Below are 111311 nucleotides of genomic sequence, written 5' to 3' on the forward strand. Positions count from 1 at the left end.
TTGTCGGCGTCGCCTCGACGAGCACGTCGTACTCGGCCGAGAGCGCGGCCTCAGGTGCGTCGGTTCCAACGACGCCGTCGGCCCGCTTCCGGTCGAGCGCTTCAGCAGTGTCGATACCGGTGCTGTCGATGACGGCGCTGCTGGAATCAGCGAAGGCAGTGACGGAGTGGCCGTGGTCGGCCGCCAGTTCGACGACAGCGGAGCCGACTGCACCGGCCCCGATGACGGCGAGTCTCATGCCTCACCTCCCGCAGCGAGTGGCTCAATGACGTGGAGTCCCTTCTCGTTTGCGACAGCACGAATAGCGGACATCGTCTCGTTGACCGCCCCTTCCTCCGTTGCCAGTCGGATGCGAGCACTGGAAGCATCGTCCGTGCCCTCCGGTGCCGACAGCGAGAGGTCGGTTACGGTCGCGTCCGTGGATTCGTGAATCCGCGAGAGCGTGTCAGAGAGATCAGTGTTGACGAGGTGGCCGGTGAGAATGATCGTCAACGCCTCGCTGTACTGCTCTGCCCCGGCCTGGATGACGTTGATGCCCGCGTCCCGGAGTGCGTCGACGATCCCGTCGAACCGTTCGGGGGTCGCCTCCAGGTCGACCTCCACGGGGATGTGGCCCCGCGGGGTCACGTTCCCCCGCTCGTGGAAGATAGAGAGGAGGTTCCCGCCGTTGTTGGCGATGGGCTCGAGCGCCCGCAGCAGTTCGCCCGGTTCGTCGACCAGTTCCAGCCGAACTGTGTAGGACCGTACCTCGTCGGTCGAGTCGCTCATCGCCCGCTCACCTCCTGGATGTCTCGGCTCATTGTGGATGACTCAGCAGGGGCACGTATAAGAAACCGTTCGTTTGGTCTCACGGGAGATAGCGGTCATACAGGTCATCGATCCACTCGTTGTACGCCTCGCCGCGGGTCGATCCCCAGGGATTGCGAGAGAAGTAGTACATCGCCGCGAACATCCCCGCGAGCGTCAGTGCCAGCCCCGTCGGCAGGACGTAACTCCAGATGAACGTTGACGTGCCGGCGATGACAGCAGCGACGAGGAGGTCCACAATTTGATGCAGCCGGTCGCTCATACCCTGCCGTTCGGTGCCGGGCGACCTAAGCGTGGGGCCTCGACGTGACAGGTGCTGACAGGGGAACGCTACGTTTTTTGCGCGATGGCGAAGCATGTCGTACGTGTACGCCCTCCAGTCACCTCCGATAGCGGTAGGTACGGCGGTGGTCCTCGCCGTCATCCTCGCCATCGCCGGCCTCGCCCTCGGCGCACTCGGTAGCGCAGTCGTACAGCGGCTCTCGAACCCTGTCGCCAGGTACCGGCAGTTGTACCTCGGGGTCCTGCTCCCGTTCGCCCTGCTGTCGTACGTCCTCTTTCGGCTACTCGGATTCGGCTACGCAGTGGTCGGCGGCGGGGGCGGAACGGTCGGAACACTGCTGGCGATGTTCGCGGAACTACTCGTCGCCGGCGGTATCGGACTCGCCGCCTATGCGCCGACCGTTCGGGGCGTCCGCAGGGTCCGTGACATCAACCTCTCGACCGGCCGGGCGCTCGTCCGGATGGGGCGGTACGTCTTCGGGCTGTCGGTTTTCGTGACGGTCGTCATCGCGCCGCTGGAAACCGGTCTGTCGCCGGTCGTCCTGCTGGCCGTCGTCGCCGCGCTCGTCGTTGCCCTGCAGGCCGCGGCCCCCTGGATTATCCCGGTCGTTCGGTCGGTCCGGACGCCGGACGAATCGACCGAAGCGACGCTGAATCGGCTCGGGGAGCGCACGGGACTGACCGTCCGTGACATCCGGATACTCGACACCGACCGCGAGGGGACGGCGAACGCGACCGTCCGCGGCGTCCCCGGATACCGCCGCCTGTTCGTGACGAGCACGTTCCTCGACGCGCTCGACGACGAGACGGCGACGGCCCTGCTCGCGGTCCAGGCCGGGCGACAGCAGGCCCGAGTGCTGGCCCGAGTCGTCGGCGGCCTGCTGCTCGCACTGGTCCCGCTGTTCGTGGCGCTGGCCGATATCGGCCCGTTGTGGCCGCTTGCCGGCGTGAGCCTCGGCCTCGCCCTGGGCAGCCTGTGGGCCACGCGCCGCGGCGTCCGGGCAGCCGACGACTACGCGGCCGACCGCCTCGGCCCGGACGCTGTCGCCGACGCACTCGAACGGTACGCCGCCGTCCACGACATGGAGCCATCGAGGCGACGGTTCGCCAACCCGTTCTCGAAGTCGCCGCCGCTGGGGAACCGAATCGACCGCCTGCGAGCACGGGCGGGAGAGTGAACGCAGTTCAGTAGCAGAACGAAGGGCGGTGAAAGCGCGGGACGGCATACCGCGCGCCAACGGCGCGCGGTTTCCCGCGAATCGCTTCGCGATTCGCGCCTTTTTCGCCCACGTTTTTGCGCGGGGGTTGAGGGCGCGTAGCGCCCGAACCCCCCGTCGAAAAAGGTGGTCTAGAAGTAGTCGATAGCCGGGTTCAGTTCCTGCTTCATGCCCTTGCGCTCTCGGATTTCGCTGATCTTGTCAGGCTGGAGGTTGTCGGCAAGGACCTGGAAGCCGGCGTTCTCGGTGTTCCAGGAGGCACGGCCCTCGGTGGCCGAGCGGATGTCGGAGGAGAACCCGATCATCTCGTCGACGGGCGCGACGCCCTCGACGACCATCAGGTCGCCTTCCTGGTACATGTCGTCGACGCGGCCACGTCGGCCCTGAATCTCGCCGCTTGCGGCACCCATGTGGTCGTTGGGCACGTCGATGCGGACCTGCTGAATCGGCTCCAGCAGCTTGATCTGCGCGTCGATGAGCGCGTTGTGGACTGCCTCGCGGACGGCCGGGATGACCTGGGCCGGACCGCGGTGGATGGCGTCCTCGTGGAGTCGGGCGTCGTGGAGACGGAGCAAGGAGCCCTGGACCGGCTCGGACGCGAGCGGGCCGTCGTCGAGCGCTTCTTCGAGGCCCTCGATGACGAGCTCCATCGTCTCGTTGAGGTGCTGGATACCCTTCGTCTCGTCGAGGAGGATGTTGGTCCCGTGGATGTGCTCGATGTTCTGGGAGTCGTCCTTGTCCATGCCGGCCTCCTGCAGCGCTTCACGGCGCTCCAGTTCGGGCATGTCCATCGACGCTTCGCCCATCTTGATCGTCTCGACGATATCGTCGCCGAGCGGCTCGACGGAGATGTAGAAGCGGTTGTGGCGGTTCGGCGAGATGCCCTCGACCTCGCGGCTCTCGCCCTGCGGGGCCTCGCGGTAGACGACAATCGGCTCACCAGTGTTGATCGGGATGCCCTGGTTGCGCTCGATACGCTGGCCGATGACTTCCAGGTGGAGTTCACCCTGCCCGGAGATGAGGTGCTCGCCGGTGTCCTCGTTGATTTCGACCTGGATGGTCGGGTCTTCCTTGGCGACCTGCTGGAGCGTCTCGATGAGCTTCGGCAGGTCATCCATGTTCTGTGCCTCGACGGACTTTGTGATAACTGGCTCCGAGATGTGCTCGATAGACTCGAAGGGGGTCATCTCGACGCTGGAGACCGTGGAGCCGGCGATGGCGTCCTTGAGCCCCGTGACAGCGGCGATGTTACCAGCGGGAACGCGTTCGACCTCCTCGCGCTCGCCACCCATGTAGATGCCGACGCTCTGGATGCGGTTCTTGCCCGCGGTCCCGGAGACGTACAGCTCCTGGCCCTTCTCCAGCGTGCCGGAGAAGACACGGCCGGCGGCAATCTCGCCAGCGTGAGGGTCGACACCGATGTCAGTGACCATCAGGACGACTTCGCCGTCCTCGTTGACCAGCCGCATGTCCTCGGCGAGTTCGGACTCGGCGTCGCCGCGCCAGATACGCGGGACACGGCGGGGCTGGGCGTCGACGGGGTTCGGGAAGTGCTCACACACCATGTCCAGAACCACGTCAGACAGCGGCGTACGCTCGTGGAGTTCCTGGCGCTTGTCGTTGCGCTCAAGTTCCATGATTTCGCCGAAGTCCATGCCGGTCCGCTGCATCGACGGCATCGAGACACCCCACTTGTACAGCGCGGAGCCGAAGCCGACGGTCCCTTCCTCGACGGAGACTGTCCAGTCCTCGATGTCGTCCATCTCCTCGGTCATGCCGCGGATGAGGTCGTTGACGTCCTGGATGACCGCGAGCAGGCGCTCCTGCATCTCTTCGGGGCCTTCCTGGAGCTCGGAGATGAGGCGGTCGACCTTGTTGATGAACAGCGTCGGCTTGACGCCCTCGCGGAGCGCCTGCCGGAGCACCGTCTCGGTCTGTGGCATCGCGCCCTCGACGGCGTCGACGACCACCAGCGCGCCGTCGACGGCACGCATCGCGCGGGTCACGTCGCCACCGAAGTCGACGTGGCCGGGGGTGTCGATGAGGTTGATGAGGTGGTTCTGGTCCTCGTACTCGTGGGTCATCGAAACGTTGGCCGCGTCGATGGTGATCCCGCGTTCCTGTTCGTCTTCCTCGGTGTCCATCGCCAGCTGTTCGCCGGCGGTGTCGTCGGAAATCATGCCGGCACCGGCCAGCAGATTGTCCGTCAGCGTCGTCTTTCCGTGATCGACGTGAGCAGCGATGGCGATGTTCCGGATGTGCTCCGGATCGTCCATCAGTGTCTCACATTCTTGGACGATTTTCTTACGTCGGCCCATTATACAGCTTTCTATCAACAGCAGGGTCAAAAGGATAGTGTTTCACTACGGCCGTGACCGCTCGAAATCCGGCCGTTCGCGTGGCATGGTCTGGCATTCCGCTCGGCCGGTAGTCGGGAGCGTATGCTCTGCGATTATAATTATTTGCATACGGATGAGTAATGATTGCAAAGGTATTAGCGCCAGCCAGCGGACGGGAGCGTATGACTCGGCGTCCACACCTCGACACGATCGCAGTCGGTACCGAGACGGCGTCAGCAGCGGGGGATGTCACGCTCCCGATACACCTCTCTTCGACCTACGAACTGGCTGGCCTCGACACGGATCTGTCTCTAGAGGACATCGACCCCGGTAACGGAGAGTTCCTCTACTCGCGGCTGTCAAACCCGACCCGACACGGCCTCGAACAGGAGTTAGCCGCGCTCGAAGGCGGAGAGCGGGCCTATGCCTTCAGCTCTGGGACGGCGGCCGTTGCGACAGCGGTACTCTCACTGGTCGAACCGGGCGACCACGTCGTTGCATTTGATGACCTGTACGCGGGCACGCGACGGATGTTCGAAACGCTGTTCCGGGACCAGCTTGGCGTTGACGTGGAGTTCGTCGACGCGACTGATGCCGACGCTGTCGCGGCCGCGATGACGCCGGAAACGGAGTTAGTCTGGGTCGAGACCCCGACGAACCCGCGTATCAAGCTGTGTGACATCGACGCGATTGCGGCCGTCGCCGCCGACTACGACGCGACGGTCGGCGTCGACAACACCTTCGCGAGTCCGTACTTCCAGCAGCCGCTGTCGCTCGGTGCGGACCTCGTGGTCCACAGCACAACGAAGTACCTCAACGGCCACAGCGATGCCGTCGGCGGCGCGCTGATTACCGACGACCCCGAGGTGGCCGAACGAGTGGAGTTCCGCCAGCAGATTGCACTCGGGAACATGCTCGCCCCGTTCGACAGCTATCTCATCTCGCGAGGAATCAAGACGCTGGGCGTCCGAATGGCTCGTCACGAGAGCAATGCCATGGCCCTCGCGCAGTACCTTGACGACCACGAGCGCGTCGAAACGGTCCACTATCCCGGACTTGAGAGTCACCCACAGCATGAACTGGCTCGCGAGCAGATGCAGGGCTTTGGCGGCGTACTCTCGTTCGAACTGGCCGGAGATATGGCCGACGCCAAGCGCTTTCTCGAAGCATTAGAGACGGTGACGCTGGCAGTCAGCCTCGGCGGCGTCGAGAGCCTGGCGGAACTTCCGGCGGCGATGACCCACGAACCACTCTCACCGGCGGCACGGGACGAACTGGGCATCTCTGATACGCTCATCCGCCTTTCCGTCGGTATCGAAGATGTCGAAGACCTCAGGGCCGATCTGGAACGCGGTTTCGCGGGGCTTGAGTACTGAGCGCTGCGTGCGAACGCTGCCCCCACCCGTGCATTAATAGCGCTGCGCCCCGTGGCATAGTGACACATGGACGTGCACGTGCAGGGTGGGCCGGCCGAACCGTTTCTCGGAGCGAAGGACCTCTTCTCGACGGAACACGACCTGAAACGACCAGTGACTGTCCGGGTCCGAGAGGACCCCGATGAGCGCACCCGCGTTAGCCACAGCGACGACGCCCACCGGCTAACAATCTCCCGCCAAGCCGCCACGAGCGCAATGGCCCGCGAACTGGCGTTACACGAGTACGCGCATATGCACCACCACGAACGCGGACATCCGTCACACACCCAGTCGACACGGGAAGCCATCTATCTCGCGCTGGCGGGGCGTTCGGTCGAACAGCGAAAACTCACGCACTGTTACCAGATCGCCAACCACATGAAAGACGTCTACGCCGACGATATCTGGATGCCGGTGGTGCCCGGAGACAAGCTGGTGCCGTTTCTGGAAGCCAGTCTCGCGGCTGCCGTCGCAGACCGACCCGGTGACCCACCGACATGGGACCGCTCGACATCGTCGACCCGGGTTCGACAGCCGGGTGAACCGGCCGCGCGGCTGACGCCGGCTGCAGACCCGGATATCACGGCCGTCAACGCAGCGTTCGCTCTTGCGCTGTGTGAACGCCACAATCTGGTCGAGACAGACCACCGGCTGTACGACCTCGCGCATGCCGCGGCACAGGACGCCGAATCGGTCGACCTTGCGGAGTTCAAGCGCCACTTCGCAGCACTCTCGCCCGAACCGGACGAGTCCGAGTTCCGGAAGGCGCTCGTCGACGTGACTCGCGCATACGCCGGTGGCGGCGGCCGCGCGGCGGATTGAAACCACCTGTCCCGGGCAACCGATCCAACGGCGGTCGGCAGTACCACACGTTCGGTAAGGTCTCATCGACATTGGCTGCCGGTTCGGTCATACGCGAACGCGAGCTAACTGCCAGAACTGTTTTTGCGTGGACCTGTGAACTAGTTGACTATGACTGAGGCGCTCCGCGGCCGGCACCCGGGCCGGGAAACCGATGTCGTCGGCGACCGGATTCGGGTGTTACACATCGACGACGACCCCGACTTCGTGGCTGTCGCAGCGGATTCCCTAGAGGCCGCGGATGACCGGATCTCCGTCGAAACCGCGACCAGCGCACGGGACGGACTCGACCGACTCGCGGAAAACGGGTTCGACGCTGTCGTCTCCGACTACGATATGCCGAGGATGAACGGCATCGAACTGCTCGATGCGATTCGGGAGACGAACCCAGATCTGCCGTTCATTCTGTTCACCGGGAAAGGGAGCGAAGAGGTAGCCAGCGAGGCGATCTCGATGGGCGTTACCGACTATCTGCAGAAGTCGTTCGGCGTCGAGGTGTACGAACTGCTGGCCAACCGCATCGAAAACGCGGTCTCCGAGTACCGCGCGAAGCGACAGGCCGCCGAGTCAGAGCGCCGCGTCCGAGAACTCACGGAAGCAACCAACGATATCCTCTGGGAGTTTACCGCCGACTTGAGCGAGGTCCTTGTTATCAACTCCGCCTACGAGGACATCTGGGGGCGGTCAGTGACCAAGCTCCGTGACAACCCGTACGACTTCCTGAATGGGATCCACCCTGAGGACCGCGAGCGGATGAAAGACGCGATGCAGTGCCTCATCAACGGCGAGTCGGCCGATGTCGAATGCCGCGTCAACGAAGCGGAGGAGTACCAGCGCTGGGTCTGGATACAGGGTGAGCCGATCACCAACGACGCCGGTGAGATAGTTCGCGTGGCCGGCTTCGCTCGTGATATCACCGAGCGGCGGAACCGCGAGCGTGAACTCGAAGCCACAAAGAACCAGCTCGCGGAGCACAACCAGACGCTCCGGACGCTCTACGAGATCAGCGCCGACCCCGACGCTACCCTCGATGAGAAGATCCAGGCGGTTCTGGACCTGGGCCGGGAGCGCCTCGGGACCGCCGGCGCGTTCCTGTCTTCGAACGATACTGACCGCAACGAGTTCACCATCCGCTATGCGAGCGGGAGTGACGAGCGGCTCAAACCGGGAACAGTCACGCCGCTGTCGGAGTCGTACTACCGGAAGATGGCCGACACAGAGGGCATCATGGCAATCGCAGAAGCGTCCGAGGAGGGCTGGGTGTCCGACCCGGCATACGAGCGCTGGGAGTTCGAGACGTACATCAGCGGCGAGGTCCGTGTCTATGACACGTATTCGGGGACGCTCTGTTTCGTCGACCGATCGCCCCGCGAGACACCCTTCACCGAGGATGAGAAGACGTTCGTTCATCTCGCGGCGCAGTGGGTGAGCTACGAACTCGAACGGCAGCAACGCGAGGAGCGCCTCGAACGGTACAAGAAGTACACCGACGACATGCTGGATGCTATCGACGACGTGTTCTACGTCCTCGACAGCGACGGCCACTTCCGGCGCTGGAACGAGAGTCTGCTCAACGTGACCGGCTACTCGGCCGCGGAAGTAGCCGGGGCCCACGGAGCCGATTTCTTCCCGGAAGAGCATCGAGATGTTGTTCTAGCCGCGATCGAATCGGTGTTCGAGGGAGACACCACCCGCGTGGAGGTCCCGTTTATTACTAAATCCGGAGACCGGATTCCCTACGAGTTCACAGCAACCCGCGTCGAGGACCCCGACGGAAATCCGATGCTGGCCGGCATCGGCCGGGACATTACCGACCGAAAAGCACGCGAGCAGGAGCTTACGCGGACGAAGGAGCTCCTCGACCAGGCACAACGGATTGCAAGCGTCGGCGGCTGGGAGGTAGACGTGACAACCGATCCGCCGGCGATGACAGTGACACGCGAGTTCTACCGGATACACGAACTGCCTCCGGACGACGAACTGACCCTCGAATCCATCATCGACCTGTACCACACCGATGACAGAGACACTATCAGGGCGGAGTTCCAGCGGGCGATAGAAACGGCCGAGGGGTACGATATGGAGGTGCGTACAGGCGACGACGACAACTACCGGTGGGTCCGCGCGCTGTGTGAGCCAGTCACCGAGAACGGCGACGTTGTCAAGCTCCGGGGCTCGGTCCAGGACATCACCGACCGAAAACTGCGGGAGCGCGAACTGGAGGAGGCGCGCGAGCGGATGGAGATCGCGCTAGAAACCACCAATGCGGTCGTCTGGGACCGCGAGTTCGAGTCCGGCGACCTGGCGTACTACCCCGGGTCGGAGACGCTGTATGGTACTGACATCGAGTCGCTGGACGAGTTTCTACCGATGGTCCACCCAGAGGACCAGGCGGACGTGGCGGCCCGCATCGAATCGGCAACCGAGACCGGCATGTACGAAGCCGAGTTCCGAATCGTCCGTGAGGGTGAGATTCGGTGGATGGAAGCAAAGGGCCGCGTCGAATCCGACGGCGACGGGACGCCGGTCCGGGCAATCGGTATCGACCGAGACATCACCGAGCGCAAGCGCCGCGAGCAGGAACTGGAGGAGACGAACGAACGCCTCGAAGAGTTCACTAGCATCGTCAGCCACGACCTCAGGAACCCACTCTCCGTCGCCGAGGGCCGAATCGAACTGGCCCGGCAAGAGGACAGCAGCGAACACCTCGACAGCGCCAGCGACGCGCTCGCGCGGATGCGGACACTCATTGACGACCTGCTCGCGGCCGCACGCGACGAGCAGTCGGTTGATGCCGACGTCGTGGCGCTTGCGGACACGGCCGAGCAGTGCTGGCACAACGTCGAAACCGGCGGCGCTGAACTTACTGTCGAGGCCGACGCTGTCATTCGTGCCGACGGAAGCCGACTGGAACAACTGCTCGAAAACCTGTTCAGCAACAGTGTCGAACACGGCGGCGATGACGTGACAGTCACCATCGGAGGGCTTGAGAACGGCTTCTACGTCGAGGACGACGGCGATGGTATCGACGAGGAAAACCGATCGCGCGTGTTCGAGACGGGCTACTCGACATCGGACGACGGCACTGGCTTCGGGCTCTGGATCGTCGCGGAGATCGCCGACGCCCACGACTGGACGGTGACCATCGACGAGGGGAGCGAGGGCGGCGCACGGTTCGAGATTACCGGTGTCGATATCGTGGAGTGAAAGCACGTATATCAAACCGCTACACCGGGGCGAGCGGCGACACCGCCAGCGCGATACCGATGGCGAGCACCGGGTAGTCACGACGGTCGAAGGAAAGCGGCGGAAGCGTCGGGTTCCACGCGAAACAACGGGCCCGGAGGGCGACTGAGAGCCGGTCCGAGCGGTCGAGCGTGCGTTCCAGCGACCGGACAGCGAGCAGCCGAGCGCGGTCCCGTAACGGGCGGGCCTCGCCGCCACGAGCGTGTATGGCGTCCCGGACTTCCCGCACGTCAGCGAGCACCAGCGGGAACAACCGGACGACGAGCGCCATCCCGATGCCGAGAATCTGGCCGGGCTTGCCGGGAATCAGTCGCTGGACCGCCGCCCGGGTGTCCCGGACCGGCGTCGACGTGAGGTAGGCGGCGCTGACGAGCAACACCGGGAGAATACGCCCGACGTGCAACGCCGAGCGCAGCGCCGGGTCGACCCGAAACCACGGCGGGCCGAGCGCCACGCCAGCGATGAACGGGGCCAGCGCCAACACGAGAAGGACGACCCGATACGAGCGCAGGACGGCCAGTGGCGAGAGCTGGGCCGCCGCGAGCGTACACAGCGCGAACGCGGTCGTCCCGACGAGCCACGGGAGGGTGGGGTGCGAGACCGCGGCGATGGCGAGCCCGAACTGGACCAGCAGCTTCGACCGCGGGTCCAGCCGATGCGCAAACGTCGAGCCGGGTCGGTAGCTCAACATCGCGGGTCTCTGATGCCGAGGTCCGGGAGGCTGTCGAGCGCTTCGGCTGGCGGCACATCGAGAACGACCCGCCCCTCGTGTAACGCGACGAGGCGGTCGGCCCGCTCGTATAGGTCCCGGAGGTCGTGCGTGACAACGATGATACCCGTCCCATCGGCGGCCAGCGCGTCAAGGTGGTCCAGCACTGAGTCTCTGGCCGGCCAGTCTAACCCGACGAGCGGTTCGTCGAGCACAAGATAGTCCGGTTCCATGGCGAGTGCCCCGGCGATAGCGACGCGGGCCTGCTCGCCGCCCGAGAGAGCGTCGATGCGGCTCTCGGCGGCAGCACCGAGGTCGACAGCGTCGAGCGCCCTGTCGACCCGGCGGTCAATCTCTTCCCTGTCGAGCCCGAGGTTCTCCGGGCCGAAGGCCACGTCAGCCGCCACGGTCGCGGCGACAAACTGGTCGCGGGGATGCTGGAACACCATCCCGATACGCGTCCGGGCGACGACGGGGTCGTCCGTCACGTCGGTCCCGTCGACAGTGACCGCTCCGGCGTCGGGCGTCAGCAGCGCGTTGAAATGTCGGACGAGCGTCGTCTTGCCGCTCCCGTTCGGTCCGACGAGCAGACAGTACTGACCGTCGGGTATCGACAGCGTGAGCCCGTCGAGGACATCGACATCGCCGTACCGGTAGCGCAGGTCGCTGACCTCGATCATCGACCGGCGAGGTACCCGCCCTGCACGACGCCGACCGCGATACCGAGCTTCAGGAGGTCAAGCGGGATGTACGGAGCCATCACGGCCGCAGCGCGGGCGAACGGCAGCCCGGTGACCACCGCCAGCCACGGGACGCCGATAGCGTAGACGACAGCGACCGCCGCGGTGAGGGCGACGACCTGCACCGGGACAGAGAGATCAGCGACCGGTTTCGGTGCTATGCTCCGGTGTGCAATAGCGCCGGCGACGACCGCACCGACGAGGAAGCCGACGAGGAAGCCGCCGGTCCCCTGCCCGGCAATGACATAGCCCAGCCCCGCGTTCGCGTTCGAGAACACCGGTGCGCCGGCGATACCAACAAGGACGTACAACAGCAGGGCAACGCCGCCCCACAGCGGCCCCAGCAGGAGGCCGGCGAAGAACATTCCGAAGGGCTGCAGCGAGAACGGCGGCAGCGCCCCCGGAAGCGGGATCGATATCTGTGCAAGCGCTGCGGTTAGCGCCGCGAGCAGCACCGCCTTCGTGAACAAGCCCACAGTCTCGTCGTCGACGAGGTCGACGGATTGCTCTGTTGCCATGGGTCTCCCTCTCTCGTCAACCGAAATATAGCCAGTGGTTCACGGAACGCGCGACCGCGGCCGGCGTTCCAGTCACTCGGCCGGCGTGACGCGGGCGAGCACGTCGTCGCGCTCCCGCGGGAAGCCGTCGCCGGCCCGCCCGTCGCGGTTCGACGTGACGAGGTAGAGGCCGCCGTCAGGCCCCTGCTCAATATGGCGAATCCGACCGAGTTCGTCGGCCAGCAGAGAATGCGTGGTCGCGGTGTAGGCGTCGTCGGTCCAGTCGGCGTCATACACCTCAGCGTCGTCGCCCGGCGGCGGGTCCGCACCGTCTGGTGTCAACGTCGTTGCGAGGAGTTTCTGTCCCTTCAGGCCGCCGGTGAGCAGTCGGTTCCGCAGCGACGGCACGGCGTCGCCGGTGTAGAACAGCGAGCCGGAAGGTGCCCAGCCGCCGGCGTTGCCCGTGTTTGCGAGCGGCCGGCGGACCTCGGAGCCGGCGTCGGCGTACTCCTCGTGCTTGCGGGTGTCAGGCCAGCCGTAATAGCCTCCAGCCACGAGGCGGTTGAGTTCGTCTCGTCCGGTCGGACCGTGTTCGGAGGCGATGACGGTGCCGTCTGGGAGCCAGGCCAGCCCTTGTGGGTTCCGGTGACCGTAGGTGAACACCCGCGGGTCCCCGCCGATATCAGGGTTCCCGGGTGCGGGGTCGCCCGCGGGCGTCACGCGGAGGACCTTTCCACCGAGCGAGTCGGTGTCCGCGGCCAGTTCGCCGTCGCCCGCGTCCCCCGTCGTAATCCAGAGATACTTTTCGGGGCCGAATGTGAGCCGACCGCCGTTGTGTATCTTGCTTCCGGGAATGCCGTCGATGAGGACGGACTCCGTGGCGGCCGGGTCTTCGGCCGAGACATCCATCGCGACGACCCGGTTGACTCGCTCGTCGTCGGTCATCGTCGTGTAGTAAACGTACACCACCGGCGGGTCGGGATACGTCGGGTGTGCGGCGACGCCGAGCGTCCCGCCTTCGCCGCCCGTTACCCACCAGCCGTCGTCGCTCGATTCCGCGTCGATGACCGCTGCGGGTTCGGTGACTGTTCGGACGTTCCCGTCCACAAACGAGAGGACACGACCAACACGTTCGGTGAGAAACAGCGTTCCGTCGGCGGCAAAGGAGAGGTCCCATGGAATTTCGAGGTCCTCGATGAGTGGTTCCGTGGCGAGCGGCGTGTCTGTCGGCGACGTGGTCGGAACGGTCCAGTCGGTGTCGGGTGACTGGCCGCGCTCGTGGCTGAGAGAGACGTCGTAGCGGTCCAGCGCGTGTGTCGGGCCTGCCGTCGTTGTGGCCGTCGGTGTCAGGTCCGACGACTCCGTCTGTGTCCCTGACTCACCGCGACAACCGGCCAGCACGGTCGCCCCGATACCGCCGAGTGCGGCGAGGTACTGGCGGCGGGAACGGGCGTCACAGCTGGACTGTCGCATAGATTTCTCTGCCAAGTATAGAAGAATAAAGATGTCGGAGACAGCCGAATTAGCGAGCGGCAGCCGCGACGCGTTCTTTCTCTTCTTTCTGGTTGACTGCGTAGGTCTGGACGTCGTCGTTAGCAGCACCGATGAGCTGCTGTGCGAGCGCCTCGGCGGCACTCGTGGTGGTCTTGAACGAGCCACCGTAGACGCCCTCGGCGAGGAACTTCAGGGCCTGGTCGACGCGGCGCTGTGGCGCGACATCGACGGCTTTCGGGACCGAGATACCACCGTATTTCAGGCGGACAGTCTCCTCTCGGGGAGCGCTGTTCTCGACCGCACTGACGAGCACCTGAATCGGGTTCTCGTCGGTGCGCTCGTGAACGAGTTCGAACGCCTCAGTGACGATGGATGTTGCAAGCTGTTTCTTGCCCGTATTTTCGTCGGTCTGCATCAGGCGGTTGATGAGCCGCTCGACGATGCTGATCTCGCTTTTCTTGAACTGCTTGTCCGCGTGGCGCCCCATCGTGTGGGCGATCGGCGTGACAGTGATGTAGCGCTCGGTCGAGGGGTCGGAGTACTCGATCTCCGTGATCTCCCACTCGCCGAACAGCTTCGCACGGGCCGTCTCTGGCTCGCTTTCCTCAGCCGCGTCAGCCTCGGGTGTATCTTCGGCACTCATGGTTATCGGACCGGTTTCTCCGCGTTCCCGCGAACGAGTTCAATGAGAGAGACGCCGTTGACTTTCTCGACCTTGTAGTTGACACCGGAGAGGTCGCCCATCGCGCGGCCCTTCGCCCCGCCGATACCCGCGATTGTGACCTCGTCGTGCTCGTCAATGAAAGAGATAGCGCCGTCACCGGGACAGAACGCGGTGACCTGCTTACCGTTCTTGATGAGCTGGACGCGGACACACTTCCGGATAGCGGAGTTAGGCTGCTTGGCCTCGATGCCGACTTTCTCCAGTACGATACCTCGTCCCTGGGGCGCACCCTCGAGCGGGTCGGACTTCTTGCCCAGGCCGCGTTCGCGACGCGCGTAGTCAGTGTCGGACCACCGGTGCTTCTGGCGGTCCTTCTTGAGCTTGCGCGCGGCGTACTTGCCGTTCGCCATAGTAGGCACTGGTACCTTTCGGAGGTACTTAAGACTCCTCTTTCGGACTCAGACGGTAGCGTCGGCGTGTGTGGCGTTCTGTGGCATAGACGGGGCAAGAAGGACGGTAAATAACGCGGCGAGAGCGCCACGGCAATGAGGAAGAAGCTGTCAGTGGGGTGTTTCGGTCGCGTCTGGCGGTCAACACAACACTCCCCCGCTCTCCGTGACATTGCCCCCGAATGATATTTCGCTTACACCATCGGTTACAGGTACTGGGGTACTGCAAAGAGTAGCGGGCGGCTACGCAGTCGTACAGCGAACAGAAGACCTATCAGGGGCCACGACTCTCAGTGCCGGACTCCGTCAGACGATGAAATCGATCGCGCACACGCGGAATCAGGTGTGATAACTGGGCAGGTGGTTTCTAGTACCGCCGCTTGAGTTATTCACACAGACCTGCCGGAGTAGCTATGAAACTTGAACAACGTCTCCCAGATATCGTCCGACAAACGTATCTCCGGAAGTTGGCGCTTATCATTCTCTGTATCGCCCTGCTCGTTGCGGGCGTCAGCGTCACCGCGGAGCGGACGGTTGCAGACGAGCTGACAGAACAGCGTGAAAACGAACTCCAGACCGGGGCCGTCCAGACGGCTACGACAACAGCTGACTGGGTCCGTAGCCAGCGCAACGCCGCTCGAACCCTCTCAACGCTGTCTGACGTTCAGGAGGGAAGCCCGACGATGATCCGTGGCGCGTTACAGCGGCAAGCGTTCTACCAGCCGGAGTCAGTGTACGCCATCCACTACGTTAACGAAGAGACACTGGAGATCAAGGAATCGTCACTGAGCGACCGACGGGAGACGTCGCTCCAGACGGGCGACTTCGAGTGGGAGGGCGGGAGCCTCTCGGTCACCGGGTCGAACTCCGTCGATATGTCGAAAGTGTACACCTATGAGGGAGGGAAGTACATCGCCTTCGCAAGCCCAGTCGCCCGAAGCGACAAACTGGTCGTCGTGGTCCACAACGTGACTGCACGGACGGCCCAATTCCGTAACTCAATCGAGGGCGGTGAGACACGGATCGTCCGACAGGACGGGACGGTCCAGTTCGCCGAGGACGCATCGACCATCGGCACCCAGTACAACGTCTCCGCCAACCTGACCGCACTCACAGCGGAAGATAGCGGCGTGGCCAGAAGCGGGTCGTTCCTGATCGCCGCGGAGTCTGTCGATGACACGCCGTGGATCGTGATCAAGCAGGCCCCGAAATCGACCGCCTTCGCCCTCCGCGACAGTATTCAGGGGAGCTTCGTCGCCATCATCGGTGTTTCACTGGCCGGGTTCGCACTCATCGGCGTCCTCGTCGGTCGCGGGATCATGCAGTCGCTCAGGCGACTCTCGACACAGGCGGAAGCCCTCGCAGTGGGCAACTTCGACACCGACATCGAGCAGTCAGACCGCCTCGATGAGGTCGGCGATGTCCAGAACGCATTCTACGAGATGAAGACGTATCTCGATACCGTCGCCGCACAGGCTGACGCGCTCTCCAGACAGGCGTTCGACGACCCGGCGCTCGACAAGGACGTGCCCGGCCAGCTCGGTTCGTCGCTATCGAGCATGCACGGGAACCTCGAATCGTTCATCAGCGACCTCGAACAGGCCCAGCAGGAGGCCGAAGAGTCCAAGGCAGAGGCAGAAGAGATAGCAGAAACCCTCGAACAGCAGGCCGAGGAGTTCTCGGCCGTGATGCGGAAGGCGGCCGACGGCGACCTCACCCAGCGGCTCGACACCGACACTGACAACGACGCGATGGCCAACATCGCCACCGCGTTCAACGATATGCTCGCCCAGCTCGGCCAGACAGTCATGCGTATCCGTGAGTTTGCCGACGACGTCGACGGCTCCGCAGACCAGATCACCGCAAGCGCCACCGAGGTCCGGAGCGCCAGCGAAGAGGTCAGCGAATCCGTCCAGGAGATCGCCGACGGCGCGGAGACACAGTACGAGAACATCGAGGAGACGGTCGACGAGATGTCGGGCCTCTCCGCAACGGTCGAAGAGGTCGCAGCGCAGGCCGACGAGGTTGCGGCCACGTCGGACGAGGCCGCCGAGATCGGCGAAACCGGCAGCGAGCGTGCTTCTGAGGCCATCGATGTGATGAACGACATCGAGACGCGAGCCGACGAAACAATCGACCGCGTCGAGTCACTCGACGAGGAGATGGAGCAGATCGGGGACATCGTCGACCTCATCGACGACATCGCAGAGCAGACGAACATGCTCGCGCTGAACGCCTCCATCGAGGCCGCCCGCGCCGGTGAGGCTGGTGAAGGGTTCGCCGTCGTCGCCGACGAGATCAAGGGTCTTGCGCAGGAGACAACTGAAGCCACCGAAGAAGTCTCGACGGTTATCGAAGACGTACAGGACACCACCGGTGACGCCGTGACCGACATCAGACAGATGGGTGATTCCGTCACTGACGGTATCGAGACTGTCGACGATGCCATCGAATCGCTTGAGGCCATCGTCGACCGGGTCGAGGAGGTAAACGACGGCATTCAGTCCATTAGCGACGCCACCGACGAACAGGCCGCGACGACGGAGGAAGTCGTCGCAATGACCGACGAGGTCGGGACAATCAGCGAGGAAACCGCTTCCAGCGCCGAGAACGTCGCCGCCGCCGCTGAGGAACAGACAGCGACGATCAACGAAGTGACTAGCGGTATCGAATCTCTGTCTGATCAGGCTGGCGACCTCAGCGAACTCCTGCAGACGTTCGATGTCGATAGCGGAACTACACACAGCGATACCGACGTGTACGAACACGACGCGCCAGACGCCTCAGCAGACGACGACTGAGTACGTAGTTATTTTATTCTGATACCTACAGTTCTGGTTCGACACTCTGCTCGAACCATTGATAGAGACTGTAACCATCAAAAAGGATACCGATGCCAGAGCCGAGATCCTGCCGCTGACTGAACCGGACAAGATAAAAGAGCGCAACTAGCCCCCCGCCGGTAAGCGAGTACGGCAGTGACGCGAGCAGTCCCTTGACGGGTATTGTGGCTAGCAGTAACACGAACAGCGCGAGAGTAGACGTGCCCTCGAGTGCGGACGGCGGATTCCCCAGAACGTGTGCGTGAGACAGGTAGATTCCGACGATAGTCAGTGGAGCGAGGAGGTTGCTACCGTCTGGACGCCGGAGCGAAGGCATAGCAGTCCGTTCACAGCCGACGAAAAAACAGTTTCTGCCAGTCACCGCATCGACTGTCCGGCTACTCGGGTCCACACCCCGTCCGAATCGCCCCGCTCAGGTCAGTTCGATGCCGTCGATGTCGAAGTGTCGCTTGGCCAGTTGCCGGGCGGCGTCGATGTTGCGCCCCTCGCGGCCGATTGCGGCCCCGCGGTCCTCCTGTGCCACTTCGACGTAGGCGACGGTGTCGTCGTTCTCGGAGACGGTGACGTTGTACACCGCGGCCGGTGCGAGCGCGTTGGCCACGAAGTCCTCGGCCGTCTCGGCGGCCTCGACGAGTTTCACCTCGCGGCCCAGACGCTCTTCGACGCGCTCGACCGTCTGACCGCCCGGGCCGATAGCGTCGGCCATCTCGCCGCGTTTGACCAGGTACACCACCTGGTCGTGCTCTTCGTCGACGACGCAATCCCGGACGGTGACGGCTGCCTCGTCCTCGAAGAGGGCGACCAGTCGACGTGCTTCGTCCGAGAGTTCGACCCGCATCAGTCCTGAGTCGTACCCATCCGGAGGTTGACGTCACCGGTGCCGAGTTTGATCGGCTTCCCGACGATGACGTTCTCCGTGACGCCGTCGAGTTCGTCGACCTCGCCGTGGATGGCGGCGTCAAGCAGGTGGTTGACGGTGACCTCGAACGCTGCGCGGGCGAGCACGGAGTCTTTCGACCCGGAGATGCCGTGGCGGCCGATGGACTCGATGGTCCCCTCGTTAGTCATGATGTCGGCCACGAGCATCAGGTGCCGGACGTTCACGTCGTCCAGCCCCTGCTCTTCGAGCGTGTTCATCGTCTCGTTGATGAGCGTTTCACGGGCTGCTTCGACGCCGAGTTCCCGGTAAATCTCGTGAATGTTGTTACACGTGGTCCGGGAGGCGTCGACACCCTCGATGTCCAGCACTTCGCCGAAGTCCGACCCCTCGGTGTAGAGGACGAACTCCTCGCCGTTGTCGGTCTCCTCCTTGCGGATGACGACGCGGGTAATCTCCTCGATGCCCTTGAAGACGATCTCTCGAAGCTCCTCGACCAGCTGGAGCAGGTCGCGGTAGCTGGGTTCCTCCGGGCCGAACTCGATGACCGTCCCGACCTGCCGGGTCGAGACGCCGAGGTTCGACTCGATGGTTTCGGCGATTTCCTCGGCGATGGCGTCGGTGTCGTTGACCGTCGGCCACCGCTCCAGCAGCGTGTCCTCGTTGAGGTCTATCTCGACGAGCATGTCCGCGACGTTCGTCGAGATGTCTCCCAGCGCGAGGATGCGCGTCGCCTCTATCTTCCAGACGACCTCGTGGGCGCGCTCGCGGTCCTGGGCGTACTCCTCGTCCAGATGGACCGTCATCATCGGCGTGTCCGGCGTCTTCCGGGCGTCCACCAGCTCGATGAGCCGGGGTAGCCCCTGAGTCACGTCGATTTCGGCGACCCCCGCGTAGTGGAACGTGTTCATCGTCATCTGCGTTCCCGGTTCGCCGATGGACTGGGCCGAGACGGTTCCGACCGGGTCCAGCGGGTCGACGCGGGTGTCGAGATAGCGTGACTCGACGGCCTTGGCGATGCGGTCGGCGTCGTCGACGCCAACGCCGCGTTCCTCGATGGTGCTGTACACTTCGTCTTTCAGCCGTCGCGGCAGCTCGGTGTCCTCGACGACGGCCTCGATGTCTGCTGATACGTCGTGTGCTGTCATTGTTAGTCGTCACCCTCGGCCATCCACCAGTCGTCCGCGTGCTCCGAGAGGTTGGTCCGCTCGGTGCGGGTCCCGAGGAAGCTCTCTTTTTGCTTTTCGCTCTCGAACTCCTCGTCGAGGACGCTGTCGGCGATCTGCTCGACGTCGACGGCGGCCTCGTCCTGGTTCGAGGAGACGTCGACCGGCGACGTGCCGTCCTCGCCGAACTCGAACTGAACGATGGTGTCGCTTGTGTCCCGGACGGTGCCGTCGTACTGCGTCTCCAGTTCGGAGAGGGCGTTGATGAGCCGGCGCTGGAGGTACCCGGACTTGGAGGTCCGGACGGCCGTGTCGACCAGCCCCTCGCGGCCACCCATCGCGTGGAAGAAGAACTCCTTGGGGCCGAGGCCGGAGCGGTAGGAGGCCTCCACGAAGCCGTGGGCGTCCGCCGACAGGTCGTTCTCCTCGAAGTGCGAGAGGGTGCGGTTCTCGTACCCGCGGTTGATCCGCTCGCCGCGGACTGCCTGCTGGCCGACACAGCCGGCCATCTGGGTCAGGTTCAGCATCGACCCACGCGCACCGGACTCGGCCATGATGACGGCCGGGTTATCCTCGCCGAAGTGGTCCTCGGCGATGTCACCGGCGGAGTCACGCGCCTTGCCCAGCGTCTGCATGATTTTCATCTCCAGCGTCTCGTCGACGGTCCGGCCGGGCAGGGATTCGAGTTCGCCCCGTTCGTAGGTCTCGATGAGTTCCTCGACGCGGTCGTAGGCGCTGTCGATGGCGTCGTTGATCTGCTCTTCCGCTTCCCGCGGGATGGACTCGTCGTCGATGCTGATGGAGAACCCGAAGTGCATGATAGAGCGCATCGCCAGCGCCGAGACCTCGTTGACGAGAATCCGGGCGCGGGTCCGGGAGTACTCCTTGGCGATAGTGTCGACGATTTCGCCGCCGAATGCGCCGACGGCGTCCTCGTCGATGGTGCCGCCAGTCATCTGGCCGTCCTCGACGACGACCGTGTCGCCGGCGGAGGACGTGAACTCCAGATTCAGGTCGTCGGGCAGCAGTTCCGAGAACAGCGAGCGGCCGGTCCAGTACTCCTCGCCGTCCTCGTCGACGCCGTCCGGCTCGGGCAGTTCGTCGATTCGGGTCGCACGCAGGAGGTCGAGCGCCTGCGTCTCGTTGAACTTCGGATTGGTGTGGGTCAGCAGGTACGTCCCGCTGATGTGGTCCTGAATCGCGCCGATGATGTTCTCGCCGAAGCGCGGCGAGAGCATCTGTTCCTGCACGCGCATGAGGACCCGGGCCTCCGCGCGGGCCTCCTCGTTTTGCAGGGCGTGCATATTCATCTCGTCGCCGTCGAAGTCAGCATTGTACGGCGGGCAGACCGTCGTGTTCAGCCGGAACGTCTTGTACGGCATCACGACGACCTCGTGGGCCATGATGGACATCCGGTGCAGCGACGGCTGGCGGTTGAAGATAATGATGTCGCCGTCGACCAGGTGGCGGGACACTTCCCACTCGGGTTCGACCTTCTCGGCCAGTTCCTCGCAGTTCTTCTCGGTCACCTTCAGCCGGCGGCCGTCGGGCCGCTTGACGTAGTTCGCGCCGGGGTGGGCTTCCGGCCCGTTGGAGACGTAGCGACGGGCCTCTTCGAGGTTGCGCTCGGTGACGTTCATCGTCTGGGTCATCTCCTTTGCGACCCGATCCGGGACGCCGACCTCATTGAGCGAGAGCGTCGGGTCCGGCGAGATGACGGTACGAGCGGAGAAGTTCACGCGCTTCCCGGACAGCGAGCCGCGGAAGCGGCCCTCCTTGCCCTTCAGGCGCTGGGAGAGCGTCTTGAGCGGCCGGCCGGAGCGGTGTCGCGCCGGCGGCGTGCCCGAGATCTCGTTGTCCATGAAGGTGGTGACGTGGTACTGCAGCAGTTCCCAGAGGTCCTCGATAATCAGCTGTGGCGCACCCGCCTCGCGGTTCTCCATGAACCGCTGATTGATGCGGATGATGTCCACGAGCTTGTGCGTGAGGTCGTCCTCGGAGCGCTGGCCGTTGTCCAGCGTAATCGAGGGCCGAGCGGTGACCGGCGGCACCGGCAGCACCGTCAGAATCATCCACTCGGGCCGTGAACGGGCCGGTTTCATCCCCAGCACTTCGATGTCCTCGTCCGGGATGTCCTCGAACCAGTCCCGGATGTCGCTGGGCATGAGCTTGTTCATGTCCTCCTCAGTCAGGTCGACCGACAGCGCCTTCTCTAGGGCGCGGCGGTCCTCCTGGCGCGGGCGGAACTCGCCGCTGAGAATCTCCTGGACGCGGCTGCTGTCGATGCCGGTCTCCTCGGATAGTTCGACGGGCGAGATCGGCTCCTCGGCCTCCTCCATCGCGGCGGCGATTCGCTCGGGGTAGTCCGAGGCCAGCACGTCCTGGACCTCGTAGTAGGTGGTCGGCTTCTCGTGTTTGATGTCGTACTGCTTCTCGCCACAGAACGGACAGCGGTCCTTCTTGCGGGCCTGCCGGATGGCGGCCTTGGTCACGTCGTTGAGGTCGCGGCCGAGGTCCTGGGTCCGTGTCAGTCGGTCGGCGAACTCGTCGCGCTCGTGCTCGTCGAGACAGAGCCGAGAGCACTCCCGGCAGGTCCCGCGCAGGAGCCGGCGGATGAGCTTCGCGAAGCCGACGTGGATGACGGGCGCGGCCAGTTCGATGTGGCCGAAGTGACCGTTACACGACCCGCTGTGTTTCCCGCAGGTCTTGCACTCCAGTCCGGGGTCGATGACGCCCAGTCGCGGGTCCATCAGCCCCATGTCGATGGGGAAGCCGTCGTCGTCGTACGTGTCGGCCGTAATCACTTTGGTGGCCGACATCTCGCGGTACTCCTCCGGGTCCATCAGCCCGAAACTGAGCTGACCGATTTCCTGTGGTGTCTGTTGTGAACTCATACTGCGTCCTCCAGTTCGATCCGCGGGGCGATTCCGAGCGCCTTCATCTCGTCAAGCAGGAGCTTGAACGCGTAGGACATCTCGACCTCGTGGATGTCGGTCTCCTCCTCGCAGTTCGGACAGTAGATACGCCGCTGTTCGACGTTCTCGACGGCGGTCATCCCACACTGCCCGCAGACGTTTATCCACTCGCGGTCGGACTCATCGAGCAGTCGCTCCTTGAGCGCCATCGCCGCGCCGTGCCCGATGAGCACGTCCCGCTCCATCTCACCCACACGGAGGCCACCCTCGCGGGCGCGCCCCTCGGTAGGCTGGCGGGTGAGCACCTGCACCGGCCCGCGAGAGCGGGCGTGCAGTTTGTTCGACACCATGTGGTACAGCTTCTGGTAGAAAATGTCGCCGACGAAGATTTCCGCGTCGATTTTCTCGCCGGTGACGCCGGAGTACATCGTCTCCTTGCCCGACGAATCGAAGCCGTGCTCTTCGAGCGAGCCACGCAGTTCCTCCTCGTCCTCGCCGGTGAAGGCGGTGCCGTCGACGCGTCGGCCTTCGAGCGCACCGACCTTCCCGCCAATCATCTCCAGGATGTGGCCGACGGTCATCCGCGACGGCAGCGCGTGCGGATTGATGATGAGGTCCGGGACGACGCCCTCCTCGGTGAACGGCATGTCCTCCTGGGGGGCGATGTGGCCGACGACGCCCTTCTGGCCGTGGCGGCTGGCGAACTTGTCCCCGAGTTCGGGGATGCGCTCGTCACGCACCGAGACCTTCGAGAGCTTCGAGCCGTCCTCGCCTTCCATCAGCGTGACCGTGTCCACGACGCCGGATTCGCCCGAACGCATCGTCACGCTCGTCTCCCGGCGCTTCTGGGGGGAGAGGCCGCCCATGTCGTCCGGCTCTTCGAGGAACCGGGGCGGGCTCGTCTTGCCGAGCAGGACGGCGTTCTCGCCGACCTTCGTCTCGGGGTTGACGAGACCGTCGTCGTCGAGGTGCGTGTACGCTTCCTCGCCGCGTGCGCCGCGGACCTCGTCGTCGGGAATCTCGAAGCGGTCCTCCTGACCGCCGGGGTAGCGCCGTTCCTCGCCCTCGTAGGTGCGGAAGAAGTGCGAGCGGGCGAGCGCGCGGTCGACCGACCCCTGGTTCATCACGAGTGCGTCCTCGATGTTGAAGCCTTCATAACTCATGACGGCGACGACGAAGTTCTGTGCCGCGGGGCGGTCGTCGTAGCCGATCTGTTCGGTGGTCTGGGTCTTGACCATCGACAGCTGCGGGTAGTGCAGCAGGTGCTGGCGCGTGTCCGGGCGGATGCGGTAGTTCGCCGACGGCAGGCCCAGCGACTGCTTTATCATCCCCGACCCCATCGTAATCCGGGGCGAGGCGTTGTGTTCGGGGTACGGAATCATCCCCGCACCGATACCGAACATCAGCTGCGGGTCGACTTCCAGGTGCGTGTGCTTCTCCGTGAGTTCGTCCTCGTCGACGCCGACGAGGATGTCCTCCTCTTCCTCGGCGTCGATGAACTCGACGAGGCCACGCTCGACGAGTTCCTCGAATTCGAGCTCGCCCTCTTTGACCTGCTCGACCTCCTCGTCGGTCATCAGCGGTTCGCCGTCTTCGACGACCAGCAGCGGGCGTCGGGCACGGCCAGCGTCGGCGTTGATGATGACCTCGCCGGTCCGGTTTTTCACCGAGACGTTGACCATCTGGGAGACGTCTCCCCGTCGTCGCGCCTGTCGTACCTGTTCTGCGAGCTGTTCCGGGTCGGGGTGTGTGCCGACCAGACTACCGTTTACGTATACTTTGGCTTCGCGTCCCTGACTCATGTTAATCGTCCGCGGGCTGCTGTTCTATCGACTCGATACCGGGGATGCCCTGAACCCCCATCTCCGCGAGTTCCTGTTTGAGACCCTGTGGATCCTCGACGTCCTGTGACAGCTCCATCGCCTGGGCGAAGTTCTTCACCAGCCCACAGTTGGGGCCCTCCGGCGTCTCGGAGGGACAGATGCGCCCCCACTGGGTCGCGTGCAGGTCCCGTGCCTCGAAGTGGGGCTGGGAGCGGCTGAGCGGCGAGCGCAGCCGCCGGAGGTGCGAGAGCACCCCCATGAAGTCGGTCCGGTCGACCAGCTGGCTCACGCCGGAGCGGCCGCCGACCCAGTTCCCCGTCGCGATGGGGTGTTCGAGCCGCTCGGTCAGCACGTCCGAGCGAACGACCGTCGAGACGGAGAGCTGCCGGTTGCGCATGTTGGCCCGTTCGAGCTGGTACTTCACGTCCCGGGCGAGCTTGTTCAGCGCCGTCCGGAACAGGTCCGTCATCAGGTCGCCGCTGACCTTCAGCCGCTTGTTGGCGTAGTGGTCCTTGTCGTCGGATTCGCGACGGCCAAGCGCCAGTTCGAAACACGCCTCGGCCATCCGGCAGAGGTAGAACGCCTTGTTGATGCGGACCTCCTCTTCCTCGACGCCTTCCTCGTGCAGATGCGGGAGGAGATAGCGGTCGATGACGTAGTTGGCTCGCTTGAGCTGGTAGTTCTTGCCCTGCCCGGAGGCGACGCGCTTGCCCAGCGTCTCGATTGCTTCCTCGGTCGTCTGGACCTCGGCCTCCTCTAGGTTCTCCAGCATGAACTTCACGATTTCCGGGTCCTCGCTGACGCGGTGGACGATTTCCTCGTCCGATTCCAGCCCCAGCGCGCGCACCAGCGTAACGAAGTCGATACTGCCCGAGACGGACGGGAACGAGACTTCCAGCAGTCCGTCCCGCGTCCGCTCACACAGCACCAGCGCGCGGTAGCCACGGCGCTGGGAGAACGTCTTGGCGACCTGCACCTCGTCGCCGTACTTGGTGTCGTACTCGGCCAGAATCTTGTTCGGGGCGAGGTCCTCGCTGGTCATCAGCACCCGCTCGGAGCCGTTGACACAGAAGTAGCCACCGGGGTCTGCGGGGTCCTCGCCGATGTCGATGAGCTCCTCGTCGGTGAAGCCCGCGATGTTGCACTTGTTCGACCCGACCATGATGGGCATCCGCCCGATCTTGGTCTCGGTCCGGTCGACGACTTCCTCCGGTTCCTCTTCGCCACCGCGGACGATGGCCATCTCCATGAACACCGGCGCGGAGTAGGTAATGTTGCGGAGGCGGGCTTCCTGCGGATACAGCAGTTCCTCGCTGCCGTCGGCCTCGCGGACTCGAGGGGTGACGACGCGGACGTCGCCCAGTTCGACCCACACCGGTTCCTGTCCTTCCTTGTCGCCGATGTCAGTCTCGATGGTCTCTTTCTCGTCGACGACCTGCTGCATCCCTCGGTCGAGGAATGCGTTGAACGAGCGGAAGTGGTGTTCGGCGAGCCGTTCCTTGGCGAAATATTCACGCGATATAGCGCGGCGATCTTGTGTGTCCATTATTCTACCACCAGTCGATAGACAACTGCGGTGTCGGTCGTCCGGGAGTCGCGTTCGATCCGAACCACGTCACCGACTTCGGCGTCGTCCGGCAGCGCCTTGTCGGTGCGCTTGATCTTCGGAAGGTCCGTCTTCTTGATGTCATACTCCGTGAGTACTGCTTCGAGGTCGTCCTCGTCGACGACACTGTGGTCTGGGACGAGGTCGTGTTGACTTACATCTACCATGTGTGTGCGTGTGCGTTTGGCCTGCTGCTGGAGAAGGTGGCTGTCACGAGATACTACAGGGCCGTACTGTCGGGGCGCATATAACACTTACCAAGTCGCTCTGCCGTGGCTATCGGACCCGCCCACCCTCACGGACTGCGGGCGTGGTTGCTCTTACCAACCACATAACGCAGACCGGACATAGAACTTTGGGTCCCGTCATGTGCATTCATCCCGGGGCGGGTCTCTTTGGAAAGTCTTAATACTGACACCAAGGTACGAAAGAATGCAACGAAGGCCCGGATGGTGTAGTGGCCCATCATACGACCCTGTCACGGTCGTGACGCGGGTTCAAATCCCGCTCCGGGCGTTCTATTGCGACCAAACTGACGAGCGCTATGCAGTGCGTGCTCGTAGGCTGCCCGGATGGTGTAGTGGCCCATCATACGACCCTGTCACGGTCGTGACGCGGGTTCAAATCCCGCTCCGGGCGCTTCTTCGAAATCAAATCATCAAGCGACGCGTTTTATCGCCGTCGTACGGACCGCTGGTGCGTTATTAGTAGCCGTCCAGCAGGCAGTAAACACCGCCTACGTGCCGAGAAAACGGCGTATACTGATGTCACAAGAGCAGTAGCAGGTGGCCGGGGAAGTTCCCCCGTGGCCTGTCATAGTGTCCGTCCACCGGGGTCGGACGTGCTATCACTTCACGTGGGATGGCATATGTTTTGTGTTGGGTGTAAGGCGTGCCGATTAGCGGCTGCCAGCGACAAACTGTTTACCAGGCCCCGCAAAAGAGAGGCCATGGAGGACGTGGATGGCGAGGACATGCCCGGCGCAATCGTCGAGGCGTTCCTCGAACGCGAAGAGGGCGTCCGGGCGCTGCTTGAGGAACTGGAGAAGCTCACTATCGAGGGCCGGCACGAGGAGGTCCGCGACCGTGTTCGCAATCTGGCCGACAGCGACGAGTCGGTGTTTTACACCGTGGCGTTCAGCCTCACCAATTCGCGGCAGTTCTTCGGCGACGTGGAAGCACAGCTGGACGTGACCGCCGCTGACCGGTTGCGGGACCTCGCCGACACGTTTCCCGCACTAGCTGAGCCGTTCAACATCGTCCGGACGGAGCGGGCGGACGACCGCCTCAATCCGGTGACAGACACGAGCTACGCGGTGAGCTACCACCGGGGTGTCGAATCGCCAATGGTGACCTACAGCCCGCTGTCAGGCGAACAGGAGCTGTACGAATCCCGCGGGACACCAAGTGAAGTGTTGCGGGTCGCGTCTGACCTCACGGGCGCGACGACAGACGCGCTGGACGTGGCGATGGATAACGACTACTCGGTCAACACGGAGGAACTGAGCGCGCTCATCGACCGCCGCGAGGAACTGGAGACTGAGCTGAGTAAGCTCCGAGACCAGCTCGACGAACTCCGGCGGACACCGGTCTCAGACGAGTAGGGGTCGTGGACACCGAGCGCACAGTTTCAGCTGACAGACCCGAGCCACAGTGCCGCAACTGGGGCGTTTATGTATCGCGGCCGTAAATGCACAGGTACGACTTGCTATGGGAATGGACCGACTCGAAGATCAGGTCGAGAAGGAGGGGCGGGACCTGTCGATCCTCGAAGCCGTCATCGAGAACGGGCCGATCGGCATCGTTCGGCTCGCCGAGGAGACAGGGGTTCCGAAACACAAAGTGCGATACTCGCTACGGATGCTGGAAGACGACGAACTCATCGAGCCGACGCCGCAGGGAGCGATTCCGGTCGACAACATCGACGAGCGGGTAGCGACGATCAACGACGGCATCGACAGACTTATCGAGCAGTTGGACGGGCTGCGAGACGTATTCTCGTCTACAGAGTAGCCAGAACGGTCAGTCGAACCCGTTTCCGTGGCAGTAACCCTTTTCGAACGCCGATGCGATGGGTCGATATGGATGTCGCTCTCATTAGCGATTCGCATATTCCGTCCCGGGAACACGAGATTCCGCCGTCGTTCCGGGAGCGCATCGAGGTCGCCGACCACGTCATCCACGCCGGTGACTTCGACAGCAAAGGAGCACTCGCTGACAGCCAGCACATGGCGGCGGAACTGACCGCCGTCTCGGGCAACATCGACCCGCAGATCGGGTTGCCAGAACGGGCGACAGTCGAACTCGGTGGCGTCACGTTCGTCGTGACACACGGGACTGGCTCACAGCAAGGCTGGGCAGACCGTGTCGCCGCTGCGGTCCGCGAGGAAGCCGACAGTACCGCTGTCGGCGTCGCCGGTCACACTCACGAACTTGTTGACACCGTCTACGAGGGCGTGCGGCTGCTTAACCCCGGCAGCGTCACGGGAGCTTCGCCAGCAGACCGCCCGACGATGTTGACCGCGACAGTCGAGGATGGGACGCTCGACGTAGCAGAGCACGAGCTGTAAAGCGCAGCGCTGTCGCGGCTCGCTCCCGCGTACCGGCAGCTGTTGCCACTGTTGGCCGGCTTTGCAGCGAACGCGGGTCTTTTTCCCACAGGGTTCTCAGAGGCGGTATGGAAGTCTTCGCGGTCGAGGGGTTGCCCGAGGTCCGCCCCGGCGACGACGTTGCCGAGTTGCTCGTCGAACGGGCCGACCTCCGCGACGGTGACGTGGTCTGTGTCGCCAGCACCATCGTTTCCAAGGCCAACGGACGCGGCCGGTCGCTGTCGTCGTACGAGCCAGGCGAGCGCGCCGAGCGCATCGCGGCGACCATCGAGGACATCGCCGGTGAGGAGAAAGACCCTCGAATGGCACAGGCGATTCTCGATGAGTGTACTGAGGTGCTGGTCGAAGCCCCCTTCATCCTCGGCGTGACGGAGTTCGGGCATATCACTGTCAACGCGGGCATCGACCGCTCGAACGTGCCCGGCGCGGACCTCCTCTTGCTCCCCGAAAACCCGACGGCGGAGGCCGAAGCCATCCGTGCTGGCATCCGCGAACAAGCGGGGGTGGAACCCAGCGTTATCGTCACCGACACGTCAGGCCGCCCGTTCCGCCTCGGCCAGCGCGGCGTCGCACTGGGCTGGGCCGGGCTCCCTGCCTCGCGGGACTGGCGGGGCGAGCACGACCGCGACGGCCGTGAACTCGAAGCCACCGTCCAGGCCGTCGTCGACGAACTCGCCGCCGCGGCCAACCTCGTCACCGGCGAGGGTGACGGCGGAACACCCGCCGCAGTCGTCCGCGATTTCGACTTCGGCGACCACGCGGGCAGCGAGCAACTGTTCCGCGACCCCGAAAAGGACGTAGTCAGACAAGCACTCAGACAGTGGTCACATGTACGCGATTGAACTCACCCCGGAACACCCGGTCGCACAGCTCGCCTCGTTTGCCGAACAGGCTGAATCGAACGCGCTCGACGCCGTCTACGTCAGTCACCACTACAACAACCGCGACCAGTTCATGTCGCTGACCGCGATGGCCGAGCGGACCGACGAGGTACTGCTCGGCCCCGGCATCGCGAACCCCTACGAAACGCACCCAGTGACGCTAGCGTCGCGGGTCGCAACGCTGGACGAACTGAGCGACGGCCGGGCGGTCTTCGGCATCGGGCCGGGCGATAAGTCGACGCTCAGCAATCTCGGCTTCGACCACGACGACGCGCTGCGACGCGTGCTTGAGACGTTCAAGACCGCCCGGAAGCTCTGGGACGGCGAGCGGGTCGACCACGACGGGACGTTTGAGGCCGTCGACGCCGGGCTGAACTACGAGGTCGGTGAGATTCCGGTGTACGTCGGCGCGCAGGGGCCGCACATGACCCGGATGGCAGCGAAACACGCTGACGGCGCGCTGTACAACGGTGCGCATCCGAAAGACCTCGCGTGGGCACGCGAGCAGGTGGAGGACATGGCCGACGAGCGACCCGAGGAGTACGGCGAGTTCGACCTCGCGGCCTACGCCAGCGTCTCGGTCGCCGAGGACGCGACCGAGGCACGGGAGGCCGCGCGGCCGCCGGTCGCGTTCGTCGCCGCCGGCTCACCCCCGGCAGTGCTCGACCGCCACGGCATCGACCACGAGGCCGCCGAAGATATCGGGCAGGCGATCTCCGCCGGCGATTTCACCGCCGCATTCGACGGCGTTACCGAGGCGATGCTGGACGCGTTCTGTATCGCCGGGACGCCGGAGACGGTGGCCGAGCGCACGGCGGTGCTGGAAGAACACGCAGACAGCGTGGTGTTCGCGTCGCCGCTCGGGCCGGATGTCGAGACGGCTATCGATTTGCTTGGGGCGGTCCGCGACCGCCGGAGCCGCTGAACAGCGAAAGCACGGCCCCCAGCGACAGGTACCCGAAGAAGGCGACCGAGACGGTCGTGATGACGGCACCGACGGCGAGCATAAGCGCCGCCAGCGGGTCGTTCAGTGCCACGTCGATAAACCAGCCGGGCATGTCGATGATGCTCTGGAGCAGTTCCGACAGCAGTCCTTGCATTACCTGAACGTTAGCGTGGCCCTACTTTGCGTTTGCGTTCCCGGCCACCACACGGGCGCTCGAGAGCCGCTCTCGTCCGGAGTTACAATCGAGCGCCCTTACGCGACGGGTTCGAGTTCCGCTGAGAAGTGTCTGAGTTCTTCCATCGGTGGCTCCCAGACGATTTTCAGGCCGGTGTACTCGTCGCGGCGGTCGCGGACGCGAGCAGCGGTCTCCGCGATGTGTTCGAGGTGTTCGCGCCAGTATGTCCGGCGGGGCAGGGCGAGGCGGACGAGTTCCGGACGGTCGGTCCCGGGGAAGGCGAACGAGCCGAGTTCGACTGTCCGGACGCCGCCTTCGCGGTAGAGTTCACAGACGAGGCGCTGCCCGGGGAACTGGTCGGCGGGAATATCCGGGAACAGGGCCGCGGCATCAATGTAGACGGCGTGACCGCCGGTCGGCGTGACAATCGGGATGTCGCGCTCACGCAGGAGGTCGCCGAGGGTCGCGACCTGTTCGATCCGCTCGGCGACGTACGGCGGTTGGACCGCTTCCCGTAGACCGGTGGCCATCGCTTCGAGATCGCGACCCGCGAGGCCCCCGTAAGTCGGGAACCCCTCGTACAGGATCGCGCGCTGTTTGCACTGTTCGAACAGGGCAGCGTCGCGAACGGCGGTGAACCCGCCGATGTTTGTGAGTGCGTCCTTTTTCCCACTCATCGTGATTGCGTCCGCGGGACGCAACTGCTCGCGAGCGATTTCATTGAGGGGCGTGTCGGCGTATTCGGGGTCCCGTTGTTTGATGAACTGTGCGTTTTCGGCGAACCGACAGGCGTCGATGACGAACGTTGCGTCGATTTCCGTGGCAAAAGCGGCTGTTTCACGGATGTTCTCCATGGACACCGGCTGACCGGCGGCGGAGTTGTTCGTGATCGTCAGGACGACAGCCGAAACAGCGTCCTCCCCGTACTCCTCGACGGCGTCCCACGCACGGTCTGTGGAGAAGTTTCCGGCAAACGTCCCGACGCTGTCGGAGGTCAGATCCGTCTCTGCCGGGCAGTCGACCGCAGTAGCGCCTTGATTCGTTACGTGTGCGCGGGTGGTGTCGAAATGCGTGTTGTTGAGCACGACGTCACCCTCGTCCAGTAGCGCCCCGAAGAGGACGTTCTCCGCGCCGCGGCCCTGATGAGTCGGGACCACGCGGTCGAATCCCATCACGTCGGCGACCGCTTCACGGAAGCGTTCGAACGAGCGCGAACCGGCGTAGGCCTCGTCCCCGCGGACTACGTCCGCCCACTGGTCGTCACTCATCGCGCCAGTCCCCGAATCAGTCAACAGGTCGATAAAGACATCATCCGAAGCGAGGTTAAAGACGTTGTGTCCGGCCTCGGTGAGCGCGGCCGCACGTCGTTCACGGGGCGGGAGCTGTATCGAGGTTACCGATTTGGCCTTGTACGAGCGCATGCTGTGTCGCAGTACGGCGACCGACTTATTCCCCATCTGATAGTCTGTGTACAGCGGTGGGCTGAGATGTCCATCACCAGCCGAGTGCGGCTATCGGTGGACAGGTGTTTCTGGCAGGCCAAAATAGCGGGCATTTTGAGGCCACAACTGCTGGAGGGACGTATGAGCGTTCGCGAGGAATTCGACGCGTGGGCGGCCGAAGGCAAAGACAGAGGGATGGAAGACCGGCACTGGCACACCGCCAAGCACGTCCTCGCCCGGATGCCGGTCGAACCGGGCGACACGGTCCTCGACCTCGGAACGGGGTCGGGCTATGCGCTCCGTGCGCTTCGGGACACCAACGACGCCGGGCCCTGCTATGGTCTCGACGGGTCGCCGGAGATGCTCCGGAACGCCCGCGAGTACACGGACGACGACGGTATCGGGTTCCTGCGCGGGGACTTCGACGCCCTGCCGTTTGCGACCGACAGCATCGACCACGTGTTCTCGATGGAGGCGTTTTACTACGCCAGCGACCCGCCACACACGCTCGAAGAAATCGCACGAGTGCTGCGACCGGGCGGGACCGCCCACATCGCGGTGAACTACTACGAGGAGAACGTCCACTCCCACGAGTGGCAGGAGTTCATCGACATCGAGATGACACGCTGGAGCGCCCCGGAGTACCGCGAGGCCTTCCGCGAGGCGGGGCTGGCCGTGGCATCACAGGACACCATCCCCGACCGCGAGGTCGAGATTCCGCCGGCGGATGCGTTTCCAACCGACGAGTTCGAGACCCGAGAGGCGATGGTCGAGCGCTACCGCGAACTTGGGACGTTGCTGACTGTCGGCATCGCCACGGAATAACGGCCCGGATAGCCGGTCAAAACACGGACCTCGGCCGGAACGACCGACAGAGTATTTTGTGGCCGCAGGCAAAACGAAGGAGTATGGCCGAAGATACCTCGCTGGAGGACTTTCTCGACGGTGGCGACAAGAGCGAGGATGGGGGAGAGAACGGCACGTCTGCGAGAGATGAGACGACAGAGACAGAAAGCGAAGCCTCCGACGCCGAAGCCTCGACCGACGGGGTCGACCCGGCCGTGACGACGTACGCGTGGTCGCCCGATGGAGCGGCCTGCGCCGAGTGTGGGGAGGTCGTCGAGCGGCGGTGGACACAGGACGGCATCCTCGTCTGTGGGGCGTGTAAGTCCTGGTGAGCGGCGCTACCGGCCGCGAACCGGATGTGTGTTGTTCTCACCCATCCACAGAGTTACATACGCGCACGCCATAGACGCGGCTACAACTGAACGGCCCGGAGGATGTGGTACCCCACACAAGACACTTACTGGTCGACAGGGCAGACTATCCTACCAGTCCCCGTGCCACGGCGTCGTCCCACGAGATTGCGACTATGACAGACACTGACACCTCACGCAGTCAACAGTCGGACAGTCCTCTCCGCGACGCCACACGCGTCGCCAATCAGGTGATCGAAAACGTCGAACAGGTCATCGTCGGGCAACACGACGCCATCGAACACATCGTCATCGCGCTGCTTGGACGCGGTCACGTCCTGCTTGAGGACGTCCCCGGCGTCGGCAAGACGATGTTAGCCCGTTCCGTCGCGGCGTCGTTCGACGGCGAATTCAAGCGCGTCCAGTTCACGCCGGACCTCCTCCCGACCGACGTGACCGGTGTCAACATCTACAACCAGAAGACACAGGAGTTCGAGTTCCGGCCGGGGCCGATCTTCGCCAACGTCGTCCTCGGAGACGAGATCAACCGCGCGCCGCCGAAAACGCAGTCGGCGCTGCTGGAAGCGATGGAGGAACAGCAGGTCTCGGTCGACGGGACCACACACCCCGTGCCACAGCCGTTCACGGTCATCGCTACGCAGAACACGGTCGAGCAGAACCGGGCCTACGACCTGCCGATGGCCGAACTCGACCGGTTCATGACGAAGCTCCATCTGGGGTATCCGAACGAGGCGGCGGAGACGGAGATGCTGGGTGACGTGGTGGGCCACCACCCCATCGAGGAACTGTCGTCGGTCGCCACGCTCGAAGCGCTCTCCGCCGCTCGGGAAACAGTAGCCGACGTGACCGTCGAAGAGCCGATCCGGTCGTACGCGACCCGACTCGCGCGGTACACGCGGGAGAACGCACAGCTGGGTGTCAGCCCGCGAGGGAGCATCTCGCTGCTCCGGGCGGCACAGGCCCGCGCCGTACTCGACGGCCGCAGTTACGTCATCCCCGACGACATCCAGACTGAAGCGCCGGTCGTCCTGCCACACCGCATCCGGACCGAGCGCAGCGAGCAGGACGCCCGGGAACTCGTCGCGGAGGCACTCGATACCGTCTACGTCGAATGAGACCGACACGCCGTGGTTTCGCCGTCCTCGCCGTCGCCGTTGCCGCCCTATTGGTCAGTGCCAGATTCGGGCAGCCCGGGCTTACTGCCGTTGCCGGCCCGCTGTTCGTGGGTGTGTTCGCCGCCGCCGTGCAGGTTCGCTGGAGCGGCGAACCGACCGTCGAACGGGGCCGCCTCCGCCGCGGGTTTCCCGGTGAGACGAAGCCCGTGGAGTTCCGCGTCGACGGCAGCGGGATTGCGACGGTCACCGACCGGCTTTCTGAGGGGCTTGAGGGAGAGACGACAGTCCGGAAGTCCCTGCCCGCGACGGTGACCTACCGCGTCACCTACACGGCCCGGGGCGAGCAACAGGTCGGCCCAGTCGACGTGACGGTGACGGACGCGCTTGGGCTCGTCAGGGAGCACTACACCATCGGAAGCAGAACCGACGTGCTCGTGTATCCGCCCGTCTACCGGCTGGGCGGGACAGACGCGTTCGCGCAGACGTTCACGCCGGAAAACGAAGACCGGCAGTCGTTCGACCGATTGCGCGAGTACGTCAGCGGCGACTCCTTGCGGGACGTGCACTGGAAATCCAGCGCCAAGCGCGAGGACCTGTTAGTCAAGGAGTTCACCGACAGCCGAAGCGACCGGACCCTGCTCGTTGCCGCGGAAGCCCAGCAAGGGCACGCCGACGCGATGGCCGCTGCGGCGGCGACCATCGCGATGGCCGCGCTGGAGAGCGGTCTGGCCGTCGAACTTGCCGTTCCGAACGATGGGGTTGAACAGGGGTACGGCGACACCCATCGAACGCGACTGCTCGAACTGCTGGCCCGTGCCGACGCGGGCCGGACCGACCGTGTGGACGACGCTGACGTGGTCGTCACGGCCAACGGCGACGGCGTCACGGTGTCGGTTGACGGCCGCCGCCAGTCCTTCGGCGACGTGACCGCCAGCCGTGACAACCCCATCGCGGGCGAGGTGAACGGATGAGCGCCGCCGTCACGGAACGGGTCCGCGGCCGGGTCTCGTGGAGCGGGTCCCGGATACTGGCGTTGCTTGGGGCGGCGCTGGCCATCGGCGCGCCACTGCGGACGATGTACTACCTCAGCGACGTGGTCGGCGACCCGACCCTGTTTCTGGCGCTTGCCGCGCTCTCGTTCGTGGGTGCAACGCTGCTTGCCCGCGTGCTCAGACCGCCCCTCGCGGTCGGTGTCGGCGCAGTGCTGTTCGCTGGCGGACTCGTCGCGTACATCCTGAGCCTCTCGACGAATCCGGCGGTGACAGACCTGCTGGGGGATACCGCCGCCCTGCTGACCGGGCGGTCGCTGCTCCAGATTGCCAAGGTCAGGCTGTGGGTGCTGTCGTTCGCGCCGGCACCGGTGTTTCTGACCTGGTATTTCGCGCTACGGCGCTGGTACGTGACGGCGACGGTGGCGGCCGGCACAGCGCTCGCGTTCTTCGCCCTGACGACCGACGCCGGTGTGGTGACGACCCTGCTGGGCGTCGTCGGCATCGCGGCGACTATCGGGTTCGGGACGCTCGATACACTGTCAGCGGACGAGCCGGCAGACCTGACGAAGCGACCCGACGCGATGACTGGCGGTGACGCGACGGAGCACCCGGACGACGGCGGCGAGGGAATCGACGCCGGGCGGCGCGCTGTCCTCGAACAGCTGGCGGCGATCATCGTCGTCCCGGCGGCGCTGTCACAGGTACCAATCACCCGTGACAGCTTGCTATCGTACGACGACGGGTCGGAGGGTCAGACCGTCGAGGGGAGCCTCTTCGATGCCGGGGAGTCCCTCTCGGTACAGGGGAGCATCTCGTTGACGCCTGAGATACGGTACACTGTCGAAAGCGAAGAACCGCGCTACTGGCGGGTCGCCTCCTACGACCGCTACACCGGTAACGGGTGGGTCCGGACTGGAACTCCACGCCCGTACGGCGACCAGCGCCTCGACAGCCCACCGGGTGAAACTCGGACGCTTCGACAGGAGTTCCGGGCAGAGTCGACCATCGGGACTGTTCCGGCCGCCTGGAAGCCCGTTCGTTACTCTGGGGGACCGTCGGTCTCGGTCTCCAGCGAGGGCGGGTTCCAGCCTGACGGCACGCTGTCGACAGGCGACAGCTACGAGGTCAGGAGCGAGCTGCTCGTGGCGACCCCGGACGGGCTGCGTGAGGCCGGGACCGACTACGACGACGCGACCGTGGAGCTGTACACCCAGCTCCCCGACAGCACGCCGGACCGGGTTGAGGAACGGACGGCTATTCTCACCGCGAACGCCGAGAACCCGTACGAGACAGCGCTGGTCATCGAACGCTGGCTGCAGGACAGCAAGGGCTACTCACTTGACGTCGATCGACCCGGTTTCAACGTCGCCGACGCCTTCCTCTTCGAGATGGACGAGGGGTACTGCGTCTACTTCGCGACGACGATGGTGACGATGCTCCGGACCCAGGGCATCCCGGCGCGCATGACCGTCGGGTACACCTCTGGCCAGCGAATCGACGAGAACGAGTGGGTCGTGCGCGGGCTGAACTCCCACGCGTGGGTCGAGGTGTACTTTCCTGGGCAAGGCTGGGTGCAGTTCGACCCGACGCCGTCCGGGCCGCGCGAAGAAGTCAGACAGCAACGTATCGAGGACGCGAATGCGGACGGACCGTCGCCCACTGTCGGCGACGGAGACCCGGTGGAGCAGTACACGCCATCCGATACGTCGACTCCCGCCCCGTTGACTGAGACCAACGATACCGAAACCGAACCGACTGAGACGCCGACGGCCACCGAAACTGACACGCCAACCAGCACGACAGGAGCGTCCGACACGGACGAGTCGACGGAGTTGCGCCTGCCGGCGCTCCCGTCGCGCGAGGAGATGACGCTGGGCGTCGTCGCGCTGCTCGGCATCGCAGCGGGCGCGCGCCGGTCCGGCCTTAGCGAGCGAGCGTACCGGGCGGTATGGCTGCGATACCAGCGCCGCGTGGACCCCGAGACCGATGTTGAGCGGGCGTTCCAGCGGGCCATGTACGTCCTTGCAAGGGACCACCGGAACCGCAAGAGCGGCGAGACGGTACGGGCGTATCTCGACGCGATAGAGGCCGACGACCGGGTCCGGCGACTGGCCGCGCTACGGGAGCGACTCCGGTACGGCGGCGAGGTCGACGAAGCGATTGCCGACGAGGCAGTCGAACTCGCCGATGGAATCGTCTCTGACCGGTAGTCCCCGACAGTGTTTAATAGGTCGTGTTCGTAGGCGCGATTGTAATGTCGGAAGTCTGCTCGACGTGCGGGCTGCCTGAGGAGCTCTGCGTCTGTGAGGACGTCGCTAAGGAGTCCCAGGAGATTAACATCCGCATCGACGAGCGCCGTTACGGGAAGGAGGTAACGATCATCGAGGGATTCGACCCGAAAGACGTCGACATGGACTCGCTGTCCTCAGACCTCAAGTCGAAGTTCGCCTGCGGTGGCACTGTCGAGGACGGACAGATAGAGCTCCAGGGCAATCACACGGGCCGCGTCGAGGATTTCCTCCGCGACAAAGGTTTCAACGTCGCCTGAACTCCTGACTGCCAACGGTTCTCGTGAGAGCGCCGTGGCAAGCTGCTGCTGTGACCTACTCCCTGGTTTTCAGCTGTGATCGCCCGCAGTGAACTATATCCAGCCGCTTTTGTGCCGTCGTGAGAACTTCTGAGTACAACCGGGAGCAGTGGCTATCGATGCGTGATACCAACACTCACGATCGGCGGTCAACTATTTCAACCATGGGACGGTAACTGTTCGCAATGTTCGTTGTACCCCGGCGGGTGGTGGCCGTCGGACTCGTGGTCCTTCTCCTCGGTGGGGGAATCGCGTCGCTCCCGGTGGCGGCGACTACTGACCACGGGGCGGTGACTGACGACGACGGACTGGCGGCAGGGGTCGGCGAGAACTGCACATACAGAAGTGATACAGCGCCAAATCGGAGGGGGGCGACGGTCGAGACAGTGCAGTCGTCGACAGGCACTGCCGAGGCGAATAGCTCAGTAATCCGAACGAGAAGCGCCGATACACATCGACGACAGCCACGGGAACAAGGCGGGGACATAGCTACGACAGCGGCCGGCATGGAGACGGGGACAGCCATATCGGGTACAGCACAGACCAGCGATGGTGACGTAATTCAGCAGACACAGACTTACGCGCGCGTACCGGAACAGCCGGGCGAAGTCGCGGTGACTCTGACCTACGAGGTGCCAGACCGGGTTGTCGACCTCGAAACGCACGTCCCGGCGGCGGCGACGGTGACCGAAACGGACGGGTTCGAGCGCGTCAACGAGTCCGTGTACGAGTGGGAAGAGCCGACGGATACAGCGACGATCAGCTACCACATCAACCCGAATCGGACCATCGAAAAGAGCGGTCCGGAGGGTGCCGAGGGACGGTATCTCAGCGTCGATACGGGCGAGTGGGCGCTGCTCACACGCTCACAGACGCCGACGCGCTGGCGCTACACCGGCCGTGACCCCGTCAGGTACAACCGGACACTCCGGACGGCGGGGCCTGGTGCGGCGGGCGAGGAAATCGTGTACCTCGGCGAGGTCGCGACCTTCGAGGAGACGGCGCACAACCAGACGTTCACGCTGGCTGTGCCAGAGCGTGCGACGATGACGGCCTCACCGATTTCGGTGCTGGACTCGATGGCGAACGCGTCGAACGCGCTCCGGGTCGGTGACCGTGACGAGCAGGTGTTCGTCGTCGCCGCGCCATCCGGGGCCGTCAGCTGGGGGGTCGAGGGATATCAGATCGGTGACGCAGATATGTGGGTCCAGTCCCGGCAGTCGCTGGATGTCGCGAACAACGTCTGGCTCCACGAGTACGTCCACAGCCGGCAGGCCTACGAGACGACGGGGAAGACACGGTGGACGGTCGAAGGCTGGGCGACGTACTACGCCGCTGTCCTGACGCTGGAACAGAACCGGATCGGGTTCGACGAGTTTCAGGCACAGCTCGCGGCGGGCGGGCGGCCGGTCTACAGTGACGTGAGATTGACCGATAGGACAAGCTGGACGAACGACGCGAACTACTGGAAAGGGGCGCTCGTCGCCGGACGAACCGATGTCCACATCCGTTCGGCGACTGGCCGTAACCAGACACTCCAGCGCGTGTTTCAGTCGCTGAACGGCTACCGTGACCCCGTCACGCAGTCGCAGCTCCTCGCTGAGATCGAGTCCGCTAGTGACCCGAGCGTCCGGGACGCGACCGCGACGGAGACCGAGACGGCAGCGGCCGTGACGATGTGGAACGTGACGACACATCGGCGGTTGTTCGGTTCGATTCCCGCCCGTATTGGCTACAGCCTCCCGCCGGTCGACAGGGCGGACGCCTACCGCGCAGATAGTCTCTACCGGTCGGACACACCGGTCGGCGGTAGCGAACCGATCCGGCTGGCGACAAACGAGACGCTCGCGGTCGATGCCGTCGTCGAGAACGCTGGCGGCGAGGCAGGGGCGTACAACGTGTCGCTCGCGGTCAACGAGACTGTCGTCGACGCGAAACAGGGCCAGATCGAGCCGGGAGTACGGACCGAGGTTGAAGTGACACACACGTTTGCTGCCCCCGGCCGATACGTGGTCAGCGTCGACGGTGACACCGTCACTGTCGTGGTGACGGAGCCGGCGGTAGCCAGCGTGACCGACGTCACCGCGAGTCCCCGCGAAGTCAAGCAGGGGGACAGGGTCGACGTGACTGCGACTGTCGCCAACGACAACGATATTCCGGGGACAGCAACGGTCGAGTTCCGCCGCAACGATGTCGTGTTCGCCGAACAGCGGCTGTATCTCTCGCCACAGGTAACGACAACAGTCACGCGGACAGTCACCCTCGATGAACGCGGTGAACGCGGAACAGTGTCGCTGTCGGTGGGTGACGGACGAACGACGACGACGGTCGACGTGGTCGTCTCAACGGAGACGGCGGCACCGCCGTCAACTCCGAGCCCGACGGAGATGCCCACAGACAAACGGACGACAGCGGGAGAGGGCGACGGCTTTACCGCGATTATCGCCGGTCTCGCGGTGTTGCTTGCAGCTCTGATTGCCCGCCAGCGTCGTTCCTGACACGAGCCCGAAGGGAACAGTTATTGCGGTCGGCCAGTCGTTGTCAACCGTGAACGTCGGAATCGCGTATGCCGTCCTGTCGGCGCTGGTGTTTGGGGTGTACCTGTTCGTGATGAAGCGGTGGTTCACCGACTACCCGTCGCCGGTGTTTCTGTTGCTTACCTACAGCCTGGTCCCCGTCGTCTACCTCCCGATCGTCTTCGCCAGCAACGAGCCGTTCCTCCCGGCGGGCAGCCGCATCAACGCCCTCTCGTCAATACTCGCTGTGACGGCGGTGACGGCAGTGGGGCTGCTCACCCTCTTTCGAGCGATCCGCGTCGGCGAAGTCTCCTACGTGTCGCCGATCAGCAAAATCGTCCCCGTGTTCGTATTGCCGCTTGAAGTCGGTTTGCTGGGCCAGCACCTCTCTGCGCTGCAGGTCGGCGGCGTCGTCGTCGCGACTGCCGCCGTCTACGTCGCAAACTGGCAGGGGACAGCGTTACTGGCCCCGCTCAAGCGGGCCCGGAAGTCCCGGCCCGCACAACTGGCGCTGCTGTCGGCTGCGGCGTTCGCGCTCGTTGATGTAAGCAAGCGGGTGCTGATGCAGGAACTGGCCATCGAACCGACGACGTACATCCCGGTGATGGCCGTCGGCATCGCCGTCTTGATGACGCCGCTCGCGTTCCGGTATCAGGTCCCGTCGGGATGGCGGGGGGATCTCCCGAAGTTCGTCGTCGCAGCGATGTTCGTCGCCTACGCAAACCACATCGTGTTGCTGTCCTTCCAGTTGCTCCCGGCGAGTATCGTGTCACCAATTGTCAACGGGCAGGCTATCGTCGCCGTCATTCTGGGTGCGATTGTACTCGACGAGGCGCAGTTCCGAGCACGGCTGGCCGCTGCGGGGCTCGCTATCGTCGGTATCGCGATGATATCGGTCGGATAGAAAAGTCAGGCCGACTTTCGTTCCGACGCGCAGCCAACCTGTACCGCATAGCTCGATTGAAGCCACGCGGTCGGGTTCTCGGTGTCGTAGACGACGACGTCGCCGCCGCCAGTGGTGAAGCTGCCGTACTGCTCGTCGGAGTCGGTAGTATCGCGCGACGCTGGTTCCATTGTGGTACAAAGGCACATCCGACACAGCGCTACATAAGTGTTTCTCGGATGTGGTATGAAGTATTATTAGCATACTAGGATTTTGCTGAACAACAGAGTCCTACTGAGAGACCAGCACCGATATGTGGCCGCCGGCAAAGGCATCTGATATGACACGAGCGGACGCCCCAGTGACACTGCCAGTCGTGCTGACTGTCGCCGGCAGCGACTCCGGTGGTGGGGCCGGTATCCAGGCTGACCTCAAGACTATCGAGGCCTGTGGCGGCTTCGGGACCAGCGCGATCACGAGTGTGACGGCACAGAACACCACGGGCGTACAGGGCCAGCATCTGCTCCCGATTGAGGAGATCGAGGCTCAGATCGAGGCGGTGACGGGTGATTTCGACGTGGCCGCAGTCAAGACGGGAATGCTTGCGACGAGCGAGGTCATCGACCTAGTCGTGGACCACGCCGCCGACCTGCCGAACCTCGTCGTCGACCCAGTAATGGTGGCAGCCTCGGGCGACCGGCTGCTGGCCGCCGAGGCCGAAGACGCCTACGAATCGCTCATCGCCGAGGCGACGGTCGTCACACCGAACGCCGACGAGGCCGCCGTCCTGACCGGGCGCGATGTCGACGACGCCGCGGCCGCGGAACAGGCTGGCCGCGACCTCGTCGAGATGGGGGCCGACAGCGCGCTCGTAAAGGGGGGCCACGTCCCGGGTGACGCCGTCGTCGATACGCTCGTGACCGAAGACGGGGTGACGACGTTCCGCCACGACCGCATCGACACCGAAGCCACTCACGGCTCTGGCTGTACGCTCTCTTCGGCCATCGCGACACAGTTAGCCCACGGCGACGACCTGCCGACGGCAGTCGGAAGCAGTGTCGACCTGCTTGCGAGCGCAGTTCGATATAACGTCGACATCGGAGAAGGTCCCGGTGCGGTCCACCACCTCGTCCAGGCGCGTAACGACGCCGCACACCATCCGACGAGCGAGGCCGTCGAGCGAGTTGTGTCGGCGCTCGTCGAGGCGGACGTGTCCGGGCTGGTTCCCGAGCGAGGGATGACCGTCGCCGGCGCGACCCCCTACGCAGAGACACCCGACGCGGTCGCCGCCGTTGAGGGCCGCATCGCCCGCACGATGGACGGCGTCCGACCGAACCGCGGCGTCCGCTTCGGCGCGTCCACAACGGTGGCTCGCGCCCTGCTGACCGCCCGTGAACACGACCCGTCGCTCCGGTTCGCCATCGACTGTCGGCTGACCGACGCCGTCGAGGACGCGCTGTCGTCGCTAGACGGCACGAGTGCCTCGTACGACCCGGGCAAGCGACCGGACGGGGTCGCCGCCGACGCCACGGCCCAATGGGGCGTCGACCGGGCATTCGGAGCCAGCGACGACCCGCCCGTCGCCGTCGTCGGCCGTGAGGGGCTAGGTACCGACGAGCACGCGATGCTGTTCGGGGCGACCGTCGATGCCATCGTCTCGCGCGTCAAGACGGTCCACGAGGCCGTCGACGACGGGGCGTAACGGAACCGGGCGGAGCAGAGCGGTCGTGCGCTGATCTGACACAGACGGTGGCCGCGTTTAACCCCGAGCGACGCATATCAGAACGTATGAGTGAGACACAGTCGAGCGAGCGGATTACGGTCTTCTCGGACTACGTCTGCCCGTTCTGTTATCTCGGACGCGAGTCGCTCAGGCAGTACCAGTCGACGCGCGAGGAGGAACTGGAGATCGACTGGCACCCCTTTGACCTCCGAAGTGGGAAGCGTAACCCCGACGGCTCCATCGACCACTCCGTCGACGACGGCAAGGACGAGGACTACTACGAGCAGGCAAAGCAGGGCGTGCGACGGCTCCAGGAGAAGTACGGCGTGGAGATGGACTTAGACATCGCCACCGACATCGACTCCCTGCCCGCCCAGATTGCCTCCTACTACGTCAAAGAGCACTACGACTACGAGACGTGGCTGACCTTCGACGTGGCCGTTTTCGAGGCGCTGTGGCAGGACGGCCAGGATATCGGCGACGAGGACCTGCTGGTCGACCTGGCCGAGGACGCGGGCGTCGATGGCGGCGAAATCCGCTCGGCGCTCGCGGACGACGCGCTCCGCTCAGCGGTCCGGGAGAAGTTTACCGCGGCACAGCGCCAGGGCATCACCGGCGTCCCGACGTTCGCCTACGATGGCCACGCCGCCCGCGGTGCGGTTCCGCCAGAGCAGCTAGAGCGGCTTGTCGAAGGCACCTGAGCGGGCGCTGTCGGGCGCTCAGGCGACGCGGTTCCGGAGTGATTCGCCGCGTGTGGCCCGTTCGACGTTTTCCTGAACAAGCGCCGCGATGTCCTCGTGATACCGGTTCGTGGACGCGGCGACGTGTGGCGTCACGATAGCCGACTCGTGGTCCCAGAGCGGGTGGGTTTCCGGCAGCGGTTCCTCCCAGTGGGCGTCGAGGGCCGCCCCCGCAATCGCCCCTGCATCGAGCGCGGCCAGCAGCGCGTCCTCGACGACGACCGGCCCCCGGGCGACGTTGACGAGGTAGCCGTCGTCCCGCATCGTTTCGAGGAGGGCGGCGTCGACCATCCCCTCGGTCGCCTCGGTGAGCGGACAGCACAGCACGACGAAGCGGGCGTCGCCGACGGCGGCGGCCAGTTCGTCGGGCGTGTACACGCGCTCGACATTCTCTGCGGGGTCGCCCGAGCGGCGGACGCCGACGACGTCCATGCCGAGCGCGGCGGCCCGGTCGGCGACGCCCTGGCCGATTGTCCCCAGGCCGACCACGCACACCCGCTCGCCGGTCAGCGTGAACGGCGCTTCGTACGGCTCGTGGGTCCAGTCGGCGTCGCCCTGTCGGTCCCGATAGACGTGGAGCCGGCGGGCAAACGCCGTCAGATAGCCGACGACAGTCTCCGGGACGGTGTCGCCGTGAATGCCGGTGCTGTTCGTCAGCGCCGTCCCGGCGGTCTCGTAGGCGGCCACGTCGAACTCGTCGTAGCCCGCGCGGATGCCGTGGACCCAGGCGGCGTCCAGAAACACGTCTCGGGGGGAGAACGTGACGACGCAATCACCGGCGTCGAATGAGGCGTCGTCGCCGACAGCCTCGACGGGAACGTCGGACCCCTGTAACGCGGCGACCATCGCCTCCAGCGGACAGGCCTTCGCGACCGACTCGTGGACGGCGATTCTGTCGATATCCATACCCGTCCCTGCGGCGGGGACGGTATAGTCCTTGTCCGGAACGCGCCGGACCGCTCAGTCCCGGCGGCTGTCGAGCGCGTCAACGCGCATCTCGACGTAGCGGCGGGACCACCGCTTCGAGAAGCGGTGCAGGGCTCCGAAGAGTCCGCCGTCTACGGCGTCGCTGGCGTCTTCGTCGTAACTCGACCGGCCGCCCGACTCCATCGGTCCCTGTGGAAAACTCATGACGCTAGATGTTACCACGGCCTGTGAAATAAATATTAGGGATATTAGGGAGCCGGCGGAGCCATGCGTTTTTGCCGTCTTCGACGGTTTTTACAACGATTTTTGAAACAAGTACAGACAACAAGGGCTTTAACCGATAGTTCACAATGCTGGCTTCACGCGTCAATGACAACGTCGTCACCGTCTAGTCGACTCCAGAAGGGGTTTCTCAAGTACCAGCATGTCTTCGTCTTCCTGGCACCGCTGTTGTTCGTCGTCGGCGTGTACACCGCCGCGCCGACGCCCGCGGACGCGGGAAGCGGCTACTGGTTCGAGTACTGGTGGCTCTGTATCGCCTTCGTCACCGGTGCGACCATCGTCAACACGGTCGGTATCAGCGGGTCGGCGCTGTTCGTCCCGTTTCTCATCTTCGTCTTCCCGGTGCTCGCCGGGGAGACGCTGACCCCGGAGACGCTGGTGAAAGTCGGCCTCATCAGCGAGTCGTTCGGCCTCTCCAGTTCGGCGCTGGCGTTCATCCAGTACGGGCTCGTCGACCGACGACTCGCACTGAGCCTCGTCCTCGGGAGCGTGCCCTTCGTCGTCGCCGGGGCGCTGCTCTCGTTTGTCATCCCCGAACCGCTGTTTCACGCGCTGCTCGGCATCGCCCTGCTGGCGGCCTCGTACCTGCTTTTCAAGGCCGACCTCGGCCACGAAGAGCCGGGCGAGGCGGGCGACAGCGACCCCGACGTGTCGGCCGACGGCGGCGACAAGACCCTGCCCGACGACGCCAACAAACTCGGGCCGGCTGGCGTCGAGACGGCTGACGACGGGGCGGTTACGCGCGTCGACCGCGACGGCAACGACTACGGCTACACGCGCGGCGGCTACCTTGAGCGGTTCGCCAACTACAGCATCGGCGGCGTCTTCCAGGGCCTGGCCGGCTTCGGCGTCGGCGAACTGGGCATCATCTCGATGCTCCGAACGGATGTCCCCGTCCGGGTCGCCATCGGTACGAACCACATCGTTGTGGCACTGACAGCCGTTCTGGCCTCGGTGGTCCACGTCTTCGGCGGCGGCCTCGTTCCGGGCGCTCACTCTATCGACCTCGCGTCGACGCCGTGGAACATGGTCGTCTGGACCGTGCCCGCGACAGTCACCGGCGGCCAGATTGCACCGTACGTCTCGACCGCACTGGACACCGGGACCATCAAGAAGTTCGTCGGCGGGCTGTTCGCAGTCATCGCCGCCGCGCTGTTCCTGATGGCGACGGGTGGTGTCTGAGACGATGTACGACACGGTTCTCCTCCCGACCGACGGCAGCGACGGTATCGGTGCGGCGGCGCGCCACGCCGGCACGATTGCGGGCCGGTTCGACGCGACGGTCCACGTGCTCTCTGTCGTCGACACCCGGAACCGGTTCGAGAGCCCGTCGAGCGGCCTCTCGGCCGACGCCTGGCTCGACGCTGAGCGCGAGCGCGCCGCGGAGGCCATCGAGGCGACCGTCGCTGAGTTGCCGGACGACGTGTCGGTCGAAACCACACAGCGAGAGGGCGTCCCGAAAAGCGAAATCGTCGACGCGGTCACGGAACTCCCGGCAGACCTCGTCGTGATGGGGACCCACGGCCGGACCGGGCTGGACCACTATCTCATCGGAAGCGTCGCGGAGACGGTCGTTCGGGAGTCGCCGGTGCCGGTGCTGACCGTCCAGTTGTCCGAGGAGTGACCACGGCGACCCCGCGACCGCATCAGCCGTCGACCGGGCCTGTCCGGAACGGCTCGGTCGCTCGGTGATACGCTGACAGCGCGAGCGCATGGAACGCGACGAGGACGGCGACACCGACGACGATGACTGCGACCTGTAGCGGCGTCGAGAGCAGCCCTAAGGAGACGATGAGCGTCGTCGCACAGGCCGGCGCGTGGACGGTGTCGGTCGCAATCATCCCCCAGCTGGTCACGACGAGCGAGAGCGTCGCGCTCGCGACGAGGCGGAGCCCGGCCGTGGAAAACGCGGTCGGGTCCGCGACGAGTGAGACACCGCCGGCGAGCAGGCTGTACGCGGCCAGCCCCGCGAGGCCGCCGATGAGGTGGCTCGCGACAACGCTGACCAGCCCTGTCCGGTCACCGTCCCGGTGGAAGGCGAGGACGAACGCCGAGGGGCCGAGGCTCGGGAAGATAAACGGTTGCCCGCTTGCCCACGCAAGCGTTCCGAGGACGACGAACAGCACGCCGGCGTACAGGCTCGTGCCGACTCGATGCCGTCGCATTGCTCCCGATAGGAAACTGGACGGACAAGACAGTCACGGTCCGGCAAATCGGCGCTGGAATCCTGAGTGGAGACGGCACGGCCAGCCGTTCCAGTCAGAGCGCCGTCGTCGTCGTGTCGTCCTCGCTCGGAGCCGACGGCGGCATCCCGGTACTCTCGCGTAGTTGCTCGAACGCGACTGCGACAACTGCGGTGCCGTACAGCGACGCCAGAGGTTGGATGACAATGGTCGGAAGCTGCGAAGTCGGCCCCGAAAGCGCTAGCGCGCCGACGAATCCGATGACACCACCGACGAGCGCCGCGGCGGTACCGACAATCAACAGCAGTCCGAACAGCGCCAGCCGGTTGCCCTCGGTGAGCCGATAGCTCTCTTTGAGCGCCGCGACGAAGTTCCGGTCGTCGACGATGACGTACGGCATCATGAAGATGAACGCGACGTAAGCGAAGATACCGGGGATGAGGAGCAGGACCGACCCGATGAACACCAGCAGGCTGTAGACGATTCCGCCGACAAACACGTTCACCATCGCCAGCGGTACGTTCCGTGTGAGCGCTCCCGTTGGGAAACTGTCACGCGCTCCGGCAGCGAACGTCCGGAAGGACACGATGGTGAGATACAGTGAGACTACGGAGCCGATGGCGATACCGGCACCCGCGACGGAAAGCGGGATGTCGAGGGTGAGCGGTAGGGCTGCAGCGATTTCGCCGTATCCCATTCTGGCGTAAGTCGTCGCCAAGATTGTGTTGAACAGCGTTTGAAAACCGATCATCAGGGCGAAAAACGCTGCAAGTAGTATCGAACCGGTACGACTGAACAGCCGATACCCCGCCTCTTCGAGGACGGAGCCGATTTGGAGGGCCATCAACGGAGCGCTTCGACAAGCAATGGCAAAAGTGTTGCCTCAGTGTGACACTGCCACTCAGTTCACGCGCCCGGTTCCGACTCACTCTCGACGAACTCGATAAGCTCCTCTGCCGGGACGAACCCGTCGGCGCGGCGGTCGAGAAGCGCCCCGTCGACAAATAGCAGGAGCGTCGGGACGCTCCGGACGTCGAATGCGTCGACGGCATCGAGGTCGCGTTTGGGATTGAACACGACCACCGTGGCATCAGTCGCCTTCGCTGCGATGTCGAGTATCGGCTCCATCGACTTGCAGATTGTACAGCCGCTTGTCCGGACCATCGCCAGTACGCGGTCAGTCGTCGCCAGCACGTCGTCGAGTTCGTCCCGCGTTTCGACCGTCCGAACGCCGTGTTCCGTTGTCGTGTCCATACGGCTAGTACGTGCCACAGCGCGAAGAACCCCGCGACAGGCCACAGCCGCGGTTGCTGTGCGTGGCCGTCAGTCCTCGATCTCCCGCACGACCGATGCTGGGTTCCCCTGAACGACGACCCCGGCCGGAACATCGTCGGTGACGACTGCACCAGAACCGATGACCGCGTCGTCACCGATTGTGACGCCCGGGTTGATGACCGCCTGCCCGCCGACCCAGACGTTATCGCCGATAGACACCGGCTTCCCGTACTCGACGCCGCTACGACGTTCATCCGGGTCGAGCGGATGCGTTGCGGTGTAGATGTGGACGCTCGGCCCGAGCAGGCAATCGTCGCCGATATCCACCCGGCAGACGTCCAGCACGACGCAGTCGAAGTTCGCGTAGAAGCCCTCGCCGACGTGGATATGCTCGCCGTAATCACACCGGAACGGCGGTTCGACGTGACAGTCCGGGCCGACCGAGCCGAACAAATCCTCGATGAGCGCCTGTCTGGTGTCGGTCTCCGACGGGTCGGTCCGGTTGTACTCCCGAGTGAGCGCGTTCGCATGCTCGCGGGCAGCGACGAGTTCCGGGTCGCTCGCGTCGTAGCGTTCGCCCGCGAGCATCTTCTCCTTTTCAGAGGGCATCCCGACTGACCTCCGGAGCGGTACCGCGACGCCGCTGTGCAATCATGTCCGACAGTTGACTGGCCCGACCAAGAGGCGTTTCGGTTGACCGTTGGGAGTCAGTGCGGGGACTCGTCCCCGGAACGGATTTATAATCGACCGTCGCCTACCATGATTCGTGAACCGCACGGCAGCGCTCGACGCAGTCGTCTTCGGTGTCGACATCCAGAGCGGCGACGTACGCGGCGACGCGCCGTCGTACGCGCTGGTGGTCTTCGACGGGGAATCAGTCGAGCGGGACGTGGTCTCGCGGCGGAAGCTCCGCCGGCGCATCGAGGACGAAGAGCCGGCTATCGTCGCGACGGACAACATGTACGAGCTCGCCGAGGACAAGGACGCCCTGATCCACGTCCTGGGCTCGCTCCCGGACGAGACGAAACTGGTGCAGGTGACCGGCGACGAGCGGCCCGAACCGCTGTCGCGGGTCGCCAAGCGCCACGGCGTCCCCTACGGCAAGGACCCGATGGAGGAAGCCGAGGCCGCGGCACGGCTGGCCGCCGCGAACGTCGGCCAGGAGGTGTCCGCCTTCACCGACACGACGGAGGTGAAGGTCTCGCGGGGCCGCTCGACCGGAAAAGGGGGATGGTCAGAAGACCGCTACACGCGACGCATTCACGGCGCGGTCAAGAAACGCGCCCGCGAGGTCGAGTCCGAACTCGACGCTGCCGGCCTGGAATACGAGCGGGACGTGACCGAGAAGTACGGCGGCTTCTCCAACGCCGTGTTTCAGGTGTCGGCTCGACCGCAGGACATTCCGGTGTCGAGAGCACGGTCGGGCGACACGCGCGTCGAAATCGAGCGCCAGCGACGTGACGGCATCGAGTTCAAGCCGCTGGCGAAACGGCGCGACCACGTCATCGTCGGCGTCGACCCCGGGACGACGACGGCCGTTGCCATCGTCTCCCTCGACGGCACTGTGCTGGACGTGTACTCCTCGCGGACCGACGACACCGCTGCGACGACGGAGTGGATTATCGAGCGCGGTCGGCCCGTCGTCGTCGCCGCCGACGTGACGCCGATGCCGGAAACCGTCGAGAAACTCCGGCGCTCATTTAGCGCCGCGGGCTGGGAGCCAGACACCGACCTCCCGGTCGACGAGAAGAAACACCGGACCCGCGAGGAGGCCTACGACAACGACCACGAGCGCGACGCGATGGCCGCCGCGCTCTACGCGTTCGACCACCACGCCGACCAGTTCGAGCGCGTCGCAGGCAAGGTCCCGCCGCAGTACGATGTGGGACCGGTCGTCGACCGCGTCGTCGCCGGCGAGGAGAGTGTCGAGACGGTGCTGCGGGACCTCGAAGACGACGACGGCGAGGACGAGGAGGCTACGGCGCACGAACCGCGGGAACTCACCGACGACGAGAAGGAGATCAAGCGGCTGAACGCCCGCATCGAGCGGCTCGAATCGCACGTCGACGACCTCAAAGAGACGATCAAGCGCAAGGACGAGCAGCTCTCTGAGAAGGACAAACAACTGGAGAAAGCCCGCAGCGAAGGCCGACGCGAGGTCCGGAAGGACCGCGAGGTGACGCGGCTCCAGCGGCGCAACGAAGCCCTCGAACGGAAGGTCGAGGAGGAACAGGAGAAGCGGGAGACGCTGGCCGACAAGCTCGACCGACTGAAGGCGCTGTGGAAGCTCGACCACTCGAACTTCGCCGACGTATCGGAGAAGCAGGAGGGACTGACCCCGGTCAAGGTGGTCGAACAGTTCACGAGAGATGCCATCGCCGACGCCGACGAGCGATTTGGCCTCGTTGAGGACGACATCGTCATGTTTCGGGATGCCTCGGGCGCGGGCCGGTCGACGGCCCAGCAACTGGCGGATATCGACCCGAAAATCGTGCTCCGGAACGGGAACCTCTCTGACATCGCCGATCAGGTGCTGTTCGACAACGATATTCCCGTCGCACCGGCAGAGCTAGTCACCGTGCAGGAAGTCGACGAACTGGCCGTCGCCCGCGAAGGCGAGATCAAGGCGGCAATCGAGGACTGGGAAGAGCGGGCCGCCGAGCGACGGAAGGAGCAGAACGCGGAGATGGTCGACCAGATCATCAGCGAACACCGGGCTGACCGGCCGACGAGCGAGAACTAAACGCTGTGCTAGGACCCGGCAGGCAGTAACGGGGCAGCCCTGCTACCGGGGTGCTGCTCCGATAGTGCGAATCTGTACTGAGTAGTTATGTTCTTCGGGTGCGTCTCTCTCGCATGGAAGACCAGTGTCGTGTTCTGGCGGCCGCGGTCGAGACGCTCGACGACGTCTTCTACGTCTACGACGCAGACGGCAAACTTGCGTACTGGAACGGTCGGCTGAACGAACTGTTCGACCTGACCGATAGCGAACTGTCAGGCACAGCGCCGACCGAGTTCTTCGTCGCGGACGACCGGGCAGCCGTTGAAGCAGCCATCGAGGAGGTGTTTGAATCAGGTCAAACGAGCGTCGAAGCGCGGGCGGAGACGACAGAAGGGGTAGTGACGTTCGAACTCAGCGGTCGGCTTCTTACGGGGGACGACGGCACAGTGCAGGGGTTCAGCGGTGTCGGTCGGGACATCACGGACCGACGCGAACGGGAGTGGCACCTCCAGCGACAGAACGAGCGGCTCACGGAGTTCGCCGACCTCCTGGCACACGACCTCCGGACGCCGCTTGCCGTCACCAGCGGCCACCTCGAACTCGCTGCCGAGGAGCTGTCACCCGAGCGTATCGACGCCGCTAGAGACGGGTTGGGGCGGTTAGAAGCGATTATTGACGATATGCGGACGGCGACCAGAGAGGGCGCGCTGGCAACCGACGAGCAGGCGGTCGATATCGCCGACGTGGCGACGACGGCGTGGAACCACGTCGAAACCGGCAGTGCAGTGCTGGAACCGCCGCCGCCGATACCGGTCGAGGCTGACCCGAAGCGACTGCTTCGGTTGTTCGAGAATGTCTTCATCAACGCCGTCACACACGGTCCGGAACTCGACGAACACGTATCTGACGAGGAGCGCAAAGCTGGCACTACCGACATCACAGTTCGTCTCGTACTGACGGCCGACGGCTTCGCTGTCGAGGATGACGGCCGGGGAATCGACCCGGACGACCGGGAGTGGGTGTTCGAACCGGGCGCATCACAGGCGGCTGACGGCACTGGGTTCGGCCTCTACATCGTCAGGACAATCGCCGAAGCCCACGGCTGGACAGTGCGTGCCACGGCAGCAGAACACGGCGGTGCACGGTTCGAGTTCGATGTCGGTGCAGACACCGCCTGTTAGTTGCGTCCGCCTCAGGGCATGCCGTCGCCGCCCATACCGCCACCGCCCATGCCGCCGCCACCCATACCGCCCATGCCGCCGAGTCCGAACGCGCCGAGCAGGCTCGTGACGAGTCCGTAGACGACCAGCCCGAGGCCGCCAACGACCAGAGCGATACCGACGGCGACGATGGGAGCCTTCCACGCGACCAGACCGATGCCGGCGAGCAACACGACGATGCCGCCGATACCAACCGCACCGAGTTTATCGAGCATACCCGTGTAGGCCAAGCGGGCGGACAAAAGCCCGTCGGTCAGTACTCGAACTCGGTGTCGACGTTCTGTGCCGCCGCGACCATCTCGGCGATGGTGTCCTGCCGGCGAAGCAGTCGCATCGTGTCACCCTCGACGTCGAACGTGCCGTCCATCGCGGCGGCGGAGATATCCAGATCGCCCTGCAGCATCGTGACCCACTCGCTGTAGGGGCCACGGAACGCGAAGTCGTACTCGGGGTCCGCGACCGTCCCAGCGGCGGTACAGACGCCGTCCTCGATGGCGACGGAGAACTGTATCGGCTCACCAGTGTAGGCGTCGTCGGCACGGATTTCGAAACAGAACGCGGCGGTGAAGCCGTCGGCGCTGTCAGCGAACGCGGCCCGCTCGTTGATCCGGTCGCGCCACGCAGCGGCCCAGTCATCGGCTTCAGTCGGCAGCGTCACAGTCATTGGCAGGCGGTATGCAAGGGGGGCTTTTCTGTGTTGCCTTGTCTGTTCGAGTGCAACACCCGGGAAGTCGTTGCTGTGGCTCCGCGACGAGCGCGACGAAAACAGCGAACCGAGGCCTCAGCGACGGGATTCGCCGCCGAGATACAGCCGGGACACCTCCGGGTCGTCGAGCAGCGAGTCGGCCTCGCCCTCGAACTTGACCGTCCCCTGGTCGAGGACGAACCCGCGGTCTGAGATACCCAGTCCCTCGCGGGCGTTCTGCTCGACCATCAGGATCGAGGTGCCCAGTTCGTTGACCGTCTCCACGTCGTCGAACACCTCTTTGGCAGTGTTCGGTGCCAGCCCGGCGCTTGGCTCGTCGATGAGCAACACGTCGGGCTCCATCACGAGCGCGCGGGCGAAGGCCAGCACCTGCCGCTGACCGCCCGACAGCGTCTTCGCGTTCGCGCTGCGCTTGTCGTCGAGGATGGGGAACCGGTCGTACAGTTCGGCCACGACCTCGTCGAGGCCGCCGTCGCGGGCGACCCCACCCATCCGGAGGTTCTCGTCGATGGTCAGCGACCCGAACACGTTCTCGGTCTGTGGAACGTAGCCGACGCCGATTCGGACGATGTCTTCTGGAGCCATCCCGCCGATTTCGCGGTCGCCCAGACGGACCGAGCCGGTCCAGGGCTCCAGCATCCCGAACACCGTCTTGAGGACAGTAGACTTGCCGGCCCCGTTCGGGCCGACGAGGCAGGCGATCTCCCCCTCGCCGAGCGTCAGCGAGAGGTCGTCGAGCACCTGCACCTCGCCGTAGCCGCTGTCGACGCCGTCGACGGTGAGGATTGGGTCAGTCATTCCGACGGCCCTCCCAGATAGGCGTCGATGACGCGCTCGTCGCTCCGGACCGCCTCGGGCGGCCCCTCGACGAGGACACTCCCCTGATTGAGGACGATAATCGGGTCGGCCAGTCGCATGATGAAGTTCATGTCGTGTTCGATGATGAGGAAGGTGATCCCCTCCTCGTTGAGTTCCTCGATGAACCCGGCCAGTTTGTCGGCCAGCACGGGGTTGACGCCGGCGACGGGCTCGTCGAGCAGGAGCAGGTCGGGTTCGGCCATCATCCCGCGGGCCAGTTCGACCAGTTTCATCTGTCCACCCGAGAGGTCCGTCGCGGGCTGGGTGGCCAGATCGCCGATCTCGAACCGTTCGAGCATCTGCTGGGCCTGTTCCAGCGAGCGCCGTTCCTCCTGTTCGACGGTGCTCGGCGAGGTGAACAGCGGGATAATCGATTCCCCGGTCTGGTTGTGTGGCCCAACCAGTAGCGCCTCCCGAACGGTCATCCCCTCCGGTTTCCGCGGCGTCTGGAACGTCCGAATCATCCCCTGATCGGCGATTTCGTGGGGCTTCTGGCCGGTCACGTCGACGCCGTTGACCGAGACGGAGCCTGCATCGGGTTCGTAAAAGCCCGAGACGAGATTGAACAGCGTCGATTTACCGGCCCCGTTGGGACCGATGAGGCCCGTAATCGTGCCGCGTTCGACCTCGATGGACGCGTCGTCAGTCGCCACAAGACCGCCGAAGCGTTTCTCCAGTCCTTCGGCCCGGAGCACCGGATCGTCCTTCCCGAGAATTGGCCCGTCTGAGACGAGCGACTGCTCACTCATCGCGACCACCGCCCAGCGAGTCGGGCCAGATGAGTTCGCGCTCCGGCGGGAGAATCCCCTCCGGGCGGAGCCTGACGATGAAGATGATGAGCAGGCCGACCAGCATGAGCCGGAGCGGTGCCGCGCCGATTGGGAGCGCGCCCGTGTCGGTCATGAAGCGGGTCCCCTGCTGGATGGCGACGATGGTGAACCCACCGAGCATCGCGCCGCGGTCGCTGCCCGTGCCGCCGAGGATGACGGCGACCCAGACGTAGAACGTCGTGATTGGCTGAAGGTCCTGTGGGCTGACGAACAACACGAGGTGGGAGTAGAACACGCCGGCGAGCGCCATGATGAGGCTCCCGATGACGAACGCCTGCATCTTGAACGCGAAGGTGTTCTTGCCCAGCGTCTCCGCGAGGTCCTCGTCGGTCCGAATCGTCCGCAGGACGCGGCCCCACGGCGACCGGTGGATGCGGCGGAGGAACAGGTAAACCGCCGCCACAATAACAGTGACGAGGACGACGTTCAGGAAGCTGGTGACGACCGACTGCGTCGTGTAAAACAGCGGAGCTCCGCCCACGTAGAAGACGTACGGGTACGTCAGGTCCCCGAGCACAGGCCAGTCGGAGAAAAACAGCGGGATGCCGGTCAGGCCGGCGCTCCCCGCTGTCCACTGCGATTCGTTGAGGATGAAGATGCGGACGACTTCTGCAAGGCCCAGCGACGCGATTGCGAGGTAATCGTCGCGGAGCTTCAGCGTCGGGTAGCCGATGATGACCGCAAGCACTGCGGCGAGTCCGAGACCACCAAACAGCGCGATGACGGGGCTGACCCCCCCGGAGATAGGCGAGCCGGACGCCGTCAGCAATGCGGTCCCGTACGCGCCGAGGCCGAAGAAGGCCGCGACACTGAAGTTGATCATGCCGCCGTACCCCCACTGGACGTTCAGCCCCATCGAGAGGAGCATATACATCGCCGACAGCCCAACGAGATACAGCAGGTACGCCGGGGCGAGGAAGCCAGTCACAACCGCCAGGAGCAGGAGTGCACCGAGCGCGCCGAGCAGTCCCACGACGCCTTTCTCGCGGGCCGAATAGGCACCGACATCAAGCGTGCTCATGTCATATCACCCGCGATGCCGCGAGGCCTGACAAGCAGAACCGCGACCATGATGACGAACGCGACAGCCGGCGCGTAGGCGTTGCTAATCGGAAGGCCGACATCGCTGAGCAGCGGCGTCAGTTCGTGGAGCATCCCGATGAGAAGGCCACCGAGCATCGCGCCGTACACCGAGCCGATACCACCGAGGATGACCGCGGCGAACACGACCAGCAGGATGTTGAACCCGATTCGGGGGTCAAGCTGACTGTACAACGCGAGGAAAACGCCGCCGGCGGCAGCCAGAGCGCTGCCGACGACCCACATGACGAGAATGACGCGGTCAGTTCGGATACCGCTCACGCGTGCGAGGTCGGGGTTGTCAGCTGTCGCGCGCATCTTCCGGCCCAGCGTCGTCCGCTGAAGCAGGAGGTGCAGGGCGACGACGAGCACCGCCGCGCTGACGATGATCGCCACGTCTCGCTGTGTCACGGCGACATCAAGTGTGTCCAGCAGCAGCGGAATCGGTCCGCTACGGCTGATGTCGTACTGTAGAAAGTCAGTCCCGAACGTCCCCTGTAGCACCGCACGGTAGACGAACGCCACGCCGATGCTCGTGATAAGCAACCCGATTGAGTCCGTATCGAGGGGCTTGTACACGAGCACGTGGGTGAGGACGGCGACAACGGCAGCAAGCGCCATCCCTACTGCAAGGGCCAGGAAGAAGCCGATTGGGAGGCCGAGAACGGTGCCGCCGAGACTGCCGAACACGCCGAAGGCGACGAACGCCCCGTACGCGCCCAGGGTCATCGTATCGCCGTGTGCGAAGTTCGCGAAATCGGCGATGCTGTAGACCAGCGAGAGCCCGATACTCCCGAGGATGATGATACTACTGAAAACGAGCCCGTTTGCCAGGTATTGTAATATCTGCGCCATTGGTGAAAATGGGAAAGAGTCGTGGCCGCCTTAGCCCTCGATGAAGCCAGCGGATTCGTACGCGTGGTCAACGACTTCGAACACCTGTAGCAACCCGACGGGGTCGCCGTTCTCGTCGAGGTCGATGGGGCCGCTCACGCCGGTGTAGTCCACGTCCGACGGCGAGCCACCGTTGGCCAGAATTTCGTGTGCCTCCTCGTACGTGGTCGCTTCCTCACCCTCGGGACGGGTCACGTCCCGGACGACCTCCATGAGTGCCGAGCCCGTGAACTCGTCTGCAGCTTCGATAGCGAGTGCGCTGACGATTACCGCGTCGTACGCGTACGCCGACCACGACGTGGGTTCCTCGCCGAAGCGCTCCTCGAACTCCGAGACGAACGCCTGGTAGTTCTCGGCGTCCTGTGGGACGCTTGGAACCACGGCTTTCATTCCGTCGAGGCTCCCCTCGGGAGCGGATTCGAGGACCTTCGGCCCTTTGACGCTGTCACCGCCGTACCAGGCGGCCTGATCGGTGACGCCCAGGTCGAACGCCTCCTGAGACATTGTCGCGAACTCCGGCTGGTAGGTGATGAACACCCACGCGTCAGCGTCGGTGTCGGACATCGAGGAGATGGTGCTGCTGTAGGAGGACTGGCCCTGGTCGTGGGGTTCGTTGTAGACGATTTCTCCGTCGTAGGCCTCGATGAATGCCTCGCCCACGGACTGGCCGTAATCGTTGTTAATCCAGGCCAGGGCGGCGGACTCGTTGCCGTCCTCGCTGAGGAGCGACGAAATTGCCTCCGCCTGGGCCTTGCCTGCCGGCGGCATCCGAAGCAGGTCTGGGAAGTTCGTCAGGTTCGGGCTGGTGCTGTTCTGGCTGATCTGGACGACGTCAGTGTTCTGGACGACGCTTTCGTGAATAGCCGTGCTGACACCGCTGCCGACGGTACCGATGAGCAGCGGGACACCCTCCTGATTGACCAGCGTCTGTGCTGCGCTGACGCCACCCTGACTCGTGCTCTGGTCGTCCTGCTGTGAGATTTCCAGTGTGCCGCCACCGACGCCGACCGAGTTGACGTCGTCAAGCGCGATTTCCTTGCCGCGCTGATTCCGCTGTCCGAACGCCGATAGTGAGCCGGAGAGGCTGTCAACCATCCCGATGGTGTAAGTTTCGGACCCGGAGTCCGTCGCGGAATCCGTTGATTCGCCATCGCTGCCACTACCGTCGCCGCCGTCTCCACCATCGCCACCGTCTTCGGGAGCACCACCTGAACAGCCAGCGAGGCCGACGAGTCCAGCACTGGCAGCGGCTTTGATTACGGTTCGCCTGTCAATCGAACGCTTGTCATGGTCGTTCATGGTATACTGATATCCTTTTTCGTAACTCCCTGTATAACCGTGTCCCCGTCCATGGTAGGTACCCTGTTCTGGACGGCGTACGGAAAGCCGTCAATTAATACTTCTGGAACGCGTTCAGTGTATAGAGTATCGCTACGGCTATGCAACGAACGGAGTTTATTACAGTAGACACACACACGGGCGGAGAGCCGACGCGCATCGTGCTCGACGGGATCGAGGCCGACACACTCACCGGAGAGACCGTCCGGGAGAAGCGCGACCAGTTTGCAGCTACGGCTGACGATGTCCGGAAACTCCTCATGCAGGAGCCCCGTGGGCACGCAGATATGTTCGGAGCGGTCCCGGTGCCGACAGACCGGGCCGACCTCGGGGTTTTCTTCATGGATACTGACGGCTATCTGGATATGTGTGGCCACGGCCTCATCGGGGTCGTGACCGCACTCATCGAACAGGGCGAACTCCACGAGACACCAGAACTGACCGTCGAAACCCCCGCCGGACTGGTTGACGTGACGGCCGAGATAGCTGACGGCGTCGTTCGCCGTGTTGCGTTCGAAAACGTCGACAGTTACGTCTGTGGGACGATTACCGTCGAACAGGACGGCGTCCCGGTCGAGGCTCGTATCGTCTATTCGGGGAACTATTTCGCCGTTGTTGACGCCGACAGTCTGGGCGTCACGCTCGACCGTGAAGACGCCACGCAGTGTATCGACCCCGCACTGGAACTCCGCCGAGCAGTCAACGACGCCGCACCGGAGGACCCAGTCACCGGAGCACGGGTGACCGTCTCGGCAGTCGAACTCACCGGTGGTGGCGACAGCGACCGGAGCTGTGTGGTGTTCGCCGACGGTTCCGTCGACCGCTCCCCCTGTGGAACAGGCACGTGTGCGCGATTGACCCTTCACCACGCCGACGGCGATCTCGCTATCGGCGAGCGTGTCGAAGTGACCGGGCCGGTCGGATCAACATTCGAGGGGTACATCAGCGAAACCAGCGTCGCCAACGGCGTCACCGTGACCAGCCCGGTCGTCTCGGGCACAGCGCATATCACAGGCGAGCACACGTTTTACCGGACCGACGACGATACGCTCGGCAGTTTCACTCTCGCTTGATTTCAGTCAGTAACTGCTGATTTTTTTGGTAGGGGGTGCGTTTAGGCTGATATAGTGGCGTAGTTTCGATAATGATTCCGCCGATAGCGAACAACTTCGTCGCCGGGGAGACAGCGTCGGGGGCACTCGACCACGTCGCTTCACTCAACGACGACGATGTCAAGGGCATCCTAAATCTGTTAGGCGAACACTACGACGAGCGCCAGCCGGCTGACGAGGACGCAGACCAGTACATCGAGCTGATAGAAGAAATCGACAGGAGCGGCCTCGACTGCGCTGTCTCTGTCAAGCCCTCACAGATCGGCCTCGACGTTGGCGACGAGGTGTTCGTCGAGAACCTCGAACGCATCGTCGCGGCGGGTGACGACCGCGGTGTCTTCGTCTGGGTTGATATGGAGGACTACACCACGACCGACGTGACCCTCGACGCGTACGAACGGCTCGTCACGGAACACGAAGGCGGCATTGGCGTCTGTACACAGGCAAACCTCAAGCGAACGCCCGAAGACCTCGAACGGCTCGCGCCCCTTCCCGGGAAAGTCCGGCTTGTCAAGGGGGCCTACTCCGAGCCCAAGGAGGTCTCGTACAAGAAGAAAGAGCGCGTCAACGAAGCCTATCGGGACTGTCTCGAACTGATGTTCGAGGAGTTCGATGGCGGCATCGGCGTCGGCAGCCACGACCCGGCAATGATAGACTACGCCAAGGACCTCCACGACGAGTACGGCACTGACTACGAAGTGCAGATGCTGATGGGCGTCCGCGACGACGCCCAGCGTGACCTCGCCGCCGAGGGCGTCCCGATGTGGCAGTACATCCCCTACGGCGACAAGTGGTTCTCCTACTTCTACCGGCGTGTCCGCGAGCGCAAAGAGAACGCGTTGTTTGCCGTCCGGGCCGTGCTGAGCTAGAGTAACTTCGACGGTGTACGACCCTCCCCCTCGAAACAGGCAACCGGGTTCCCGTTCTCCCAGGGGTCGGGGTCCAGCGCGTCGGCCCCATCGAAATCGTTTCGCGTCGTTCTGGCCCGGACAACCCGTGTCGAACCGATATAGTACGTGACGTACTGGGTTATGTAGTCGAAGTCCGTACCGGGGTGAATCGTCCCGGAGCCGACGTACTGCAGTCGGACGACGGCCGAGTTAGCGGGCCCCGAGGCGACCCAGAAATTCTGGACGGAGATGTCGAACTGCGTCAGGTAGCTGTCGGACTCGCCGTCCGTCGTCATGTCCGTGTTCGCTAGCATCTCGGCGTTCTGCCGGTAAGCCAGTTCGAACGCAGTGGCGTACTCCACCGCACCCTCGCCTGCCGGCTCCGATGGCGGCCGCCCGGGATACCTACGGGCAGCAAGCGCTCCCTTCCGGTCGACTGGCTCAGCCATCGGTCTCGAAGCGGCCGAACAGGACACGTTCGGAGGCGTTTCCGGAATCTGGGTCGCCCATCCGGTGGCCGGCGTCGGCGTCGCTGTGGCTGCCGGCGTCTCAGTTGAGTCAGCCCCGTCGAAAGTGAGACAACCAGCTGTGGAAAGCCCTGCCCCGATGGTGCCGAGGGCCTGCACGAGATGACGGCGTGTTATCTCCATAGCACACGTAGCAGTAGCGGCTCCGATGGTAAACGGTTTCAGGACGTTCAAGAACGTATTTGAGCCATCCCGCTGGTTGATATGAAAGAGTACAGTTACCAGTCTGCCATGGACAACCGGAAGGCAAGCAGGCCCTCGCCGAGAGACGGATTTCCGCTGTCAGCGCGCTGGATTAGTCGACGCCGAACCGGGTGCGAGCGGCTTTACGCCACACTCGCTGTGGCTACTGGTCCGGGTCGAGTAGTTTCGCTTCTGCTTTGCGAAGGTGTTCGAGCAGCGTCGTCTTCGAAACGCCGAGCTTCGACGCGAGTTCGCGCGTCGAGATACCCCGTGGCCACGCGTAGTAATCCTCCTGCCGGGCGAGTTCGAACGCTTCGCGCTGGCTGTCCGAGAGTCGGTCCATCCGCCGGAGCTGCTGCGGATTGCCGCCGCCGGCGGACGTGATTCGCGTGACTTCGATATCGGCTGACTGCTCCTCGCGGATCTCGTCGAGGAGTGACTCGGCTTCGTCGCGAGAGTCCGCGAAAAACACCGGCCAATGTTCGCGACCGTGCCGGACCCGAACCGGGTCGTTGTGAATGAACCCGCGCGAGAGCAGGCTGTCGCTGATGGTGTTGTCCGGATCGTACTCAACGAACAGTTCGCGGGTCGTGTTCCCCGGTGACGAGCCCGTGCCAGTCGCCCCGTGGCGCTCGCGCAGTTCCAGCACGGAGTCAGTCAGCGACGAGTCACGAGTCGCGTCGATGAGGTCCTCAACCTCGCTAATACTGTCGGCGTACGCCGTGAACAGGCCCTTTACGCTACCGTTCTGTGTGTTGTACACGCCGTGTGCCAGCAAACCAGCCGCCGTCTTGTCGGTCACTTCGAGCGTCCAGCAGTCAGGATGCCAGATGCTCAGGGTAAGCTGGAGTCCCCCGTGTTCTGCTTGTGCTTCACTCATACTGTGCGCCCTCCGTATGAAGGGGTGCTAAAGGGAGTCACGATATGGACGCAAATAAAGGTGCGGTTCATAAGGGGAACACCGACCATGGGAAATAATGCCGGGTTGTATATGATGTATCAGGGTGGTACCGGCCCCCTGACCATGGACGGTGGAACATATTGGTGGGGGACGCGTACAGTACCTACCATGAGTACAGACGACTCACGACGACACTACATCGACGGTGAATGGACAACAGGCACCGGCGACGAAACGTTCACAAGCCAGAACCCGGCCACCGGCGAGGCGCTCGCCTCGTTCCACCGCGGAACCGAAGCCGATGTCGACCGCGCACTGGCCGCGGCAGAGGACGCCTACGACGAGTGGCGCTCGCTTTCGCACATCGACCGCGCGGAATACCTCTGGGACATCTACCACGAGCTGCGTGACCGCCACGAGGAACTCGGCGAAATCGTCACCATGGAGTGTGGCAAGGAGATCAGCGAAGGGCTGGCCGATGTCACCGAGTCCTGGCACATGGTCGAGTGGGCGGCCGGCAACGCCCGACACCCCCACGGCGACGTGGTACCGTCCGAAATCGCCAGCAAGGACGCCTACATGCGCCGCAAGCCGAAGGGCGTCGTCGGCTGTATCACGCCGTGGAACTTCCCGGTCGCCATCCCGTTCTGGCACCTCGCCGTGACGCTGGTCGAGGGTAACACCGTCGTCTGGAAGCCGGCAGAGCAGACGCCGTGGTGTGCTCACATCATCGCCGAGATGTTCGAGGACTCGGGTATCCCGGACGGCGTGTTCAATCTCGTGCAGGGCTACGGTGACGCCGGCAACGCCATCGTCGAAGACGACCGCGTCGAGACGGTCCTGTTTACCGGCAGCGCCGAGGTCGGCCACAAGATAGCCTCGAAGGTCGGCGGCGAGCCCGGCAAGATCGCGGCCTGCGAGATGGGCGGGAAGAATGCCGTCGTCATCACGGAGGAAGCGGACCTCGACATCGCCGTTCACTCGGCCGTGATGTCCAGCTTCAAGACGACCGGCCAGCGCTGTGTCTCCTCGGAGCGACTCATCGTCCACGAGGACCTTTACGACGAGTTCAAAGAGCGCTTCGTCGACGTTGCCAAAGACATCGCTGTCGGCGACCCACTGGAGGAAGACACGTTCATGGGGCCGCTCATCGAGGACGATCAGGTCGAGAAGTTCAAGAAGTACAACGACCTCGCCCGCGAGGAGGGCGCGAACGTGCTCGTCGACCGCGCCGACCTCGGTGCCGAGGAGATTCCCGAGGGCCACGAGGAGGGCCACTGGGTCGGCCCGTTCGTCTACGAGATCGACTACGACGAGGACCTGCGCTGTATCAACGAGGAAGTGTTCGGGCCCCACGTCGCGCTACTCGAGTACTCGGGTGACTTCGATGAGGCGCTGGAAATGCACAACAGCGTCGACTACGGGCTGGCCGGGGCCATCATCTCCGAGGACTACCGCCAGATTAACCAGTTCCGCGACGAGGCTGAAATCGGCCTCGCCTACGGCAACCTCCCGTGCATCGGTGCGGAGGTCCACCTGCCCTTCGGCGGCGTCAAGAAGTCCGGCAACGGCCTCCCGAGTGGCCGCGAGGTCATCGAGGCTGTCACCGAGCGTACCGCCTGGACACTGAACAACTCCAAGGATATCGAGATGGCACAGGGTCTGTCAGCCGATATCATCACCGATGAGTAAGTCCGTGCAGTCGGCGGAGATCGGCTCCGTCTGTCCGCGCTGCCGCGGCGAGACGACAACGGCGAAAGGCATCGAGACCTGCACCGACTGCTCGTGGGTCGGCTGCCTCGGCGCTGACTGAACTCGACCGACGCTTCGACGCCCGCTTTTCCGTACGGCCCCAGCGTCTGTCCCACACCGAGACGGGGGCCACGGACCGGGTTCACGGTCCAACTTTTCCAAACCTTAAACCTCTCCCCGTCGAAGTACCGTCTATGAGCGACAACGACAGCAGAAAGAACCTGCGGATGCCGGAAGAAGACGAGGTGTTCGCCGTCGTCATGGACATGCTTGGCGCGAACCGCGTCAAGGTACGCTGTATGGACGGCGTCGAGCGCACAGCCCGGATTCCGGGCAAGATGCAAAAACGCATCTGGATACGCGAAGACGACGTGGTCCTCGTCGAACCATGGGACTGGCAGGACGAGAAAGCCGACATCACATGGCGCTACGAAAAACAGGATGCCGACCAGCTGCGCGAGGAGGGACACATCCAAGAGTAGCCTGACATGTATCTGGCCGCGGTGCAGACGGAGGCGCAAGCGTGACCGAGGGGCAGTTCGGCCTGCTCGATACGGACGATGTCGACTCACCGGGTGACGAGTGGGAAGAAGTCGACGTCTCCGACACGGAAGCCGACCGTATCGCCCGCAAGCGGGACCGCGAGTTCAGCGAGTTCCGCAAGCGAATCAAGGACGCCGACCAGTTCAAAGTCGAGGCCAGCGTCTTCGATGACGCGACCTACGGGGCACTGTACAAGCTCGTCCAGGACGGCCATATCGACGCCTTCGGCGGTCCCATCTCGACTGGGAAAGAGGCCAACGTCTACACGGCGCTGTCGGGCGAGACAGAGGTCGCCGTCAAAGTGTACCGCATCAACGCCTCTGATTTCAAGGATATGCGGAGCTATCTCGACGGAGACCCTCGCTTCGAGGGTATCGGCTCTGATAAAAAGAAGGTCGTTACCGCGTGGGTTCGCAAGGAGTCGTCGAACCTCACGCGCGCCCGCCGGGCCGGCGTCCGGACGCCGGAACCCATCGCCGTCGAGCGGAACGTCCTCGTCATGGAGTATCTCGGGACGGAAGAGGGCCGCAGCAAACGTCTCAGCGAAGTTCACATCGAGAACCCCGAGACGGCGTACGAGGTCGTCAAGGAGTACGTCCGTCGGCTGTACGACGCCGGCCTCGTCCACGGAGACCTTTCAGAGTACAACATCGTCTTTCACGAGGGGCAACTGTATATCATCGACCTCGGGCAGGCGGTTACGATCCACCATCCCAACGCCGACGACTTTCTGGAACGGGACTGCCGTAACGTCGCGAACTTCTTCGCCAGACAGGGCGTCGACGCCGCGCCAGCGGACCTGCTCGCGTACGTCCGAGAGTACGCGACGCCGAAAGACGAAGCCGACACCGCGCCGGGCAGCGACGACGACGCTGTCCCACAGGGAACACCGGCCGACCGCCGCGACGACGAGTGAACGGCGGCACGGCGTGACCGACGCCGAAGTTTTAAACAGGCAGACCCTCGTAAAAGCAGGTATACTTATGCAACACGTGAAGATTCCGCAGGACCGTATCGGTGTGCTGATCGGCGAGGGAGGTGAGACCATGCGCGAAATCGAGGAGCGCGCAGAGGTCCGGCTGGATATCGATTCCGAGGACGGCACGGTGAAAGTCGAGTCAGTCGGCGACCCCGTGACGGCGCTGAAAGGCCCCGACATCGTGAAGGCCATCGGCCGCGGGTTCGCGCCCGACGACGCGCTGGCGCTGCTTGAGGACGACATGATGATGTTCGAACTCATCGATATCGAGGCCGCCTCCCGCAACAAGAACGACTTCCGCCGCCAGAAGGGCCGTCTCATCGGCGAGGGCGGCCGGACTCGGGAACTCATGCAGGAACTCTCCGGCGCGGCCGTCGTCATCTACGGCTCGACGCTTGGCATCATCGGCGGCCCCGAACAGGTCGACGCCGTGCGAGAAGCCGCCGAAATGATTCTCGACGGCGCGCCCCACGGCTCCGTCTACTCGTTCCTCGAACGCAAACACAACGAGATGAAGCACAAGGGCCTCGAATACCACCAGTTCACCGGGTAACGCCGGGAGTTCGGCTGCGTGGCTGTCGGCTGCGAGCCGCGGCGACAGCATCGGTTCGGGCGGTCGCCGTCAGGCAGTATCAGGTGCGCACCACACCGTTTTGCCGCAACAGACGCTACGTGGAGGTATGCCGACCATCGCCGAGACGCACATCGTCAACCGCGAGCGCGTCCAGCCGACTCACGCGAACAACTACCAGAGCGCCCACGGCGGCATCGTCATGAAGTGGATGGACGAAATCGGCGCGATGTCGGCTATGCGGGCCGCCAGAGAGACCTGCGTGACCGCACAGATGTCTCGCGTCGACTTCGAGCGCCCGATACCCATCGGTGACACCGCACTCATCGAGTCATACGCCTACGCTACTGGCCGAACTAGCGTCCGGGTCCGCATCGAGGTTGCCCGCGAGGAGCCACACACGGGCGAAACAGAAGAGACGACCAGCGCGTACGCCACCTTCGTCGCCGTCGACGACGGGGAACCGACGCCCGTCCCCGAACTGACCGCCGAAAGCGAGGAGTGCCGTGAACTGCGGGACAGAGCGCTGGCCGAGGAACCCGAGCGAGACTGAGGCGAGTCAGTCGGCTGGGAGGCGCGCCGGCCAACACTTAGACGCTGACGAACTTCTTGCTACGGCCTTCGGGCCGCTCGGCTATCTCTGGGAGTACGGTGAGCCACTGGCCGAGCGTACTCGCTCGGCGAGCCACGCTCGACTCGGACAGGTCCGTCTCGGCAGCCAGTACCGCCTTCAGCTCATCGTGCGAGAGAGACCCGCGCTCCGCTATCACCGTCGCAAGGCGGTCGACAACTTCGACCTGTCGAAGGCCAGCGATGAGTCGCTCACGGGCCGCTTCGGTGTCACCCGACTCGTGCAGGCGGAGGTACTCGACGCCGTTCTTGGTCAACCCCCAGCGACGGACCTCACGACCGTCGACCGCCGTCGGCGTGTCCTCGTGTACAAACCCCAACAGCCAGCCTGCAGTGCCATAGAGATCAGCGTGCCGCGAATCAAACTCCGGAACCGCGCGGTTGATTTCCGCTCTAGTGCCGCCCGTCTCGTCGATGGCCGCCAGGAACTCCCGAAGCGATTCGAAACTATTGGCAAGCGGTACCTCGTTAGAGGGAATCGTATCGGTCCGCTCCGGTTCAGTCAGCGCGTCCCAAAAGGCCGGCTGTAGCTCGTAGCCACTGCCCCTCTCCGCAACACCGATGTTGTTGCTGACCATCGTTGCCGCGAGTTGCTCCCCGTCGACGAGGTGTATCTGAAGGTTCTCGGCCGCTCGTCTCGCCGGCCCTGTGAACGAACTGGAGGTGAGATAGGTTCCCGTCTGGTAGTTCCCTTGCGTCAGTGCCCCACTGAACCGCTGTACGTGCCCGTTGCTAACCGTGTTGCCCTCGTCGTATCGCTTGACCTGCGCGCCGAACAACACCCGGACGACATCCTCCTCAATGACGCCCTCGACGTCGATACCGTCGTCCTGCCGGAACGCTGTTACCTGCATCGACTCCGTATCGAGGCGGCGGCTGAGGACCATCTTGCACAGAATCTCGAACTGCTCCGGTGACACCTCGTACATCCTGTCTCGGAGATGGTCTTGCATAGCCGCGGCTTGCATATCTCTCACCAGCGGCCACGCTCACATAAGCGCCGGGCATGGTTTCGGTGGCCGCGGCGATGCGCTTCAGAATCGAGCCGGCCGGGATTTGAACCGACGGAAGACGGTCGCCTCACTCCGTTCGGCGCTGCGACTTCCAGGGTTCAAATCCCTGTTGTGCGCTTCATCGCTCACGATGACGAGCACACGCTAAGCGGTGCTCGTGGGGATTGTTCACAATAGGAACGCCCGGAGCGGGATTTGAACCGGAGGCAGCGTCGCGTTGCTGGCCCTCCAGAGATTCAAATCCCGCGTCCAGCGTTTCACGCGTTCCGGACCCATCGCTGGCGCTCTGGGTCATTCGCTTGGAAAAAGCCTAGGCCGGAATTTGAATCCGGGGTCTCGTCCTTACCAAGGACGCGCTTTACCGCTAAGCTACCCAGGCACGCATCAATGTGTATCCGGCAATTGTCTAAAGTCGTTTCGATTCGGGGCCGGTGTGTCGGTTAGTCTCAGTGGTCGGCGGCGGCCTCGGTCCCGTCGCCGGTTGGCTGTTCGGCCCCGGCTCGCGCTCGGAGCGCGTCAGCGACCTCCTCACCGAGCAGGTCGGCGTTCGACGGGAGGCCGTCGACGGCCAGCTCGGTCGCGTACTCGCGAAGCGTCGGGGTAGGTCGGATGCCGGCGGCAGTGACGCCAGCGACCACGGCGAGTTCCAGAATGTCCGTTTCCAGCGCGGTGTCGAGGCTTTCGTCGTCGGTCGTCTGACGGACTGTCTGGTCGTGGCCAAACGAGCGGACGACAGCGACAGCAGCGTCGGCGGCCTCGGTTCTGGCGAGCAGGTAGAAGCCACGTGAGACGAGGATATCCGCGATAAGGATATCCAAGTCGGCGGTGTCGCGGTCACCGCTGACCCAGGGGTCGTCCCGGGCCAGTTGCCGAGTGAGCGAGAGCCCCTCGTAGATGAGCTGGACGCCAGCGGCTCGGTCAGCGACGCCGTCAGCCAGATCGACCGGTGGGTCGCTGGTCGCGCCCGCGCTGACGAGCGTCAGGACGCCGGGCGCCAGCGACGCGTCGTCCAGGCGAGCGTCGATCCGCTCGTGAAGCCGGTCAGGCTCGACATCGTCGACTGCCGCCAACGCCGCTCGGCGAACTGCCGCCACTTCCTCCATTATGAGGGTCTAGCGACGGGAAGGGCAAAGACCTTTGGAAACCGCAGAGTCACAGCAGGCATGGTACAGACCACGAGCAGCGATGGTATCCGGACCCTGACGCTCGACCGGCCCGACCAGCGCAACGCGCTCACCAGCGCGGCGCTGCGTGACCTCGAAGCAGCAATCGAAGCAGCGACCGAGTCGGTGCTGTATCTCCACGGCGCTGGCGAGGCGTTCTGTGCCGGCGCGGACCTTACCGAAGTCAAGGCCCTCGATTCGGAGAGCGCCGAGACGTTCGCGGCGCTGGGCCAGCGGGTCGCTCACGCACTGGAATCCTACGACGGGGCCGTTGTTGCTGGTATCGACGGCGCGGCGCGGGGCGGCGGCGTCGAACTGGCGCTGGCCTGCGATATCCGTGTAGCGACACCCGATGCGACCCTGGCCGAAACCGGTGTCAAACTCGGGCTGTTCGGCGCGTGGGGGGGGACGGCACGGCTCCCCGAGGTCGTCGGGACAGGCGACGCCTTAGACATCGCACTTTCCGGCCGAACGCTCGACGCAAAGACGGCGCTGCGGATGGGGCTGGTTTCGCGGCTCACTACGGAGCCACGGGCCGTCGCTGAGGAGTTGGCGGGCGTCGACGGGGACGCGCTTCGAGTGCTGAAAACACGGATCCGAGACGACGCGGACAAGGAGACACAGGAGCGGCGCGAGCAGCAGGCCTTCGCCGATCTCAACGCAAAGACCGAGTAGGCAAGGGTACAAGACGCCGCCTCGCATACGGGTTGGCAATGGTCGACTGTGAGTATTGCTCGGAATCGTTCGACGGCGAGGACGCCTACCTCGACCACCTCGCCGACGCCCACGACGGCGAGTTGGGGGCTATCGACCGTCGGCGCGTCGAGGCACAGACCGGCGGCGCAGACGGGAACGCCCTTCCGGTCGGCCCCATCGTTATCGGCGTCGTCGTCCTGTTCGCCGTCGGGCTCACGGCGTACGTGACCCAGCTGAGTGGCGGTGATGGCGGAAGTGGCGCAGATCTGGTCGGGACCGCAGGCGCACAGCCCCTTTCCACGGTCGAAGCCTCCGGAATCGAGGCGTCGTCGCTCAACGATACCGGCGACAGCGACCGTCTGGCCGGCGTCCAGCAGTTCCCGGACCGGGGTGCCAACCACGTCGAAGAGGGCAGCGCCATCGACTATCAGCGGGTTCCGCCGCTCTCCGGGACACACTATGCGTCGACGGTGGGTGCGGGCTTCTACGAGGCGACGCCGTTGCTTGGCTCGCTCGTCCACACGCTCGAACACGGCGCGGTCATCGTCTACTACGACCCCGACGAGATATCGCCCGGAGCCAGAGAGAGTCTTCGGGGTTTTTCCAGCACACACACCGGCACTTGGCGGAGCGTCGTCGTCGTCCCGAACCCCAGCGACGACCCCCGCGCACCCTACGTCATGACGGCGTGGCGACACGAGCTGACGATGGACGGCTACGACGCCGAGACCGTCCACGCGTTCCTCTCGGAGTACCTGGGTCGCGGCCCGGAGAACCCGGTCCGCTGAGGTGACTCAGTACAGCGGGTCCGGACCCGGCGGCATCGCTCGCTTGTGGGCGCTCGACTCGTGCATCTCGCGGACCGTCTCGACGGCGTCCGTCGGGACGCCGACGTGGTCGGCCGTCGCGGCCGCCGGGACGCCGCCGTCGACGTGCAGGGCGAGGATGGAGTCGAGCGTGTCGTAGTCCATCCCCATCTCGTCGGCGTCAGTTTGCCCGGCCCACATCTCGGCGCTCGCGGTCTTTTCGGCGAGGTCGTCGGGGACGCCGACGTGTTTCGCCAGCTGTCGGACCTGTTGTTTGTACAAGGGCGCGATAGGGTGGCAGTCGACCGCACCGTCGCCGTATTTCGTGTAGTAGCCGACCAATGCCTCGCTCCGGTTTCCAGTCCCCAGTACCAGCGCCTGTTCGTGGTTGCCGGCGAGATAGTTCAGCACCGCTCGACAGCGAACCCGGAGATTGCCGACGGCAAGCTGGTCGCCCTCAGCGTCTGGATAGGCGTCGAGGAACGCGTCGACCAGCGGGTTGATTTCGATGACGTCGTACTCGATGCCGAGCAGGTCGTTTGCGACCCGCTCGGCGTCGCTCATGTTGTCCGCGCGGTTGGCCTCGCTGGGCATCACGAGCCCGTGGACGGCGTCGCGGCCGAGCGCCTCGACGGCCAGATGGGAGACGAGCGTGCTGTCGATGCCCCCCGACAGCCCCATCACGACGGTGTCGACGCCGGCGGCGTCGACCTGGTCCGTGATGAACGAGGTGATGTGGTCGCGGTGCGCCTCCAGCTCGGCGTCGGAAAACGACAGGTCCAGCGGCTCATCGGCACGGACAATGGATTCGGCCGTTGCCATGTCTACTGGTTGGACGGGCGGAACTAATACCCATCTATCGACGTGATATTTTCGGACGCGCGTCCAGTCAAAACGCTACGTTCAAGTGCGGCCGCTGTTGACAGTCCGGTACGAAGCACGCTGGCGGTTGGCGGTCCCGCAGGGGCCGCAAGCCCCGGTCACCGAGCGCCGGTGGTCCAGTGGTAGGACATTGCCTTCCCAAGGCAATAGCCCGGGTTCAATTCCCGGCCGGCGCATTCTGCGACGAACGGATGTGAGGAGCGAATGGGCTACAGAGGGAATTGAAGCACAGAAGACGCAGCACGAGCGAAGCGAGTGACCGTCTTCGGGCGGTTCAATTCCCGGCCGGCGCACTTCCTTCGGTCGCTTCCCGCCCGATGTTCGCAATCGCTCTGTGAGTGCTCACTCCCGGCCAGCGAATTGTACTGCGAACCGCCCGAAACCGACAGGGAGAGCCGAAACGGGGCACGCACGGACAGCCCTGCGGAGGGTTCTAGGTACGTAGGGTGAACAGTTATGTCCGAAGAATGTAAATCACGTTAACATATGCCTCGACCATCCACTCGGCCACACAACCCCCTGCTGGAGTGTAAGGAATGCAACGAGCCGGTAATCAAGACAGCCGACGGGGAGTTCGAGTGCGTGGAGTGCGGGTGGCAGCCCGAGGCCGAACGCATGGACTCGTAACCGGCCGTCTCGGTCGCTTCGTGTGCGTGCGAGCCGATAGCTGGGGCAATCAGCGCCCCGTCCTGTTCTGCTGTGGCGAGTGAGGTCACTCGGCGTGAACCCGCGGACCGCGGAATACTTGTCGGGGCCGGGCATACCCAGTGCCAACAGATGGACGCGCCGCTGTGGACGGAGACACACGCCCCGGAGTTGTCGGATATCCGCCAGCCGAAGGCCCGCGAGCACCTACAGGGAGCCATCGAGGAGCCGATGAACCTCCTGGTCCATGGGCCGAAAGGCAGCGGGAAGACGGCCGCTGTCCGGGCTTTTGCCCGAGAGGTCCACGAGAATCCCGACGCGGACTTCACCGAACTCAATATGGCCGACGTGTTCGGCATGACAAAAAAGGAGGTCGCCAACGACCCGCGGTTCGCGTCGTTCATCGACAGCAAGCGACGGCGCGAGTCCTCGAAAGCCGACCTCATCAACCACGTTCTCAAGGAGTCGGCAAGCTACTCGCCGGTGTCAGGCAGCTACAAGACCATCCTGCTGGACAACGCCGAGGGGATGCGCGAGGACTTCCAGCAGGCGCTGCGCCGAGTGATGGAGCAGTACTACGAGGCGACGCAGTTCGTCATTGCGACGCGCCAGCCCTCTGCTGTTATTCCGCCGATCCGCTCGCGGTGTTTCCCGGTCGTGATGCGCGAGCCGACCCACGAGGAGACGGTGTCGGTACTTGAGGACATCGTCACCGCGGAGGAGGTCGACCACGACGACGACGGCATCGAGTACGTCGCCGGCTACGCGGAGGGGGACCTCCGGACGGCCGTGCTGGCCGCTCAGACGACCGCCGAGGCGGAGGGCGAAGTGACGATGGACGCCGCCTTCGAGACGCTGAACGCCGTCGAGGCCGATGACCAGGTCGAGCAGATGGTCAAGGCGGCCGAGGACGGGCGCTTTACCGACGCGCGGTCGACGCTGGACGACCTGCTCGTCGATGAAGGGTACGGCGCGTCCGATATCCTCGACGACATGCTGGACGTGGCCCGGTCGCGCTACTCCGGGGACCGACTCGCGAAGGTCCACCGACTGGCCGGCGAGACAGATATGGCACTCGTCGATGCGGCGAACGAGCGAATTCACCTCTCACATCTCCTCGCACAGCTTGGCGAGCGATGAGGGATGTGGTCCGGCCGCTATCGCTCTGGAAGCGCTGTACCGGACACAGCTAGCCGGTATAACACGTTCCTGCCCCACCGCTGAACCGGGCCACGGCGCGGTGACACGGAATCGCGGACGGAGACGGCGTCAACCGCTTCGAAATCCTTTTACGCGCTTCGGCGGGTAGATACGGACAACGAACCATGGATATCGACATCATCGAAGAAGACGAGAATCCCATGTTGCACCGCACGGACGTCCGGTTCGAGGTCGTCCACGACGAAGCCACCCCCTCCCGTCTCTCTGTCCGCGACTCTCTTGCGGCCACGCTGAACAAGGACGCCGAGGAAGTCGTCATCCACAAGCTCGACACCAAGTTCGGCATGCGGAAGACGGTCGGCTACGCGAAGGTCTACGACAGCCCCGAGTACGCCCGTGACGTCGAGCAAGACCACATGCTCGAACGCAACAAGATTGTTGCCGACGGCGAAGAGGAAGCGGAGGAAGCATAGATGCCACACAACGAGTACTACAACGACGACGGCGAACTCGACCGCGAGACCTGTCCCCGGTGTGGCGACACCGTCCTCGCCGAACACGAGGACCGCCAGCACTGCGGGAAGTGCGGCTACACCGAGTGGAAGTAAGGCCGCCCGATGCGCGTTCTGGGTATCGAAGGAACCGCCTGGGCAGCCAGTGCTGCGGTGTTCGAGACGCCGGACCCGGCCCGGGCGACCGACGACGACCACGTTTTTATCGAGACTGACGCCTACGCGCCGGATAGCGGCGGCATCCACCCGCGCGAGGCCGCCGAACACATGGGCGAGGCCATTCCGACCGTTGTCGAGATGGCCATCGAACACGCACACGAGCGGGCTGGCGGTGCAAACGGGGACGACAGCGCGCCAATCGACGCGGTAGCCTTCGCTCGTGGCCCGGGACTTGGCCCCTGCCTGCGTATCGTCGCCACAGCCGCTCGGGCGGTCGCCCAGCGGTTCGACGTGCCGCTAGTCGGCGTGAACCACATGGTCGCCCACCTCGAAGTGGGCCGCCACCGGTCGGGCTTCGACTCGCCGGTGTGTCTCAACGCCTCCGGCGCGAACGCCCACATCCTGGGCTATCGGAACGGCCGGTACCGGGTGCTGGGCGAGACGATGGACACCGGCGTCGGCAACGCCATCGACAAGTTCACGCGCCACGTCGGCTGGTCCCACCCCGGCGGACCGAAGGTCGAAAGACACGCCCGCGACGGCGAGTACCACGAACTGCCCTACGTGGTCAAGGGGATGGACTTCTCCTTCTCGGGCATCATGAGCGCCGCCAAGCAGGCCGTCGACGACGGCGTCCCAGTGGACGATGTCTGTCGCGGCATGGAGGAGACCATCTTCGCCATGCTGACGGAGGTGGCCGAGCGGGCGCTGTCGCTGACCGGTGCCGACGAACTGGTGCTCGGCGGCGGCGTCGGCCAGAACGACCGCCTCCAGCGGATGCTCGGCGAGATGTGCGAGCAACGCGGCGCAACGTTTTACGCCCCCGAACACCGCTTCCTGCGGGACAACGCCGGGATGATAGCGATTCTGGGCGCGAAGATGTACGCGGCCGGCGACACCATCGCTATCGAGGACTCCCGTATCGACTCGAACTTCCGGCCCGACGAGGTGGCCGTCACCTGGCGCGGGACCGAAGAGTCGGTGGACAGCTATCGGGCGGCGGACGACGAAGTCCAGGGCGCGGAGGCGACCGTCCGCTTCGACGGGGACCGCGTTATCAAAGAGCGAGTGCCGCGGAGCTACCGCCATCCAACACTGGACGAGCGGCTGCGAACCGAACGCACCAGACAGGAAGCCCGGCTCACCAGCGAGGCGCGCCGCCACGGCGTCCCGACGCCGCTGGTCCGGGACGTGGACCCGCAGGACGCCCGCATCGTCTTCCAGCGCGTCGGCGAGACCGACCTCCGCGAGGGGCTGTCCGAGTCGCGGGTCGCCGACGTGGGCCGCTGGCTCGCCCGCATCCACGACGCCGGCTTCGTCCACGGCGACCCGACGACGCGAAACGTCAGGGTCGGCAGCTGGGACCGACAGGGAGACCAGACCTTCCTCATCGATTTCGGCCTCGGCTACTACACGCAGGAGGCAGAGGACCACGCGATGGACCTCCACGTCCTCGCCCAGTCGCTCGCCGGGACCGCCGACGACCCCGAGACGCTGCTGTCGGCAGCCGAAGACGCCTATCGAACGGAGAGCGACCACCCCGATTCGGTGTTCGCCAGCCTCGACGACATCGAGGGTCGTGGCCGATATCAGTAGGATATGAACCACGGGCGGTGCTGAGTTGGGTCGGCGGAGCAAGCATACCGCGGCCTCCGGCCGCGATTTCACGCGAATCGCTCCGCGATTCGCGCTTTTTTTCGCCCGCGTTTTTCGAGTCAAGCGGGACTGAAGGTCCCGCTGACCGTGCGAACGGGCGCTTCGCGCCCGTGAGCAGAGAGCCGTCCCCGCAGCGAGCGAAGCGAGCGAGGAACGGTGACGACGAAGAAGGTGGTGGACAAATGGTTTAACCTCGGCCCGAGTAGAACGCAGTATGGCAGAAAAACCCCAGTCGGGAACGTTGTTCGGCGTGCCGTACAACTTCGAACGACCGAGCCTCAAGCGGTTGGTGTCGGCCTACTGGAAGCCGGGCGATGACATGCTGGTCGAAAAACCGTTCGGCATCGGCTACACGCTGAACCTGGCGAACTGGCGCTCGTGGGTCGTGCTGGCGGTCGCTGGCGTGATGCTGTACCTCGAACGCGGCGGCAGCAGCGAGGAGTTCGAGTCCGAGAGCGAGGACGAGCCGGTCGAAGTCGTTGTCGACTGACCGCTGTTTCGACGGCTCTTTTATTGCCGGCCGCTGTATGCCGGTATGCTCAATTTTGTCACGACTAACCCCGGGAAAGTCCGGGAGGCGACCGAGTATCTCGACGACGATGTCCAGCAGTTCGACTTCGACTACCCGGAGGTCCAGGCCGACGACCTGCGAACGGTCGCGGCAGAGGGGGCACGAGCGGCCTATCACGCAGCGGGCGGGCCGGTCATCGTCGACGATGCGGGGCTGTTCATCGACGCTTTCGATGGGTTCCCCGGGCCGTACTCCTCGTACGTCGAGGACACGGTCGGCGTCGAGCGCGTTTGGCGCATGACCGAACCAGAGGACGACCGCGGCGCGGCGTTCAAAACAGTCATCGCCTACTGCGACGGCGAGGGCTTCGAGGCGACGCCGGACCCGGACGGCATCGACCGCGAGGCCCGGCGCGGACAGGACCTGTCGGCCGACGCCCGCGGCGCAGCGACGACTGACGAGCAGGTTCACGACGGGAGCGCAAAGAGCAGCGAGACAGTGCCGGTAAAGCTGTTCGAAGGGCGTGTGAACGGCGAAATCGTCGCCCCGCGCGGCGAGGGTGGGTTCGGCTTCGACCCCATCTTCGAACACGACGGGACGACCTTCGCGGAGATGAGCACCGAGCAGAAGAACGCCATCTCCCACCGTGGGCGAGCGCTGGCGAAGTTCGCGGAGTGGTACGGTGAGCGGTAGCGACGTGTCGGTCGTCGGGACCGGCGGCACCGCGTTGATAACCGGTGCATCGGCGGGCATCGGCGAAGCGTTAGCGCGTGAGTTCGCGGCACGCGGCCACGACGTAGTGCTGGTCGCCCGGAGCGAGCGGAAACTGGAGCGGCTGGCCGAGGACCTCGAAACAAGGGGAGTCACAGCGACCTCTATTGTGATGGACCTCGACCACGCGACGGCCGCCGAATCGCTGTACGAGGAGGTGACCGAGCGCGGTCTAACCATTGATGTCCTCGTTAACAACGTCGGCGTGGGGACATACGGCCCGTTCGCCGAAAGTGATCTGTCGGAAGAGCGGACGCAGTTGCGCCTGAACGTCATGCTCCCGGTCGAATTGACCCGACTATTCATCGACGAGTTCGACGATGGCGGTGCGGTTATCAATATGGGTTCAGTCGCCGGATTCCAGCCGGGGCCGAACCTCGCCGGCTACTACGCAAGCAAAGCGTACATCAACAGCTTCAGCGAAGCGCTCGCAGAGGAATGCCGGGAAACACCGGTCGACGTGACGGTGGTTTGTCCCGGCCCAGTCGACACAGAGTTTCAGGAGCGAGCAGGGATGACGGACTCGACGGTTGGGTCGGTTGCCACGAACTCGCCCGAGGCCGTCGCATCGGCGGCGTATACCGGGGCCGCGGCTGGTGAGACTGTCGTCATTCCGCGGCGGTCGATGCGGCTTATCGACCGATTGGTGCGGGTGACACCTCGCTGGGTCGTCCGGCGCGTTGCAGCGCTGGTCAACCAAGACAGGTAGAGAATCAGTTCCGAGACTGCCGTTGAATCCAGTGTTCGTCTCGTCTCCTGTCTGGCTTTCGTCCGCCGGTTCCTTTTCAATCTCCGAGAATTGGACTCGAACCTTATTATACAGTGTAAAAAAAAAGGAGCGTATGCTCACAGCCCTCGTCGAACAGTACAAGTCGGTGATACGTGGATCACTCGATATTTTCGGTGTCTCCGGTTCAGTCGAGCGGAAAGTGCTCGCGGCCGTCGGTCTGCAGTTTGCCGCGTCTGTCGCACTGGCAGTTGTCTCGCTTGTCGCCAGCGGGACCGTCCGGTTCGTCGTCACGGGCGTGTTGCTTGCTGGCGCTATCGTCGCGTTCGCCAACACGGTGTTCATTACCCGCGAGGACTTCGTCGAACCCATCACAGCGATGGCCGCGGGTGCGGACCATATCGCGGCTGGCGAACTCGACGTGGAACTGCCCGAGAGCGAGCGCGACGACGAGGTCGCCGAACTGCTCTCCTCGTTTCGCTCGATGCAATCCTATCTGCTGACAGTGTCCGAACAGGCCGACGCGCTCTCCCGGCAGGAGTTCGACGCCGACGTTCTCGACGAGGACGTGCCCGGGACCTTCGGGCAGTCGCTGGAGAAGATGGCCGCTAGTATGGACGATTATACCACCGAACTCAAGACGATGACCAGCGACCTCGAACGGCGCTCCCAGGCGCTTAACGACCTCGTCGTCGCCTTCGGTGACGCCGCTGAACGGGCAAAAGACGGGGATCTGACGGCCACGATAGACGAGGACTTCGACGCCGACGACGAGCAGTTCGACGCCGTCGTCGAGAACTACAACGACCTCGTGACGACGCTCGGAGGGACGGTGGCAACCGTCGCCGCGTTCGCAGAGGACGTCGACGAGACGAGCGATCACGTCACCCGAAGCATCGAAGAGATTGACGACGCGAGCGACGAGATCTCCCGGTCGATTCAGGAAATCTCGGCTGGTGCCAGCCAGCAGGCGTCACGTCACGACGACGTCGCTTCCGAGATGAACACGCTGTCTGCCACCGTCGAAGAGATCGCTGCGACCGCCGAGAACGCGGCCGACACCGCCGAGAAGGCGACACAGCGAGGGCGCGAGGGACGCGCGGACGCCGAGCAGGCGATCGACGAACTCGACGAGATGGAGGCCCGTATCGACGATATCGCCGTTGCGGTCGAAAGTCTGGTCGACCAGATCAGCGAGATCGACGACATCGTCGAGGTCATCACAGACATCGCCGAGCAGACCAACATGCTCGCACTGAACGCCTCCATCGAGGCGGCCCGCGCGGACGCAAGCGGGGACGGGTTCGCCGTCGTCGCCGACGAGGTGAAAACACTCGCAGAAGAGACCCGCGACGCCGCAACAGACGTATCAGACCGGATACAGGCAGTCCAGCACGAGGCCAGCGAGACCGTCAGCGACGTGGAGGCGACGAACCAGCAGGTGACCGACAGCGCCGCGACAATCGAGTCGGCGCTCCGGGACTTCGAGGACATCGTCGACGTGCTCGGCGAGGTCAACGCCTCGATTCAGGAGATATCGGGAGCCACCGCCGAGCAGGCGGAAACCACGCAGGAGGTCGTCGATATGGTCGACGAGGTCGCCGAAGTGAGCGAGCAGACAAACGAGGAGTCAGAGGCCGTTGCCGCCGCGACAGAGGAACAGACCGCGACGATTACCGAAGTGACCACCGAGGTACAGGAGATGGCAACACAGACCGACGAGTTGCGTGAGGTGCTTGCGGAGTTCGAGGTTACAGAGGACGCAGCAGGGCCATCGAGGACCGTTTCTGCACCCACGATAACGACCGCTGACGACTGATGACTCGCTATGCGCGTGGGTCCCGATCTGGACCGGGATACTCGCCGTTCTCGACGACGGGATACAGTGACTCCGGATCGAACAGGCGAGCAAAGGCATCCGGCGGTCTGACACTCAGGGACATATGACGGTTGAGCGACGCGCTGGTCCGGGCGCTACGCAGGTCGTCCGCATAGGACAGGAGGTGCTGTGCGCCGCCCCGGTAAGCCGAGGCCAGCGCGGGATGGTCTCCGGCCGGGTGGTCGACAATATCACAGTCGGGTTCGATCCGCGCCCGCCAGTCGGCCGCCAGATCGGCGTCAGCAAGGTCGGTGATGACGGCAGCGGCATCATCTAACAGGTGGTCGCTCGCGACGAGCGTGACCCACGAGTGCCGGCGGACGTGGTCGATAGCGGCACGGGCATCGCTGTCTGGCCCACACAACAGGTCGGCCGCGAGGACATCGGCATCGGCAACGACACGCGCTGGCGACGACTCATGCATCGTCTTTGTCCTCCGCGCGGTGCGCTTCGAGGGCCGCACAGACAGCGTCGACCGTGATCTGGTGGTCCGCCGCACGTTCAAACAGCGTCGCCCATGTCATAGGAGAAAACAGTGGTCGAACGATGAAAAACCCGTGCCGTCTGTCGTCTGTCGGCCGCCTGTCTGACGGGCATTTATGCCTACCGGTAGCATTCCACCCGGTACGGGCGCGCTTCCACGGCTGCAGTGGATGTCGGTGACACTGCGTGCCATCCTATCCTCCCCAGGCGCGCCCGGACACCGCGATCCTCCCTTTCATATCCTACTTCCCCCCGGCTTTCGTCGAAGACAGCGAAACTGTCAGTCTGAGAGCGACTGCGGCAGAGCGGACCCGGGAAGTTTCAGGCTGATGCGTCGCCCCGGAGCGTTGCCCGGATGTCGTCCAGCCCGCCGGGGTCGGCCATAATGGCGACGCTGTCGCCGGGCTCGATCTCGGTCTGTGGGAGCGGAATCGTCATCGGTTCGTGATCCTTTCCGTGGGCGTAGATGCGGGCGTCGCCGGGGAGGTCCACCTCAACGACTCGTTTGCCGACGAACGGCGAGTCATCGGGGATTCGGATACTCGCGACCGATAGCTGTTCGGTCAGGTCGGCGAGAACGTTGAAGTCACCGCCAAGCAGTGCCGTCTTCGCGCCGGCCGCGCCCAGCCGCTCGGGGTAGATTATCTCGTCTACATCAGCGGCGTACTTCTCGTAGATTTCCTCGCGGTAGTCGGCGTCGATTCGTAGAACAGTTCGACAGCCGAACTCTTTGCCGATCATACAGGCAGTGAAGTTCGTGTTCAGATCGCCCGTGAGGCCGCCGATAGCGTCTGCGCTTTCGATGCCGGCATCGACGAGGACGCTTTCCTCGTTGCCATCACCCTGGATAGTCTCGAATCCGGTTTCCCTGGCCCGTTCGACCTTCACAGGGTCGTTGTCGACGATAACGACTTCGTGGCCCTCGCTTTGCAGAATCCGTGCGGTCCGGATGCCGACGCGGCCATAGCCAACGATAACGAACTTCATGGACTACGGTACGACGGCCACCATTAAAAATGTGAACGGGTGACAGGGTGACGGGGCTTAGCTTTCTGACGTCGCGTTTCCTTCAGTCCCGTTGTCCGTTTCGTCAGTTTCGTCGCCTTCGTCAGCCTCCTCAGTCTCATTGGCTGGCGGTTCTTCAGTTTCGTCGGCGGGCGGTTCTTCAGTTTCGTCGGCGGGCGGCTCTTCAGTCTCGTTGGCTGGGGGCTCTTCGGTCTCGTTGGCTGGTGGCTCTTCAGTCTCGTTGGCTGGGGGCTCTTCGGTCTCATTCGCTGGTGGCTCGATAGTGATCTCGGCGAACGCACCGTCGTCGCGCGTGAAGACGCTATGGATGTACGTGTCCGGCCCGACACCGGTCGTGTCGACGGTAAACGTCACGTCAGCAGATTCGTTCGCGTCGAGGCTCACGGACTCAGAGACCAGCGGCTGGCCGTTCAGTCGGAACTCGACGCTCTGGGTCGTGTTGAACTCGTTCGGGTTGGCGACAGTTGCGGTGACCGTGACGTTGTCACCGGCGGTGGCGTTCGTCGGTGCGTCGAGGCTCTCCAGCGTGAACGAGTCAGAGATGGTAACCGCGGCGACCTGTCCGTCGTCGCTGGTGAAGACACCGTGGCGGTAGTCACCGGGTTCGATGCCGGTCGTGTCCGCCGAGAACTGAACGGTTGCGCTCTCGTTAGGCTCAAGCGTGACGAGCGTCCGGTCGACGACGGCCCCGTCGAACCGGAACGCCACGGATTCAGTCACCGCGGTGTTTTGATTGTTCGTGACCGTCGCGGCCACGTCAGCAGTCGAGTTGGGAGCGACGCTCTGGGGTGCGGTCAGGGAATCGAGAGTGACCCCCGTGTTCGCGGCTTGTTCTGACGGCGATTCCTGTTGCGCTGTCACGCCCGGTACGGCCCCGACCTGTGCGGTGAGGCCGCCGACGACGAGGAGCGCAGCGAAAACGGCGAGTGTGCGAGTTCGTATCATGGTTCGATTCTGCGGTGATCGGCAGGCAATGCGAACTGTTCGACGGGTGAACGACACATAAACCGGCGAGACAGTTCAGCAGAGACTAATAACCTGCTAAGCCGTTCGCTGTGACTGCTGGCTCGGGAAAGTGAGACTGAGCGATAGATACGTGGTATTAAAAATTTTTGCCGGTGATTAAGCTCTCGGCAGAGAAGCGCGTACGCTGGCGAGAGATGGCGGAAAGCAGCCGTTATTTTGGGTTAGTACGAATAGCCATGGGACAACCACACATACAGACGACCGCCGCAGCGACCCGAGCGAACAAGACGGCGGGTGCTACCCTACACTGACAGCGCCCTTTCGACACCGGTTTACCCGTCGACAGTAGAGGATGCGATGACCATGCGCGTGACGTTTCTCGGGACGAGTGGGGCCGTGCCGACGACCCAGCGCAACACGAGCAGCATCTTCGTCAACCGCGACGGCGACTACCTCCTCTTCGACTGCGGCGAGGGCACACAGCGACAGATGATGCGCTTTGGGACCGGCTTCGCTATCGACCACCTGTTCGTCACGCATCTCCACGGCGACCACGTCCTCGGGATTCCGGGCCTGCTCCAGACGTGGGACTTCAACGAACGCGACCGCGCCATCGCCGTCCACACGCCGGCGGGCACGCGCGGGAACATCAAACAGCTCATTCAGGCCAACGGGACGACACCGTCGTTTCCCGTCCGCATCAACGAGGTGTCGGCTGGAGACGTCGTCCTCGACCGGCCGGAGTACGAGATTCGAGCCATCGAGACGGCTCATCGCTGTGCCAGCGTCGGCTACGTCCTCGACGAGGACGACCGGAAGGGGAAGTTCGACCGGGAGAAAGCCGAAGAAGAGTTCGGCATCCCGCCGGGGCCGAAATACTCCAAGCTCCACCGCGGTGAGGCCATCGAACACGAGGGCGAGACCATCCAGCCGGAGGCCGTCGTCGGGCCGCCCCGTCCCGGTCGGCGGTTGGTCTACACCGGCGACACGCTGCCGACCGAGAGCGTCATCGAAGCGAGCGAGGGCGCTGACCTGCTGGTCCACGACGCCACCTTCGCCGAGGACCGGAAAGAGCGGGCGAAGGCGACAGCCCACTCTACTGCCCGGGAGGCCGCCGACGTAGCGCGACAGGCCGGCGCGTCGACACTGGCACTGACGCACATCTCGACGCGTTACGCCGCGAGCGCCGACAAGCTAGTTGACGAAGCTCGGGACGCGTTCGACGGCGAGGTCGTGCTCGCCGAAGACGGGATGGAGCGCCGCGTCGAGTTCCCGGACGCGGGCGAATCCTGATGAGATAGTGCAGCATTTATTCGTTGAAGCAGTAGCGGAGCCATGACATACCGATTAGTCCACGTCGGTCTGGGGGGCCAAGGGTCCACCTGGGCGACGGACGCGATCCCACCGAACGTTCGCGACGACCGGATCGAGGTCGTCGCCGCGGTCGACACCGACCCCGAGCGGCACGAACTGGCCGAGCGGGAACTCGGCCTGTCGCCCGAAGAGTGTTACGCCGACCTCGAAACCGCGCTCTCTGAGCGGCCGGCCGACATCTGTTCTATCGTGACGCCGCCGTCGACACACGAGGCCGTCGTGGAGACGGCACTCGCCCACGACCTGCATATCATTTCGGAGAAGCCGATTGCCGACACGCTGGAGGCGTCGGTCCGCGTCGCCGAAAAAGTCGACGAGGCCGGCAAAAAAATGGGCGTTACGATGAGCCACCGGTTCGACCGGGACAAGGCGACGTTCCAGCGGGCCGTCGAGGACGCCGGCCCCGTCGATTATCTGACGGCGCGGTACACGGGGAACGTCCGCGAACGAGACTTCTACGCCGACTACGTCTACGAAATGGAGAACATGCTGTTGCTCGACGGCGCAATCCACCACCTCGACATCCTCGCGTCGCTGGCCGATTCGCCCTGTGAGCGGGTGTATGCCGAAACGTGGACGCCCGAGGAAGCCGACTACGACGGTGACTGCACCGGCTTCGTGACGCTGCATTTCGCCGACGGAACCCGCGCCCAGTACGAGGGCAGCTACGCCAACGCGACCACGCTGAACGGCTGGGGACACGAACAGTTCCGCGCCGAGTGTGCGGACCAGACCGTCGTCCTCGACCGCCGCGACGTCGAGCGGTTCCACGCCGAGGACTACCACACCGGGAACTTCGAGAGCATCGGCAAGGGCGACGGCGAGTCGGTGCCACTCGCCGAGCGCCCCCACTGGAAGAACGCCTGGCTCATCGAGCAGTTCTGTGACTGGATCGACGGCGGCGAGCCGATGCCGACGAACGTCGACAGCGTCCTCCAGTCGATGGCCATCGTCTTCGCCGCCATCGAGAGCAGCGAGACCGGCGAGGCCGTCGACGTGCAAGCGCTGCTTGAAGACGCCCGCGCGAACGCCTGAGCCGCTCGGTCGCTCTTATCCCGATTCGCCGCGGAACACGTCGTCCCGTTGTTCGTACTCCATCTCCTCACAGACAGCGGCGGCCACGTCCGCGCCCCACTCGCGTTCGACGAGGTGGACGGCGAGATCCAGACCGGACGTGACGCCGCCACAGGTCAGCACGTCGCCGTCGTCGACAACCCGGGCATCGACCACGGTCGCGTCCGTCGCTCGCAGGTCCTCTAGTGCACCGCCGTGTGTCACCGCCGGCCGACCGTCGAGCAGGCCGGCGCGGGCAAGCACCATCCCGCCGGTACAGACGCCGGCGACGGTCGCGCCGCGGTCGTGGGCTGCCGCCACAGCCTCGGGTAGGTCTCCGCGCTCGGTCTCCATCCAGACGCCAGCATCGCTTCGGTCGTTCCACCCGCCGCCAGCAACGACAAGCAGGTCCGGGGTCACGTCGGCGAGCGGGCCGTCCGGTTCGACCCGGAGTCCGTGGCTCGCGGTGACGGTCCCGCTCTCCCGGACTGAACGGAGGGTCACGTCCCACGACGCGCCAAAGCGCGCCGCGTTCTCGAACACCTCGTAGGGGCCGATTGCGTCCAGTTCGTCGAACCCGTCGAAACAGGCGATTGCGACAGCGTCCATGCCCACAAGATGGGTGACAGCGAGAAATAGCCGGTGGCTTCAGGTGATTTGGTATTATACAGCAGGCAGCCGGAGTGTTCTTTGGGGACGCCACCGAGCGAACAGGTATGTCCCACCCGTTTCACATCGTCGACGTGTTCGCCCGGGAGCGATACACCGGGAACCAGTTGGCCGTCGTGACCGACGCCGGCGACCTGCACGAGGACGAGATGCAGGCCATCGCCGCCGAGATAGACTACTCGGAGACGACGTTCGTCACCGGGGAGCCAAGCGACGGCGCGTGGCCGGTCCGTATCTTCACGCCCGCAGCCGAGATACCCTTCGCCGGCCATCCAACCCTCGGAACGGTACAGGTCATCCGAGACCAGATCGCTGACGGAACCCCCGAAACGGTGACGCTGGACCTGCCCGTCGGTGAAGTCCCGGTCGACATCGGGGAGCGCGACGGCCGCGAGACGCTGTGGATGACACAGCCGACCCCCGAGTTCGGTGAGCAATTAGCCCACGAAGACCTCGCTGCCGTCCTCGGCCTGTCGGCTGACCGACTGGACCACGATTGGCCGGTGGAAATCGTCTCGACGGGGCTGGCGACAATTGTCGTCCCGGTGGCCGACCGCGACGCGCTGGAAGCCATCGATGTGGATCGGGACGCCTACGACGCCGTGACCGGCGACCGCGACGCGAAGAACGTCCTAGCAGTCTGTCGAGCGCCGCGGAGCGAGGCCAACGACCTCGCAGTCCGCGTGTTCGCGCCGTTCTACGACGTGCCCGAGGACCCCGCGACCGGCTCCTCGAACGGCTGTCTCGCGGCCTACCTCGCCCGCCACGAGATGCTCGGGAGCCCTGCCGTCGAGGCCCGTGTCGAGCAGGGCTACGAGATGGGGCGACCGTCGCTGTTGCATCTCTCGACTGACGGCAGCGGCGAGGATATCAACGTCCGGGTCGGCGGCAGCGTCGTTCCCGTTGCTCGCGGTGACCTGCTGTAACTGGCCGCGCCACCGGCGGTACCGCCACACTCATTTCGACCCGTCCACAACGCCGCGGCATGGATCTCGCACACACCGCTATCTGCGTCTCGGACCTCGACCGTGCGATAGAGTTCTACGACACGCTGGGCTTCGAGGAAACGAACCGCTTCACGTTAGACGGCGTCGAGAACGTCTACCTCGGCCGGGGCGGCGACGGTGACCTGCAATTGCGTTACGACCCGGACCGGACCACCCCGATTGCCCCAAACCGCGCCGACGTGGACCACATCGCGTTCACCGTCGACGACGTCGAGGGGACCTACGAGACGGCCATCGACGCCGGCGCTGCGCCGGTCCTCGAACCGACGGAAGTCGACGCCGCTGATGCCTTCGCCGCGTTCGTCGAAGACCCCGAGGGGTACACGCTCGAGTTCTACCGCTGGCTCTGAACGGCAGCGACAAACGGCCAGCGCTCACCCGAGCAGGGAGCGAGCGCGACTGCGCCACAGCGTTGCCGTCCGAGCAGCGACGAGTCTGGCCGGTGAGGACACGGCGACGAGGAAGCCGCCGAAGCCGGCGAGACACGTCACGGCGGCCACGCTGGCGACGACAATCGGAGAGAGACCAGCGCGCGTGAGGCCAGCGACTGCACCGGTCGTGAGTGCGAACGAGACGCCGAGGCCGACGGTGAGGGCTGTTGCTACCCCGGGTTCGAGCGGAATCCGTCCGAAGACAGACCGGGAGTAGTAGAGGACGTACCCGAAGATGACCAGATTCATCACTCCGTACCCGGCGGCCCCGGCGACAGCTCCGAACTCCGCACCGAATATCGCCGGGACTGGAACGCTGAACGCCAGTCCGTAGAGCTTTGTCCGAAAGCTCACGCTCGGTTTCCCGACCCCTTCTATGGCATGTGACGTGAGCGTCCAGAAGCCACGGAGGATGTTCACGCCGCCGACGAGCAGGACCGTCGCCGAGAAGACACCCTCCGAGCCGGTGAAGGCGATCCGTGCGACCACGTCGTGTGCGGCCAGCAGGTAGCCGAACACGACGAACGTGACGCCCGTTCCGCCGGTGACCGCACCGTCGAGGTAGGCGAGACGCGTGTCGCCGACAGAGGAGTCCCCGCTGACCTTCGTGAGTAGCGGAGAGGAGAGATGCCAAGAAATCGTCGCGCCGAAGTCGGCGAACCGATCGGCCGCCTCGTAGATACCGACGGCCGCTGGGGTCGCGACGATGCCCAGTACGTACACCGGCATGTTGTACGACAGGCGGTCGAAAATCTGGTCCGGAATGCTCCACTTGGCGAAGTCCCAGGCACGCTCGATGGCGTGTCGGTCGGGCAGCGTCGGGACGACACCCAGCGCGACGGCGACCGGACCGAGCACCGCCAGCCGGACGCCGGCAACAACAAGTAGCAGGTCGACAGCGGTCGTCAGTGTCGGAGCCAGCGCCAGCAGGACGACGAGTTGGATGGCGCTCTGCGTGCTGGTGAGCCACGTCTCCACGCTCGGGTAGCCGATGGCACCAACCAGGCTCGACACAATCATCGACACCGCGACCGAAAGCGCGTAGAGGCCGATTGGGACGAGCAGTCCCGGCGAAACCACCGTGTTGCGGACGATTACACCGGCCAGCGCAGCCACGATCACACCGACGATGAGAAGATACCCGAGGGCGAACAGCGCCGCCAGACCGAGATACGGACCGACGAGTTCACCCCGTTCGCTGCCGACCTTCTTCAGCGCCTGGCTGATGCCCCGAATCGGACGCAGGACCAGCGAGACAGAGAGGGCGATGAAAAAATAGGTCCCGGTCGCCGCAGGTGACGTGACGAACGCGTAGACGATGCCACTGAGAACGAACAACGTCGTTGACACCAGCGCTCCGCTGGTCGTCCGAATCGAGGAGTCCAGCAAGTCGATCTCGTCACCGTCGCGCTGTTCGACCATCGACCGAGTATCAGTACTGGCGGCGGGAAAACGGTGCGGTGGTTACACTACGCTGTTAGAAGCGGTCGCTCCTCACTCGCAGTCAGTCATAAAAATACTCGCTCACGGTTCACTGTGCGCACCGTTCGCGTTTTCCGAGGTTCGCACACCGTTCGAACCTCGCTACGCCAGGACTGGGATTTGAACCCAGAATCCCAGATGGGAACACGCTTTCCAGGCGTGCGCCTTACCAGATTCGGCCATCCTGGCACGCACTTCGAGAGTGCGAGGGCGGGCGATTAAGGGCTTTCGTTTCCGACCAGCCGTGGCTGCAGACGGTAAGAGGCGAGCGTCGCACCGATGCCGACGGCGACGGCGACACCGGCTTTGGCCGGTATTGACACCGGAATCCCGGCCAGCAGTTCGTACCCCTGGACGAGAACCAGAAACGCGAGGCCCCCGACGACGCCCCACAGGAGGCTGGCCTTCGTTCGCGGGTCCATCAACGCCCTCCGCTCCGTGCTGTTGTCTCGGCAGGGACTGTCCGTGCGAGCCGTCGCATACACGAAGCGGGGGCCGCCGCGGCTAAAACCCCGCCGAAATCGGCGCAGGCCAGTGACAGATACAAGTATCGAGAGGACGCCGTCGGGACGGGCGCGACGCAGGCGCGTCGAGTCAGACCAGCACGTCGACCTCGTACCCCTCGTCGGTGAGCGCGTCGATGAGTTCGTCGACGTGGTCGTGGCCGCGGGTCTCAAGGTCCAGTTCGACCTCGGCCGAACTCATCGCCACGTCACGACTGGTCCGGTCGTGCTCGATGCCGTAGATGTTGACTTGCTCGCGTGACAGGACCTCGACGAGTTCTTCCAGCGCGCCGGGTTGGTCCTGGAGGACGGTCCGAATCTTGAGATAGCGGCCGGTCTCGACGAGGCCGCGCATGATGACGTTGGTCAGCATATTCAGGTCGATGTTCCCGCCACACAGCGCGGGGACGATTGTCTCGTCGTCCTCGAAATCGAACTTCTCCTCCATGACGGCGGCCAGCGCCACGGCACCCGCGCCCTCAGCAAGCGTTTTCGAACGCTCTAACAGCGTCGTCAGCGCGACAGCGATTTCCGAGTCCGACACCGTCACGACCTCGTCGACCCGCTCACTGATGACCGCAAACGTCTGCTCGCCGACGGTACGAGTGGCGATACCGTCGGCGATGGTCTCGACACTGTCACGCTCAATGCGATAGCCCTTCTCCAGTGACTCGGCGACGCTTGACGCCCCCTCGGCCTGAACGCCGATAACGCGAATATCTTCGTCTTTGCCCTTCAGCGCTGTGGCGATACCGCTGATGAGTCCGCCGCCGCCGATTGGCACGACGACCGTATCAACGCCGGGGAGGTCCTCGTAGATTTCCAGTCCGATGGTCCCCTGCCCCGCCATCACTTTCTCGTCGTCGAAGGCGTGGACGTAGGTCCGGCCCTCCTCTCGCTCAAGGTCGTGGGCGTGTTCGGCGGCCGCGTCGTAGTCCCGACCGTGAAGGACCACGTTGCCACCGTAGCTTCGGGTCGCCTTCACTTTCGAAACCGGGGCCCGTTCCGGCATCACGATTTTCGAATCAACGCCGATTCGCGTGGCGGCCAGTGCGACCCCCTGGGCGTGGTTACCGGCGCTCGCTGTGACGACGCCAGCTGCCCGCTCGGCGTCCGAGAGCGACGCGATGCGGTTGGTCGCGCCCCGTATCTTAAACGACCCCGTACGCTGGAACAGCTCGAGTTTGAGATGGATATCCGCGCCCGTCATCGCGGAAAAGGTGTGCGAGTAATCCAGCGGTGTGTGTCTGGCTGTCTCAGAAACAGTGTCCTGTGCTGCGAGGACATCCTCAAATGAGAGCATGGGAGTGGCTATTCACCGGACCATGTTATACTGTCGGCCGACCATGCAGTATCGGCGGTTGGGACAGCCGGGACTGCTCGGGTAGTGTCCTGAAACGGAAAGGGGGAGCGTGTGACTGCATATAGGAGAACGAACGCGATTAACTTAAATCCGGTCGTAGCGCGGTGAAAGTGAAAGTGCAGGACTGCGAGCGGGTAGAGCCGCTCACCCTGCCGCGCATCCCGTCAAGTAGATCTGGCTAGCCGGACAGAACTGTTTTACACTCGGTATCCCAGAAAGTAGTAGATGGATACCTGGCTGCGACGGACGCTGGTGTATATCGTCGCGCTCGGCGGCATCATTCTGGGGTATGCGTTCGCATACGACTACGGAATGGCGGCGTTCGAAAACGACCCGCAACCGTTTCTGCGGTCGCTTCGCGTCGTGGTCGAAACGTTCACCACGACCGGATACGGCTCGGACGCGCCGTGGAGCACCACAGAGATGCGGCTACTCGTTATTGTGATGGATATCACCGGCGTCGTGCTCATCTTTCTCGCGCTGCCAGTGTTGCTGTTTCCGCTGTTCGAAGAGGCGATGGAGACGACAGCCCCGAACACGGTCGAGAACGGCCTCAGCGACCACGTCGTTATCTGTCAGTTCTCTCCCCGCGGTGAGACGCTCGTCACCGAACTCGACACCTGGGACGTCGACTACGTCATCGTCGAACCGGACCGGGACCGGGCCAACGACCTCTACGAGGACGGGTACTACGTCATTCACGCCGACCCGCAGTCCGTCGACGGGCTTGAGCGGGCCCACCTGTCGTCCGCCCGTGCGCTCGTCGCTGACGCATCCGACCAGGTGAACACCAGTATCATCCTCACCGCCCGCGAAGTCGACGAGTCCGTCCAGACCGTCAGCGTCGTCAAGGAGCCCGACCGCGCGAAGTATCACGACCTCGCCGGTGCCGACGCCGTTCTCTCACCGCGAGGCCTACTCGGCGAGAGCCTCGCAAGCAAGGTGACGACCGGCATTTCGACGACGCTCGGGGACTCCATCGAGATCGGCGAGGACTTCGATATCGCGGAACTCCCGATCCACCGGGGGAGCGACCTCGTCGGAACGACGCTGGCCGACAGCGGCATCCGCGAGGAGACCGGCGTCAACGTCATCGGCGCGTGGTTCCGCGGCCAGTTCGTGAGTCCGCCCGACCCCGAATCTGAACTCGACGGTAGTACGGTTCTACTGGTGTCAGGGACCGAGTCACAGCTGGAGCAACTCAAGCAGATGACCCTCTCCAGCGTGCGTGGCTTCCGCCGCGGGGAGACGGTGATCATCGGTGCCGGCGAGGTCGGTCAGACCATCACGTCGGCGCTTACCAACGCCGGGGTGCCACATACGGTGCTCGATCAGGCCGACGCGCCGGGCGTCGATGTCGTCGGGGACGCCACAGAACCCGAGGAGCTTCGGCACGCTGGCGTCGGCACAGCCAGAACGGTTATCCTCGCCCTGTCGTCGGATACCGATACCGAGTTCGCGACGCTTGTCATCCGTGATCTCAATCCGGACGTCGAAATCATCGCCCGTGCCGAGGAAAGTGAGAACGTCCAGAAGATGTACCGTGCGGGCGCTGACTACGTCCTCGCACTGTCGACGGTCAGCGGCCGGATGCTCGCATCTACGATTCTCGAAGACGAAGACGTCATCTCGATGGACCAGCAAGTCGAGGTCATCCGCGTCGCCGCCAACAGCCTTGGGAATACGACACTCGGCGAGGCCGATGTCCGCTCGCGGACGGGCTGTACGGTCGTCGCCATCGAGCGCAACGGCACCGTTGTCACCGACCTCGGTCCTGATGTGACTATCGAACCGAGCGATAAGCTCGTCATCGCCGGCACCGACGACGGCGTGACGCGGTTCAAATCGGTGTTTGGCTAACCACCTTTTTCCGCCTCGGGTGCGCTTCACGCACCGCTCGGCGCAAAAACGTGGTCTTGCTGAGCGGAGCAAAGCAAGGCTCGAAAGACGAGCCTCGCGAGTCTTTCGGTGGCGAAAAAGGCCGAACGCTCGCTATGCTCGCGTTCGGTGAACCGCTCACTTCGTTCGCGGACAGTCGCTACGCGTCCGTTACCGCAGAGTTCGATATTGGAGAGACTCGACAGGAGATGCATCTTGGGCCGATTCCGAGAACCGGCGGCGTCGCCGCCGGATGCTGGCCGCCCTGCCCGTCCCCGGTTCGCGCGGTGAAACGCGCTCACGGCCGTCAGTAACCCACTCTTCAGACGAAAAGTAGCGGTAGGGCCTATCGCTCGTCCAGCGGCACAAACGTGGTCTCGTCGGGGTTCTTGCCGACGTAGCGGGCGCGCGGGCGAATCAGGCGGTTGTCCTCGATGTACTCGAAGACGTGGGCGACCCAGCCACCGACGCGGGACATCGCGAAGATGGGGGTGTAGATGTCGATGGGGATGCCCATCTGGTAGTACGTCGACGCCGAGTAGAAGTCGACGTTCGGGGCCAGACCTTTCTCTTCCATGAGGTAGTCTTCGATGGTGGTCGACATCTCGTACCACTTGAGCGTGCCGGCGGCCTCGCCGAGTTCCTTCGAGCGCTCGCCGAGAATCTTTGCCCGCGGGTCCTTGACGTTGTAGACGCGGTGGCCGAAGCCGGAGACGCGGCGGCCCTCGTCAAGGGCGTTTTTGACCCAGTCGAGCGGATCGGATTCGGCGTCGTCGACCTCTTTGAGCATCTCCATAACGTCCTGGTTGGCGCCGCCGTGGAGCGGTCCTTTCAGCGTTCCAATGGCGGAGGTGACCGCGCTGTGAACGTCCGACAGCGTCGACGCCGTCGTGATGGCCGAGAACGTCGAGGCGTTGAGACCGTGGTCGGCGTGGAGCACGAGCGCCTGGTCGAACACGTCAGCGAGCACGTCGTCGGGCTCCTCGCCGTTGAGCATGTAGAGGAAATTCGCCGCGTGGTCGAGGTCGTCACGAGGGTCGACAGGCTCCTTGCCGTCGCGGATGCGGGTAAATGCCGCGATGATGGTCGGGATTTTGGCGGTGATCCGCCGTCCGGTTTCGAGGTTGACCGTCTCGTCGGTCGGTTCGGCGTCCTCGGGCGCGGGGTCGTACGCCGAGAGCATCGACACCGCAGTCCGGAGCGCTGCCATCGGGTCCTCGTCCGCCTCGGCGAGCTGTCGGACGGTCGAGATGACGTCGTCGTCCACGTCGCGTGCGTCCACCATCGCACGCTTGAACTCGGAGAGTTCGTCCCGGTTGGGCAGGTGGCCATGCCAGAGCAGGTACAGCACCTCTTCGTAGCTGGCACCCTTGGCGAGGTCCTCGATGGTGTACCCCCGATACACGAGTTTGCCAGCGTCGCCGTCGATAACGCTGAGTTCGGACTCGGCGACGATGACACCCTCGAGTCCCTTCTTGAGGTCGTCGGACATACGCAATCAGTTCCCTACCTTCCGGGAAAAACATTTTCTTTCTGAGCGTGTGTGGCACAATGTCAGGATCGCGAGACTGGACGTTCGTTCAGTTGTTAGTCGCCGTCACCGCCGTTTCAGTAGGCTCAGCCCTGTGATGGTGACTGGTCAGCCTGTGGTCCCACCGCCGTCGAGCAGCCGCTACCGGTCCGACCGCGTTTCCGAGACTGCCCTCACGAGGTCGTTCACGGGGAAGCTGTCGTCATAATCGAAGGACGCAAAGACCCCCTCGTATCGTTTCGATGGGAAGAAAAACACGATAATGTCCTCGAAAAACAACGTCTGTGCGTTGAATCGCCCCTCGCCGATGAGCGACTTGAAATCGTCGCCGGTGACGGTGTGTGCCATGATGAGTTTGTACGCTTTGTCGAGATCTCTATCGGAGTACCTGCCCGCCACGTCGTCGCGGATGTACTCGATTTCGAAGGTGGTGCTGTGGAGGTCAGCGACGACACGGGGCGTAGACTCTCCGAAATCGTGGATAGTGTCGGCTATTTCGGACATGCCGAAACAAATTTCGCTGGACTGAAAAGTAGCGTGAATCGACCCGAGCCGTACATAGTCGCCGCCCGCGCCGGCACGTCGGGGGCCGTCGAGAAATCACGCTACCGTTCCACACAGTGAGGAACGCTTTTGCTCGGGGCCGTCGAACCGGCGGCTATGGACCCGACAGGGACGGTCGAGTACGAACCGGTCAGCGTCAAGCAGGTGCTGGCCGAGATGAAAGACACCGCTGAGCTGCTCATCGACCTCTCGTACTCGGCCGTCCTGCTGGGGAGCGACGACGTGGCCGCAGAGGTGCTTGAACTGGAGGAGAAGATGGACGTGCTCCAGTTGCGCGCACGCATGAGCCTCCTGATGGCCTGCCGGTCGACAGCGGACGCGGAATCGCTCGCCCCAGTTCTGGGGATGGTCGGGGCCGCAGAAAAAATAAGCGACGCCGCCGGCGACATCGCCAAGGTCGTACTGGAGGACATCGGCCTCCCGGACACGATGCGGGCGGCGCTGCCCGAGGCGGTCGAGACGCTCGTGCGGGCGACAATCGGCTCGGCCTCCCCGCTAGCCGGCGAGACGCTCGGGGGTCTGAACCTCGAAACCGAGACCGGCGTCCGCGCGCTGGCGATTCGCCGGCAGGGGAACTGGCTGCTCAATCCCAACCGGGAGACGCGCCTCGAAGCGGGCGACGTGGTGCTGTTTCGCGGCCCCGAGACCGGCGTCGCCGAAGTCTACCGGGACGCCACCGGGGACGCGTACGAGCCGCCGGAGCCGCCCGAAGGTGGCGTCCGCGACCTCGAACGCGCCGTCGACTCCATCGTGTTGATGAAAGACATGGGCGAACTGGCGGTCGACCTGGCCTACGGCGCGGTGCTGTTCGACAGCACGGAGGTCGCCGAGGAGGTCGTCGAGCTCGAAGCCGAGGTCGACGCGCTCCAGTCCCGGTTCGAGGCCTGGACGCTCCGGGCCGCCGCCGACATCGACGACCCCGTGTCGCTGCGGGGCCTCGTCCACCTAGCCCGGTCGACGGAGGTCATCTCAGACGCCGCACTGGAGATGAGCGAGGGCGTCCTGCGGGGGCTGTCGACCCACCCGGTCGTCGCCGAGGCCGTCCAGGAGTCCGACGAGGTTATCGTTCGGACCACGGTGTACCCCGACAGCGACCTCGCCGGGCGGACCATCGGCGACGCGGAAGTCAAGACGGCGACCGGCATGCGCATCATCGCTGTCCGGCGGGCGGCCGGCGAGAGCGAACGCACCGGCCGGAAAGGCGGCGACTGGGTTATCTCGCCGGGACCGGAAACGGAGATTCGAACCGGCGACGTACTCATCGCGAAAGGAACTCGAACCGGGGGCGACCGGCTTACGGACCTGACCGGGGGAGAGTAGCTCGTTACTGCCTGGCGAGCCGAACAGCCGAGACCGCCGTGAACAGCGCTGTCAGCAGCCCGCCCAGCGACGTCGCGAGGACGAACGCCAGCGCCACGTAGAATCCGATCGGTCGCTGGGCCCCTGGCAGGACGAACAGAGCGAACAGCCCCGCGGTAAACAGGCCAGCGAGCACGAATCCGATTTTCGCGTTGCGTGGCACGTTCAGCGCCGCGACCATTGCCGCTTTGCCGCTCTGTGGCTCGGACTGGGACACACCAGCCAGTAGGGTCGGCGTCCCCAAGATGCCGTCGATCCGGCGCAACTGTTGGCGAAATCCGAACCAGTAAAGGCTCCCAAGGCAAACGTGGGAACAATGGTTACTTTCGGTACGGCGACCGCCGCTCCCGGTGAGAAAGACACGGGGCGGCTGGAGGTCGGTGAGACCCGCGACGGGTCGACGTTCGGGCTACCGGTCGCCGTCGTCAACGGTGTCGACGACGGACGGACGCTCTACATTCAGGCGGCCAGCGACGGCGACGAACTGAACGGTGTCGGCGTCATCCAGCGGACGCTCCCGCAACTCGACCCGACGGAACTGTCCGGGACGATTCTGGTCTGTGGCGTCGTCAACTACCACGCGTTTCAGGTCGCCGAGCACCGTAATCCAATCGACGACACGAAGATGAACCGGGCGTATCCGGGCGACAAGACTGGAACGTCGAGCGAGCGCATTGCCGCGGCGACGTTCAACGCCGCCATCAGCGCCGACTACGTGCTCGACCTGCATCAGGGCTCGACCTCACAGATGATCGACGAGGTGCGGGTCCGGTGTGGCACCCGCCATCGCCTCCACGAGGAGTGTCTCGAACTCGCGAAAGTGTTCGGTTGTGGCTACATCCTCGACCAGAAAGGTCCCGACGGGCAGTTGGCCCGCGCTGCCCCAGACGAGGGCGTGCCGACGATCGACCCCGAACTCGGCGGCTGTGTCGGCTGGGACGAAGGCTCTATCCAGCGGGGCGTCAACGGCGTCTTCAACGTCCTGCACTACTACGGCTTCCTCGACGGCCACCACGATACGCGCCCCCAGACTCGTGCCACCGGGTTCGAACAGTACGGCTCCCCCGTTGGCGGCCTCATCGACCTCAAGCCCGACCTCGGTGACCGCGTCTCCCGCGGCGAGACGCTGTTCGAGGTGACCGACGTGTTCGGCGACCCGAAGGCCGAAATCACTGCCGACTCCAGTGGCGTGTTCTGGCGTGCTCGCCGGCTCCCGCAGGTTGCGACCGGCGAATACGTCTGTTCAGTCGGGACGAACATCGATACCTACTAGGAACCACTTTTCACCGCAAGGGAGTCGCTACGCGAACTCCGCTTACAAGAGCTTGGAAAACGCGGGACCTCGCTCCGCTCGGTCCTGTGAAACGCGGCGCTTCGCGCCGCGTCTGCTCGCTTGCTGACCTGCCTTTCCCCGGGGCGGCCGACGGAGCGGCCGCCCGGCCACCGCGCTATGGGCTCCACAACACTGGCCGCAGGCACCGACGACCGCGACCGCAGACGCCGCCAGCTTTTGGACGGTTCGCCACGGAGCAAGCCCATGCGAACCTGTAGCGTCTGCGACCGAGAGTACCCCCGCGAGAGTCCCTGGCGGTGTTCCTGTGGGGCACCGCTTGATTACGCCAGCCAGCCACTGCCCGACAGCCAACCAGGGCAGTTCTCACGGACCAGCGGCGTCTGGGACTTCGCCGAGTTCCTCCCTGTGGACGAGCGAGTCAGCCTCGGCGAGGGCTGGACGCCGCTGGTCGACGCGCCCGGGTGGGACGCCTCGTTTAAACTGGAGTATCTCCACCCGACTGGGAGTTTCAAGGACCGCGGCGCGGCAACGGTCATCGCCGAAGCGCTTGACGTCGGGGCCGACCGGGTACTCGAAGACTCCTCGGGCAACGCTGGGTTGGCAGTCGCGTCCTACGCGGCGCGGGCGGGGCTGGACGCGGAGATATACATCCCCGCGAGCGCAAAAGACGCGAAGGTTCGCCGCATCAAACGAACCGGCGCAGACGTGCTCCCAGTCGAGGGAAGTAGAGAGGCCGTAACCGAGGCCTGTATCGACGCCGTGGAGAGCGGGTCGGGGTGGTACGCCAGCCACGCCTGGAACCCCGCCTTCTTCGCCGGGACGGCGACGACCGCCTACGAGATCGCCGCCCAGCGGGACTGGACCGTCCCGGACGCCGTCGTCACGCCGCTCGGTCACGGGACGCTGTATCTCGGCCTCTACCGCGGATTTCGGGCACTTGAGCAAGCTGGATGGACGGATGCTGTCCCTCGGATACTGGGGACGCAAGCGGTCGGGTACAGTCCTATCGCTGACGAGGACGGGAGCAGTTCAGACGATGCTGCTGCCAACGAGCTCGCCGACGGGATTCACATCCGGGACCCGCCGCGTGGCCAGCAAATACGGCACGCCATCGACGAGACCGATGGGGCCACCATCGCTGTCTCCGCGGCAGCAACGGCGCGGGAACGTGATCGGCTCGGTGCAGCGGGGTTTCACGTTGAACCGACCTGTGCGACGGCGACAGCGGCGCTGACGCAGTTCAGAGAGCGGGGAGAACTCCAGGACGGTGACGACGTGGTTGTCGCGTTGACCGGACGAAACAACTAACGCATCAGCAGCGTCGAGACCGGAAAGTCGGCATCGACGGAGAGCCACTGGTCCTCTACGTCTGCCGTGTCGACATCTGGCGCGTAACAGATGAGCCGCTCGGTGCCGTCGGGACGGGAGCGTACCACGGCAGGCAGCGTTCCCTCGTCGTCAGCAGTCGCCGCCGTCACCTCGCTCGTCGACCGGGTATCGGAGTCCATGTCCGGACTCACGACAGGTGTTACTATTGTTACCAGTCGATTATCGGGCGTAAGGACTACTGAACGTCGTCGAGAGAGACGAGAAGGTTCGACGAAACGGCCAGCCAGTCCGGAGCCCGTGCTGCTGGGCGGATAGAGAACTGAACGCTGGCCACCACCCGCAGCCGGCTCGTGTTCGAGAGTCAATAGCTTCTCGGCGATGTCGCCGTCTGCCGTATGTCACCGCTGAGTATCCGACCCGTCCGTGCTCATGGTCCCACATAACGGTATATCAACATTGTTATCCGTAGTCTAAATTGACGTATATCCCCGTATTACTGGAACATTCGTGGTGCTTACTCGCCAGTAGCCAATTCGAACCGAATAGCAGGCAAAAGCTGAACGCCGAATGACCACCGGGCGAGCGGAGTACACAGCTCCGCCAACCACACACAAACGCTGTCAGCGCTCTCCTGATCGTCCCGCCCCGTGTTCGACACGTTTCGGGGAGACAGCGAACCACTTCCTCTCAGCGAGACGGGTGAGTAGGCGCGTCGAAGCCGCCGCGAACCAGCGGTTTCGCGATGTGGCGGCGCGCGACCGGCGGCACTTCGTACCACCCGTACTCCAGTCCTCGCTCGATGGACTGTTCAGCTTTGCCGTCAGCGCTGGTCCCGCAGTCCCGACACCGATAGCCCTGGTTCCGGCCAGCGGATTTCATCGACCGACCACAGTCCGGACAGTCCGGTGTGACGGATTCTGTCCGGACGAGGTTCCGGACCGCGAACTTCTCCAGTTTGAGCGTCCCGTCAGTCACTTCCCCACAGGCGGTGATTCGGTCGCCGACTCTGAGCGAGCGGACCCGGTCGCGAAAGCCCTTCGTCGGCTCGAAAGCCGCACAGTCGAGGGTCGCGCTGTCGCCTTCGAGGGTGAGAAACACGTGTCCCCCCGCCCGCGTCTCCGGAGTTTCGACCACGTTGCCGGTAACGCGGTAGGCGCTGTCGGCCGTGACCGCGTCGACAGCGGCATCCTGTAGATGCACATCGGTCCCTTGATTCGTCACGAACGTCGCCCGACGAGCAATGGGCTCGCTGTCGATAGCGTCGGCGGCGGCGCGGCAGGCGTCGGGGTCGTCGCCGCGAATCCCGTAGAGAATCGGACACGGCGTCCGCGGCACACAGACCGGATAGCCAGATGCACGGTCGACGGTATCCCACACGTTGGGGTAGTACTCCTCAGCCGCGGCCCGGACGCTCGCGCTGTCGACCGTCCGCTCGGTGCCCCACCGGTCTTGCTCCCGGTAGGCGATGTGTTCGTAGGTCCAGTCCGACAGCGCGGCCCAGGCCCCGACCGCCGCAAGCGCGCCGACCAGTCCGCGGCCGTTGCCCCGCTGAGAGCGGGCGAACCCGACCACGTCAGCGAGCGTCGTCGCGGCCATCGGGTCCTGTATCGACTGGATTGCCTCGCGGGCGAACGTTGCGACCTGCGGCGGGACGGCGTCGGGGTCACAGTCGGCGACGATTGCGCCGGGATTGGTCCGTGGGTCGTCGGTCTCGGCCATGTCAAACACGTCTTCGACTAGCCCCAGCGCCACGTCGGCGTCGAGGTCAGTATGGACCGCCAGCGCCGCGTTCCCGCGGGTCTTGTGTTCGACGGCGGGGTTCAGACGGACGAGGAGCAGTCGCTCGACAGTCCCCCCAGCGTTCCGTATCGACTCTGCGAGGGTGGCGGCGGCGTAGGTCGTACACATTCCCCGTTCGCGCGAGTCCGTATCATCGAGGCCGACGACAGTCACGCTACGCTGTAGCCCCGAAGCGGTCAAACGCCTTTCGTCACGGACCCCCCAATTCGGCCTGAGAGGCAACGGACGGCGCAATACATATAATGGGTGAGCGGGCTAGACTCAGTAGAGGTACAGAGTACTATGTCACGGTCGGCGCTGGTGGAAAACGTCATGGCGATGCTCGAAGACGCTGGCTTCCTCGTCAGCGACCGCTGTGCGATTCGCCCGAAGAGTTTCGACATCGCTGCCCGTCGCGGCGAGGACGTGTTGCTCCTGAAGATACTGGGCAACATCGACGCCTTCGACGCACAGACCGGGGGCGAGATGCGGCGACTGGGCACGTATCTGAATGCCACACCGATCGTGATCGGCCTCCGGACGCGCGACGAGGAGCTGAAACCCGGTGTTGTGTACTTCCGGCACGGCGTCCCCGTGTTGTCTCCCGACACCGCGATGGACCTGTTCGTCGAGGAGGTCCCGCCGCTCATCTACGCCGCCCCGGGCGGACTCTACGTCAACATCGACTCCGAGATCCTCGCCGACGTGCGCGAGGACCGCGACTGGTCGCTTGGCCGGCTGGCGAAGGAACTGGGCGTCTCCCGGCGGACAGTCTCGAAATACGAGGACGGGATGGACGCCTCAGTCGAGGTGGCCGCCGAACTGGAAGACCTGTTCGACGCGCCGCTGACCTCGCCGGTGAGCGTCCTCAACGGCGCTGAAGAAGTCCGAGACGACGAGCCGACACCGGACGACCCCGACGTTGCACCGGAAGACGAGCCGATTGTGACGGTGTTCACGCGTATCGGCTTCGAGGTCCACCCGACGGACCGCGCGCCGTTCAAGAGCGTCAACGAGAGCGAGGACGAACACGGGCAGGTCCTTGCCGGTCACTCGGCGTTCACCGAAACGGCCGAAAAGCGAGCGCGCATCATGTCCTCAGTCGGCGAGGTGACCCGGACCCGGTCGGTGTACGTCGTCGACGAGCTCCGACGCGAATCCGTCGAGGGGACCGCGCTCATCGAGAAAGAGGAGATGGAAAACATCGAGGACGCCATCGACCTGCGCGACCTCATTATGGAGCGTGGCGAAGACCGCGAGGAAGTCGCCTGAGCGGGCGCTCTCAGTCTTCGCTGTCACATAAAAACGAGAACTACCGTAAGCGCCGAGTCTACTGCCCGTACGTTTCTTCCAGATACTCGACGATGTCGTCGGATTCAGGCATCCCGTCGACGCCGTTGTCCTCGTCGACGAGGACTGGAACGCCCGTCTGGCCCGAAACCTCCTTCACTTCGGTCCGCTCGTCGTGGGACCGCGGGACCATGTGGGATTCGTAGTCGAGGCCCAGCTCGTCGAGTTTCTTGATTACCTTTGCACAGTACGGACAGCCTTCGAGCTCATAGAGTTCGAGATTAGCCATTACACCGGTTGTAAGCGAGCCAGCGTCAAGAACACATCGGTGCTGTGTCTCGGCCGCGCACCGTCGACAGCGATTCCGCCTGCGCTACACGTCGATATCGTCGGGTGCGTCGGCGAGCAGGTCAGAGGCAGTCACGAGCGAGGACAGTTCGAGGTCGTGGTCGGCGAGGTTCTCGCTGGCCCCCTCCTCGCGGTCGACGACGACGAGCACGCGGTTGACAACAGCGCCGGCCTCGCGAAGTGCCTCGGCGGCGTCGACCGCGCTCTGGCCGGTCGTGGCGATGTCTTCAAGAATGATGACCTCGTCACCGTCGGTCAGGTCACCTTCGATTCGGTTGCCCGTGCCGTACTCCTTTGCCTGCTTGCGGGCGATGACGTAGGGAATGCCCGTCTCGACACTGGTGACCGCGACCAGCGGGACTGCACCGAGGGCAACACCAGCGAGTGTGGCGTCCGTGTCCCACTCAGCGATTCGCTCGGCGAAAGCCCCGGCAATGAGGTCCAGACAGTCGGGGTTGGTCTCGAAGACGTACTTATCGACGTAGTAGTTCGACGTGCCGCCGTGAGAGAGTTCGAACTCCCCGAACTTGACGGCGTCAGCGTCTCGCAGCGCCGCGATGAGGTCGTCGTTTACCATACGCTCACTGCACGGTCACGGGGCTAATGACTGTTGAATTCGGACAGCGACATTCCTAAGCCCCTCCGCATCAGACACTCGCTCGAATGCAAGTGTTCGGGTCGAGTGGCGTCCGAGGTGTCGCGGGCGATGAGCTGACACCGCGGTACGTCCTTCGGGTTGCACAGGCCGCCGGGGACGTCTGGCGTGACGACCACGACCGCGTCGCGATCGCCCGGGATACGCGGACGACCGGACGGACGTTCATTAACGCCGCGACAAGCGGCCTGACGACCGTCGGGTTCGACGTCGACCGCCTCGGCGTCGTGCCGACACCGGGATTGCAGGCCTACTGCGAGCGTGAGGCAGTCCCGGGCGTGATGATCACCGCGAGCCACAATCCGGCCGCGTACAACGGGGTAAAACTCATCGGCGCGGACGGCGTCGAACTGACGCGGAATACGCTCGACCGCGTCGAACAGTCCCTCCGGGACGATACGCCGGCCTACGCGGACTGGGAGACGGTCGGGTCCGACACCGCCATCGAGAGCGCCCGCCGCCGCTACCGCGAGCAGGTACTGTCTGCCGTCGACCGCGACCGCATCGCCGACGCCGACCTCACCATCGTCGTCGACCCCGGCCACGGTGCTGGCTCCCTCACCAGCCCCGACCTGTTCCGCGAACTCGGCTGTGAAGTCCACACCGTCAACACCCAGCCCGACGGCCACTTCCCCGGCCGCGACCCCGAACCCGTCGCGGAGAACCTCGAAGACCTGCGGGCGTTCGTCCGGGCGACCGACGCCGACCTCGGTTTCGCCCACGACGGCGACGCCGACCGCGGGATGTTCGTCGACGAGGCCGGAACCCACATCGAGGGCGACGCCGCGCTGGCCGCGCTCGCGGCGGCAAAAATCGAGTCGGACGACGGCGTCGTCTCGGCGGTCAACGCCTCCCAGCGCCTTGTGGACGTGGTCGAAGACGCCGGCGCGACTCTCTCACTTACCCCCATCGGCTCGACGTATATCGTCAGCCGTATCCGCAAACTCCAGAACGAGGGGACCCACGTCGCGATTGCCGGCGAAGGCAACGGCGGCATCCTCTTCCCCGACTACCGCATTGCCCGGGACGGCGCGTTCACCGCCGCGAAGTTCCTCGAACTCGTCGCCGAACGGCCCGCAAGCGAGGTGGCCGCGGACTACGACGACTACTACAACGTCCGGCGGAACCTCGAATACGAGACCGAAGACGAGCGCGAAGCGATGCTCGAAGGCATTGAGGCCCACGCGAACGACGCGACGGCCGACCTCGACACGACGGACGGCTATCGCCTCGACTACGGCGACGGCTGGGTGCTGGCTCGGCCGTCCGGCACAGAGCCCGTCGTCCGTGTCTATGCCGAAGCGCGCACGCTCGACCGCGCGGAAGAGTTGGCCGAAACGATGGTCAGTCGCGCGACCCAGCGGACAGACACCTACAGCGGCGAATAAGTCTCCAGCGCGTCGTCGATAGCCGCCCTGGCCTCGCGGGCGGTCGATAGTTCCTGTTCGACAGCGCCGCTTGCCAGTCGCTCGCGCTCTGATTCCGTGAGTTCCGAGCGAGCGACGGCGCTCTCCCGGAGCCGCTCGTAGTCGTCCCGCTCCGCGAGTCCACGCACCTCCCGTAGCGCCGCGACCACGGACTCGTCGGCAAATCGGGCGACGACCGAGCGGTACTCCCGGCAGTACCACGGCAGGGCATCGGCCGACGGCGGCGGCCAGTTGATCCGTACCGGCTCGGCGTCGAGCCGCCGGAGGTACGTCTGTCGGGTGGCGACGGCGCTGCGGAGCGCCGCGGCGTCGTCGACGTAGTGGTCTAGCTTCGAGGTAGAGTAGTCGGCGTACTCCAGTAGCTTCGGAATCGGCTCCCGGCCGGCGTCGTGCTCGCGAACGTAGGTCAGCAGTTCCGCAGGTGGGGACCGGAACTCGACCAGCGGGTACGCGTCCGCCCGGTCGATGACTGCCAGCGCGTCCTTAGCCGGCGTATTGCGCCGAAACTCGGCAAACGCCTCGGTGACGGCGTCGTTGTAGCGCTCGATTGGCTCACGGAGGCGCTCGACCGGGGCATCGAGGTCGGCGTCGCCGAGACGCTGGAGGCGTTCCAGATCGTCGATGCGGTCGCTCAGTTCGTTGCGTCGACGGTTCGCCTCGGTCCGGGCCTTCTTGTACCGCTCGCGTGCGTCGTCGAGTTCGTCGAGCCGCCCGACGAGGTCGCCGATGGGCGACAGCATCTCGCGGGCCTGCTCGAAGTCGCCCTCGGTGAGCCGCCGTTGCTGGAGGAAGTCGTCGATTTCCTCGAAGGTATCGCGCTCGGGCAGGTCCTCGGGAAGGTCGTCGGTCAGCGTCCCGACGCGGCCCTGAAACTCCATGAACGCCTCGAAGTCGCCGCCGCCGGTCGCCCGCCCGTCGTAGCTTTCGAGCAGGTTCCGCAGTTCGCTGTAGATGTCACGGCAGTCACGGAGCGCGTCTGCGCCGACCTCCTCGACGCGCGTCTGTGCCCGGTCGTGCGCCTCGGCGACCTGTTCGAGGCGCTCGACGACGTCCGGGGTGCCCGCGCTGAGTTCGGTCTCAGTATCGGACCGCGCCATCAGTACACGTCGTCGGGGTCGAACACTTGCTCGCCGACCGTCTCGCCGTCGACAGTCCGGTGGAAGCAGGACTCGTAGCCGGTGTGGCAGGCGCCGCCGGTCTGGTCGACGACGTACAGCAGCGCGTCCCCGTCACAGTCGACCCGCACCTCTTCGACGGCCTGTGTATGGCCGCTCGTCGCGCCCTTGTGCCAGAGTTCGTCCCGGCTCCGCGAGTAGTAGTGAGCCTCCCCTGTCTCGCGGGTCTTCCGGAGCGCTTCCTCTGTGACGTAGGCGAGCATGAGCACCTCGCCGGAGTCTGCGTCCTGCGCGACAGCCGGGATGTACTCCTGCTCGTCGAACGCAAGGTCGACGTCGGTCATACTCAGGCCGAGGCGTGTCCGGAAAATAGGTCTTCTGCTGTCTGGGGTCAGGCCAGCCCGACTGCCTGCAACAGCGAGAACAGCACGTCGCCGTAGGTGAGTGAAACGACCAGCCCCGCGAACATCGGGACGAGGAACGGAATCCCGGGCGAAATCCACACCTCGTCCTGTTCGACCAGCACGTCCAGCCCATCACGGAGCTGGGCCGGTGACGTGCCGTAGGCCGAGTGGTCGATATCGTCAAGGAACCGCTCGGCACCCCACGGGTCGTCGACGGCGTCGGTGTCATCAGTCACAGCCTGGGAGGATGCGTCGTCACCGCGACCGCCCGTCCCGTTCACGTCGTCGGCCACCGGGTCGCCGCCGTCGGTCGCCAGCGAGCCGTCGCCGGGGTCGTTGGGAACCCGCGGTAGCGAGGTCGGGAGGCGATGCCGGTCCGGGTCGGCGCGGATATCGGCAAGCGAGCAGCCACGCCACTGGAGGTACATCCGGAGCGCATCGAGGTCGAGACCGCCGCGGTCGAATCCGTCGGGCGATTCGAGCAGCCGACCGTACTCCTCGGTGACGGCGGAGACGGAAACGGGCCGCCCGATGAACATCGCCAGCGAAAAACGACCCCGGGCGAGGTTCCCGGCGGCGACGGCCAGCGGGTAGACGACGCCGGCGAGCACGGTGTTCGAGAGAATCGTCAGCGAGAAGACGCCGATGGCGCTCTGCTGGAGCGGGAGCGCGACAGTCGGCAGGTAGTACACCGGATACACCGGAAAGAGGACAGCGACGAGCATGAACGCCTTCGCGTCGGCCCCGCCGAACCCACCGATGAGCCAGAAGCCGTACGACAGCGGGATGACGAAGCCGAGGCTGATGGCGACCCTGATGAGAAACAGCCGCTGGCCGACCGCTGTCGGGCCGGTCCAGACGGTGTAGGCGTCCCACAGCAGGAGGACGACCGCCAGCGCGGCAAGCGGGGTCCAGGTCCGGTTCGGCACCCGGCGGGTTTTCACATCGCGGTAGGCCGCCCACCCGAATACCGGGACGGCGACCAGCCGAAGCAGGTCCGGTATCGACCCAAGCACGGCTATACGCAGTACAGCGGCCCCCCTAATGGTTCCGGTACAACAGCTGTCAGTGGCAGTCGCTACTGGAAGCAGAAAGTGTAGTGCGCTGCAGGAGCCGCGTTAGATGACGCGGTTCTGCAGGTAGTCGAGGTGCTTGGCGTTGTAGACGATTTTGACCTCGTCGGCGTCCGGGCTGCCGATGCAGGTCAGGCGAACGTTCTTGTCTTCGACTTCCTCGTCGCTGAGGATCTGCTGCATATCCATGTCGATGTCGCCTTCGAGAACGATGGCGGCACAGTTCGCACAGGCACCGGCGCGACACGAGAAGGGCCAGTCGTAGCCCTGCGCCTCGGCGGCTTCCAGAATGTACTCGCCTTCGTTCACGTCAAGGGACCCGTGGTCCTCGTCGTCGAGGTCGAGGTCCGACGCCTCTGCGAAGACGTCGTCGTCGTACATGTCCCAGCCGTTGTCGTCCACTACTTCGTAGTTAAGGTACTCTACCGTGGGCATCACCTGATTGGTTCGAACCCCGCCCTGTTAGACTTTGCCCTTCCGTTTTAGGTCGTGCAAAATAATGAGGGACAACGCGGGGATTCGCCGTGAATCGAGGACTGCTGTGCGGGGCCGATTACTGCTCAGGTGATCGGGAGGAACCTGAACACCAGATACGCCGCGAGGGTCGCGATCGAGGGGACGACGTTCTGGAGGAAAATTACTCTCGCAGTGGTCCCGGGTTCGAACAGATCCGACGCCGACGGGATGTCCTCACGCGATTCCTCGCCGATGGGGTCGGTCTCGGCCGGCTTCGGCGTCCCTTTGTTGCCACCGACAGTCGGGGCGTCTGCGGCTTCCGCGTCGGTGGTCAGCGCACCGACAGACGCGACGGGTGCTTCTCCCTGCACAGTGTCTGAGAGGCTCGTCGTTCGCGTCGCACGACCCCACCCGAGTCCGACGATGCTCATTGTGGCGATGATGACGAAACTGGCAGGGATACCCAGCGCGGAAAGGAAGGTGACGATAGTCGAGGCGACTGCCGCGACGACGATGGCGGCGACCAGCGGGAGGTCGGTCAGGTCGTTGCCGACCGTGTCCATCGTCCGGCGGGCGATGGTGAACGCACCGAGGCCGATAGCGCCGCCACCGAGCAGGATCGCCGGGTACAGCTCCAGAGAGCCGTTGCCGACAAGCGGTGCAACGGCATTGGCGACGTTCGATGCTCCCGCAGAGAAGCCCATGTAACATCCGATACCGATGACGACGACGGTCCCGACGAACTCACGTGGTGTCGTGTTCTCGCCGAGCGCCGGCCGCGGAATCGCACCGGAGCGGTCGAAATCCAGTAGCGCCCCCTCGCTCTGTGAGACGGCGAACCACTCGACGAGTCTCGGATAGAAGTACCGCCCGATGACGCCGCTGACCCAGAAGGCGATAATCGGCGAGACGAGCCACCACGAGACGATTTCGAGCATCAGGGCGGCGTTCAACGTCCCGCGAGCGAGGCCCAGGCCAGCGATAGCGCCGACGGCCGTCATCGACGTCGACGCCGGAACCCCGACCACGTTCGAGAGGAACAGCGCGACGCCGATGAAAAACAGGACGACGATGCTGATCAGCGGCGAGAACTGCGTGGCGACGAGGTCACTGCCCAGGCTCTGGACGACGGCCGGGCCGACAAGGAGCCCGCCAGCCATCGCGAATATCGTCATCAGGGCCGCTGCCGAGAGTTTCGAAAGCGTGTTCGATCCGACCGCAGGCCCGAACGCGACACCCGTGGATGACCCCCCGATGTTGAAGCCGACGAAGATAGCTACCAGAACACCGAGGGCAAAGAGAACTTCGACCATACGCTACCAACTGTCGTCGTCAGGTAAAGGGTACCGCCTTCGCCAGCGCGTTGTGCGACCGAGGTGGCGAGACGCAGTGATGCACCGTTCTGTCGGTGACGACTGTCGGGGCCGGGAGCGAATATCCCAGACGTGAGTGAATCAGTAGGCGAGAACGTACTGGAATACCAGAAACGACGCAAGGGCTGACATCGACGGTGCCAGTATCCAGAGCATGACAACGCGACCAGTCGCGGCGGGGTCGAAGAGGTCTGCCGCCGAGGTTACGGACTCCGGGTCTTCCTGACCGATTGGTTCGACTTCGCGCTCCTCCGGTGGCGACCACGCAGCTTCATCGCGGTCGGTCGTCAGCGCGTCAACGGTAACGCTACCACCTCCACCGCTAGCGGCGGCCCCGGTGACAGCCGCGCCCGCTGCGTCAGCCAGAGTTGTCGTCCGGGTGGCCCGGCCCCACCCCAGACCGACGACGCACATTGTTGCTGAGACCGCCAGACTCGCTGGGATTCCGGCCCAGGATAACAACCCGATGATTGTCGCACTCACGGTCTCGACGATGAGCGCCGCGAGAATCGGGAGTTCGGTGAGATCGTTCCCGACCGTATCGAGTGTTCGCCGAGCGATGGTGAACGCACCGATGCTGATAGCGCCACCAGCGAGCGCGACGCCCGGATAGAGCCCCAGCTCGCCGCTGCCGACAAGGGGAGCGACAGCGTTGGCGACGTTCGACGCCCCCGCGGAAAACGCCATATAACAGCCGATAGCGACGACCAGAAACTGTCCGATCCGCTCACGCCGCGACGTGTCCGGCCCCGTGCTCTCGAAGGCGACCCTGACTTCGAGATGTGGGTAGAGGTAGCGCCCGACGACTGCCGACAGCCAGAACGCAGTGATAGGCGCGACGAGCCACCACGAGACGATACGCCCCATCACGGTCCAGTCGATAGTCCCGGTCGCGACGCCGAGACCGGCAATAGCACCGACGGCAGTCATCGAAGTCGATGCCGGCACCCCAAACAGGTTCGAGACCAGCAGGGCAAGTCCAACGAAAAAGAGGATGACGACGCTCGCGAGGAGGGTAAACTGTCCGCTCGGGACGATGCGACCGCCCATCGTATCGATGACCTCCGTTCCGATGGTTGCCCCGCCGAGGAGTGCGAACGCCGACATCAGGACGGCGGCCCACTCCTTCGAGAGCGTGTCCGACCCCACTGCCGGACCAAAAGCAACACCGGTCGAAGAGCCACCGATGTTGAAACCGACGAAAATGGCAACCAGAAGCCCGATAGCGAAGAGAATCGAGACCATGTCCAACAGCAACTCCTGACGGGTCTAAATAATACCGTTCGTGACCGCTCTCGGAGACACACGATTCAACGCTGGCGTCTCGTCGGGATGGGCCACAGAGCAGCCCGTACGCCCGTCCATCGCGCACAATCGATGGCCGACCGTCACAGCCGTTCAGTCGCGGTCGCCATCGCCGTTGTCAGCCGGCACCGTCTCTTCGACTTCTGACGCTGTCTCCTCGACCTCGCTTGCCGTTTCCTTGGCCGCTTCGACCTCGTCGGTGACTGATTCAGCGGTCTGTTTCGCATCGCTGGTCCTATCCTTGACATCAGTCGTTTTGTCTTTCAGTTCAGTCGTTTTGTCTTTCGCTTCTGTCGCTTTGTCCTTGACCTCGGTTGTCTTGTCTTTGACTTCCGTTGTCTTGTCCTTGACTTCGGTCGTCTTGTCCTTGACCTCGGTGACCTTCTCAGCGGCGTCCTCGTCGCCAGCCTCGGTCGCAGTCTGTTCGACTTCGTCGGCCGTCCGCTCGACTTCGTCGGCTGTCTGTTCGACCTCGTCGACGGTTTCCTCCACTTCGTCAGCAGTCTGTTCCACCTCGTCGGCGGTCTGCTCAACTTCGTCGGCGGTCTGCTCGACATCCTCGGCGGCCTTGTCGACCGTCTCAGCGGCGGTTTCGACCTCGTCGGCGGTCGTCTCTAGCTCCTCAGCTGTCGTTTCCAGTTGCTCGGCGGCCTCTTCGAGTTCAGCGGCTTTGGTGGCGACATCCTCGTTCGTCCGTTCGAGGACGTTCGCGAGGACGAGAAACTGTAGCAACCCGACGACGACGAACGCCGAAATGGCGATGCTGGCCGCGGTCGCAAGTACCGACACCGCGCCGGCACCGAGCGGGAGAACGCCGAACTCGGCCAGCCCCCAGGCCAGCGCCAGACCGGCGGCGACGACCATCACGGCCTGTTCGAAGAGCTGGTACTCACGCTCGTACGGCCCAAACATGAGCGCTTCGAGCCGGCGGGCGAGCGGTGTGAGGACGAGTGTAGCAGTACCCATGGCGGACCTTTCCCATCACAGCGTAAAAGCATGCGGGTCACTGGCGTCCGCACGCATCGGACCGACACGCTTTCGACGGCTGCCGCCGGACCACCGGCCATGTTTCCCGAGTTCGAGGTCATCCCCGCGGTCGATATGCAGGACGGACAAGTGGTCCAGCTTGTCGGCGGCGAACGCGGCACGGAGAAAACCTACGGCGACCCGGTCGAGGCCGCTCAGCGGTGGGTCGACGCCGGGGCGAAGACGCTCCACCTCGTCGACCTCGACGGCGCGTTCGAGGGCGAGCGACAGAACGCGGCGGCCATCGACGCCGTCCTTGACGCAGTAGGAGCCGATGTGGACGTGCAGTTGGGCGGCGGCATCCGAACCGCCGAGGACGCCGTCTCGCTGCTGGACCGCGGACTGGACCGCGTCATCCTCGGAACCGCCGCCGTCGAGACGCCGGAAGTCGTCGGCGAAATCAGCGCCGAACACCCCGGCAGTGTGCTGGTGAGCCTCGACGCGAAGGACGGCGAAGTCGTGGTGTCGGGCTGGACCGAGGGGACCGGACTGGACCCCGCTGACGCTGCCGAGCGGTACGCCGACCTCGGGGCCGGCGGCATCCTGTTTACCGACGTGGACGTGGAAGGCCAGTTAGAGGGCGTTCGCACCGAGCCGGTCCGCCGGCTGGTCGAAGCCGTCGACATCCCCGTCGTCGCCAGCGGCGGCGTGGCGACCGTCGACGACGTGCTGGCGCTCCGGTCGGCCGGGGCCGCCGCCGTCGTCGTCGGCAGCGCGCTCTACGAGGGCCAGTTCACGCTCGGCGCGGCGATTGACGCCCTCGACGAGTCATCGGAATAGGTCGGGGTAGCTGAACGCATAACTGTGTGGCGCGCTCACAAGATGTATGGACCGCAACGAGGTGCGCCGCGCGTGGGACAGCGTCTCTGAAACCTACGCCGAGCGGCGTGACCCGACCGGATCGGACGCAGCTCTGCTCGACGATTTACTCGAACGCCTCTCCGAAGCGCCGACTGTCCTCGACGTGGGCTGTGGTGACGGCGCGCGGACGCTTGCGAACCTCCCGCCGAACAGCGTCGGTCTCGACTTCTCCAGAGCGGGGCTGGACCTCGCCGCCGAGACAGTGCCCGACAGCCGGCTTGTACAGGGGGACATGACGGCGCTCCCAGTTGCGACCGACAGCGTGGACGCCGTCACTGCCTATCACGCCGTCTTTCACGTCCCGCGAGACCAGCACCCGACTGTCTACCGTGAGTTCGCTCGCGTGCTCCGTCCGGGCGGTGTCGTGTTGCTGACGCTGCCGAGCGGCCAATTCGAGACCGTCCGGCGGGGCTGGATGGGCGGGTCGATGTTCTTTTCGGCACCGGGTCGGCGGGCGACGCTCGACCAGTTGGCCGACGCCGGCTTCACCGGGACGGAGACGGTCACTGCGACGGACCCGCTCGGGAGCGACAGCGAGTTCGTCTTCGCCACGCTCGCCGCGGACTGAGTCACGCACGCAGGTCGTCGGCAGTGCTGACGTGCATCCCAACGAACTGCCACGGGCGAGCGTCGTCTGTGGCCACCAGCGTCCCGCTCCAACGGGTGTCGTACTCGTGACGGGCCCCGCTCTCGGCGTCGGTCCAGCACAGTCGCACGACGTCGCTGAACCACGCGTAGCCATCGCGCTCTGTCACCTCGAGCGCCTGGCTCTCGACGGCCCAGTCGGTCGTCGTCTCGGTCTGTTCCCGCAGTCCTGTCCTGATAGCGTCGGTCCCGGCCAACTGTTCAGAGATACCGAATTTGACCACCGAGCGGTCTTCGTCGGCGGCGAAAAAGGGGCCGAGCGGCTCGCCGGCCCGCAACGCTGCGTAGTAAGCCTCGATGGTCTCTGTCGCATCCATATTCGACACTTGAGCCTGTGGCCCCTTCACTGGTCACGTCCGGCGGCTTCGACCACACTCTCCCGACCCGCAATCCTTACGCCGCGGACGGCCACACGGACGTGTATGACAGAGGCGACGGGAATCGTCGGAGAGTTCCTCACGCTCAAGGAGGGGACCGACGCGG

The 111311-nt window shown here is 64.5% G+C and carries 112 protein-coding genes, 5 tRNA genes and 1 pseudogene (2 of these 118 only partly in view); 57 read left to right on the forward strand and 61 right to left on the reverse strand.

The features are described 5' to 3' along the window. The 3 genes from BVU17_13820 to BVU17_13830 all read right to left on the reverse strand — a co-directional run. Window positions 1-238 carry the 5' end (the start) of a homoserine dehydrogenase gene (locus tag BVU17_13820; protein ID AUG48550.1) on the reverse strand. It extends 707 nt beyond the left edge of the window, so only the first 238 of its 945 coding nucleotides appear in the window; it begins with the start codon at window positions 236-238; its stop codon lies beyond the left edge, outside the window. Further along, a complete protein-coding gene (locus BVU17_13825) occupies window positions 235-768 on the reverse strand; it encodes an amino acid-binding protein (GenBank protein ID AUG48551.1) in 534 nt (177 codons plus the stop codon). The genes BVU17_13820 and BVU17_13825 overlap by 4 nt, the downstream gene beginning before the upstream one ends. Window positions 769-847: 79 nt before the next feature. Continuing rightward, on the reverse strand, window positions 848-1069 hold the full coding sequence (locus BVU17_13830; GenBank protein ID AUG48552.1) for a hypothetical protein: 222 nt from the start codon (window positions 1067-1069) through the stop codon (window positions 848-850). 145 nt (window positions 1070-1214) lie between these two features. Here BVU17_13830 and BVU17_13835 point away from each other — a divergent pair, with 145 nt between their 5' ends. Further along, window positions 1215-2267 carry a peptidase gene (locus BVU17_13835; protein AUG48917.1) on the forward strand — a complete coding sequence of 351 codons (1053 nt, stop codon included), beginning with the start codon at window positions 1215-1217 and terminating at the stop codon, window positions 2265-2267. 170 nt (window positions 2268-2437) lie between these two features. Here BVU17_13835 and BVU17_13840 read toward each other — a convergent pair whose 3' ends face one another. Beyond that, window positions 2438-4624, reverse strand: coding sequence for an elongation factor EF-2 (locus BVU17_13840; GenBank protein ID AUG48553.1), 2187 nt, complete (start codon window positions 4622-4624; stop codon window positions 2438-2440). Window positions 4625-4827: 203 nt separating this feature from the next. Between BVU17_13840 and BVU17_13845 the strand changes: the two genes are divergently transcribed. From BVU17_13845 to BVU17_13855, 3 genes are all read left to right on the forward strand, one after another. Continuing rightward, a complete protein-coding gene (locus tag BVU17_13845) occupies window positions 4828-6021 on the forward strand; it encodes a cystathionine gamma-synthase (protein AUG48554.1) in 1194 nt (397 codons plus the stop codon). Between the two features lie 66 nt (window positions 6022-6087). Beyond that, window positions 6088-6882: a hypothetical protein gene (locus BVU17_13850; protein ID AUG48555.1), complete on the forward strand. Its 795-nt coding sequence runs from the start codon at window positions 6088-6090 to the stop codon at window positions 6880-6882. Between the two features lie 150 nt (window positions 6883-7032). After that, the gene (locus BVU17_13855) at window positions 7033-10128 is read left to right on the forward strand and encodes a hybrid sensor histidine kinase/response regulator (protein ID AUG48556.1); all 3096 of its coding nucleotides are present in this window, start codon (window positions 7033-7035) and stop codon (window positions 10126-10128) included. Between the two features lie 19 nt (window positions 10129-10147). On the opposite strand, the gene BVU17_13860 is transcribed toward BVU17_13855, so the two are convergent. The 6 genes from BVU17_13860 to BVU17_13885 all read right to left on the reverse strand — a co-directional run bounded on the left by BVU17_13860 (window position 10148) and on the right by BVU17_13885 (window position 14681). Beyond that, entirely contained in the window at window positions 10148-10858 is a 711-nt protein-coding gene (locus tag BVU17_13860) for a cobalt ABC transporter permease (protein ID AUG48557.1), read from the reverse strand. Continuing rightward, entirely contained in the window at window positions 10852-11556 is a 705-nt protein-coding gene (locus BVU17_13865) for an ABC transporter ATP-binding protein (protein ID AUG48558.1), read from the reverse strand. Before BVU17_13865 ends, BVU17_13860 begins: the two co-directional genes overlap by 7 nt. Beyond that, on the reverse strand, window positions 11553-12134 hold the full coding sequence (locus tag BVU17_13870) for a BioY family transporter (protein AUG48559.1): 582 nt from the start codon (window positions 12132-12134) through the stop codon (window positions 11553-11555). The genes BVU17_13865 and BVU17_13870 overlap by 4 nt, the downstream gene beginning before the upstream one ends. Window positions 12135-12206: 72 nt before the next feature. After that, on the reverse strand, window positions 12207-13586 hold the full coding sequence (locus BVU17_13875) for a glucose dehydrogenase (GenBank protein AUG48560.1): 1380 nt from the start codon (window positions 13584-13586) through the stop codon (window positions 12207-12209). Between the two features lie 49 nt (window positions 13587-13635). After that, window positions 13636-14250 carry a 30S ribosomal protein S7 gene (locus tag BVU17_13880; protein ID AUG48561.1) on the reverse strand — a complete coding sequence of 205 codons (615 nt, stop codon included), beginning with the start codon at window positions 14248-14250 and terminating at the stop codon, window positions 13636-13638. 2 nt (window positions 14251-14252) lie between these two features. Then, window positions 14253-14681 (reverse strand): 30S ribosomal protein S12, encoded by a 429-nt coding sequence (locus BVU17_13885; GenBank protein ID AUG48562.1) that lies wholly within the window; start codon window positions 14679-14681, stop codon window positions 14253-14255. Between the two features lie 452 nt (window positions 14682-15133). Between BVU17_13885 and BVU17_13890 the strand changes: the two genes are divergently transcribed. Continuing rightward, window positions 15134-17521 carry a histidine kinase gene (locus BVU17_13890; GenBank protein AUG48563.1) on the forward strand — a complete coding sequence of 796 codons (2388 nt, stop codon included), beginning with the start codon at window positions 15134-15136 and terminating at the stop codon, window positions 17519-17521. Between the two features lie 25 nt (window positions 17522-17546). Here the strand turns inward: BVU17_13890 and BVU17_13895 are convergent, their stop codons facing one another. From BVU17_13895 to BVU17_13925, 7 genes are all read right to left on the reverse strand, one after another. Continuing rightward, on the reverse strand, window positions 17547-17879 hold the full coding sequence (locus tag BVU17_13895; protein ID AUG48564.1) for a hypothetical protein: 333 nt from the start codon (window positions 17877-17879) through the stop codon (window positions 17547-17549). Window positions 17880-17975: 96 nt separating this feature from the next. Next, a complete protein-coding gene (locus tag BVU17_13900) occupies window positions 17976-18401 on the reverse strand; it encodes a transcription elongation factor NusA (protein ID AUG48565.1) in 426 nt (141 codons plus the stop codon). Then, a complete protein-coding gene (locus tag BVU17_13905) occupies window positions 18401-19588 on the reverse strand; it encodes a DNA-directed RNA polymerase subunit A'' (GenBank protein ID AUG48566.1) in 1188 nt (395 codons plus the stop codon). The genes BVU17_13900 and BVU17_13905 overlap by 1 nt, the downstream gene beginning before the upstream one ends. A gap of 2 nt (window positions 19589-19590) precedes the next feature. Continuing rightward, complete coding sequence (locus BVU17_13910; GenBank protein ID AUG48567.1) at window positions 19591-22500, reverse strand: DNA-directed RNA polymerase subunit A'; 2910 nt, start codon at window positions 22498-22500, stop codon at window positions 19591-19593. After that, window positions 22497-24323 (reverse strand): DNA-directed RNA polymerase subunit B, encoded by a 1827-nt coding sequence (locus BVU17_13915; protein ID AUG48568.1) that lies wholly within the window; start codon window positions 24321-24323, stop codon window positions 22497-22499. Before BVU17_13915 ends, BVU17_13910 begins: the two co-directional genes overlap by 4 nt. Before the next feature lies 1 nt (window position 24324). Then, window positions 24325-25890, reverse strand: a complete 1566-nt coding sequence (locus BVU17_13920) for a DNA-directed RNA polymerase subunit B'' (protein AUG48569.1) — start codon at window positions 25888-25890, stop codon at window positions 24325-24327. Then, the gene (locus BVU17_13925; protein AUG48570.1) at window positions 25890-26117 is read right to left on the reverse strand and encodes a DNA-directed RNA polymerase subunit H; all 228 of its coding nucleotides are present in this window, start codon (window positions 26115-26117) and stop codon (window positions 25890-25892) included. Before BVU17_13925 ends, BVU17_13920 begins: the two co-directional genes overlap by 1 nt. 276 nt (window positions 26118-26393) lie before the next feature. Here BVU17_13925 and BVU17_13930 point away from each other — a divergent pair. From BVU17_13930 to BVU17_13960, 7 genes are all read left to right on the forward strand, one after another. Continuing rightward, a tRNA-Asp gene (locus BVU17_13930) sits at window positions 26394-26466 on the forward strand. A 50-nt stretch (window positions 26467-26516) separates the two neighbouring features. Further along, window positions 26517-26589 (forward strand) — tRNA-Asp (locus tag BVU17_13935). Between the two features lie 310 nt (window positions 26590-26899). Next, a complete protein-coding gene (locus tag BVU17_13940; GenBank protein AUG48571.1) occupies window positions 26900-27553 on the forward strand; it encodes a hypothetical protein in 654 nt (217 codons plus the stop codon). A gap of 106 nt (window positions 27554-27659) precedes the next feature. Continuing rightward, complete coding sequence (locus tag BVU17_13945) at window positions 27660-27962, forward strand: hypothetical protein (GenBank protein ID AUG48572.1); 303 nt, start codon at window positions 27660-27662, stop codon at window positions 27960-27962. 68 nt (window positions 27963-28030) lie between these two features. Beyond that, on the forward strand, window positions 28031-28519 hold the full coding sequence (locus BVU17_13950; GenBank protein ID AUG48573.1) for a YfcE family phosphodiesterase: 489 nt from the start codon (window positions 28031-28033) through the stop codon (window positions 28517-28519). A 107-nt stretch (window positions 28520-28626) separates the two neighbouring features. Then, on the forward strand, window positions 28627-29400 hold the full coding sequence (locus BVU17_13955; GenBank protein ID AUG48574.1) for a coenzyme F420-0:L-glutamate ligase: 774 nt from the start codon (window positions 28627-28629) through the stop codon (window positions 29398-29400). Further along, on the forward strand, window positions 29387-30364 hold the full coding sequence (locus BVU17_13960; GenBank protein ID AUG48575.1) for a 5,10-methylenetetrahydromethanopterin reductase: 978 nt from the start codon (window positions 29387-29389) through the stop codon (window positions 30362-30364). The genes BVU17_13955 and BVU17_13960 overlap by 14 nt, the downstream gene beginning before the upstream one ends. On the opposite strand, the gene BVU17_13965 is transcribed toward BVU17_13960, so the two are convergent. Together BVU17_13965 and BVU17_13970 are read right to left on the reverse strand one after the other, a co-directional pair. Beyond that, window positions 30321-30539, reverse strand: a complete 219-nt coding sequence (locus tag BVU17_13965) for a hypothetical protein (GenBank protein ID AUG48576.1) — start codon at window positions 30537-30539, stop codon at window positions 30321-30323. The genes BVU17_13960 and BVU17_13965 overlap by 44 nt on opposite strands. 98 nt (window positions 30540-30637) lie before the next feature. Continuing rightward, entirely contained in the window at window positions 30638-31981 is a 1344-nt protein-coding gene (locus tag BVU17_13970; GenBank protein AUG48918.1) for a tyrosine phenol-lyase, read from the reverse strand. Between the two features lie 162 nt (window positions 31982-32143). Between BVU17_13970 and BVU17_13975 the strand changes: the two genes are divergently transcribed. From BVU17_13975 to BVU17_14020, 10 genes are all read left to right on the forward strand, one after another. Further along, window positions 32144-32827, forward strand: a complete 684-nt coding sequence (locus BVU17_13975) for an SAM-dependent methyltransferase (protein AUG48577.1) — start codon at window positions 32144-32146, stop codon at window positions 32825-32827. Between the two features lie 83 nt (window positions 32828-32910). Next, window positions 32911-33180: a hypothetical protein gene (locus BVU17_13980; protein AUG48578.1), complete on the forward strand. Its 270-nt coding sequence runs from the start codon at window positions 32911-32913 to the stop codon at window positions 33178-33180. A 194-nt stretch (window positions 33181-33374) separates the two neighbouring features. Continuing rightward, window positions 33375-34334, forward strand: a complete 960-nt coding sequence (locus BVU17_13985) for an ATPase (protein ID AUG48579.1) — start codon at window positions 33375-33377, stop codon at window positions 34332-34334. Then, window positions 34331-35305, forward strand: a complete 975-nt coding sequence (locus BVU17_13990) for a hypothetical protein (GenBank protein AUG48580.1) — start codon at window positions 34331-34333, stop codon at window positions 35303-35305. The genes BVU17_13985 and BVU17_13990 overlap by 4 nt, the downstream gene beginning before the upstream one ends. Next, the gene (locus BVU17_13995) at window positions 35302-37536 is read left to right on the forward strand and encodes a transglutaminase (protein ID AUG48581.1); all 2235 of its coding nucleotides are present in this window, start codon (window positions 35302-35304) and stop codon (window positions 37534-37536) included. Before BVU17_13990 ends, BVU17_13995 begins: the two co-directional genes overlap by 4 nt. 44 nt (window positions 37537-37580) lie before the next feature. Beyond that, the gene (locus BVU17_14000) at window positions 37581-37874 is read left to right on the forward strand and encodes a translation initiation factor (protein AUG48582.1); all 294 of its coding nucleotides are present in this window, start codon (window positions 37581-37583) and stop codon (window positions 37872-37874) included. A 224-nt stretch (window positions 37875-38098) separates the two neighbouring features. After that, window positions 38099-40411 carry a peptidase gene (locus BVU17_14005; GenBank protein AUG48583.1) on the forward strand — a complete coding sequence of 771 codons (2313 nt, stop codon included), beginning with the start codon at window positions 38099-38101 and terminating at the stop codon, window positions 40409-40411. A gap of 40 nt (window positions 40412-40451) precedes the next feature. Beyond that, the gene (locus tag BVU17_14010) at window positions 40452-41333 is read left to right on the forward strand and encodes an EamA family transporter (GenBank protein AUG48919.1); all 882 of its coding nucleotides are present in this window, start codon (window positions 40452-40454) and stop codon (window positions 41331-41333) included. Window positions 41334-41625: 292 nt separating this feature from the next. Further along, window positions 41626-43014 carry a bifunctional hydroxymethylpyrimidine kinase/phosphomethylpyrimidine kinase gene (locus BVU17_14015; protein ID AUG48584.1) on the forward strand — a complete coding sequence of 463 codons (1389 nt, stop codon included), beginning with the start codon at window positions 41626-41628 and terminating at the stop codon, window positions 43012-43014. Between the two features lie 86 nt (window positions 43015-43100). Then, window positions 43101-43736 carry a disulfide bond formation protein DsbA gene (locus BVU17_14020; GenBank protein ID AUG48585.1) on the forward strand — a complete coding sequence of 212 codons (636 nt, stop codon included), beginning with the start codon at window positions 43101-43103 and terminating at the stop codon, window positions 43734-43736. An 18-nt stretch (window positions 43737-43754) separates the two neighbouring features. Here the strand turns inward: BVU17_14020 and BVU17_14025 are convergent, their stop codons facing one another. Beyond that, window positions 43755-44681, reverse strand: a complete 927-nt coding sequence (locus BVU17_14025; GenBank protein ID AUG48586.1) for a hydroxyacid dehydrogenase — start codon at window positions 44679-44681, stop codon at window positions 43755-43757. 390 nt (window positions 44682-45071) lie between these two features. Between BVU17_14025 and BVU17_14030 the strand changes: the two genes are divergently transcribed. After that, a complete protein-coding gene (locus BVU17_14030) occupies window positions 45072-46166 on the forward strand; it encodes a hypothetical protein (GenBank protein AUG48587.1) in 1095 nt (364 codons plus the stop codon). A gap of 4 nt (window positions 46167-46170) precedes the next feature. Further along, complete coding sequence (locus BVU17_14035; GenBank protein AUG48920.1) at window positions 46171-46608, forward strand: universal stress protein UspA; 438 nt, start codon at window positions 46171-46173, stop codon at window positions 46606-46608. A 22-nt stretch (window positions 46609-46630) separates the two neighbouring features. On the opposite strand, the gene BVU17_14040 is transcribed toward BVU17_14035, so the two are convergent. From BVU17_14040 to BVU17_14055, 4 genes are all read right to left on the reverse strand, one after another. Continuing rightward, window positions 46631-47149, reverse strand: coding sequence for an HPP family protein (locus tag BVU17_14040; GenBank protein AUG48588.1), 519 nt, complete (start codon window positions 47147-47149; stop codon window positions 46631-46633). A gap of 94 nt (window positions 47150-47243) precedes the next feature. Then, a complete protein-coding gene (locus tag BVU17_14045; GenBank protein AUG48589.1) occupies window positions 47244-48011 on the reverse strand; it encodes a hypothetical protein in 768 nt (255 codons plus the stop codon). A gap of 62 nt (window positions 48012-48073) precedes the next feature. Next, complete coding sequence (locus BVU17_14050) at window positions 48074-48421, reverse strand: thiol reductase thioredoxin (GenBank protein ID AUG48590.1); 348 nt, start codon at window positions 48419-48421, stop codon at window positions 48074-48076. A 69-nt stretch (window positions 48422-48490) separates the two neighbouring features. Beyond that, window positions 48491-49051: an acetyltransferase gene (locus BVU17_14055; protein AUG48591.1), complete on the reverse strand. Its 561-nt coding sequence runs from the start codon at window positions 49049-49051 to the stop codon at window positions 48491-48493. 157 nt (window positions 49052-49208) lie between these two features. Between BVU17_14055 and BVU17_14060 the strand changes: the two genes are divergently transcribed. Beyond that, window positions 49209-51185, forward strand: coding sequence for a hypothetical protein (locus BVU17_14060; protein ID AUG48592.1), 1977 nt, complete (start codon window positions 49209-49211; stop codon window positions 51183-51185). A gap of 113 nt (window positions 51186-51298) precedes the next feature. Further along, window positions 51299-52345 (forward strand): PAS domain-containing sensor histidine kinase, encoded by a 1047-nt coding sequence (locus tag BVU17_14065; GenBank protein AUG48593.1) that lies wholly within the window; start codon window positions 51299-51301, stop codon window positions 52343-52345. An 11-nt stretch (window positions 52346-52356) separates the two neighbouring features. On the opposite strand, the gene BVU17_14070 is transcribed toward BVU17_14065, so the two are convergent. The 7 genes from BVU17_14070 to BVU17_14100 all read right to left on the reverse strand — a co-directional run bounded on the left by BVU17_14070 (window position 52357) and on the right by BVU17_14100 (window position 58051). Next, window positions 52357-52599, reverse strand: a complete 243-nt coding sequence (locus BVU17_14070) for a hypothetical protein (GenBank protein ID AUG48594.1) — start codon at window positions 52597-52599, stop codon at window positions 52357-52359. Between the two features lie 38 nt (window positions 52600-52637). Beyond that, window positions 52638-53048: a sterol carrier protein gene (locus BVU17_14075; GenBank protein AUG48595.1), complete on the reverse strand. Its 411-nt coding sequence runs from the start codon at window positions 53046-53048 to the stop codon at window positions 52638-52640. Window positions 53049-53165: 117 nt separating this feature from the next. Beyond that, entirely contained in the window at window positions 53166-53888 is a 723-nt protein-coding gene (locus tag BVU17_14080; protein ID AUG48596.1) for an ABC transporter ATP-binding protein, read from the reverse strand. Continuing rightward, the gene (locus tag BVU17_14085) at window positions 53885-54697 is read right to left on the reverse strand and encodes an ABC transporter ATP-binding protein (protein AUG48597.1); all 813 of its coding nucleotides are present in this window, start codon (window positions 54695-54697) and stop codon (window positions 53885-53887) included. The genes BVU17_14080 and BVU17_14085 overlap by 4 nt, the downstream gene beginning before the upstream one ends. After that, the gene (locus BVU17_14090) at window positions 54690-55799 is read right to left on the reverse strand and encodes a branched-chain amino acid ABC transporter permease (GenBank protein ID AUG48598.1); all 1110 of its coding nucleotides are present in this window, start codon (window positions 55797-55799) and stop codon (window positions 54690-54692) included. Before BVU17_14090 ends, BVU17_14085 begins: the two co-directional genes overlap by 8 nt. Then, entirely contained in the window at window positions 55796-56713 is a 918-nt protein-coding gene (locus BVU17_14095) for a branched-chain amino acid ABC transporter permease (GenBank protein AUG48599.1), read from the reverse strand. The genes BVU17_14090 and BVU17_14095 overlap by 4 nt, the downstream gene beginning before the upstream one ends. A 30-nt stretch (window positions 56714-56743) precedes the next feature. Further along, window positions 56744-58051, reverse strand: coding sequence for an ABC transporter substrate-binding protein (locus tag BVU17_14100; GenBank protein ID AUG48600.1), 1308 nt, complete (start codon window positions 58049-58051; stop codon window positions 56744-56746). A 140-nt stretch (window positions 58052-58191) separates the two neighbouring features. Between BVU17_14100 and BVU17_14105 the strand changes: the two genes are divergently transcribed. Continuing rightward, complete coding sequence (locus tag BVU17_14105) at window positions 58192-59163, forward strand: proline racemase (protein ID AUG48601.1); 972 nt, start codon at window positions 58192-58194, stop codon at window positions 59161-59163. 71 nt (window positions 59164-59234) lie between these two features. Then, window positions 59235-60071, forward strand: coding sequence for a proline dehydrogenase (locus BVU17_14110; protein AUG48602.1), 837 nt, complete (start codon window positions 59235-59237; stop codon window positions 60069-60071). On the opposite strand, the gene BVU17_14115 is transcribed toward BVU17_14110, so the two are convergent. Next, on the reverse strand, window positions 60068-60742 hold the full coding sequence (locus BVU17_14115) for a hypothetical protein (GenBank protein AUG48603.1): 675 nt from the start codon (window positions 60740-60742) through the stop codon (window positions 60068-60070). The two genes, BVU17_14110 and BVU17_14115, sit on opposite strands and share 4 nt — an antisense overlap. Window positions 60743-60965: 223 nt before the next feature. Further along, entirely contained in the window at window positions 60966-61682 is a 717-nt protein-coding gene (locus BVU17_14120; GenBank protein ID AUG48604.1) for a transcriptional regulator, read from the reverse strand. A 189-nt stretch (window positions 61683-61871) separates the two neighbouring features. Between BVU17_14120 and BVU17_14125 the strand changes: the two genes are divergently transcribed. The 5 genes from BVU17_14125 (at window position 61872) to BVU17_14145 (ending at window position 66101) form a co-directional block, all read left to right on the forward strand. Continuing rightward, window positions 61872-63395 (forward strand): aldehyde dehydrogenase, encoded by a 1524-nt coding sequence (locus BVU17_14125; GenBank protein ID AUG48605.1) that lies wholly within the window; start codon window positions 61872-61874, stop codon window positions 63393-63395. A 254-nt stretch (window positions 63396-63649) separates the two neighbouring features. Then, window positions 63650-63937 (forward strand): translation initiation factor eIF-1A, encoded by a 288-nt coding sequence (locus BVU17_14130; GenBank protein ID AUG48606.1) that lies wholly within the window; start codon window positions 63650-63652, stop codon window positions 63935-63937. Between the two features lie 41 nt (window positions 63938-63978). Next, a complete protein-coding gene (locus BVU17_14135) occupies window positions 63979-64914 on the forward strand; it encodes a serine protein kinase RIO (protein ID AUG48607.1) in 936 nt (311 codons plus the stop codon). 67 nt (window positions 64915-64981) lie between these two features. Beyond that, window positions 64982-65530, forward strand: a complete 549-nt coding sequence (locus BVU17_14140; GenBank protein AUG48608.1) for an RNA-processing protein — start codon at window positions 64982-64984, stop codon at window positions 65528-65530. 127 nt (window positions 65531-65657) lie between these two features. Next, window positions 65658-66101 (forward strand): acyl-CoA thioesterase, encoded by a 444-nt coding sequence (locus BVU17_14145; GenBank protein ID AUG48609.1) that lies wholly within the window; start codon window positions 65658-65660, stop codon window positions 66099-66101. Window positions 66102-66138: 37 nt separating this feature from the next. Here BVU17_14145 and BVU17_14150 read toward each other — a convergent pair whose 3' ends face one another. The 3 genes from BVU17_14150 to BVU17_14160 form a co-directional block, all read right to left on the reverse strand. Next, complete coding sequence (locus BVU17_14150; protein ID AUG48610.1) at window positions 66139-67146, reverse strand: hypothetical protein; 1008 nt, start codon at window positions 67144-67146, stop codon at window positions 66139-66141. 352 nt (window positions 67147-67498) lie between these two features. Further along, window positions 67499-67570: transfer RNA gene (locus tag BVU17_14155), tRNA-Thr, on the reverse strand. A 67-nt stretch (window positions 67571-67637) separates the two neighbouring features. Then, the gene (locus tag BVU17_14160) at window positions 67638-68294 is read right to left on the reverse strand and encodes a hypothetical protein (GenBank protein AUG48611.1); all 657 of its coding nucleotides are present in this window, start codon (window positions 68292-68294) and stop codon (window positions 67638-67640) included. 60 nt (window positions 68295-68354) lie between these two features. Between BVU17_14160 and BVU17_14165 the strand changes: the two genes are divergently transcribed. Both BVU17_14165 and BVU17_14170 read left to right on the forward strand, forming a co-directional pair. Then, complete coding sequence (locus BVU17_14165; GenBank protein ID AUG48612.1) at window positions 68355-69029, forward strand: enoyl-CoA hydratase; 675 nt, start codon at window positions 68355-68357, stop codon at window positions 69027-69029. 38 nt (window positions 69030-69067) lie between these two features. Beyond that, window positions 69068-69838, forward strand: a complete 771-nt coding sequence (locus tag BVU17_14170) for a hypothetical protein (protein AUG48613.1) — start codon at window positions 69068-69070, stop codon at window positions 69836-69838. Between the two features lie 6 nt (window positions 69839-69844). Here the strand turns inward: BVU17_14170 and BVU17_14175 are convergent, their stop codons facing one another. Then, complete coding sequence (locus BVU17_14175; protein AUG48614.1) at window positions 69845-70678, reverse strand: NAD(+) synthetase; 834 nt, start codon at window positions 70676-70678, stop codon at window positions 69845-69847. A 165-nt stretch (window positions 70679-70843) separates the two neighbouring features. On the opposite strand from BVU17_14175, the gene BVU17_14180 reads away from it, so the two are divergent. The 9 genes from BVU17_14180 to BVU17_14220 all read left to right on the forward strand — a co-directional run bounded on the left by BVU17_14180 (window position 70844) and on the right by BVU17_14220 (window position 78699). Beyond that, window positions 70844-70914, forward strand: a tRNA-Gly gene (locus BVU17_14180). A 601-nt stretch (window positions 70915-71515) separates the two neighbouring features. Next, complete coding sequence (locus tag BVU17_14185; GenBank protein AUG48615.1) at window positions 71516-72523, forward strand: replication factor C small subunit 2; 1008 nt, start codon at window positions 71516-71518, stop codon at window positions 72521-72523. Between the two features lie 185 nt (window positions 72524-72708). After that, the gene (gene rps24e, locus BVU17_14190) at window positions 72709-73017 is read left to right on the forward strand and encodes a 30S ribosomal protein S24e (protein ID AUG48616.1); all 309 of its coding nucleotides are present in this window, start codon (window positions 72709-72711) and stop codon (window positions 73015-73017) included. Next, window positions 73018-73152: a 30S ribosomal protein S27ae gene (locus BVU17_14195; GenBank protein ID AUG48617.1), complete on the forward strand. Its 135-nt coding sequence runs from the start codon at window positions 73018-73020 to the stop codon at window positions 73150-73152. It abuts the gene before it with no gap. Between the two features lie 9 nt (window positions 73153-73161). After that, entirely contained in the window at window positions 73162-74811 is a 1650-nt protein-coding gene (locus BVU17_14200; protein ID AUG48618.1) for a Kae1-associated kinase Bud32, read from the forward strand. Window positions 74812-75085: 274 nt separating this feature from the next. After that, window positions 75086-75361 (forward strand): hypothetical protein, encoded by a 276-nt coding sequence (locus BVU17_14205; GenBank protein AUG48619.1) that lies wholly within the window; start codon window positions 75086-75088, stop codon window positions 75359-75361. A gap of 45 nt (window positions 75362-75406) precedes the next feature. After that, window positions 75407-76075 (forward strand): non-canonical purine NTP pyrophosphatase, encoded by a 669-nt coding sequence (locus BVU17_14210; protein ID AUG48620.1) that lies wholly within the window; start codon window positions 75407-75409, stop codon window positions 76073-76075. Then, window positions 76065-76862, forward strand: coding sequence for a short-chain dehydrogenase (locus BVU17_14215; protein ID AUG48621.1), 798 nt, complete (start codon window positions 76065-76067; stop codon window positions 76860-76862). The genes BVU17_14210 and BVU17_14215 overlap by 11 nt, the downstream gene beginning before the upstream one ends. 133 nt (window positions 76863-76995) lie before the next feature. Beyond that, the gene (locus tag BVU17_14220; GenBank protein AUG48622.1) at window positions 76996-78699 is read left to right on the forward strand and encodes a histidine kinase; all 1704 of its coding nucleotides are present in this window, start codon (window positions 76996-76998) and stop codon (window positions 78697-78699) included. A 7-nt stretch (window positions 78700-78706) separates the two neighbouring features. On the opposite strand, the gene BVU17_14225 is transcribed toward BVU17_14220, so the two are convergent. From BVU17_14225 to BVU17_14235, 3 genes are all read right to left on the reverse strand, one after another. After that, window positions 78707-79183 carry a hypothetical protein gene (locus BVU17_14225; protein ID AUG48623.1) on the reverse strand — a complete coding sequence of 159 codons (477 nt, stop codon included), beginning with the start codon at window positions 79181-79183 and terminating at the stop codon, window positions 78707-78709. 380 nt (window positions 79184-79563) lie between these two features. Then, window positions 79564-80229: a potassium transporter Trk gene (locus BVU17_14230; protein AUG48624.1), complete on the reverse strand. Its 666-nt coding sequence runs from the start codon at window positions 80227-80229 to the stop codon at window positions 79564-79566. Between the two features lie 57 nt (window positions 80230-80286). Then, window positions 80287-81213, reverse strand: coding sequence for a hypothetical protein (locus BVU17_14235; GenBank protein ID AUG48625.1), 927 nt, complete (start codon window positions 81211-81213; stop codon window positions 80287-80289). A gap of 378 nt (window positions 81214-81591) precedes the next feature. Between BVU17_14235 and BVU17_14240 the strand changes: the two genes are divergently transcribed. After that, window positions 81592-82527, forward strand: coding sequence for a ribonuclease Z (locus tag BVU17_14240; protein AUG48626.1), 936 nt, complete (start codon window positions 81592-81594; stop codon window positions 82525-82527). A 42-nt stretch (window positions 82528-82569) separates the two neighbouring features. Next, window positions 82570-83643 carry a hypothetical protein gene (locus BVU17_14245; GenBank protein AUG48627.1) on the forward strand — a complete coding sequence of 358 codons (1074 nt, stop codon included), beginning with the start codon at window positions 82570-82572 and terminating at the stop codon, window positions 83641-83643. A 15-nt stretch (window positions 83644-83658) separates the two neighbouring features. Here the strand turns inward: BVU17_14245 and BVU17_14250 are convergent, their stop codons facing one another. Next, the gene (locus BVU17_14250) at window positions 83659-84270 is read right to left on the reverse strand and encodes an AraC family transcriptional regulator (GenBank protein AUG48628.1); all 612 of its coding nucleotides are present in this window, start codon (window positions 84268-84270) and stop codon (window positions 83659-83661) included. Between the two features lie 107 nt (window positions 84271-84377). Here BVU17_14250 and BVU17_14255 point away from each other — a divergent pair, with 107 nt between their 5' ends. Then, window positions 84378-85256, forward strand: a complete 879-nt coding sequence (locus BVU17_14255; protein ID AUG48629.1) for a phenazine biosynthesis protein — start codon at window positions 84378-84380, stop codon at window positions 85254-85256. Window positions 85257-85315: 59 nt separating this feature from the next. After that, a complete protein-coding gene (locus BVU17_14260; GenBank protein AUG48630.1) occupies window positions 85316-85687 on the forward strand; it encodes a lactoylglutathione lyase in 372 nt (123 codons plus the stop codon). Window positions 85688-85711: 24 nt separating this feature from the next. Here the strand turns inward: BVU17_14260 and BVU17_14265 are convergent, their stop codons facing one another. The 4 genes from BVU17_14265 to BVU17_14280 form a co-directional block, all read right to left on the reverse strand. Continuing rightward, window positions 85712-87190 (reverse strand): transporter, encoded by a 1479-nt coding sequence (locus tag BVU17_14265; protein ID AUG48631.1) that lies wholly within the window; start codon window positions 87188-87190, stop codon window positions 85712-85714. 165 nt (window positions 87191-87355) lie between these two features. Beyond that, window positions 87356-87439 (reverse strand) — tRNA-Ser (locus tag BVU17_14270). A gap of 29 nt (window positions 87440-87468) precedes the next feature. After that, window positions 87469-87672 carry a hypothetical protein gene (locus BVU17_14275; protein ID AUG48632.1) on the reverse strand — a complete coding sequence of 68 codons (204 nt, stop codon included), beginning with the start codon at window positions 87670-87672 and terminating at the stop codon, window positions 87469-87471. A 172-nt stretch (window positions 87673-87844) separates the two neighbouring features. Beyond that, window positions 87845-89056 (reverse strand): threonine ammonia-lyase, encoded by a 1212-nt coding sequence (locus BVU17_14280; protein AUG48633.1) that lies wholly within the window; start codon window positions 89054-89056, stop codon window positions 87845-87847. A 285-nt stretch (window positions 89057-89341) separates the two neighbouring features. Between BVU17_14280 and BVU17_14285 the strand changes: the two genes are divergently transcribed. Beyond that, a complete protein-coding gene (locus BVU17_14285) occupies window positions 89342-90976 on the forward strand; it encodes a metal transporter (GenBank protein AUG48634.1) in 1635 nt (544 codons plus the stop codon). A 364-nt stretch (window positions 90977-91340) separates the two neighbouring features. Here the strand turns inward: BVU17_14285 and BVU17_14290 are convergent, their stop codons facing one another. Both BVU17_14290 and BVU17_14295 read right to left on the reverse strand, forming a co-directional pair. Beyond that, window positions 91341-92486: a citrate synthase gene (locus tag BVU17_14290; GenBank protein AUG48635.1), complete on the reverse strand. Its 1146-nt coding sequence runs from the start codon at window positions 92484-92486 to the stop codon at window positions 91341-91343. Window positions 92487-92666: 180 nt separating this feature from the next. After that, window positions 92667-93029, reverse strand: coding sequence for a hypothetical protein (locus BVU17_14295; protein ID AUG48636.1), 363 nt, complete (start codon window positions 93027-93029; stop codon window positions 92667-92669). 156 nt (window positions 93030-93185) lie between these two features. Here BVU17_14295 and BVU17_14300 point away from each other — a divergent pair, with 156 nt between their 5' ends. Then, the gene (locus tag BVU17_14300; protein ID AUG48637.1) at window positions 93186-94409 is read left to right on the forward strand and encodes a potassium channel protein; all 1224 of its coding nucleotides are present in this window, start codon (window positions 93186-93188) and stop codon (window positions 94407-94409) included. A 4-nt stretch (window positions 94410-94413) separates the two neighbouring features. Here the strand turns inward: BVU17_14300 and BVU17_14305 are convergent, their stop codons facing one another. Next, window positions 94414-94629, reverse strand: coding sequence for a hypothetical protein (locus BVU17_14305; GenBank protein AUG48921.1), 216 nt, complete (start codon window positions 94627-94629; stop codon window positions 94414-94416). Window positions 94630-94764: 135 nt separating this feature from the next. Here BVU17_14305 and BVU17_14310 point away from each other — a divergent pair, with 135 nt between their 5' ends. Both BVU17_14310 and BVU17_14315 read left to right on the forward strand, forming a co-directional pair. After that, window positions 94765-95721, forward strand: a complete 957-nt coding sequence (locus BVU17_14310) for a deacylase (protein AUG48638.1) — start codon at window positions 94765-94767, stop codon at window positions 95719-95721. Between the two features lie 264 nt (window positions 95722-95985). Then, on the forward strand, window positions 95986-97050 hold the full coding sequence (locus BVU17_14315) for a threonine synthase (GenBank protein AUG48639.1): 1065 nt from the start codon (window positions 95986-95988) through the stop codon (window positions 97048-97050). Here the strand turns inward: BVU17_14315 and BVU17_14320 are convergent. From BVU17_14320 to BVU17_14330, 3 genes and pseudogenes are all read right to left on the reverse strand, one after another. After that, window positions 97047-97250, reverse strand: coding sequence for a hypothetical protein (locus tag BVU17_14320; protein AUG48922.1), 204 nt, complete (start codon window positions 97248-97250; stop codon window positions 97047-97049). The two genes, BVU17_14315 and BVU17_14320, sit on opposite strands and share 4 nt — an antisense overlap. 56 nt (window positions 97251-97306) lie before the next feature. Next, window positions 97307-97502, reverse strand: a pseudogene (locus BVU17_14325) (hypothetical protein). Window positions 97503-97758: 256 nt separating this feature from the next. Continuing rightward, entirely contained in the window at window positions 97759-99024 is a 1266-nt protein-coding gene (locus BVU17_14330; protein AUG48640.1) for a tRNA(Ile2) 2-agmatinylcytidine synthetase, read from the reverse strand. A 129-nt stretch (window positions 99025-99153) separates the two neighbouring features. On the opposite strand from BVU17_14330, the gene BVU17_14335 reads away from it, so the two are divergent. Next, entirely contained in the window at window positions 99154-100122 is a 969-nt protein-coding gene (locus tag BVU17_14335; GenBank protein AUG48641.1) for a transcriptional regulator, read from the forward strand. Window positions 100123-100180: 58 nt separating this feature from the next. On the opposite strand, the gene BVU17_14340 is transcribed toward BVU17_14335, so the two are convergent. After that, on the reverse strand, window positions 100181-100429 hold the full coding sequence (locus BVU17_14340; GenBank protein ID AUG48642.1) for a glutaredoxin: 249 nt from the start codon (window positions 100427-100429) through the stop codon (window positions 100181-100183). A gap of 84 nt (window positions 100430-100513) precedes the next feature. After that, window positions 100514-101065 carry an orotate phosphoribosyltransferase gene (locus BVU17_14345; protein AUG48643.1) on the reverse strand — a complete coding sequence of 184 codons (552 nt, stop codon included), beginning with the start codon at window positions 101063-101065 and terminating at the stop codon, window positions 100514-100516. 86 nt (window positions 101066-101151) lie between these two features. Here BVU17_14345 and BVU17_14350 point away from each other — a divergent pair, with 86 nt between their 5' ends. After that, window positions 101152-102531 (forward strand): phosphoglucosamine mutase, encoded by a 1380-nt coding sequence (locus BVU17_14350; protein AUG48644.1) that lies wholly within the window; start codon window positions 101152-101154, stop codon window positions 102529-102531. On the opposite strand, the gene BVU17_14355 is transcribed toward BVU17_14350, so the two are convergent. The 7 genes from BVU17_14355 to BVU17_14385 all read right to left on the reverse strand — a co-directional run bounded on the left by BVU17_14355 (window position 102516) and on the right by BVU17_14385 (window position 109262). Beyond that, window positions 102516-103667, reverse strand: a complete 1152-nt coding sequence (locus tag BVU17_14355; GenBank protein AUG48645.1) for a hypothetical protein — start codon at window positions 103665-103667, stop codon at window positions 102516-102518. The genes BVU17_14350 and BVU17_14355 overlap by 16 nt on opposite strands. Next, window positions 103667-104029, reverse strand: coding sequence for a phosphoribosyl-AMP cyclohydrolase (locus BVU17_14360; GenBank protein ID AUG48646.1), 363 nt, complete (start codon window positions 104027-104029; stop codon window positions 103667-103669). Before BVU17_14360 ends, BVU17_14355 begins: the two co-directional genes overlap by 1 nt. A gap of 47 nt (window positions 104030-104076) precedes the next feature. Further along, on the reverse strand, window positions 104077-105105 hold the full coding sequence (locus BVU17_14365) for a peptidase A24 (protein AUG48647.1): 1029 nt from the start codon (window positions 105103-105105) through the stop codon (window positions 104077-104079). Window positions 105106-105207: 102 nt separating this feature from the next. Beyond that, window positions 105208-105597: a ferredoxin gene (locus BVU17_14370; protein AUG48648.1), complete on the reverse strand. Its 390-nt coding sequence runs from the start codon at window positions 105595-105597 to the stop codon at window positions 105208-105210. A 125-nt stretch (window positions 105598-105722) separates the two neighbouring features. Then, complete coding sequence (locus BVU17_14375) at window positions 105723-106931, reverse strand: inorganic phosphate transporter (GenBank protein AUG48649.1); 1209 nt, start codon at window positions 106929-106931, stop codon at window positions 105723-105725. A gap of 141 nt (window positions 106932-107072) precedes the next feature. Next, entirely contained in the window at window positions 107073-108236 is a 1164-nt protein-coding gene (locus BVU17_14380) for an inorganic phosphate transporter (protein ID AUG48650.1), read from the reverse strand. A 153-nt stretch (window positions 108237-108389) separates the two neighbouring features. Continuing rightward, window positions 108390-109262, reverse strand: coding sequence for a hypothetical protein (locus tag BVU17_14385; GenBank protein ID AUG48651.1), 873 nt, complete (start codon window positions 109260-109262; stop codon window positions 108390-108392). A 99-nt stretch (window positions 109263-109361) separates the two neighbouring features. Between BVU17_14385 and BVU17_14390 the strand changes: the two genes are divergently transcribed. Next, window positions 109362-110102 carry a 1-(5-phosphoribosyl)-5-[(5-phosphoribosylamino)methylideneamino]imidazole-4-carboxamide isomerase gene (locus tag BVU17_14390; GenBank protein AUG48923.1) on the forward strand — a complete coding sequence of 247 codons (741 nt, stop codon included), beginning with the start codon at window positions 109362-109364 and terminating at the stop codon, window positions 110100-110102. A gap of 46 nt (window positions 110103-110148) precedes the next feature. Then, a complete protein-coding gene (locus BVU17_14395; GenBank protein AUG48652.1) occupies window positions 110149-110751 on the forward strand; it encodes an SAM-dependent methyltransferase in 603 nt (200 codons plus the stop codon). Window position 110752: 1 nt separating this feature from the next. On the opposite strand, the gene BVU17_14400 is transcribed toward BVU17_14395, so the two are convergent. Continuing rightward, window positions 110753-111145 (reverse strand): hypothetical protein, encoded by a 393-nt coding sequence (locus tag BVU17_14400; protein AUG48653.1) that lies wholly within the window; start codon window positions 111143-111145, stop codon window positions 110753-110755. A 105-nt stretch (window positions 111146-111250) separates the two neighbouring features. Here BVU17_14400 and BVU17_14405 point away from each other — a divergent pair, with 105 nt between their 5' ends. Further along, on the forward strand, window positions 111251-111311 hold the beginning of the coding sequence (locus tag BVU17_14405) for a DNA mismatch repair protein MutS (protein ID AUG48654.1). It continues 2705 nt past the right edge of the window; only the first 61 of its 2766 coding nucleotides appear in the window; its start codon is at window positions 111251-111253; its stop codon lies beyond the right edge, outside the window.

This window comes from Haloarcula taiwanensis, from assembly GCA_002844335.1.
Classification (GTDB): domain Archaea; phylum Halobacteriota; class Halobacteria; order Halobacteriales; family Haloarculaceae; genus Haloarcula; species Haloarcula taiwanensis.

What these genes read in the sequence shown, in the direction of transcription:
- BVU17_14245 (AUG48627.1), top strand. Translation starts at nt 82,570, where the DNA reads ATGACATACCGATTAGTCCACGTCGGTCTGGGGGGCCAAGGGTCCACC.
- BVU17_14395 (AUG48652.1), top strand. Translation starts at nt 110,149, where the DNA reads ATGGACCGCAACGAGGTGCGCCGCGCGTGGGACAGCGTCTCTGAAACC.
- BVU17_14125 (AUG48605.1), top strand. Translation starts at nt 61,872, where the DNA reads ATGAGTACAGACGACTCACGACGACACTACATCGACGGTGAATGGACA.
- BVU17_13925 (AUG48570.1), bottom strand. Translation starts at nt 26,117, where the DNA reads ATGGTAGATGTAAGTCAACACGACCTCGTCCCAGACCACAGTGTCGTC.
- rps24e (AUG48616.1), top strand. Translation starts at nt 72,709, where the DNA reads ATGGATATCGACATCATCGAAGAAGACGAGAATCCCATGTTGCACCGC.
- BVU17_13920 (AUG48569.1), bottom strand. Translation starts at nt 25,890, where the DNA reads ATGGACACACAAGATCGCCGCGCTATATCGCGTGAATATTTCGCCAAG.
- BVU17_14095 (AUG48599.1), bottom strand. Translation starts at nt 56,713, where the DNA reads ATGGCGCAGATATTACAATACCTGGCAAACGGGCTCGTTTTCAGTAGT.
- BVU17_13845 (AUG48554.1), top strand. Translation starts at nt 4,828, where the DNA reads ATGACTCGGCGTCCACACCTCGACACGATCGCAGTCGGTACCGAGACG.
- BVU17_13850 (AUG48555.1), top strand. Translation starts at nt 6,088, where the DNA reads ATGGACGTGCACGTGCAGGGTGGGCCGGCCGAACCGTTTCTCGGAGCG.
- BVU17_14020 (AUG48585.1), top strand. Translation starts at nt 43,101, where the DNA reads ATGAGTGAGACACAGTCGAGCGAGCGGATTACGGTCTTCTCGGACTAC.
- BVU17_14280 (AUG48633.1), bottom strand. Translation starts at nt 89,056, where the DNA reads ATGCTCTCATTTGAGGATGTCCTCGCAGCACAGGACACTGTTTCTGAG.
- BVU17_13975 (AUG48577.1), top strand. Translation starts at nt 32,144, where the DNA reads ATGAGCGTTCGCGAGGAATTCGACGCGTGGGCGGCCGAAGGCAAAGAC.
- BVU17_13985 (AUG48579.1), top strand. Translation starts at nt 33,375, where the DNA reads ATGACAGACACTGACACCTCACGCAGTCAACAGTCGGACAGTCCTCTC.
- BVU17_13915 (AUG48568.1), bottom strand. Translation starts at nt 24,323, where the DNA reads ATGAGTCAGGGACGCGAAGCCAAAGTATACGTAAACGGTAGTCTGGTC.
- BVU17_14255 (AUG48629.1), top strand. Translation starts at nt 84,378, where the DNA reads ATGTCCCACCCGTTTCACATCGTCGACGTGTTCGCCCGGGAGCGATAC.
- BVU17_14115 (AUG48603.1), bottom strand. Translation starts at nt 60,742, where the DNA reads ATGGAGATAACACGCCGTCATCTCGTGCAGGCCCTCGGCACCATCGGG.
- BVU17_14015 (AUG48584.1), top strand. Translation starts at nt 41,626, where the DNA reads ATGTGGCCGCCGGCAAAGGCATCTGATATGACACGAGCGGACGCCCCA.
- BVU17_14205 (AUG48619.1), top strand. Translation starts at nt 75,086, where the DNA reads ATGGCAGAAAAACCCCAGTCGGGAACGTTGTTCGGCGTGCCGTACAAC.
- BVU17_14030 (AUG48587.1), top strand. Translation starts at nt 45,072, where the DNA reads ATGACAACGTCGTCACCGTCTAGTCGACTCCAGAAGGGGTTTCTCAAG.
- BVU17_14380 (AUG48650.1), bottom strand. Translation starts at nt 108,236, where the DNA reads ATGGTCTCGATTCTCTTCGCTATCGGGCTTCTGGTTGCCATTTTCGTC.
- BVU17_14240 (AUG48626.1), top strand. Translation starts at nt 81,592, where the DNA reads ATGACCATGCGCGTGACGTTTCTCGGGACGAGTGGGGCCGTGCCGACG.
- BVU17_13970 (AUG48918.1), bottom strand. Translation starts at nt 31,981, where the DNA reads ATGCGCTCGTACAAGGCCAAATCGGTAACCTCGATACAGCTCCCGCCC.
- BVU17_14025 (AUG48586.1), bottom strand. Translation starts at nt 44,681, where the DNA reads ATGGATATCGACAGAATCGCCGTCCACGAGTCGGTCGCGAAGGCCTGT.
- BVU17_14035 (AUG48920.1), top strand. Translation starts at nt 46,171, where the DNA reads ATGTACGACACGGTTCTCCTCCCGACCGACGGCAGCGACGGTATCGGT.
- BVU17_14100 (AUG48600.1), bottom strand. Translation starts at nt 58,051, where the DNA reads ATGAACGACCATGACAAGCGTTCGATTGACAGGCGAACCGTAATCAAA.
- BVU17_13980 (AUG48578.1), top strand. Translation starts at nt 32,911, where the DNA reads ATGGCCGAAGATACCTCGCTGGAGGACTTTCTCGACGGTGGCGACAAG.
- BVU17_14315 (AUG48639.1), top strand. Translation starts at nt 95,986, where the DNA reads ATGCGAACCTGTAGCGTCTGCGACCGAGAGTACCCCCGCGAGAGTCCC.
- BVU17_14105 (AUG48601.1), top strand. Translation starts at nt 58,192, where the DNA reads ATGCAACGAACGGAGTTTATTACAGTAGACACACACACGGGCGGAGAG.
- BVU17_14235 (AUG48625.1), bottom strand. Translation starts at nt 81,213, where the DNA reads ATGATACGAACTCGCACACTCGCCGTTTTCGCTGCGCTCCTCGTCGTC.
- BVU17_13895 (AUG48564.1), bottom strand. Translation starts at nt 17,879, where the DNA reads ATGCCTTCGCTCCGGCGTCCAGACGGTAGCAACCTCCTCGCTCCACTG.
- BVU17_14090 (AUG48598.1), bottom strand. Translation starts at nt 55,799, where the DNA reads ATGAGCACGCTTGATGTCGGTGCCTATTCGGCCCGCGAGAAAGGCGTC.
- BVU17_14055 (AUG48591.1), bottom strand. Translation starts at nt 49,051, where the DNA reads ATGCCCTCTGAAAAGGAGAAGATGCTCGCGGGCGAACGCTACGACGCG.
- BVU17_14175 (AUG48614.1), bottom strand. Translation starts at nt 70,678, where the DNA reads ATGGCAACGGCCGAATCCATTGTCCGTGCCGATGAGCCGCTGGACCTG.
- BVU17_13865 (AUG48558.1), bottom strand. Translation starts at nt 11,556, where the DNA reads ATGATCGAGGTCAGCGACCTGCGCTACCGGTACGGCGATGTCGATGTC.
- BVU17_13990 (AUG48580.1), top strand. Translation starts at nt 34,331, where the DNA reads ATGAGACCGACACGCCGTGGTTTCGCCGTCCTCGCCGTCGCCGTTGCC.
- BVU17_14375 (AUG48649.1), bottom strand. Translation starts at nt 106,931, where the DNA reads ATGGTCGAAGTTCTCTTTGCCCTCGGTGTTCTGGTAGCTATCTTCGTC.
- BVU17_14065 (AUG48593.1), top strand. Translation starts at nt 51,299, where the DNA reads ATGGAAGACCAGTGTCGTGTTCTGGCGGCCGCGGTCGAGACGCTCGAC.
- BVU17_13955 (AUG48574.1), top strand. Translation starts at nt 28,627, where the DNA reads ATGGAAGTCTTCGCGGTCGAGGGGTTGCCCGAGGTCCGCCCCGGCGAC.
- BVU17_14165 (AUG48612.1), top strand. Translation starts at nt 68,355, where the DNA reads ATGGTACAGACCACGAGCAGCGATGGTATCCGGACCCTGACGCTCGAC.
- BVU17_14250 (AUG48628.1), bottom strand. Translation starts at nt 84,270, where the DNA reads ATGGACGCTGTCGCAATCGCCTGTTTCGACGGGTTCGACGAACTGGAC.
- BVU17_14005 (AUG48583.1), top strand. Translation starts at nt 38,099, where the DNA reads ATGTTCGTTGTACCCCGGCGGGTGGTGGCCGTCGGACTCGTGGTCCTT.
- BVU17_14120 (AUG48604.1), bottom strand. Translation starts at nt 61,682, where the DNA reads ATGAGTGAAGCACAAGCAGAACACGGGGGACTCCAGCTTACCCTGAGC.
- BVU17_13830 (AUG48552.1), bottom strand. Translation starts at nt 1,069, where the DNA reads ATGAGCGACCGGCTGCATCAAATTGTGGACCTCCTCGTCGCTGCTGTC.
- BVU17_14040 (AUG48588.1), bottom strand. Translation starts at nt 47,149, where the DNA reads ATGCGACGGCATCGAGTCGGCACGAGCCTGTACGCCGGCGTGCTGTTC.
- BVU17_13860 (AUG48557.1), bottom strand. Translation starts at nt 10,858, where the DNA reads ATGTTGAGCTACCGACCCGGCTCGACGTTTGCGCATCGGCTGGACCCG.
- BVU17_13870 (AUG48559.1), bottom strand. Translation starts at nt 12,134, where the DNA reads ATGGCAACAGAGCAATCCGTCGACCTCGTCGACGACGAGACTGTGGGC.
- BVU17_14260 (AUG48630.1), top strand. Translation starts at nt 85,316, where the DNA reads ATGGATCTCGCACACACCGCTATCTGCGTCTCGGACCTCGACCGTGCG.
- BVU17_14295 (AUG48636.1), bottom strand. Translation starts at nt 93,029, where the DNA reads ATGTCCGAAATAGCCGACACTATCCACGATTTCGGAGAGTCTACGCCC.
- BVU17_14000 (AUG48582.1), top strand. Translation starts at nt 37,581, where the DNA reads ATGTCGGAAGTCTGCTCGACGTGCGGGCTGCCTGAGGAGCTCTGCGTC.
- BVU17_14185 (AUG48615.1), top strand. Translation starts at nt 71,516, where the DNA reads ATGGACGCGCCGCTGTGGACGGAGACACACGCCCCGGAGTTGTCGGAT.
- BVU17_14230 (AUG48624.1), bottom strand. Translation starts at nt 80,229, where the DNA reads ATGAAGTTCGTTATCGTTGGCTATGGCCGCGTCGGCATCCGGACCGCA.
- BVU17_14210 (AUG48620.1), top strand. Translation starts at nt 75,407, where the DNA reads ATGCTCAATTTTGTCACGACTAACCCCGGGAAAGTCCGGGAGGCGACC.
- BVU17_14150 (AUG48610.1), bottom strand. Translation starts at nt 67,146, where the DNA reads ATGCAAGCCGCGGCTATGCAAGACCATCTCCGAGACAGGATGTACGAG.
- BVU17_14385 (AUG48651.1), bottom strand. Translation starts at nt 109,262, where the DNA reads ATGGGTACTGCTACACTCGTCCTCACACCGCTCGCCCGCCGGCTCGAA.
- BVU17_14145 (AUG48609.1), top strand. Translation starts at nt 65,658, where the DNA reads ATGCCGACCATCGCCGAGACGCACATCGTCAACCGCGAGCGCGTCCAG.
- BVU17_13880 (AUG48561.1), bottom strand. Translation starts at nt 14,250, where the DNA reads ATGAGTGCCGAAGATACACCCGAGGCTGACGCGGCTGAGGAAAGCGAG.
- BVU17_14080 (AUG48596.1), bottom strand. Translation starts at nt 53,888, where the DNA reads ATGACTGACCCAATCCTCACCGTCGACGGCGTCGACAGCGGCTACGGC.
- BVU17_14400 (AUG48653.1), bottom strand. Translation starts at nt 111,145, where the DNA reads ATGGATGCGACAGAGACCATCGAGGCTTACTACGCAGCGTTGCGGGCC.
- BVU17_14110 (AUG48602.1), top strand. Translation starts at nt 59,235, where the DNA reads ATGATTCCGCCGATAGCGAACAACTTCGTCGCCGGGGAGACAGCGTCG.
- BVU17_14320 (AUG48922.1), bottom strand. Translation starts at nt 97,250, where the DNA reads ATGGACTCCGATACCCGGTCGACGAGCGAGGTGACGGCGGCGACTGCT.
- BVU17_13950 (AUG48573.1), top strand. Translation starts at nt 28,031, where the DNA reads ATGGATGTCGCTCTCATTAGCGATTCGCATATTCCGTCCCGGGAACAC.
- BVU17_13900 (AUG48565.1), bottom strand. Translation starts at nt 18,401, where the DNA reads ATGCGGGTCGAACTCTCGGACGAAGCACGTCGACTGGTCGCCCTCTTC.
- BVU17_14300 (AUG48637.1), top strand. Translation starts at nt 93,186, where the DNA reads ATGGACCCGACAGGGACGGTCGAGTACGAACCGGTCAGCGTCAAGCAG.
- BVU17_14160 (AUG48611.1), bottom strand. Translation starts at nt 68,294, where the DNA reads ATGGAGGAAGTGGCGGCAGTTCGCCGAGCGGCGTTGGCGGCAGTCGAC.
- BVU17_14220 (AUG48622.1), top strand. Translation starts at nt 76,996, where the DNA reads ATGCTCACAGCCCTCGTCGAACAGTACAAGTCGGTGATACGTGGATCA.
- BVU17_13825 (AUG48551.1), bottom strand. Translation starts at nt 768, where the DNA reads ATGAGCGACTCGACCGACGAGGTACGGTCCTACACAGTTCGGCTGGAA.
- BVU17_14265 (AUG48631.1), bottom strand. Translation starts at nt 87,190, where the DNA reads ATGGTCGAACAGCGCGACGGTGACGAGATCGACTTGCTGGACTCCTCG.
- BVU17_14195 (AUG48617.1), top strand. Translation starts at nt 73,018, where the DNA reads ATGCCACACAACGAGTACTACAACGACGACGGCGAACTCGACCGCGAG.
- BVU17_14370 (AUG48648.1), bottom strand. Translation starts at nt 105,597, where the DNA reads ATGCCCACGGTAGAGTACCTTAACTACGAAGTAGTGGACGACAACGGC.
- BVU17_14200 (AUG48618.1), top strand. Translation starts at nt 73,162, where the DNA reads ATGCGCGTTCTGGGTATCGAAGGAACCGCCTGGGCAGCCAGTGCTGCG.
- BVU17_13995 (AUG48581.1), top strand. Translation starts at nt 35,302, where the DNA reads ATGAGCGCCGCCGTCACGGAACGGGTCCGCGGCCGGGTCTCGTGGAGC.
- BVU17_14140 (AUG48608.1), top strand. Translation starts at nt 64,982, where the DNA reads ATGCAACACGTGAAGATTCCGCAGGACCGTATCGGTGTGCTGATCGGC.
- BVU17_13965 (AUG48576.1), bottom strand. Translation starts at nt 30,539, where the DNA reads ATGCAAGGACTGCTGTCGGAACTGCTCCAGAGCATCATCGACATGCCC.
- BVU17_14290 (AUG48635.1), bottom strand. Translation starts at nt 92,486, where the DNA reads ATGTCCGACGACCTCAAGAAGGGACTCGAGGGTGTCATCGTCGCCGAG.
- BVU17_14285 (AUG48634.1), top strand. Translation starts at nt 89,342, where the DNA reads ATGGATACCTGGCTGCGACGGACGCTGGTGTATATCGTCGCGCTCGGC.
- BVU17_13905 (AUG48566.1), bottom strand. Translation starts at nt 19,588, where the DNA reads ATGACAGCACACGACGTATCAGCAGACATCGAGGCCGTCGTCGAGGAC.
- BVU17_14345 (AUG48643.1), bottom strand. Translation starts at nt 101,065, where the DNA reads ATGGTAAACGACGACCTCATCGCGGCGCTGCGAGACGCTGACGCCGTC.
- BVU17_14350 (AUG48644.1), top strand. Translation starts at nt 101,152, where the DNA reads ATGCAAGTGTTCGGGTCGAGTGGCGTCCGAGGTGTCGCGGGCGATGAG.
- BVU17_14275 (AUG48632.1), bottom strand. Translation starts at nt 87,672, where the DNA reads ATGGACCCGCGAACGAAGGCCAGCCTCCTGTGGGGCGTCGTCGGGGGC.
- BVU17_14335 (AUG48641.1), top strand. Translation starts at nt 99,154, where the DNA reads ATGTCACGGTCGGCGCTGGTGGAAAACGTCATGGCGATGCTCGAAGAC.
- BVU17_13840 (AUG48553.1), bottom strand. Translation starts at nt 4,624, where the DNA reads ATGGGCCGACGTAAGAAAATCGTCCAAGAATGTGAGACACTGATGGAC.
- BVU17_14050 (AUG48590.1), bottom strand. Translation starts at nt 48,421, where the DNA reads ATGGACACGACAACGGAACACGGCGTTCGGACGGTCGAAACGCGGGAC.
- BVU17_13890 (AUG48563.1), top strand. Translation starts at nt 15,134, where the DNA reads ATGAAACTTGAACAACGTCTCCCAGATATCGTCCGACAAACGTATCTC.
- BVU17_14360 (AUG48646.1), bottom strand. Translation starts at nt 104,029, where the DNA reads ATGACCGACGTCGACCTTGCGTTCGACGAGCAGGAGTACATCCCGGCT.
- BVU17_14355 (AUG48645.1), bottom strand. Translation starts at nt 103,667, where the DNA reads ATGGCGCGGTCCGATACTGAGACCGAACTCAGCGCGGGCACCCCGGAC.
- BVU17_13885 (AUG48562.1), bottom strand. Translation starts at nt 14,681, where the DNA reads ATGGCGAACGGCAAGTACGCCGCGCGCAAGCTCAAGAAGGACCGCCAG.
- BVU17_14170 (AUG48613.1), top strand. Translation starts at nt 69,068, where the DNA reads ATGGTCGACTGTGAGTATTGCTCGGAATCGTTCGACGGCGAGGACGCC.
- BVU17_13940 (AUG48571.1), top strand. Translation starts at nt 26,900, where the DNA reads ATGGAGGACGTGGATGGCGAGGACATGCCCGGCGCAATCGTCGAGGCG.
- BVU17_14390 (AUG48923.1), top strand. Translation starts at nt 109,362, where the DNA reads ATGTTTCCCGAGTTCGAGGTCATCCCCGCGGTCGATATGCAGGACGGA.
- BVU17_14045 (AUG48589.1), bottom strand. Translation starts at nt 48,011, where the DNA reads ATGGCCCTCCAAATCGGCTCCGTCCTCGAAGAGGCGGGGTATCGGCTG.
- BVU17_14085 (AUG48597.1), bottom strand. Translation starts at nt 54,697, where the DNA reads ATGAGTGAGCAGTCGCTCGTCTCAGACGGGCCAATTCTCGGGAAGGAC.
- BVU17_14130 (AUG48606.1), top strand. Translation starts at nt 63,650, where the DNA reads ATGAGCGACAACGACAGCAGAAAGAACCTGCGGATGCCGGAAGAAGAC.
- BVU17_13855 (AUG48556.1), top strand. Translation starts at nt 7,033, where the DNA reads ATGACTGAGGCGCTCCGCGGCCGGCACCCGGGCCGGGAAACCGATGTC.
- BVU17_14340 (AUG48642.1), bottom strand. Translation starts at nt 100,429, where the DNA reads ATGGCTAATCTCGAACTCTATGAGCTCGAAGGCTGTCCGTACTGTGCA.
- BVU17_13910 (AUG48567.1), bottom strand. Translation starts at nt 22,500, where the DNA reads ATGAGTTCACAACAGACACCACAGGAAATCGGTCAGCTCAGTTTCGGG.
- BVU17_14075 (AUG48595.1), bottom strand. Translation starts at nt 53,048, where the DNA reads ATGACTGTGACGCTGCCGACTGAAGCCGATGACTGGGCCGCTGCGTGG.
- BVU17_13945 (AUG48572.1), top strand. Translation starts at nt 27,660, where the DNA reads ATGGGAATGGACCGACTCGAAGATCAGGTCGAGAAGGAGGGGCGGGAC.
- BVU17_14305 (AUG48921.1), bottom strand. Translation starts at nt 94,629, where the DNA reads ATGGTCGCGGCGCTGAACGTGCCACGCAACGCGAAAATCGGATTCGTG.
- BVU17_14310 (AUG48638.1), top strand. Translation starts at nt 94,765, where the DNA reads ATGGTTACTTTCGGTACGGCGACCGCCGCTCCCGGTGAGAAAGACACG.
- BVU17_14225 (AUG48623.1), bottom strand. Translation starts at nt 79,183, where the DNA reads ATGCATGAGTCGTCGCCAGCGCGTGTCGTTGCCGATGCCGATGTCCTC.
- BVU17_13960 (AUG48575.1), top strand. Translation starts at nt 29,387, where the DNA reads ATGTACGCGATTGAACTCACCCCGGAACACCCGGTCGCACAGCTCGCC.
- BVU17_14070 (AUG48594.1), bottom strand. Translation starts at nt 52,599, where the DNA reads ATGCTCGATAAACTCGGTGCGGTTGGTATCGGCGGCATCGTCGTGTTG.
- BVU17_13875 (AUG48560.1), bottom strand. Translation starts at nt 13,586, where the DNA reads ATGCGACAGTCCAGCTGTGACGCCCGTTCCCGCCGCCAGTACCTCGCC.